Below are 112734 nucleotides of genomic sequence, written 5' to 3'. Positions count from 1 at the left end.
ATAGGCGTTGAGGGTATCGGCGGCGGCTTCGAAGATATGGGCAAAACGTGGCATGGCTCGTCAGTCTCTTGTGCGCGGCGCGCGGTTGCAAGGCAGCGGTCAGCGGGACAGTCCGGTGCGCCGGACATTCGCACCCGAGCGCCAGAATGCCCGCGCCGCAAGGCGCGAACATGACGCGACGCGCTGAGGGGCGTGCGGTGTTGCGTGCAAGTGTCAGCCGGCTCAGCGGTGCGCGAGCAACATGCCGCGCAAATCGCCGAAAACCTGCTCGGCGCTCAACTGCTTCAGGCAGTTCAGATGACCCAGCGGACACTCGCGCTGAAAACAGGGGCTGCATTCGAGATGAAGCCATTGTACCTTCGCAAGCTCCGACAAGGGCGGCGTGTGCCGCGGATCGGTCGAGCCGTAGACGGCCACGAGCGGCCGGCGCAGCGCGGCCGCGACGTGCATCAACCCGGAATCGTTGGTGACGACTGCGTTGGCCCGCGAGATCAGCGCGCACGCTTCGCCGAGCGCCGTCTGGCCGCACAGATTGCGCACGTTCGGCGCTTTTTCGGCGATGGCCTGCGCAAGCGGCGCATCTTTCGGCGAACCGAGCGCGACGATCTGCGTGTACGGGAACGACTGGCCGACCATTTGCGCGAGCGCCGCGAAGTGCTCCGGCGGCCAGCGCTTGGCCGGGCCGTATTCCGCGCCGGGGCAGAACACGAGCAACGGCACCCGCGTGTCGAGATTGAAGCGCGCCGATACGCGCGCCGCCTCGTTCAGATCGGCGTCGAGCCGCGGCATCGGCAGGTCGTCGGGAATCTTCGCGCCGGGCGCGTAGGCGAGAGCGGCGTAATGGCCGACCATCGGCGGCCGCTCGTCCTTGCGCGGATTCGCGTGGCGCACGTTCAACAGGCCGATGCGGCTTTCTCCGGTATAGCCGATGCGCAGCCGGATGCCGGCCATCCACGGAATCAGCGCGGATTTCAGCGAGTTCGGCAGTACATAGGCCGCGTCGTAGCCGACGTCGCGCAAGTCGCTCGCGAGCTGCCAGCGACGCAGCATCTGCAGCTTGCCGTGCGCGAGATCGGTCGCGTAGACGTCGCGGATTTCCGGCATGCGTTCGAGCACGGGCGCGACCCACGAGGGCGCGACCGCGTCGATCGCCATGCGGGGATGCAGTTTCACGAGGCGCGCAAAAAGCGGCTGCGCCATCAATGCGTCACCGATCCAGTTCGGTGCGATAACCAACGCGCGACGCATCAGAGTGGGTGTCCGGTGTCGAAACGAAGCGCCGCGCGCGATGCGCGTGGCGCTTCGTTTAAATGAAAGTAAAGGGAAAAGGCCGTCGGCCGCGGGCACGCCGCAACGGCGCGCCCGCAATCAGTCGACAGCCGATGACGCAGACGAACGGCGCTCAGGTGTGAGGTTCAGTGACCCTTGATCACTTCGCCGTCGCGCAGCTTGTAACGCGTGCTGCAGTAGGGGCAGCGCGCCTCGCCGTGCGAGACGTCGATAAAGACGCGCGGGTGCGCGCTCCAGCGCGGCATGGCCGGATTCGGACAGTACGCCGGGAGGTCTTTTGCCGTGAGTTCGACCAGCGGCATTTCCTTGATATCGCTCATGAGACTTTCTCGTTGTATGCAGGGTGCGCGCGGTGCAGTGCGCGTTAAATCTTGGTCAGCCAGTGCGCGTACTTGTCGCTCTTGCCGTTGACGATGTCGAAGAAGCCCGACTGCAGCTTCTCCGTGATCGAGCCGCGGGCGCCCGCGCCGATGGTGCGGTTATCCAGTTCGCGGATCGGCGTGACTTCCGCGGCGGTGCCGGTGAAGAACGCTTCGTCGCAGGTGTAGACCTCGTCGCGCGTGATGCGCTTTTCGATCACCTGGATGCCCGCGTCGCGCGCGAGCGTGATGACCGTGTCGCGCGTGATGCCGTCGAGGCACGACGACAGATCCGGCGTGTACAGCTTGCCGTTGTTCACGAGGAAGAAGTTCTCGCCCGAGCCTTCCGACACGTAGCCGTCCACGTCGAGCAGCAGCGCTTCGTCGTAACCGTCGGCGACGGCTTCCTGGTTCGCGAGGATCGAGTTCACGTACCAGCCCGACGCCTTCGCGCGGACCATCGACACGTTCACGTGATGGCGCGTGAACGACGACGTCTTCACGCGGATGCCCTTGGCAAGCCCGTCTTCACCGAGGTAAGCGCCCCACGGCCACGCCGCGATCGCGACATGAATGGTATTGCCCTTGGCCGACACGCCGAGCTTTTCCGAGCCGACCCAGATGATCGGGCGCAGATAGCACGACTCGAGCTTGTTTTCGCGGACCACTTCGCGCTGCGCGGCGGCGAGCGTTTCATGGTCGAACGGCACGTCCATCTGAAAAATCTTGGCCGAGTTCAGAAGACGCTTGGTGTGTTCCTGCAGACGGAAAATCGCGGTGCCGCCGTCTGCCGTCTTATAGGCGCGCACGCCTTCGAAAACGCCCATGCCGTAATGCAGCGTGTGGGTCAGCACATGGATCTTGGCATCGCGCCAGTCGATCAGCTTGCCATCCATCCAGATCTTGCCGTCGCGGTCGGCCATTGACATACGGTTCTCCAGCAGGTGCGTGTTGGTGTGGAACCCCAAGCCCGTCGACTCGCGCGGGCGCCCGAAGCGCGGGAAAGCCGGGACGCGCCCGAAATTTCCGATGGGGTGCAGCGAAGAGCGTTATTTTAGCGTCTTTTGCACACGAAACGGGCATTTGGACGCAGGTCGGGCGCTATAATTCGGCGCACGCATAATTCACATCCGGACGCGCCAGCGGGTGCTTCACGACCTGGCGCCGATTTCGCTCCATTTCCTCATCGCGGCCTTCGGCGCCCGCGCTTTTCGCCTCATGCTCGCTCGCCTGTCAGATACCGATCGCCGCGCTTTCCTCGAGGGCGCGCGCGCCTATTCGCCCACGCTCATGGCGATCTGCTCGTGGGGGCTCGTCACCGGCATCGCGATGAGCAAGTCCGTGCTCACGCTGCCGCAGGCGCTCGCCATGTCGCTGCTGTGTTACGCCGGTTCGTCGCAACTCGCGGTGCTGCCGCTCCTCGCCGCCAAGCTGCCCATGTGGACGGTGCTGCTCACGGCCGCGATGGTGAATACGCGTTTCGTGATCTTCAGCGTCGGCCTTGCCCCGCATTTTTCCTATCTGTCGATGTGGCGGCGTATCGCGCTCGGCTACTTCAACGGCGACGTGATCTATCTGCTGTTCCTCAAGAAGAACTTCCCGACCGGCTACGTGCCCGGCAAGGAGGCGTACTTCTGGGGCATGGCGGTGTCCAGCTGGCTGTCGTGGCAGGTGGCGTCGATAGCGGGCATTCTGCTGGCGAGCCTGATTCCGGATAACTGGGGACTCGCGCTCGCCGGCACGCTGGCGCTGCTGCCCATCATGGTCGCGGCGATCGCCACGCGTTCCACGCTGGTGGCGGTGTGCATCGCGGGCATCGTGTCGTTGCTCGCTTTCGATTTGCCGTATCGCCTCGGGCTGCCGCTTGCGGTCATCGCGGCGATTCTCGCGGGGAGCGCGGCCGATCTGATGGCCGAGCGCGCCGACTTGCGCCGCGTTCGTAACAGCGCGGGAGATTCGCGATGACGTCCGTGGAAGTGTGGCTCGCCATTCTCGGCATGACCGTCGTCACCGCGGTGACACGCGCGATGTTTCTAATCGGCGGCGAACGCACGGTTTTGCCGGCGCGCGTGCAGCGCATGCTGCGCTACGCACCCGCCGCGGCGCTCGCCGCCGTCGTACTGCCGGACGTGCTCGGCACGCCCGACGGCCTGTCGTTCGCGCCGTCGAACCATGAGTTCTATGCGGCGCTCGCCGGCCTCGGCTGGTTTTTGTGGCGGCGCACCATGCTCGGTACGATCGTCGTCGGAATGATCGTGTTCACGGTATTGCGCCTTTTGATGTAGTTTCAGGCGTTGCGATGTTGCATTGCGGCATGCGGCGCGCGGCATTCGAATACGGGAGATTCGCCCGCGGGCGGGTCAGAAGGCTGTGCGGATCAGTTAAAATGCCCCTTTCCGGGATGACCGCGCCAACGCCTGGCGCCCGCGCCGCGGCGTTCGCACCGGCCTCCCGCTTCGTGGGGCCGCCGTGCCGACGCGCCGCAGTTGCTGCGCCGAAAGCCGTGTGCGCCGTCCGCCATCGCCTTCCATCAACTCGCACACAAACGCCCATGAACAAGGTACTGCGTCTCTCCGATCTGATCGCCGAAGGCAAGCTGTCCGGCAAACGAGTGTTCATCCGCGCCGATCTCAACGTGCCGCAGGACGATCAGGGCAACATCACCGAAGACACCCGCATCCGCGCCTCGGTGCCGGCGGTCAAGGCCGCGCTCGACGCGGGCGCCGCGGTGATGGTCACGTCGCACCTGGGCCGTCCGACCGAAGGCGATTTCAAGCCGGAAGACTCGCTCGCGCCGGTCGCGAAGCGCTTCGCCGAACTGCTCGGCCGCGACGTGCCGCTGGTGGCGAACTGGGTCGAAAACGGCGTGAACGTCGCGCCGGGCCAGGTCGTGCTGCTGGAAAACTGCCGCGTCAACAAGGGCGAAAAGAAGGATTCCGACGAGCTCGCGCAGAAAATGGCGAAGCTCTGCGACATCTACGTGAACGACGCGTTCGGCACCGCGCACCGCGCCGAAGCGACCACGCACGGCATCGCTAAATATGCGCCCGTGGCTTGCGCCGGTCCTCTGCTGGCCGCCGAGCTCGAAGCGCTCGGCCAGGCGCTCGGCGCGCCGAAGCGCCCGCTGGTCGCGATCGTCGCGGGCTCCAAGGTTTCGACCAAGCTGACCATTCTGAAGTCGCTCGCCGAGAAGGTGGATCAGCTGATCGTCGGCGGCGGCATTGCGAACACGTTCATGCTGGCCGCGGGCCTGAAGATCGGCAAATCGCTGGCCGAAGCCGATCTGGTGAGCGAAGCCAAAGCCATTATCGACGCAGCGAAGGCGCGCGGCGCATCGGTGCCGATTCCGACCGACGTGGTCACGGCCAAGGAGTTTTCGCCGACCGCCAAGGCCGAAATCAAGGCCGTCGCGGACGTCGAAGACGACGACATGATCCTCGACATCGGACCGGACACCGCGAAGGCGCTCGCCGCGCAACTCGAAAAGGCCGGCACCATTGTGTGGAACGGGCCGGTCGGCGTGTTCGAGTTCGACCAGTTCGGCAACGGCACCAAGACGCTGGCCGACGCGATCGCGAGGTCGTCGGCGTTTTCGATTGCGGGCGGCGGCGATACGCTCGCTGCGATCGCCAAGTACGGCATCCACGACAAGGTCAGCTATATCTCGACGGGCGGCGGCGCTTTCCTCGAGTTCCTCGAAGGCAAGAAGCTGCCGGCGGTCGAAGTTCTGGAATCGCGGGCTTAACGTGGCGGCGCGCTCCCCAACGGCGAAGTCTGCGAAAGCGAACGGTCAGCGCGGCAAGCCGCGCGACACCGCGGCAGCAACGGCGGGGGAGCGTACAGCGCGCCCCGACGCCGCGACGGCGGCCAAGGAGTCCGAGCTTGCCGGCACGGTTGCCGCCGCGCTGGCCACCGCACTCGAAGCTGCCGCCAGCGAAGCCACGCCGGCGGTCAGCGAATCGGAACAATCCGTCGGATCTACAGCTACATCTCCACCCGCGCCCCCCGCGCCGGTGTCGAATACCGCTTCACCCCATAAAGCGACGCTGGTTTCAACCGGCGCGCAGCCCCCGGCAGCATCTTTCGGTGCGCAGCCTCCGCATCCGACTCGCAGCGCTCTTTCCAGCGATCCTATCCAGACGAGGAGACTCATGCATCGCGCCACCAAGATTGTCGCTACCATCGGACCGGCTTCCAGCACGCCGGAGATCCTGCTGCAAATGATTCAGGCAGGCGCCGACGTGGTGCGGCTCAATTTCTCGCATGGCACCGCGGACGACCACCGCCAGCGCGCCGAATTCGTGCGCGAGGCGGCTCGCCAGGCGGGCCGCGAGGTCGCCATCATGGCGGACCTGCAAGGCCCGAAGATCCGGGTCGGCAAATTCGAAAACGGCAAGGTCACGCTCGTCTCCGGCGAGCCGTTCATCCTCGACGCCGACTGCGAGCTCGGCAACCAGGAACGCGCGGGTCTCGACTACAAGGACCTGCCGCGCGACCTGAAGCCGGGCGACGTGCTGCTGCTCAACGACGGCCTGATCGTGCTGAACGTTCAGCGCGTGCTCGGAAACGAGATCCACACGATCGTGAAGATCGGCGGCGACCTGTCGAACAACAAGGGCATCAACCGCCAGGGCGGCGGCCTGACAGCGCCCGCGCTGACCGCCAAGGACATGGAAGACATCCGCACGGCCATGTCGCTCGGCGTCGATTTCGTCGCGGTGTCGTTTCCGAAGAACGCGACCGATATGGAAATGGCCCGTCAGCTCGCGAACATCGCCGGCGCGCCGTATGGCATCAAGCCGAAGATGATCGCCAAGATCGAGCGCGCGGAAGCCATTCCGGCGCTGCAAGGCATTCTGGACGCATCGGACGGCATCATGGTCGCGCGCGGCGATCTCGCCGTGGAAGTGGGGAATGCCGCAGTCCCCGCGCTGCAAAAGCGCATGATTCGGATGGCGCGCGAGTCGAACAAGTTCGTGATCACCGCGACGCAGATGATGGAGTCGATGATCTACGCGCCGGTGCCGACGCGCGCCGAAGTGTCGGACGTCGCGAACGCAGTGCTCGACGGCACGGACGCGGTGATGCTGTCGGCGGAATCGGCGGCGGGCAAGTATCCGGTGCAGACCATCGAGACAATGGCCGCGATTTGCGTTGAAGCCGAGAAGTCGGAGCAGTCGGAACTGGACAAGGATTTCCTCGACCGCACGTTCACGCGCATCGACCAGTCCATCGCGATGGGCGCGCTGTTCACGGCGTTCCATCTGGGCGCGAAGGCGATTGTCGCGTTGACCGAATCCGGCTCGACCGCGCTGTGGATGTCGCGTCACTGGACGCACGTGCCGATTTTTGCGCTCACGCCGCGCGTCGGCAGCGAGCGGGCGATGGCGTTGTATCGCAACGTGACTTCGCTGCATCTGGACACGAACACCGACCGCGACACGGCGTTGCAACAGGCGTTGGAGACGGTCGTCGGCAAGGGTTATGCGTCGCGCGGCGACATGGTCGTGCTGACCGTCGGCGAGCCGATGGGCCAGGCCGGCGGCACCAACACGCTGAAGATCGTGCGCGTCGGTGAGCCGTATTGACCGGCGGTACTGGCCGACTGGCGCAGGCTTGATCGAGCGAAGCAGGCTGGCCGACAGGTATGCGGCTTGCTTCGCTTTCTGATCGCCCAAAAGATGCCGGCGGCAAAAGAATTCGTTTCAATCTAAGGAGTACAGCATGCCTCTCGTATCAATGCGTCAACTGCTGGACCACGCCGCTGAAAACGGCTACGGCCTTCCGGCATTCAACGTGAACAATCTGGAGCAGGTGCAGGCGATCATGGCGGCGGCCGACAAGGTCAACGCTCCGGTCATCATGCAGGCATCGGCCGGCGCGCGTAAGTACGCGGGCGAAGCGTTCCTGCGCCATCTGATCGAAGCAGCGGTCGAGTCTTATCCGCACATTCCCGTCGTGATGCATCAGGACCACGGCCAGTCGCCGGCGGTCTGCATGGCGGCGATCCGCAGCGGCTTCACCAGCGTGATGATGGACGGCTCGCTCGAAGCCGACGGCAAGACGGTCGCTTCGTATGAGTACAACGTCGAAGTGTCGCGCAAGGTGGTGGAAGCGGCGCACTCGATCGGCGTCACGGTCGAAGCCGAACTCGGCGTGCTGGGCTCGCTGGAAACCATGAAGGGCGACAAGGAAGACGGCCACGGCGCGGAAGGCACGATGACCCGCGAGCAACTGCTGACCGACCCGGAGCAGGCCGCCGACTTCGTCAAGCTCACGCAATGCGACGCGCTGGCCATCGCCATCGGCACGTCGCACGGCGCGTACAAGTTCAGCAAGAAGCCGACGGGCGATATTCTGTCGATCCAGCGCATCAAGGAAATTCACCAGCGCATTCCGAACACGCACCTGGTGATGCACGGTTCGTCGTCGGTGCCGCAGGAACTGCTGGCCGAGATCCGCGAATTCGGCGGCGACATGAAGGAAACCTACGGCGTGCCCGTCGAGGAAATCCAGGAAGGCATCAAGCACGGCGTGCGCAAGGTCAATATCGACACCGACCTGCGTCTCGCGATCACCGGCGCGATTCGCCGCTACATGGCGACCAACCCGGGCAAGTTCGATCCGCGCGATTATCTGAAGCCGGCGCGCGAAGCCGCGATGAAGATTTGTATCGAGCGCTACACGCAATTCGGCTGCGAAGGCCAGGCCGGCAAGATCAAGCCGGTTTCGCTTGATAAAATCGCGGAGAAGTACAAGTCGGGCGAACTCGCGCAAGTCGTCCGCTAAGCTCCCGTTAAGCTCCCGGTTGCGTCATTTTTTGCTGTGCGCCTGGCCGTTTGGCCAGGTTGTCGTCAGATCGCCGTTCCCGCATCATCCGGGGAACGGCGTTTCCCTTTTGTTCCGCTCACACTTTTTTGCCTCACTTTTAGCGAACCACGACGATGTCTACCCTTTACGAATCCACGCTCCGCTCGCTGCCGCTGCTCGGCCGCGGTAAAGTCCGCGACAACTATGCGGTGGGCAACGACCAGTTGCTGATCGTCACGACCGACCGTCTGTCGGCGTTCGACGTCATCATGGGCGAGCCGATTCCGAACAAGGGTCGCGTGCTCAACGAAATGGCCAACTTCTGGTTCGAGAAGCTCAAGCACGTCGTGCCGAATCACCTGACGGGCGTGGCGCCCGAGTCGGTCGTGGCGGCTGACGAAGTCGAGCAGGTCAAGGGCCGCGCGGTGGTCGTCAAGCGCCTGGAGCCGATTCTCGTCGAAGCCGTGGTGCGCGGTTATCTGGCCGGCAGCGGCTGGAAAGACTACCAGGCCACCGGTTCGGTCTGCGGCGTGGAATTGCCGCCGGGGCTGCAAAACGCGCAGAAGCTGCCCGAGCCGATTTTCACGCCGGCAGCCAAGGCCGAAATGGGCCATCACGACGAAAACATCACCTACAACGAGATGGAACGCCGCATCGGCACCGAACTGTCGGCCACGATCCGCGACATCTCGATCCGGCTGTACAAGGAAGCCGCGGACTATGCGGCGACGCGCGGCATCATCATCGCGGATACGAAGTTCGAGTTCGGTCTGGACAACCACGGCAAGCTGTACCTGATGGACGAGGCGCTCACCGCAGATTCGTCGCGCTTCTGGCCGGCCGACCAGTATCAGGTTGGCACGAATCCGCCGTCGTTCGACAAGCAGTTCGTGCGCGACTGGCTTGAAACGCAAGACTGGGCGAAAGAGCCGCCCGCGCCGAAGCTGCCGGACGACGTGGTCCAGAAGACGGGCGAAAAATACCAGGAAGCGCTCGAGCGTCTGACCGGGCACAAGCTCGCCTGACCGCTTCCGACCCGCCAACCCGTAGCAGCGAAGCCGCAAGAGGAAAGCCGCAAGATGAGTGAAGCACAGACCGCCCATACGCATGGCGCGCCGGTTGTCGGCGTGCTGATGGGCTCCAGCTCCGACTGGGAAGTGATGAAGAACGCCGTCGCGATTCTGCAGGAATTCGGCGTGCCGTACGAAGCGAAGGTCGTGTCGGCGCACCGCATGCCGGACGAAATGTTCGCCTATGCTGAAAGCGCGCGCGAACGCGGCATCCGCGCGATCATCGCGGGTGCGGGCGGCGCGGCGCATCTGCCGGGCATGCTGGCCGCCAAGACCACGGTGCCGGTGCTCGGCGTGCCGGTGGCGAGCAAGTATCTGAAGGGCGTCGACTCGTTGCATTCGATCGTGCAGATGCCCAAGGGCGTGCCTGTCGCGACCTTTGCGATCGGCGAGGCGGGCGCGGCGAATGCAGCGCTCTTCGCCGTATCGATCCTGAGCGGCACGAGCGCGGAATACGCGGAGAAGCTGGCGGCGTTCCGTGTGCGCCAGAACGAAGCGGCTCACGCGATGGTGCTGCCGGCGCTATGAGCGCCAACTGATCCGCGATTGCTACACGACGTCCCCTGTCCCACCTACCCGCCGGGCGCTTGCCACTGCTGAACCGCATGCACGCCCGGCCGCGACCGACCACCAAGATGAACCCAGACAACACACCGGTTTCACCGATTCTGCCAGGCGCATGGCTTGGCATGGTCGGTGGCGGCCAGCTCGGCCGCATGTTCTGCTTTGCCGCACAGGCCATGGGCTACCGTGTCGCCGTGCTCGATCCGGACGAAAACAGCCCGGCAGGCTCGGTCGCCGACCGCCATCTGCGCGCGGCTTACGACGACGAAGCGTCGTTGACCGAACTCGCGCGGCTGTGCGCGGCGGTCTCCACTGAATTCGAGAACGTGCCGGCCGCGAGCCTCGACTTCCTCGCGAAGACCACGTTCGTCAGCCCCGCCGGCCGCTGCGTGGCCGTCGCGCAGGACCGCATCGCCGAAAAGCGCTTTATCGCGTCGTCGGGCGTGGCGGTCGCGCCGCACGTCGTGATCGAATCATCGGACGCGCTCGCCGCAATGGACGATGCACAGCTCGACGCCGTGCTGCCCGGCATCGTCAAAACGGCGCGCATGGGCTACGACGGCAAAGGCCAGATCCGCGTGCGCAATGCCGAGGAAGTGCGCGAGGCGCACGCGTCGCTCGGCGGCGTGCCGTGCGTGCTCGAAAAGCGTTTGCCGCTCAAGTTCGAAGTCTCCGCGTTGATCGCGCGCGGCTCGAGCGGCACGTCGGCCGTCTATCCGCTCGCGCAGAACACGCACCGCGACGGCGTGCTGTCGCACACCATCGTGCCGGCGCCGGACGCGAGCGCGACGCTTGTCCAGCAGGCGCAACAGGCCGCGCTGCAAATCGCCGACAAGCTCGGTTATGTCGGCGTGCTGTGCGTCGAATTCTTCATTCTCGAAGACGGTTCGCTGGTGGCCAACGAAATGGCGCCGCGTCCGCACAACTCGGGGCACTACACCGTCGACGCCTGCGCGACCAGCCAGTTCGAGCAGCAAGTGCGCGCGATGACCGGCATGCCGCTTGGCGACACGCGTCAGCATTCGCCGGCCGTCATGCTGAACATTCTCGGCGACGTGTGGTTCCCAAGCGGGCCGAAGGGCGCGTCGGTCACGCCGCCCTGGCACGAGGTAGCGGCGATGCCGGCCGCCCGCCTGCATCTGTACGGCAAGGAAGAAGCGCGTTGCGGCCGCAAGATGGGCCACGTGAACTTCACTGCCGCGACGCTCGAAGAAGCGCGCACGGCGGCACGCGATTGCGCGCGCCTTCTGCATATCCCCACGAGCTGACGCGCGCGCCATGCCCGATCCACAGACACCCGGCCAGGCCGGCCATTCCGACCAATCCGGCGAAGGCGCCGCGAACGCGCTGCCTGTCAGCGCCGCGCAGATCGAGGATGCGGCGGCGCTGCTCGACGCGGGCGGTCTCGTCGCGTTTCCGACGGAGACGGTCTATGGCCTCGGCGGCGACGCGGAAAATCCCGACGCCGTCGCGCGCATCTACGCGGCAAAGGGCCGGCCGGCCAATCATCCGGTGATCGTGCATCTGGCGCCGCAGGGCGATCCGAACTATTGGGTCGAGCACTTGCCGCAAGAGGCGCAGCGTCTGATCGACGCCTTCTGGCCGGGGCCGCTCACGCTGATTCTGAAGCGCGCGGCACACATCCCGGCGGCCGTCAGCGGCGGGCAGGATTCGGTCGGCTTGCGCTGTCCGTCGCATCCTGTGGCGCAGGCGCTGCTCGAAGCGTTCAGCACGTTGCGCGCCGGGCACGGCGGCGTGGCGGCGCCGTCGGCGAATCGTTTTGGGCATGTGAGCCCGACCACCGCGCAGCATGTGCGCGACGAGTTCGGCAGTGCGATTCATGTGCTCGACGGCGGCGCGTCCGACGTCGGCATCGAGTCGACCATTGTGGATTTGTCGCGCGGATTCCCCGCGTTGCTGAGGCCGGGCCGCGTCACGCCGCAAGATATCGCCGATGTGCTCGGCGAAGCGCCGCGCCTGCCCGATGGTTCCGACGCCACCGCGCCGCGTGCGTCCGGCACGCTGAAGGCGCATTACGCGCCGCGCACGCCGCTCGCGTTGCTGCCGTTCAATGCGCTCGAGCCATTGCTCGCCGCGCGCGCAGCCGGCGAGCGCGTTGCGCTCGTCGCGCGGGCATCGCGAGCAGGGCATTGGGCCGACGCCGAGGGCGTGCACTTCATCGCCGCGCCGGAAGATCCGCATGTGTATGCACGCGAGCTGTACGGCTTGCTGCGCGCGCTGGATCGCGCGAACGTCGCGCGTATTCTGATTGAGAAGCTGCCGGATACCATCGAATGGATCGCCGTGAACGATCGGCTCGGCCGCGCCGCGGCCGCGTTCGAGGCGCAAGGGCACTGAGTTTTGCTTTGCTGTCGCTTCGCAAGCGCTTGATCGAAGTCGCAATAAACACGCAATAAAAAAACGCCTGGCTACTCAATCGACAGAATCGATAAGCCAGGCGTTGCTCAATCCTTCCTTCGCGGAAAGCGACCGCGCGCCGCGCGGCCGAACTCCACTCACTCCACTTACTTACCCAGTCCCGTCGCCGCGATCTGCTGCTGAACGTACTGCGCGAACAGCGCGTGCATGTGCGAGCTCGGGTGAACCGTGTCCGCGAACATGTAGGTCTGATCCGCGCCGGCCACCGTGTACGTCTGCGGCGAGCAGAACAGCGAAGAGCCGAACTGCGCGCCGTACTGCTCCGGCGTCAGCCCGTTCGTCGCGCTCGGATTGGCGCGGGCGTAAGCGGTTGCGTTGGTCTGCATCGCGGTAAGGTTGCAGGCCGTGCCGGTGTTCGACACCGTGAAGCCGAGCGCCTTGTAGTTCGGCAACTGCTGATCCTGCCAGGTGAACGCATCGACCACGATCACCTTGCCCGTTCCGAGCAGACCGAGCGCCGTGAGGTTCTGCACGAACAGATAGTTATACGCCGCGGAGATTCCCGACAGCAGCGCGGCCGAGCCCGGCGTGCTCGCGTTGGCCGCGACGCCGAGCGGCGTATTGCCGATGTCCGGCACCGTCGACACCACGACGTGCGTCGCGCCCGCGTTGACGATGGTCTTGACTTGCGCGGCGAGCTGGCTGGCAGCCTGAGCAACCTGGGGATTGGACAATTGCTGCAGATAGCCGACGATGAACGCAACCTGGCCCGCCTGCGTATTCGGCAGCTTGCCTGCCTGCACGAGCAACGGGAACTGCGTCTGCAGCGCGGCGCCGAGCGCCGTGAGATTCGCGGTGTTTTCGGCGAACTGGAAGATGTCGTTCGCGCCGCCGTTCACGAGCACGAGCTGGTTCGCATTGAAGCTCGTATGGGCGCTCAGGTAGTTCTGCACCTGACCCACGATAGGCACGGTCGTGGCCGCCATATTGTTCGGCGCCCAGCCTTTGCCTTGAGCATTGACGACGTCCGAGCCGCCCTGGGCGTAACCGAAGCCGCCTGCCGCGGCGAGCGGCTTACCGAAGCCGCCGAGGTAGGCGGGCTTCAACGTGTCGCCGTAATACTCGGCGACTTTTTGCGTCCACACTTCGCCGGGGTTGGTCGTGAAGCGGCCGCCGCCGAAGCTCCCCTGGATGACCGGCGCATACGTGCCGACGTCCGACAGGCTGTCGCCGAACGAGACCACCTGCAGCTTGACGCCGCCTGCCGGCGTGCTGCTGCTGGCGTTGTTGTTGTCATCGCCGCCACCGCCGCAAGCGGCGAGCAGCGCAAACGCGGCGCTGGCTACGGCAATTTGCGTGACGCGCAACCAATCCTGTTTCCTCGATGCTGTTTGCTTCATGTTGGCTACATCTCCTCGTATGTTTGGCCCTTGCGCCATGTATTGCAGGCCGCGTCCGCCGCGTCGGCGGCGTGACGACAGCTTACAGAATCTTCCAGGGTCTGCGTCGTGCTGATAACGCGGCCTTGTTGTTGTTTTCGTTGTCGTTGAGCGTTGTGTGGGCCGTTGAAGCAGCCATGCGCCGCGCATGATAATCGGCGGCCCACGCGGGCGGCGCGAACAGCGCGCGCAGCTTGTCGGGCACACTGCGCGCGCTCGCGAAGTCGCGCGCCATCGACGCCCATTCGTGAAACGTCGCCCTCAGCGGGTTGTAGGTATGAAGCGGCTCGACGATGCCGTAGACCGGCGGCTCGCGCGGGTCTTCGTCGACGTAACTGCCGAACAGCCGGTCCCAGATCACCAGCACGCCCGCATAGTTGCGGTCGATATAGCGGTCGTTGCGCGCGTGATGCACGCGATGAATCGACGGCGTGTTGAACACGTATTCGATCCACGCAAACTTGCCGCCGATCTTGCCGATCGCCTGCGTATGCACGAAAAACTGGAAGCCGAGATTGATCAGCACGATCGCCACGATCTGCTTCGGCGGAAAGCCGAGCACGGCAAGCGGAATCCAGAAGAGCCACATGCCCGCAACCGGATACATGAGGCTCTGCCGGAACGCGGTCGAAAAATTCATCCGCTCCGACGAGTGATGTACGACATGCGCGGCCCACAACCAGCGCACGCGATGACTGCAACGGTGAAACACGTAGTAGAGCAGATCCTGCGCGACGAACAGCAGCGCAAACGAGAGCCAGCCCGCTTGCCAGATGTGGACGCGGTAGTGATCGTAGAAGAACGCATAGACGGGGAGAATCGCGAGCCACGCGAGCTTGTCGGCGGCTTGCTGCATGAGCGCGAGCGCCGCATTGCAGAGCGTGTCGCGCCAGCTATAGAGCCGTGCGCCGGGGCGCGTTCGCCGCAGGTGCCACGCCTCCCAGCCGATACATGCGAGAAAGACTGGCGCCATGGCGAGCAGCAGCAATTCGGCATCGAATTGCATGGTGTCTTCCTCCGTGGTCCCTTGCCGCCGCGTGACATGCCGCGGTGTTCTGTCGTGGGTTGTTGTTATGGTTCGGGCGTGACATGCGGCCCGAACACTGCCCGACAGCGTACACGGTTACGCGCGTGGCGCGCGTGGCCTTCGCTAGAAGGAATCCTCAATGGGCGCCGCGCGTGCGCGGGTTTTTCCTGGGCTTGCCGCGCGGTGCCGCGCTCGCCGGTTCGGCGGCGGGCGCGGAGATTTTGCTGAAGCCCGTGGCCGGTCCTTGATAAACCCATTCGAGCAGCGCGTCGTGCGCGGCGCGCGCGGCTTCCGAATGCGGATCGTTGATGAAGCTCACCACGACATAGCTGTTGCCGTCCGCGGATGCCACATAGCCCGCGATCGCGCGCACGTCGCGCAAGGTGCCGGTCTTGATCTGCGCGTTGCCGCCCGCGCCCTGGTTGGTCAGGCGGTTGCGCATCGTGCCGTCGACACCCGCAATCGGCAGCGACTGCACGAACACCTGCGCCACCGGACTTGCGTTCGCCCGTTGCAGCAAATCGGCGAGCGAGAGCGCCGTGATGTGCTCGTCACGCGAGAGGCCCGAGCCGTTGTCGAGCGTCAGATATTCCATGTCGATGCTGTCGCGCCGCAGAAAGGCCTCGATCGCGCGCGCCGATTTGGCGGTCGTGGCGGGCGGCTTTTCTTCAGCCGCGCCGATCGACAGGAACAGGTTGCGCGCCATCGTGTTGTTGCTGAACTTGTTGATGTCGCGCACGACGTCCGACAGTATCGGCCCCTGATGCGTGGCTACGAGCTTCGCGCCGACGGGGACCGCCCCTTCGCGTGTCGTGCCGCTGAACGTGCCGCCGGTTTGCTGCCACAGCGCAAGGAAGCCGCCCGCGAAGAACGCCGAATGATCGAGCACCGCGACGTTGATCGTGCGCGGGCCGCAGCGCACCGAATAGTCGCCGGCGAACGACGCGACGACCGTGCCGTTGGGCGTCGGCGTGACGGTGGGCGAGACGGACGCCGCTTCGCCGCGGCACGGGCCGTTGACCGCGCGCATCTGATTGTCGATCTGCAATTGCGCGAGGGCGGGCAGCACGTCGATGGCGACCGTGCCGTCCGGCGAAGGCGTCAGCGTGAACGACAGCGACTTGAACGCGTACAGCAGCGGATCGGGACCGACGTTGTACGGCGCGTTGGCGTCGTCGTCGAAGGCGGGCAGGTCGCGCGTCGACGGATCGAAGTAGCGCTTGTCGAGCACGAGCGCGCCGTCGATGCCGCGAATCCCGGCCTTGTGGATCTTCTCCACGAGGTCGATCAGTTCCTCGGGCACGAGCTTCGGGTCGCCCGTGCCCTGAATGTACAGATTGCCGTGCAGCACGCCGTTGGCGTCGAGCGTGCCGTCGCTATAGGCGCTCGTGCGCCAGCGGTAGTCGGGGCCGAGAATCGACAGGCCGGCGTAGGTGGTGACGAGCTTCATCGTCGATGCGGGCATCATCGGCTTGCCGGCGTTCAACGCGACGATCGGCGTGCGGTCGCCGACTTTCTCGACGACCACGCTGATCGACGACAACGGTACGTGCGCGCGCTGCAAGCCGATCATGACGGACTGCGGCAACACGGTGCTGACGTTCACGCTCGGATGCGTGGCCTTGACGCGCGCCTCGGCGGCGAGCGGCAACGATGCGGAGCCGACGAGCGCCGCGCAGACGAACAGCCACGCCGCGTTCGCGCGCGTCACAACGCGGCGTGGCGATACTGAAGGCGGCGTCGAAACGGAAGCGTCAGCCGAACTGGCGATGACAGCGATGAAAGCGGAACTCAGGCGCGAACGCAGCGCCGCGTAATGAAAACGGCGTGCGACGGAAGACATGAAAGCGTGCGTCATGAACGGGCGAGAAAGCAAAATGTCAGGGCGTTGTGCGACGCAAAGCGCCCATTGTAGTGACATGCGTGCAGCCTGCGGCGAAAAATGCGTCGTCGGGCGCGCAGTGCGAAGCGGGCGCTAGAATGCGGCATCATCGAATGTTGAGGAATGTGACCATGCGCATCTTGCTAGTCGAAGACGACCGGATGATTGCCGAAGGCGTGCGCAAGGCACTGCGCGGCGAAGGCTTCGCGGTCGACTGGGTGGAAGACGGCGAAGCGGCGCTCAGCGCGGCGTCGAGCCAGCCGTACGATCTCGTGCTGCTCGACCTCGGTCTGCCCAAGCGCGACGGTCTCGACGTATTGCGCACGCTGCGCGCGCGGGGCCACGCGTTGCCGGTGCTGATCGTCACCGCGCGCGATGCGGTGGCCGACCGCGTGAAGGGCCTCGACGCCGGCGCGGACGATTACCTCGTGAAGCCCTTCGATCTCGACGAACTCGGCGCGCGCATGCGGGCGCTGATTCGCCGCCAGTCGGGCCGCAGCGATTCGACCATCCGCCACGGCAATCTGATGCTCGATCCCGCGTCGCATCAGGTGACGCTCGACGGCGCGCCGGTCGCGTTGTCGGCGCGCGAATTTGCCTTGCTCGAAGCGCTGCTCGCGCGGCCAGGCGCGGTGCTGTCGAAGAGCCAGCTCGAGGAAAAAATGTACGGCTGGGGCGAGGAGATCGGCAGCAATACGGTCGAGGTCTACATTCACGCGCTGCGCAAGAAACTCGGCGCGGAGCTGATCCGCAACGTGCGCGGCCTCGGCTACATGATCGCGAAGGAAGCCTAGCCGATGCGATCCATCCGCCGTCAATTGCTGGTCTGGCTGCTTGCGCTCGTGCTGCTCGGCGTCGGCATCGCGGGCTGGCTGATCTATCGCCAGGCGCTTGCCGAAGCCAACGAACTGTTCGATTACCAGCTGGAGCAGATCGCGGCGGCGCTGCCGGCCGAACCGTTCTCGCAAGTGCTCGGCTCGCGCGATACCGGCGACGAAGGCATCGTGCTGCAAATCTGGAACCGCAACGGCGTGCTGATGTACTACTCGCGTCCGCGTGCGCCGCTCGCGCCGCGCGCCGAACTCGGCTTCTCGACCGAGCACACGGAACGCGGCGAGTGGCGCGTGTATGGCGCGATCGTCGGCGATAACGTCGTGCAGCTGGCGCAGCCGCTCTCGGTGCGCAACCGCCTTGCCGCCGACGTCGCGTTGCGCACGCTGTGGCCGCTGATCGTGCTGTTGCCGGTGCTCGGGCTCGCGGTGTGGGTCATCATCGGACGCGGGCTGCGTCCTTTGCGGCGCGTGACGAGCGCGCTCGACACGCGGCATCCCGAAGCGCTCGATCCGTTGCCCGATCAACGTCTGCCGCTCGAAGTGCAGCCGCTCGTTCGCGCGCTCAACGGCTTGTTGCAGCGGCTCGCCACCGCGCTCGATATCCAGAAGGCTTTCGTCGCCGATGCGGCGCACGAACTGCGCACGCCGCTCGCCGCCGTGCAGATTCAGGCGCAACTGGTGTCGCGTGCGAAAGACGACGCCGCGCGCGGCGAAGCGCTCGCCGATCTGCAAGCCGGCGTGACGCGCGCGACGCGCCTCGCCGAGCAACTGCTCGCGCTCGCGCGCTCGGAGCCGGACGGCCTTGCCGCGACCGATGCGATCGATTTGCGCGCGCTGCTCTCGGACTGCGTGCTCGCGTATGCGCCGCTTGCGCAGGATCGCGGCGTCGATCTCGGCATCGAGGCGAGCGAGTCGGCCACGGTGATCGGCGACCCCGAATCGCTGCGCGTGATGTTCAACAATCTCGTGGACAACGCAACCAAGTACACGCCGCGAGGCGGGCGCGTCGACGTGAGCCTGCATGTGGAAGGCGGGCATCCGGTCGTGCGTATCGCCGACAGCGGACCGGGCATCGAGCCGGCCGAACGCGAGCGCGTGTTCAACCGTTTCTACCGCGCGGGCGCCGGCGAAAATCGCGTGCGTACCGACGTGGCCGGCAGCGGATTGGGCCTCGCAATCGTGCGGCGCATCGCGACCCAGCATCAGGCGGCGATATCGCTCGACGAATCGCCGGCGGGCGGGCTCCAGGTCACAGTGCGTTTCTGACCAGCAAGGTTTCAACTTCCTTTCTAAAGAAAAGCCCCTGAAACAAGGGCTAAACTGATCGAGCGCGATCTGTCGCTGCTTAAGTCTCCTTTAAGCGATAACGCTTACGCTTCCTGACATCCGAGTTTCTTTCTCCAGTCAGGAGCACACAATGAACGCGAAAACCTTGTCCCGCAGCGCCGTCGCGGCTGCTGTCGCCGTAGCGCTTTCCGCCGGCTATGTGGCGGGCCATCGCGACGTGCCGGCGCCGCAGGTCATCACGCCGGCGCAAGCCGCGATGATGCCCGCCGAAGCCGCTGCGAAAACCGGCATTCCCGATTTCTCCGGTCTCGTCGAAACCTACGGGCCGGCCGTCGTCAACATCAGCGCGAAGCATGTCGTGAAGCGCGCGGCGCTGCGCGGCAACGGTGGCAATGGCGGCAACCAGTTGCCGATCGATCCGAGCGATCCGTTTTATCAGTTCTACAAGCACTTTTTCGGCGGCATGCCGGGCATGCAAGGCGGCGACGGCGGCGATGTGCCCGATCAGCCGAGCGCGAGCCTCGGCTCGGGCTTCATCGTCAGCAGCGACGGTTATATTCTGACCAACGCGCATGTGGTGGACGGCGCCAATGTCGTCACCGTGAAGCTCACCGACAAGCGCGAATTCAAGGCCAAGGTGGTCGGCGCCGACAAGCAGTCCGACGTGGCCGTGCTGAAGATCGATGCGGGCAATCTGCCCACGGTCAAGATCGGCGATCCGCGTCAGAGCAAGGTCGGGCAGTGGGTCGTCGCCATCGGCTCGCCGTATGGTTTCGACAATACGGTGACCTCGGGCATCATCAGCGCGAAGTCGCGTTCGCTGCCGAACGAAAACTACACGCCGTTTATCCAGACCGACGTGCCGGTGAATCCGGGCAATTCGGGCGGACCGCTCTTTAATCTGCAGGGCGAAGTGATCGGCATCAATTCGATGATCTACTCGCAGACGGGCGGCTTCCAGGGACTTTCGTTCGCAATCCCGATCAACGAGGCGATCAAGGTCAAGGACGACATCGTCAAGACCGGTCACGTGAGCCGCGGACGCCTCGGCGTCGCGGTGCAGGGCATGAACCAGACGCTGGCGAACTCGTTCGGCATGCAGAAGCCGCAAGGCGCGCTCGTCAGCTCCGTCGATCCGGGCGGCCCCGCCGCGAAGGCCGGCTTGCAGCCGGGCGACGTGATTCTCTCGGTAAACGGCGAGCAAGTGACGGATTCGTCGGCGCTGCCCTCGCAGATCGCCGGTCTCGCGCCTGGCAGCACGGCCGCGGTTCAAGTGTGGCGCGACAAGGGCACGAAGGATCTGAAGGTGACGATCGGCTCGTTGTCCGACAGCAAGGTCGCCTCCGACAAGGCCGATCAGCCGACGCAGTTGCAAGGGCGTCTGGGCGTCGCCGTGCGTCCGCTGACGCCGGAAGAAAAGAGCAGCGCTGCGATCTCGCACGGGCTCTTGGTGCAGCAGTCGGGCGGCGCGGCGGAAAGCGCGGGCATTCAGCCGGGCGACGTGATTCTCGCGGTCAACGGCCGGCCCGTCGCGAGCGTCGATCAGTTGAAGCAGATGGTTGCGGGCGCAGGCAATAGCATCGCGCTGCTGATCCAGCGCGACAACGCGCAGATCTTCGTGCCGGTGGACCTCGGCTGATCGACGGCGCAGGCCGAGTTCCGATCTGACGTATCGCATGAAGTAAGGCTTGCCGGTCTGTTTGCAGTTACTGCGCACAGACCGGCATTTTTGTTTTCAGGGCTGAAGCCGCGAGGCAGGCGCTTTGCGGCAGGGGGCGTGCACGGCGGCGGTTTGCCGGCCTGGCGAGCGGCCGTGTGGCACGCAGGTTGCATCCATCCTGAATCCGGCCCCATCGACGGGCGCCGGACGAAGATGTCAATAAGGAGCAAACCGATGAAAAACCAACGCACTCAGCGAAAGATCGTAGCCGCCGCGGCCAGCGTGGCGCTCACTCTCGGTCTGGTGGGCGGCGCGTACGCGCAGCAGGCGAGCGACGTAACCGGTGGCACCACCACCGACCAGACGAGCGCAGGCAACGTCAACGGCGGAGGTCTGCCGCAAATCCAGCAGCAAGGCGACGTTTCGTTCGTCTCGGGCGGCGTCGGTCTCGACGAGTCGAAGGCGCTGCAGCAGGCGCAAAGCCAGTGGCCGCTGTCGCTGCGCTTCACGGGGCCGGGCTCGGACTTTCTCGCCGACGTCCATGTGCGGATCGTCGACGCGCATAACGGCGAGGTGTTGAGCACGACGTCGCGCGGTCCGTACATGCTCGTGAAGCTGCGGCCGGGCCGCTACACGGTGCATGCGGCCTACAAGGACCGCGACCAGTCGAAGGCCCTGACTGTTCCGGCGAAGGGCACGGCGAAAGCGGCGTTCTACTGGAACACCCAGTAAACCCGAGGCTGACGGGGTATCCGCATGGACGCCGCGCAATCGTGAGAACTTTGACAGATAATGAAGCCACGGGCCTGTCCCGTGGCTTTGCTGTTTGCACGACCGCACACTTTCACGGAGCCGAGACATGAGCGATGCCTTGACACCCCACGGAAGCCGGGACAAGTCCGCCGGCGGACATGCCATCGCGATCACCGGCAACGATCACCGCGTCCGCGTGATCCACGGCGGCGTGACGATGGCCGACACGCACGCCGCGCTGACACTCAGCGAAACCGGCCTGCCCGACGTGTTCTACTTTCCGCGCGAAGACGTGAACATGGCGCGGCTCGAGCGCTCGACGCACACCACGCACTGCCCGTTCAAGGGCGACGCGTCGTACTTTCATCTGCGCACCGAAGACGGCCTGATCGAAAACGCCGTATGGAGTTACGAGACGCCGTTCGAGCAGGCGGGCCGAATCAAGGGCTATCTCGCGTTTTACTCATCGCGCGTCGACCGCATCGATCAGACGTCCTGATCGGCTGTCGCGCGTTCGTCGGGAGGCTGGCATGGAACTGAACGACGCGTTGCGGATTCCACTTGCGCCGTCCGATGTCTGGGACGCGTTGCAAGACCTCGCGCTCCTGCGCGCCAGCCTCGATAACTGCGAGTCGTTCACGCGCTTTGCGCACGGCGAATACGCGCTGACCATGACGGTTCCGCTCGGGCCGCTGCGCGCGCGTTACGAAGTTCGCGCGCACGTCGCCGGCCAGGATTCGGGCCCCGCCGATGCGGAACGCCGCACCATCAACTTCAAGGCGCGCGCCGACGGTGTCGGGTTGCTGCGCGGACAGATCGAAGTGCGGCTGCGCGCGGAAGAGGGCGCGGCGGGCGGTCGCGAGCGCGGCACGCGGATCGACTACACGATCTGGGCGACGTCGTCGGGACCGCTCGCGCAATTGCCCACGCGTCAACTCGAAAACGCGCTGCGTCAACTCGCCGACGATTTCTTCGCCGAATTCAGCGCGGTCGTGTGCGCGAAGCACGGCCAGGGTCCGAATCGCGCGCGCGGTTCGGCGGCGCGTCGCCAGCATGTGTTTTTGCGGCCGATCACGTTGGGCGGCATCGCGCGGCGCACTCGCGGCGAGGATGGCGGCGCGCTCGGCGGACGGGCGGCGAGCGTATCGCACAGCGTCTCGCATCACGAACCGACGCCGCATGCCGTGCCGAACTGGGCATGGGCGGCGATGATTTTTCTGGTCGCGTTGTTGTTGTATGTCGCGCGGTGGATTAGTGAGCGGTGAGGGCCGCTTAGGCCGTGGCGTGTTGACGCATGACGCGTGATGCGCCACGCGCAACCCATGACGGTGACTGTCGCGCCGACGCGCCTACGAAATCGCGGTGCGCGCCTACGAAAGGACGTCGTTCCGGGCCGCGCTTCGTCTTGTCGCGCGCTCGTTGCCGGACGGGGGTTGCTTTCTCGCTGAGCGCCTGATGCGTCGCGAGCTTCATCGCCCGCCCGCGCGCCGGGCCGCGCGAGCTTCGCCTATCGCGCCACTCACATCGGCTACACAGCGTCACGCACCGCGAAACTCCCTTCGCCACGCCGACGGCGACGTGCGAAACGCGTCCGCGAAATGCTGGCGCAACGATGCCGCCGACCCAAACCCGGCCATGCCCGCGATCGCCTCCACCGACTCATCCGTGCTCTCGAGCAACTGCTGCGCGCGCCCGAGCCGCTGCGCGAGCAGCCATGCGCCGACAGTCGTGCCCGTGGCGAGCCTGAAGCGCCGCGTGAAAGTGCGGCGGCTCATCAGCGTGCGCGCCGCGAGGCTGTCGAGCGTATGCGCCGCGTCGAGATTGCCGCGCACCCAGTCGAGCAGGCCCGACAGCCGGTCTTCGCGGATGTTCGGCGGCACTGGCTGCTGAATGTATTGCGCCTGCCCGCCTTGCCGATGCGGCGACACCACCAGCCGGCGCGCGACGAAGTTCGCCACTTCCGCGCCGCACATCTTGCGCAGCACATGCAGGCAGCAATCGAGTCCCGCCGCCGTTCCTGCCGATGTCAGCACGTTGCCGTCGTCGACATACAGCACGTCGCGGTCGAGCCTCACGCGCGGGTAGCGGCGCGCGAAGTCGTCGGCCCACGCCCAGTGCGTCGACGCCGGGCGCTCGTCGAGAATGCCGGCCGCGGCCAGCACGAACGCGCCGAGGCATAGTCCGACGAGTTGCGCGCCGCGCGCATGGGCCGCGCGCAGCGCGTCGAGCAAGGCCGCGGGCGGCGGCTCATCGGGATCGCGCCAGCTCGGCACGATGATCGTGTGGGCTTCGGCGAGCGCTTCGAGGCCATGCGTGACGGCGATCGAGAAACCCGCAGTCGTCGTCAGCGGGCCGGTTTCGGCCGCGCACACGCGAAAGTCGAAATGCGGCACGCCGCCGCTGCGGTCCTCGCCGAAAACCACGCACGGCACCGAGAGGTGAAATGGACTGATGCGGTCGAAAGCGATCACCGCGACGATGTGCGCGTGCTGTGGATCGGACGAAGCGGCCAGCGCAGCCGATGCGGCGGATGCAGCCATGAGTCGGGCACCTGGTAGAATGACAACGTCGATGGGAAAAGCAATGGCCCGATTCTAGCGAAGATTGTCAAACGGGCCGCTGTTGTCGAAGGCGCGGTGGAGGAACAATGCGTCATCGCCGCTGCCGTTGCGGCTTGCAGCCCGGTCTTCCGCGCTCGCAGCAACGGCGGCGCGCGACCTCGATCAACATCCACAGGAGTCTTGCCATGACCAGCCCGCGCCGCGCGCTCATCGTCATCGACGTGCAGAACGAATACGTGAGCGGCGATCTGCCGATCGAATATCCGGAGGTGCAAAGCTCGCTCGCCAACATCGGCCGCGCGATGGATGCGGCGCGCGCGGCCGGCGTGCCGGTCGTCGTCGTGCAGAATTTCGCGCCGGGCGGCTCGCCGATCTTCGCGCGCGGCAGCGACGGCGCGGAACTGCACCCGGTGGTCGCCTCGCGCGAGCACGATCACTACGTGGAAAAGTCGCTGCCGAGCGCCTTCACCGGCACGGATCTCGCCGAGTGGCTGACCGCGCGTCAGATCGACACGCTGACGGTCGCCGGCTATATGACGCACAACTGCGATGCGTCGACGATCAACCACGCGGTCCACGCCGGGCTCACGGTCGAGTTTCTGCATGACGCGACGGGCTCGGTCCCGTACGAAAACAGCGCGGGCTTTGCGAGCGCAGAGGACATCCACCGGGTATTTTGCGTGGTGCTGCAGTCGCGCTTCGCGGCGGTCGCGAGCACGGACGAATGGCTTGCCGCGGTGAAAAGCGGCGTGCCGCTGGAACGCGGCAATATCTATGCGTCGAATCAGAAAGCGCGCAGCAGGAACCGCTGACAGCAGAGCCACGGACGCGGCTGAAAAGCCGCGACGAGCCCGAGCCGCCGACAGCCTTACGCCAACTTGCGCAGCGCCGGGCTCATGCGCAGCGCATCGAAGATGCCTTCGACCATGCGTTCGCCGAGCGCGGCGAAATCGGTCGCATCGGGCAGGAACAGCATGTCGCGCAACGATCCGCCGACAAACGCATGCACCATCGCCGCGGCCAGCTTCGTGTCGAGGTCCGCGGGCAATTGCCCCTTCGAGATCGCATTGCGCAAGCCGCCTTCGATCTTGACCAGCGCCTCGCGCATGTTGGTCTGATAGCGGACCATCACCGGTCCCATTTCCTCGACCAGCTCGCACTTCAGAAACAGGATGTCGAACACGCGGCGGCGGCGCGGATCGTTCGCGGTGTCGCGCACGCACACAATGCAGATTTCCATCAGACGGCCGAGCGGATCGGGCTCGTTGGGGTCCAGCGACGCGGCCTTGAGTTCGTCGAGCGGCAGCAGCACCCGGTCGAACATCTCCGTGAACAGGTCGCTCTTGTGCGAGAAATGCCAATAGATGGCGCCGCGCGTGACGCCGGCCGCTTGCGCGATGTCCGCGAGCGACGTGCGCGATACGCCTTTTTCGAAAAACACTCTTTCTGCCGCGTCGAGAATGCTATTGCGCGTCTCCAGCGCTTCTTCCTTGGTTCGTCGCACCATGGTTATTTGACCTGCCCTGATTGTGGGGTTTTCCCGAGCTTTTTTAAGTACGCCCGGTGACAATCCGTCTGCTCTTGAGTGTTTGCCGAAGCATTCTTGCCGGTCCCCGCCCTGCACGAGAAGCAACGCACTTTTACATTCATTCTTGAATGTATATATAATAGCACCCCACGATCGGATAGCCCAAGCCGTGACGACCAGTTAATATCCGTCACTGTTGCCTTTCAAAACGCTCTTTGCGTCGCGCCCGAACGGGCGGCGCCGTGCGGCATTTCCCGGTTTGGCGCATATCGCCCAGGTGCCTCGTAACTTCGGTACGTCTTCACGGGCTTCCGGTCGAGCGTCGCAAGACGCATGTGTGCGCTGCTGTCCCCGGGGTAGGGATGCGCGCACTTTTTCATTCTCAGTCATAGACAGAGGTCGCTCCATGCGCGTCGAACGGGTTCCATTCCGCTTAATCAGTGCCGCGACGGCTGCCATATTGCTGGCAGCATGCGGACCAAAACAATCTGCCCCGCCGCAACAGACGCCCGAAGTTGGCGTCGTCACCGTCCAGCCGACTACCGTACCTGTCGTCACCGAATTGCCCGGCCGCACCAGCGCCTTCCTCGTCGCGCAAGTGCGCGCGCGGGTCGACGGCATCGTGCTGCGCCGCGAGTTCACGGAAGGCGGTCAGGTCAAGGCGGGTCAACGTCTGTACAAGATCGATCCGGCGCCTTATATCGCCGCGCTGAATAACGCGAAGGCCTCGCTCGCAAAGGCGCAGGCCAACCTTGCGTCGACCACGGCGCAGGCCAGCCGCTTCAAGGTGCTGGTCGCCGCCAACGCGGTCAGCAAGCAGGACTACGACAACGCGGTGGCCGCGCAAGGCCAGGCCGCGGCCGACGTCGCCGCCGGCAAGGCCGCGGTCGAGACGGCGCAGATCAACCTCGGCTATACGGACGTCACCTCGCCGGTGACGGGCCAGGTCGGTGTATCGCAAGTCACGCCGGGCGCGTATGTGCAGGCGAGCGCCGCGACGTTGCTCGCCACCGTCCAGCAGCTCGACCCGGTCTACGTCGACCTGACGCAATCGAGCCTCGACGGCCTGAAGCTGCGCCGCGAAATTCAGGAAGGGCGTCTCAAGACGAACGGACCTGACGCAGCGAAGGTGTCGCTGATTCTCGAAGACGGCCGCACCTATTCGGAAAAGGGCAAGCTGCAGTTCACCGACGTCACGGTCGACCAGAGTACCGGTTCCGTCACCGTCCGCGCGATTTTCCAGAACAAGGACAAGGTGCTGCTGCCGGGTATGTTCGTGCGCGCGAAGATCGAGGAAGGCGTGAACGAGAACGCGCTCGTCGTGCCGCAAGTCGGTATCACGCATGACCAGAAGGGTCAGCCGACCGCGCTCGTCGTCGGCGAAGACAACAAGGTCGCGCTGCGCCAGCTCGTCACGTCGGGTACGTACGGTTCGAACTGGGTGGTCGAGAACGGCCTGAAGCCGGGCGACCGCGTGATCGTGCAGGGCACCGACAAGGCGAAGCCCGGCATGCAGGTCAAAGCCGTTGCCGCACAACTTCCCGCCTCGCCAGCCTCGGGCGCAGCCGCCCAGGGCGCGCCGGCCGCCAGCGGCGCTGCGCAGACGGCTCAACCCGCTTCCGCAGCATCGGGCGCGTAATAACAGGGAGCCCGCCACATGGCAAAGTTCTTTATTGATCGCCCGATTTTTGCATGGGTGATCGCCATCATCCTGATGCTCGCGGGCATTGCGTCGGTGTTTACATTGCCGATCGCGCAATACCCGACCATCGCACCGCCGGCTGTGCAGATCAGCGCAACCTATCCGGGCGCGTCGGCGAAGACGGTCGAAAACACCGTCACGCAGGTGATCGAGCAGTCGATGAGTGGTCTCGACCACTTGCTGTATCTGTCGTCCACCTCGGACGACTCGGGTACGGCAACCATCACGCTGACGTTCGCGGCCGGCACCAATCCTGACATCGCGCAGGTGCAGGTGCAGAACAAGCTGCAGCTCGCCACGCCGCTGTTGCCGCAAGCCGTGCAGCAGCTCGGCACGAAGGTCACGAAGTCGAGCAGCAGCTTCTTGCTGGTCATGGCGTTCGTGTCCGAAGACGGCAGCATGAACAAGTACGACCTCGCGAACTACGTGGCGTCGAACGTGCAGGACCCGGTCAGCCGTATCGACGGCGTGGGCACGGTCACGCTGTTCGGCTCGCAGTACGCGATGCGCATCTGGCTCGACGCGAACAAGCTCACCAACTTCGGCCTCACGCCGGTGGATGTGCAGAGCGCGTTGCAGGCGCAGAACGTTCAGGTCGCGGGCGGCTCGCTCGGCGGCACGCCGTCGGTGCCGGGGCAGGTGTTGCAGGCGACCATCACGGAAGCCACGCTGCTCAATACGCCGGAACAGTTCAGCAACATTCTGCTGAAGGTGAATCCGGACGGCTCGCAAGTCCGCATCAAGGACGTGGGGCGTGTTGAGCTGGGCGGCGAGAACTACAACTTCGACACGAAGTACAACGGTCAGCCGACCGCGGGCTTCGGTATTCAGCTCGCCACGGGCGCGAATGCGCTGGCTACCGCGAAGGCGGTGCGCGCGAAGGTCGACGAGTTGTCGAAGTACTTCCCGCACGGTCTCGTCGTGAAGTACCCGTACGACACCACGCCGTTCGTGCGTCTGTCGATCGAGGAAGTGGTCAAGACGCTGCTCGAAGGTATCGTGCTGGTGTTCCTGGTCATGTACCTGTTCCTGCAGAACCTGCGCGCCACGCTGATCCCGACGATCGCCGTGCCGGTGGTGCTGCTGGGCACGTTCGCGGTCATGAGCGTGGTGGGCTTCTCCATCAATACGCTGTCGATGTTCGGTCTCGTGCTGGCCATTGGCCTCCTGGTGGACGACGCGATCGTGGTGGTGGAAAACGTCGAGCGGGTGATGGCGGAAGAGGGCTTATCGCCTCGCGACGCGACCCGCAAGGCGATGGACCAGATTACCGGCGCGCTCGTCGGCGTGGCGCTCGTGCTGTCGGCGGTGTTCGTGCCGGTGGCGTTCTCGGGCGGCTCGGTCGGCGCGATTTACCGGCAGTTCTCGCTGACGATCGTGGCGGCGATGGTGCTGTCCGTGCTGGTCGCGCTGATTCTCACGCCGGCCTTGTGCGCGACGATTCTCAAGCCGATTCCGCAAGGTCATCACGAAGAGAAGAAGGGCTTCTTCGGCTGGTTCAACCGCACCTTCAACAAGAGCCGCGACAAGTATCACTCGGGCGTGCACCACGTGATCAAGCGCTCGGGCCGCTGGCTCATCATCTATATGGTGGTGATCTTCGCGGTTGGTCTGCTGTTCGTGAAATTGCCGAAGTCGTTCCTGCCTGACGAAGACCAGGGCACGATGTTCGTGCTCGTGCAAACGCCGTCCGGCTCGACGCAGGAAACCACGGCGCGCGCGTTGAAGGACGTGTCGGACTACCTGCTCAACGGCGAGAAGGCGATTGTCGAATCGACATTCACGGTGAACGGCTTCAGCTTCGCGGGCCGCGGTCAGAACGCGGGTCTCGTGTTCGTGCGGATGAAGGACTACGCGCAGCGTCAGCATGCGGACGAAAAGGTGCAGGCGCTGGTGGGCCGTCTTTTCATGCACTTCGGCAGCTATAAGGGCGCGCTGGTGTACCCGGTGAATCCGCCGTCGATTCCGGAACTCGGCACGGCCGCGGGCTTCGACTTCGAGCTGCAGGACCGCGCGGGTGTCGGTCACGCCAAGCTGATGGAAGCGCGCAACATGCTGCTCGGCATGGCCGCGCAAGATCCGACGCTGGCTCAGGTTCGTCCGAACGGGTTGAACGATACGCCGCAGTTCAAGGTGAATATCGACCACGAAAAGGCGGCGGCGCTCGGCGTGTCGTTGTCGGCGATCGACCAGACGTTCTCGATCGCGTGGGCATCGCAGTACGTCAACAACTTCCTCGATACCGACGGCCGGATCAAGAAGGTCTACATGCAGGGCGATGCCCAGTTCCGCATGAAGCCCGAAGACCTGAACGCCTGGTACGTGCGCAACACGGGTGGCGGCATGGTGCCGTTCTCGTCGTTCGCAAGCGGGGAGTGGACTTACGGTTCGCCGAAGCTCGAGCGCTACAACGGTATTTCCGCGGTGGAAATCCAGGGCGCGGCGGCGGCGGGCAAGTCGACCGGTCAGGCAATGACCGCGATGGAAGCGCTCGTGGCGAAGCTGCCCGCGGGTATCGGCTACGAGTGGACGGGTCTGTCGCTGCAGGAGCGTCAGTCCGGTTCGCAGGCGCCGATCCTCTACGGCATCTCGATCCTCGTCGTGTTCCTGTGTCTCGCGGCGCTGTATGAAAGCTGGTCGATCCCGTTCTCGGTGATCATGGTGGTGCCGCTCGGCGTGATCGGCGCACTGCTGGCCGCGACGCTGCGCGGGCTCGAAAACGACGTGTTCTTCCAGGTCGGTCTGCTGACCACGGTGGGGCTGTCGGCGAAGAACGCGATTCTGATCGTGGAATTCGCGCGCGAGTTGCAGCAGAGCGAAGGCATGGGCCCGATCGAGGCCGCGCTGGAAGCGGCGCGTCTGCGGCTGCGCCCGATCCTGATGACCTCGCTCGCGTTCATTCTCGGCGTGATGCCGCTCGCGATCAGCAACGGCGCCGGCTCGGCGAGCCAGCATGCAATCGGTACGGGCGTGATCGGCGGCATGTTGACGGCGACCTTCCTCGCGATTTTCATGATCCCGATGTTCTTCGTCGTGATTCGCGCGAAGTTCGGCGGCGAGACGGAAGACCCGGATGTGGCGCTTGCACACTACAACCAGCACCATCCGCATGATCCGGACAGCAATGCCTCGGGCAAGGACGGACATTGAGATGCAAAAACACTCTTTGATTGCAGTAGCGGTCGCGCTGTTCGCCGCCGGTTGCACGATGGCGCCGAAGTACGAGCGCCCCGCCGCGCCGGTGACGAGCAACTTCCCGACCGGCGGCGTGTACGAAACGCAGCCGGGCGCGACTCAACCGGGCCAGTCGGGCGCGCGCAGCGCGAACGGCGTGGCCGCGGCGGACATCGGCTGGCGCGATTTCTTCGTCGATCCGCGCATGCAGCGGCTGATCGACATCGCGCTGAAGAACAACCGCGATTTGCGCGTGTCGGTGCTGAACATGCAGGCGTCGCAGGCGCAGTTCCGCATCGTTCGCGCGGGTCTGTTCCCGACGCTCGACGCCGCGGCTTCGCAAAGCAAATCGCGCACGCCGGAGAATCTGTCGGTGGCCGGCAGGACGATTAGCAACTCGTATTCGGTCGGTCTGAACGCTTCGTGGGAAATCGACTTCTTCGGCCGCATTCAGAGCCTGAAGGATCAGGCGTTGGCGCAGTACCTGGCTACCGCGCAGGCGCGCAAGGCGGCTGAAATCGCGCTGGTTTCGCAGGTCGCGAATCAGTACCTGACGGTGCTCGAACTCGACGATCTGCTGAAAGTCACGCAAGGCACGCTGAAGACCGCCGAGGAGTCGTACCGGATCACGAAGCTGCAGTTCGACAACGGCACGGGCTCCGAACTCGATCTGCGTCAGGCGCAGACCGTGGTCGAGCAAGCGGGCGCGAACCTGCAGGCGCAGGAGCGCTTGCGCGCACAGGCCGAGAATGCGCTCGTGCTGCTGCTCGGCGAGCCGCTGCCGGCTGATCTGCCGCCGGGCCTCACGCTCAGCGACCAGAATCTGCTGACGGACATTCCGGCGGGCTTGCCGTCCGATCTGCTGACGCGTCGTCCGGACATCATGGAGGCCGAGGAGAATCTGCTCGCGGCCAACGCGAATATCGGCGCGGCACGGGCGGCGTTCTTCCCGAGGGTCTCGCTCACGGGCAGCTTCGGCACGCTGAGCCCGACGCTCGGCGGATTGTTCAAGCCGGGTTCGGCCGCGTGGAGCTTTGCGCCGTCGATCACGTTGCCGATTTTCGAAGGCGGCCAGAACAAGGCCAACCTCGACCTCGCCAACATCCAGAAGAACGCGCAAATCGCCACGTACGAAAAAGCGATCCAGACGGCCTTCCGCGAAGTGGCGGACGGGCTCGCCGCGCGGGGCACGTACGATCAGCAGATCCGGTCGCTCGAGCGCAATGCGTTTGCAGAACAGCGCCGGCTGGATCTGTCGACTCTGCGTTATACGAACGGCGTCGATAGTTATCTGTCGGTGCTGACCGCGCAGACCGATCTGTATTCGGCGCAGCAGTCGTTGATCACCGCGCGCATGCAGCGCCTGCAGAACCTGGTCACGCTGTACCAGGCGCTCGGCGGCGGGTGGATCGAGCATAACGGCGATCAGCCGCGTCCGCCCGATGCCCCGGTCGACTACGGCGCGGCCAGCGCGCCGGCGGCGGCTTCCGCTGCTACCGCGGGCTGAGCGTTGCGGTAATCGACGCTTGAAAAGCACAACGCCACGGCATGCCGTGGCGTTGTTTTTTTATGGCGGTTCTCTGACAGACAGCGGCTCGCCTAGCTAGCGTGGCTTCGCGACTGAGCGGCGCTCAGCGCTTCGCCGCCATAAGCCGCGAAGCCATAAGCCTCGAAGCCATAAACCGCAGAGCCACGAGCCTCAATGCAAATCCGCGGCCCGCAGCATTTCATCGCGCGGCGGTTCTTTGCCGCCGCGTCCGTCGAAATCATGGCCGGCCGCGCGGATTTCGCACTGCGCCTTCTTCTCGCTTTTGACGCCGTTAAAAATCAGATTCAGCACGACCGCGGACACCGAAGCCAGCAGAATCCCGCTGTGCAGAAGCGGCGACAGCGCAGCCGGCAGCCTCGCGAAGAAGTGCGGCGACACGACCGGCACGAGCCCGAGGCCGACACTCACCGCGACGATGAACAGGTTGTGGTGATTCTTCACGAAGTCCACCTTCGACAGCACCTTGATGCCGTTGGCCGCGACCATCCCGAACATCACGATGCCTGCGCCGCCGAGCACGAAAGCCGGCACGGAGGCGACCACTTGCGCCATCTTCGGAAAGAGGCCGAGCATGACGAGAATCACGCCGCCCATCGCGCAGACGAAGCGGCTTTTCACGCCCGTCACGCCGATCAAGCCGACGTTCTGCGAGAACGACGTATGCGGAAACGAGTTGAAGATGCCGCCGATCAGCGTGCCGAGTCCATCCACGCGCAGGCCGCGCACCAGCGTTTTCTGATCGACCGGCCGATCGACCATATCGCCGACCGCGAGGAACATGCCCGTCGATTCGATGAACGTGACGAACATCACGGTCACCATCGTCGCAATCGAAAGCGGATCGAAGTGCGGCAGGCCGAAGTGGAACGGCATCACGAAGCCGACCCACGGCGCATGCGTGACGCCGTCCATATCGACGCGGCCGAGCGCGAGCGCGATTGCAAAGCCCGCGACGATGCCGAGCAGCACCGAGATGTTGGCGACAAAACCCTTCGCAAACTTGTTGATGAGCAGAATCAGCATCAGCACGATCAGCGACAGGCCGAGGTACACGGGATTGCCGTAGTCGGGATTGCCGACGCCGCCCGCTGCCCAGTTGATGCCGACGCCCATCAGCGAGAGGCCGATCACCGAAATCACCACGCCGATCACGACCGGCGGGAAGAAGCGCAGCAGCTTGCCGACGGCCGGCGCAAGCAGAATGCCGATCACGCCCGCGGCGATCGTCGAGCCGAAGATGTCGAGAATGCCGAGCGAGGGGTTCGTGCCGATCGCGACCATCGGGCCGACCGCGGCGAACGTGCAGCCCATGATGACCGGCAGGCGGATGCCGAAGATCCACAAGCCGAGCGTCTGGATCAGCGTGGCGATGCCGCAGGAGAACAGATCGGCGCTGATCAGGAACGCGATCTGGTCTTTCGGCAGCTTGAGCGCCGCGCCGACGATCAGCGGCACGGCGACGGCGCCGGCGTACATCACCAGGACGTGCTGGATGCCGAGGGTGAGCAACTGGCCTGCGGGCAGCCGCTCGTCGCACGGGTGAACCGTGTTCGATTGCATAACGTCTCTCTCCACCGTCTGAGTTTTGGGATGGACTCCAAGGTATCGGGGACGAAAAAGCGCAACAAGACCGCTGGCGCCTATTCCGGCATTCCCGGTCACGATATGGGTATCTCCGCTGCGAGGCTTCAAATCGCGGCGAAGAGCGGTTTCATCGGCGGTCAGCCCCGTGTGGCGGCGCTGCGTGCGCGCTCGCGCCGCGTGCCCGAGCTGCTGCGATATATGTGAGAATCGATGACGTGTATCCGGCCGCGCGCATAGTCGTATTTTGGCGCGGCTCGCCGCGGGGCGGGGTTAACCCGCGATTTGCCGACTTTTCAGCTCGCGGCCACGCGGCCAGGTGGCCACGCAAAGCGCGCGTGCGGCGGGCAATACCAGGCGACTTGCCGCATCTCCAGCGCGCGCTTCTTCGCGCCTCAACCGACCACATTGACCCCTCATGAGTTTTCTCGGCATCGACCTCGGCACCGGTTCCCTCAAAGTCGCAATCGTCGATGAAGACGGTCATGAGCAGGCGGTCGCAAGCGTCGCTTATGCGCTCGAGACGCCGCATGCCGGCTGGGCGGAAACGTCGGTGCAAACATGGTGGCGCGCGCTCACCGAAGCCGCGGCGCGCTTGCCCGAAGCGCTGCGCCGCGAGGTCAAGGCGATCGGCTTGTCGGGGCAGATGCATGGCGTCGTGTTGATCGACGAAACAGGCAATGCCGTGCGGCCCGCGATGCTGTGGCCCGACACGCGCGCGCTTTCCCTGCTCGACGCGTGGCCCGAGCCGCAGCCGAATCCGGTCGCGCCGGGCATGGCCGGTCCGTTGCTGCGCTGGATCGTGCGGCACGAGCCGGAGTCGGCGCGCCGCACGCGTTGGGCGCTGCAGCCGAAAGACTGGCTGCGCGTGGCGCTGGGCGGCGCGGTCGCGACCGATCCTTCCGACGCGTGCGCGACCGCGCTCGCCGATCCCGACGGCGCGTGGGACACGGCGCTGCTGGAGCGGCTCGGTATTCCGCATGAATGGTTTGCGCCTGTGGGGCCGTCGTATGCCGCTGCCGGCGTGCTGTCGCCGGGTGCTGCGCAGGCGTTGGGACTGCGCGCGGGTATCGTGCTCGCGACAGGCGCCGCCGACACGCCCTGCGCCGCGCTCGGCAGCGGCCTTGCTCGCGACGGCGACGCGCTGCTGACCACCGGCACTGGCGGCCAGATCGTCGTGCTCGCCGAGCATGAGCCTGCCGCGGTCAGAGGCTTGCATCGCTATCGGGCGGCGAGCGATCACTGGTATCGGATGGCCGCGATGCAAAACGTCGGCATCGCGCTGGAACGCGCTCGCGGATGGCTGTCGTATGAATGGGCCGATGCTTATAACGAGGCGTTTGGCGATTGTGTCAGCCTGAGCCCTGAGGGCAACGCGCACGCGAACAACGTCGCGCCTGGTGCACCGCTCACCTTCCTCCCCTACCTCACAGGCGAGCGCACGCCCTGGCTCAACGCATCGGCGCGCGGCGGCTGGCTCGGACTTGCGCTCGATCACACACGCGGCGCGATGATGCGCGCGGCATTCGAAGGCGTCGCCTTTTCGCTGCGAGCAGGGCTCGATGCGATTCGCGCGAGCGGCGCAACGGTGACGGCGTTGAAGCTCGCAGGAGGCGGTTCCGTCGATGCACGCTGGCGGCAGTTGCTCGCCGATGCGCTGAACGCCGAACTGCATGCGGTCGATTGCCCGAATGCGGCGCCGCGCGGCGCGGCGATTCTCGGCGGCATCGCGAGCGGTTACTGGCATGCGCACGATCTCGCCGCGCTCGCGCCGGGCGCGACGCACGTGGCGAGCCCGCGAGGCGATCGCGCGCTCGCCGATCGCTATGCGCGTTTTCTCGATCTGTATGGCCGCGTCGAAACATGGTTCGACGCACCGACGCCAGAAGGACAAAGCGGCGATGTCACGTGCTGACAATGCCGTGACGCACTTTGCAATACCATGACGCTTTTCATGCGTTAGCCTGTAGCTCGCGCAGCACGGGCATCGACCGTAGCCTTCCCGGACATTCGCGCGCCCTAACGCAGTGCCAACGCACTGCCACACTAGACGGCGCGACGTTCAACGCATTCACCGACTCACAGGAGCATTCACGATGAAGACCAAAGCAGCAATCGCATGGAAAGCCGGCGCACCGTTGACGATCGAGGAAGTCGATCTCGAAGGCCCGCGCGCCGGCGAAGTCCTGATCGAAGTGAAAGCGACCGGCATCTGCCATACCGACTACTACACGCTCTCCGGCGCGGACCCCGAAGGCATCTTCCCGGCGATTCTCGGCCACGAAGGCGCGGGCGTGATCGTCGATACGGGTCCGGGCGTCGGCACGCTGAAGAAGGGCGATCACGTGATCCCGCTCTACACGCCGGAATGCCGTCAGTGCAAGTTCTGTCTGTCGCGCAAGACCAACCTGTGTCAGGCGATCCGCGCGACGCAAGGCAAGGGTTTGATGCCCGATGCGACCTCACGCTTTTCGCTCGACGGCAAGCCTCTGTTTCACTACATGGGCACGTCCACGTTTTCGAACTACATCGTCGTGCCGGAAATCGCGGTGGCGAAGGTGCGTGAAGACGCGCCGTTCGACAAGATCTGCTACATCGGCTGCGGCGTGACGACCGGCGTCGGCGCGGTCGTGTATTCGGCGAAGGTCGAAGCGGGCGCGAACGTCGTCGTGTTCGGCCTCGGCGGCATCGGTCTCAATGTGATTCAGGGCGCCAAAATGGTAGGCGCGGACAAGATCATCGGCGTGGACATCAATCCGGGCCGCGTCGAACTGGCGAAGAAGTTCGGCATGACGCACTTCATCAACCCGAACGACGTCGAGAACGTGGTCGATCACATCGTGCAGCTCACCGATGGCGGCGCGGACTATTCGTTCGAGTGCGTCGGCAATGTGAAGCTGATGCGTCAGGCGCTCGAATGCACGCATAAGGGCTGGGGTCAGTCGTTCATCATCGGCGTGGCGGCGGCGGGCGAGGAGATCAGCACGCGTCCGTTCCAGCTCGTCACGGGCCGCGAGTGGAAAGGCTCCGCATTCGGCGGCGCGCGCGGTCGCACGGACGTGCCGAAGATCGTCGACTGGTACATGGAAGGCAAGATCAATATCGACGATCTGATCACGCACCGTCTGCCGCTCGAGCGCATCAACGAAGGCTTCGATCTGATGAAGAAGGGCGAGTCGATCCGCTCGGTCGTGCTGTACTAACGCGGCTCATTCAGAGCGCTTGAACAAGGAGCAAGACGATGCTTGAGCTATTGTCGTCGCACGCCTGTCATGGCGGCGAGCAGCGTTTTTACCGCCACGAGTCGCAGACCATCGGCCTGCCGATGCGCTTTTCGGTGTACTTGCCGCCGCAGGCGTTGCAAGCGTCGCAGGCAAATGCAAGCGGGAAGGTGCCCGCGCTCTTTTATCTCGCGGGCCTCACTTGCACCGAAGAGACCTTCGCGATCAAGGCGGGCGCACAGCGCTTCGCTGCGCAACACGGCGTGGCGCTCGTCGCGCCGGACACGAGTCCGCGCGGCGCGGGCATTCCGGGCGAGAGCGCGGCGTGGGACTTCGGTGTGGGCGCGGGCTTTTACGTCGATGCGACACAGGAGCCCTGGGCGCGGCACTATCGGATGTACTCGTATGTGCGCGACGAGCTGCGCGAGACGGTGTTGAACGAACTGCCCGTCGACGCTTCGCGGCTCGGCATCTTCGGTCATTCAATGGGCGGCCACGGCGCGCTGATGCTGGCGCTGCGCAATCCGGACATCTATCGTTCGGTGTCGGCGTTCGCGCCGATTGCCGCGCCCACGCGCTGCCCGTGGGGCGAAAAAGCGTTCACCGGCTATCTCGGCGACGACCGCGAGGCGTGGAAGGAGTACGACGCGAGCGAACTCGTGGCGCGCGCATCGAGCAAGTTTGCGGAGGGCATTCTGCTCGATCAGGGACTCGCCGATCAGTTCCTCGCCGAGCAGTTGTACCCGGACGTGTTCGAGGCAGCGTGCCGTGACGCGGGCCAGCCGCTGACGTTGCGCCGTCATGCGGGCTATGACCACGGCTATTACTTCATCTCGACGTTCATCGAGGATCACATCGCGCATCACGCGAAGGTGCTGCTCGGCTGACTTTAGTCGTGCAGGCAGATGGCGGCGCCGTTGCGGGCCGCCATCGCGTGCTTTGCGTTAAAGCGCAATCAGCGACGCTTCAACAGACTCGCGCCATACACGACGGCGGACAGCGCGGTGATCCAGAAGCTCGTCGGCCAGTCGGTATAGAACGCGAGCGTCACGCCGAGCCAGGCTTGCAACAGCGCGAGGCCGGCGGCCAGCACGAGACCCGCCGAGAGCCGCGTCGTCATGTTTTGCGCGGCGGCGGCGGGCCCGACCATCAGCGTAAAAACCAGCAATACGCCGACAATCTGCGTGCACGCCGCCACCGCGAGCGCGGCAATCGCGAGAAACAGCACGGACACGAGGCGCAACGACACGCCCTTCGCTTCGGCCAGTTCGGGTTGCAACGAAGCGAACAGCAGCGGCCGCATGATGGCCGCGAGCGCGACCAGGCTGACGACGCCCAGGCCCGCGAGCACAGCGAGCGTCGATTCGTTCACGCCGAGCACGTTGCCGAACAGCAGCGCGGTGACCTGCGTTGCATAGGCCGTGAAGAAGTGCAGAAACAGCAGGCCGAAGCCGAGCGACAACGACAGTATCACGCCGATGGCCACGTCGCGTCCGGCGAGGCGTTCGCCGAGCGCGCCCATGCCGATGCCCGCCGCCAGCGTGAAGCCGACCATGCCCCAGATCGGCGAGATGCCGATCAGCACCGCGCCGGTCGCGCCGGTGAAGCCGACATGCGAGAGCGCGTGGCCCGCGAAGGTCTGCCCGCGCATCACGAGAAAATAGCCGACCACGCCGGCGAGCACCGCGACGATCCCCGACGCGGCAAACGCGTTCACCATGAAGTCGTATTCAAACATCGTGCTTGTGTCCGTCGCGTGAGTCGTGTTGATGCTGATGCTCGTGTGAGTGGCCGTGCGCATTGTGAGAATGGCCGTGCGAATGCGTGTGTCCGCCGTTCTCGTCGTGCTCGTGTTCGTGATCGTGCTTTTCCACTTCGACGCCGCCCGACATCACGAAGATGCGGCCGTTCACGCGCATCACATCGATCGGCGAGCCATAGAGGCGCGACAGCACGGGCCGCGTGATGACTTCGTCGACGGTGCCGAGCGCCGCCACGCCGCTGCCGAGATACAGCACGCGATCGAGCGAGTTCAGCAGCGGATTCAGTTCGTGCGCGGAGAACAGCACGGCAATGCCGAGTTCGCGCTGCACGCGGCGCACCAGTTCGACGACGCTTTTCTGATGATGCGGATCGAGGCTGATCAGCGGTTCATCGAGCAGCAGCAGTTTCGGCGAGCCGAGCAGACATTGCGCGAGCAGAAGGCGCTGACGCTCGCCGCCCGAGAGCTCGGACAGCGGCCGCTCGGCGAGCTTGCGGCCGTCCACGAGTTCAAGCACGCGCTCGACGTCCGCGCGCGTTTTCGCGTCCGCGTGAGGCAGGCCCCAGCGGTGACCGTCGGCCGCCATCGCGACGAAATCGCGGCCTCGCACGCGCCGTCCCGCGAGCGCGCTGCGCGTTTGCGGCATATAACCGATCGATGCGTTGCCGCGTTCCACCGGATGCCCCAGCACGCGAATCGTGCCGCTTGCCGCCGGCACGAGGCCGAGCACCGCGCGCATCAGCGTGGTCTTGCCCGCGCCGTTCGGCCCGAGCACGCCGATGAATTCGCCCTGACTCACGACGAAGCCCGTATCGCGCAGAATCGTGCGGCCGCCGAGTTCGAGCGTGACGTGATCGAGTTCGAGCACGGGTGCGCGGCTTGCCGCGGGCGTGTCGGCGGACGCCGCCGTTGACGCCGTAGTTGACGGATAGGCTGGCGTGCCGCGGCCAGTGACATTCATTGGCTTTTTCCTTTGACGCCGCCAGGCGCTGCGCCCACATTGCCCGCATTGTCCGCGCCGCCTTTTGCCAAAGCTGCGCCGAGTGCGTCGAGCTGCGACAGCATCCACGTCTGATAGGTGGTGCCCGCGGGTTGCGTTTCGGTGACGCTCACCGTCGGCACCGTGGATTGCTGCGCGAGTTTCAACATGCGTTTGGTCAGGGCCTCGGTTGCCTGGCTGTTATAGATCAGAACACGCACACGCTTCTCGCGCAGATCGCGTTCGAACGCGACGATGTCCGACGCGCTCGCCTCCGTCTCGTTCATGGCCGCCATCTGGAAGCGCATGTTGCGCATGGCGAGCCCGATGGCGTCCGACATATAGCCGAACACCGGCTCCGTTGCCGTGACCGGCGTGCCCGCATAACGGCCATGCAGTTCGGCGACCTTGGCCTCGACGGGTTTCAGCGAGTCGAGAAACTTCGCGAGGTTCGCATCGTACGCCGACTTGTGCGCCGGGTCAGCCGCGACGAGCGCCTCGTTCACCGCGCGCGCCACCTTCGGCATGGTCGCAAGGTCGTACCAGAGGTGCGGATTGTCGCCGCTTTTCCTGCCGGTCAACTGCGCGGCGACGATCGTCGTGCGCTTGCCGCTCTGCGCGCTCTTCGACGCTGCCAGCAATTTTGCCATCCACGGATCGTAGTCGGCGCCGTTGTACACGACAAGGCGCGCATGCTGCAAAGCGCGCGCCGTCTTCGCGCTCGCTTCGAACAGATGCGGGTCCTCGTCCGGATTGCTGAGAATGCTCGTCACGTCGACACGGTCGCCGCCCAGTTGCTGCACCACGTCGCCGTAGAAGTTTTCCGCGGCGACCACCGGAATTTTCGCATCCGCCGCGAAGGCTGCATGGCTTAACGCGAACGCGGCTGTGACTGCGGCGACATACTTCGCGAGCGACATCGTGACGAGCTTCTTCATGGTGTGTCCTGCTGCAAGAGGTTGAGTGGATCGCGGACATGACGGCGATGGTTCAGCCGATGTCATGCAGCCGTAAGCACGGGCCGTCCGACGAGGCCGAAATGATATAACGTATCTCGTTTTCGTGTCATCCCGGACTCGACAGAAGCTGGCAAGCAGCCGACACACTCGTTGCGCGCTGCACCATCGAAATCTGATAGAGCGCCTTGACATGACCCGGTGCGTATCCGATCATTCGATCACAAACAGAGCAATTGATCACGTAATGAGCGTTCGCTCACTGTGCGTCGAAAAGCGAAACGAACCGGAGACAAAGCGTGGCGGCACGACTGCAAGACAAGGTGGCCATTCTGACGGGCGCGGCAAGCGGAATCGGTGAAGCCGTCGCGCGGCGCTACCTGGATGAAGGCGCGCAATGCGTGCTCGTCGACGTCAAGCCGGCGGACAGTTTCGGCCAGGCGCTGCGCGCCTCGCATGGCGAGCGCGTGCTGACCGTTACTGCGGACGTCACGCGCCGCGACGACATCGAGCGCATCGTCTCGAGCACGGTCGAGCGGTTCGGCCACATCGACATTCTCTTCAACAACGCGGCGCTGTTCGATATGCGTCCGATTCTCGACGAATCCTGGGACGTGTTCGACCGCCTCTTCGCGGTCAATGTGAAGGGCATGTTTTTCCTCATGCAAGCCGTCGCGCGGCGGATGGTCGAGCAAGGCCGCGGCGGCAAGATCATCAATATGTCGTCGCAAGCGGGGCGGCGCGGCGAAGCGCTCGTGTCGCATTACTGCGCGACGAAGGCCGCGGTGCTCAGCTATACGCAATCCGCGGCGCTGGCGCTTGCGCCGCACAAGATCAATGTGAACGGCATCGCGCCGGGCGTCGTCGATACGCCGATGTGGAACGAAGTCGACGCGCTCTTCGCCCGCTATGAAAACCGGCCGCTCGGCGAGAAGAAGCGCCTCGTCGGCGAAGCGGTGCCGCTCGGGCGCATGGGCGTGCCGGAAGATTTGACGGGCGCCGCGCTGTTCCTCGCCTCCGCGGACGCGGACTACATCACCGCGCAAACGCTTAATGTGGACGGCGGTAACTGGATGAGTTGAGGGTTTGCCCGCGCGCTTATCTCTGTCATTCAGCGCCATTTCGTAGAACAAACGCAGCATCACATAACGCACGAGAAAGGAGACAACACACATGAAACCAGCCCTCAAGTCCGCGCTCAAGATGGTGAGCGCAGGCGCCGCTGCCTGCTTTGCGCTAAGCGCGTCGGCGGCCACGGTAACGATCGCGACGCTGAACAATCCGGACATGATCGAACTGAAGAAGCTCTCGCCAGAATTCGAAAAGGCGAATCCGGACATCAAGCTGAACTGGGTGATTCTCGAGGAAAACGTGCTGCGTCAGCGCGCCACCACCGACATCACGACCGGCAGCGGCCAGTTCGATGTGATGACGATCGGCGCCTATGAAACCCCGCAGTGGGGCAAGCGCGGCTGGCTCACGCCGCTCACGAACCTGCCCGCCGACTACGATCTCAACGACGTCGTGAAGACGGCCCGCGACGGACTTTCCTCCGGCGGCCAGTTGTACGCGCTGCCGTTTTACGTCGAAAGCTCGATGACGTATTACCGCAAGGACCTGTTCGCAGCGAAGGGCCTAAAAATGCCCGATCAACCGACCTACGACCAGATCGCGCAATTCGCCGACAAGCTCACCGACAAAGCCAACGGCCTGTACGGCATCTGCTTGCGCGGCAAGGCCGGCTGGGGCGAGAACATGGCATACGGCACGACGGTCGTGAACACGTTCGGTGGCCGCTGGTTCGACGAAAAGTGGCATGCGCAACTCACGTCGCCGGAATGGAAGAAGGCGATCACGTTCTATGTCGATCTGCTGAAGAAGAACGGCCCGCCCGGAGCGAGCTCGAACGGCTTCAACGAAAACCTCACGCTGATGTCCTCGGGCAAATGCGCGATGTGGATCGACGCGACGGTCGCGGCCGGCATGCTGTACAACAAGCAGCAATCGCAGATCGCGGACAAGGTCGGCTTCGCGGCCGCGCCGGTCGCGGTGACGCCGAAGGGTTCGCACTGGCTGTGGGCGTGGGCGCTGGCGATTCCGAAGTCGTCGAAGCAGGCCGATGCGGCGAAGAAGTTCATCGCGTGGGCGACGTCGAAGCAGTACATCGAACTCGTCGCGAAGGATGAAGGCTGGGCTTCGGTGCCGCCGGGAACGCGTCAATCCACCTATGCGCGTCCGGAATACAAGCAGGCCGCGCCGTTTGGCGACTTCGTGCTGAAGGCGATCGAGACGGCCGATCCGGAACATCCGACGTTAAAGCCCGTGCCGTACACCGGCGTGCAGTTCGTTGGGATTCCTGAGTTCCAGTCCTTCGGCACGGTGGTCGGTCAGAGCATCTCCGGCGCGATTGCCGGTCAGATGACCGTCGACCAGGCGTTGGCGGCAGGGCAGGCCACCGCGGATCGCGCAGTGAAGCAGGCCGGCTACCAGAAGTAATGCCGAAGTCGGTCGCACTTCGCGACTGACTGAAGCAACGGAACTGAACCACGGAACCGAAGCACGGAACCGAAGCACGGAACCGAAGCACGGAACCGAAGCACGGAACCGAAGCACGGAACCGAAGCACGGAAACAAGCCCTGTGGCACGCGCCGGCTGACGCCCGTCAGCCGGCTCACGCAGTACAGCGGGCCGTCACGGCCGCACTAAGCCGTCACGCCGTTTTGTCCTCGCATCAAAAGCGACATGGCGATTCATGCGGCTCGTGCCGCCCGCGCATTACCGAACAGGTGGTCAATCATGCGTCCTCTGCGCCTGCCTCTCATGCATGCCCATCCTCAGACAGAAAAAGAACGCGAAGTCCGCAAAGCCAACTCGGCGCGCTGGCTCGTGTCGCCGTCGGTCGCGGTGCTGTTGCTGTGGATGACGATTCCGCTCGCGATGACGATCTGGTTTTCGTTCTCGCGCTACAACCTGCTGAACCCGGACTTGAAGGGTTTCGCCGGCTTCGACAATTATCAGTATCTTGCCAGTGACCCGTCGTTCGGTCCGTCGATTGGTCATACGCTGCAATTGATCGTGGCGGTGCTGGTGATCACGGTGGTGGGTGGCGTGCTGATGGCGATTCTGTTCGATCGCAAGTTCTACGGCCAGGGCGTTGCGCGGCTGCTCGCCATCGCGCCGTTCTTCGTGATGCCGACGGTGAGCGCGCTGATCTGGAAGAACATGATCCTGCATCCGGTGTATGGCCTGATTGCGAGCGGCATGCGCGCAATCGGCCTGCAACCGATCGACTGGTTCGCCGAATATCCGTTGACCGCGGTCATCATGATCGTCGCGTGGCAATGGCTGCCGTTCGCGTTTCTGATTCTGTTCACGGCGATCCAGTCGCTCGATCAGGAGCAGAAAGAAGCGGCGCGCATTGACGGCGCGGGGCCGTTCGCGATGTTCTTCTATATCACGCTGCCGCATCTGAAACGCGCGATTGCCGTGGTCGTGATGATGGAGACGATTTTCCTGCTGTCGATCTTCGCGGAAATCTATACAACGACGGGCGGCGGTCCGGGCACCGCGACCACTAATCTGTCGTACCTGATCTATTCGCTCGGCCTGCAACAGTTCGACGTCGGTCTCGCATCGGCGGGCGGCATTCTCGCTGTCGTGCTGGCCAACATCGTGTCGTTCTTCCTCGTGCGCATGCTCGCGAAGAACCTCAAAGGGGAGTACGAAAAATGAGCCACGTTGCCTCTACTCCGGCGTCGACCACGGCGCCCGTCACCGTGCATGCGAAGTCGCCGTTCGATACGATCCGCCGCGCGATTCCCGGCGTGCTCGCCTGGCTCGTCGCATTGCTGCTGTTTTTCCCGATCTTCTGGATGACGATCACCGCATTCAAGACCGAGCAGCAGGCGTATTCGTCGTCGCTATTTTTCACGCCGACGTTCGACAGCTTTCGTGAAGTGTTTGCGCGCAGCAACTACTTTTCGTTCGCGTGGAATTCGATTCTGATCTCGGTCGGCGTCACCGTGCTGTGCCTGATTCTGGCCGTGCCCGCCGCGTATGCGATGGCCTTTTTCCCGACGCGCCGCACGCAAAAAGTTCTGCTGTGGATGCTGTCGACGAAGATGATGCCGTCCGTCGGCGTGCTCGTGCCGATCTATCTGCTGTGGAAAAACAGCGGCCTGCTCGATACCGTGTCGGGTCTCGTGATCGTCTATACGCTGATCAATCTGCCGATCGCGGTGTGGATGTCGTTCACGTACTTTGCTGAAATTCCGCGCGATATTCTCGAGGCAGGACGCATCGACGGCGCGGCGACGTGGCAGGAAATCGTCTATCTGCTGATGCCGATGGCGCTGCCGGGGCTTGCTTCCACCGCGCTGCTGCTCGTGATTCTTTCGTGGAACGAAGCATTCTGGAGCATCAATCTGTCCAGTTCCAATGCTGCGCCGCTGACTGTGTTCATCGCATCGTATTCGAGTCCGGAAGGGCTCTTCTGGGCCAAGCTGTCCGCGGCTTCGCTGCTTGCCGTGGCGCCGATTCTGATCGTCGGCTGGTTGTCGCAGAAGCAGCTCGTGCGCGGCCTCACGTTCGGGGCGGTCAAATGACGGCAGACACGCGTGCAGCAAATCTCGCGCTGATCTGCGATTGCGACGGTGTGTTGATCGACAGCGAAGCGGTGGCCGCGCGCATGCTCGTGCAGGAACTCGAGGCGCGCTGGCCCGGCGCGAATGTCGAACCGGTCGTGCTGCCGCTGCTCGGTCTACGCATCGAAAGCGTGCTGACGGGCACGGCGATGCAGCTCGGCAAGAGCCTCGGCCTCGACGACATCGACGCGATTCGCCGTTCTGTCGAAGCCGCCGCGATGCAGGCGCCGGCAGTGGAAGGCATCGAGCAGGCGCTCGCGCAAGTGCCGCTCGTGAAGGGCTGCGCGAGCAACAGTTTTCGGCCTTATGTGGAGACGGTTCTGGCTCGCACGGGCCTCGTGCGGTTCTTCGGCGATCGCCTCTTTTGCGCCGACAGCGTCGCCAATCCGAAGCCCGCGCCCGACGTTTATCTCGCGGCGGCGCAGGGTTTGCGGCTCGCGCCGTCGGCGTGCCTCGTGGTGGAAGACAGCGTAACCGGCGTCACGGCCGCAAGCGCGGCGGGCATGACGGTGCTTGGCTTTATCGGCGGCGGCCATGCAAGCGATGCGCAGATCGACAAGCTGCATAAAGCCGGCGCGCGTCACGTATTCGACGACATGCAGCAGTTGCCGGAACTCGTCGCGCAATGGACGCTGAGCGCAACGGCCGCGGCGCCTTGAACGCACAAGCAATGCAATAGCACCACACAAGCAACACGCAAGCATTACACGGAGACACATCATGGCAAGCGTAACTCTGCGCAATATCCGGAAGGCTTACGACGACACCGAGGTGATGCGCGACATCAACCTCGACATCGCGGACGGCGAGTTCGTCGTGTTCGTCGGCCCGAGCGGCTGCGGTAAATCGACCCTGATGCGGATGATCGCCGGCCTCGAAGACATCAGCGCCGGCGATCTCACCATCGACGGGACACGCATGAACGATGTGCCGCCCGCAAAGCGCGGCATCGCGATGGTGTTTCAGTCGTACGCGCTGTATCCGCACATGACGCTGTACGACAACATGGCGTTCGGCCTGAAACTCGCGGGCACGAAGAAGCCTGAGATCGACGCGGCCGTGCGCAATGCGGCGAAGATTCTGCATATCGATCATCTGCTCGATCGCAAGCCGAAGCAGCTTTCGGGCGGCCAGCGTCAGCGCGTCGCGATTGGCCGCGCGATCACGCGCAAGCCGAAGGTCTTTCTGTTCGACGAACCGCTGTCGAATCTCGACGCCGCTTTGCGCGTGAAAATGCGCCTCGAATTCGCGCGTCTGCATGACGAACTGAAGACCACGATGATCTACGTGACGCACGATCAGGTCGAAGCGATGACGCTTGCGGACAAGATCGTCGTGTTGTCGGCGGGCAATCTCGAACAGGTGGGCAGTCCGACAATGCTGTATCACGCGCCGGCCAATCGTTTTGTCGCGGGCTTTATCGGTTCGCCGAAAATGAATTTCATGGAAGGCGTGGTGCAGTCGGTCACGCACGACGGCGTGACGGTGCGCTACGAAACCGGCGAGACGCAGCGCGTCGCTGTTGAACCGGCTTCGGTAAAGCAGGGCGACAAGGTGACGGTCGGCATTCGTCCCGAGCATCTGCATGTCGGCATGACGGATGACGGCGTGTCGGCCCGCACGATGGCCGTCGAATCGCTCGGCGACGCCGCGTATCTGTATGCGGAGTCGAGCGTGGCGCCGGATGGTTTGATCGCGCGCATTCCGCCGCTCGAACGTCATGCGAAGGGCGAGACGCAGAAGCTCGGCGCGACGCCCGAGCATTGTCATCTGTTCGATAGCGACGGTAAGGCGTTCCAGCGCAAGATCGTCGAAGTGCTGGCGGCCTGAGTTCTACGCGCTAGAAGAGGGGCGTGCGCCGCTTCACGCCTCCAGCGCGGCTCGCGCGCACAGCTCATCGGTGACGAGTCCTGACAGCCAGCCGCCCTTGAGCACGGCGATCAGCGCCTCGCGCTTGCGCTTGCCGCCCGCGAAGCCAATGGTGGGCCGCTGCGGCGGCGAGTCGATTGAAATGCTGGTCACGCGCCGGCCTGTGGGCGACTCGACACGCGCGCCGGCGGCATTAATTGGCAGTCCGAGCATTTCCGCCACCGCACCGCCTTGCACCAGCTCTTTTACTTCCGCCGATGTAATAAAGCCGTCTTCGTGCAGCGGGCATTTCGGCCCGATATTGCCGATGCCCACGAACGCGACATCCGCCTCGGCCGACAACGATTCGACGATCCGATACAGCCGGTGATTGCACCACTGCGCACGTTCGGCCTCGCTATCGGCGATCAACGGCGCGGGCAGCAGGAAGTGCTTGCCGCCCGTCTTCTCCGAAATGTGCAGCGCGACGTCATAGCGGTTCGAGGAGCCGTCCTGGGCGATCGCTCCTACCATCGATACCAACCGATGCTGCGGACGGTCTAGCTGCGCGATCTGATCGACCGCGGCTTTGAGCGTCCGGCCGCTGCTGACGGCGACCACCATCGGCTTTTCTTCCGTGAGGTAACGCTCCATCACCTGCGCGCCGGCTACCGCGAGTTTGCGGTCGACTTCCTCGGGCGTGTCGCTGTCGATGGGCACGACTTCGCACATCGACAGGCCATAGCGTTTGGACAACTGATCGGCAAGCGACAGGCAGTCCGCCAGTTGATGATCGACACGCACGCGGATCAGGTTCTTTTCCACCGCGAACGCGACGAGCCGCTGCGCAACCGGGCGCGACACCTGGAGCTTCTCGGCGATCTCGTTCTGCGTATTGCCCGCGACGTAGTAAAGCCACGCGGCGCGAGTAGCAAGGTCTAATTTTTCTGTGGACTTGGGCACGGTGACGATCCGCTTGAAGGGCGCCGATGATAGCAGCCGGTTCATGCATGCCGATGCATCACGATGCGTGGCGGCACGGCCGGCTGCGGTTTGCGCTGCGTTGCTATGCGCCTGGATGAGCGCCTAGATGAGCCGCTCGCGAGCGGAGTCAAAAAGCGGCCGCACATGACGGTACAGCGCACGATAAGCGTCGAGCCGCGCGCGCAATTCGGCATGACGGCGCGCGTTCGGCGTGAACTCTTTTTCGATCGGCGGTTTGGCGAGCACGATCGCCGGATCGCCGCCCGCTGCGAGCCAGCCGAGGCGCGCAGCGCCGAGCGCCGCGCCTGTCTCGCCGCCGCCGTGCTTGCGCGTCGCGGTGTCGAGCGCGTCGGCGAGCAGTTGCGCCCAGTAGTCGCTGCGCGCGCCGCCGCCTAACAGCGAGAACGCTTTCGCTTCGGTGCCGGCCGCGCGCAGTGCGTCGAGGCCGTCGGTGAGCGCGAGCGTCACACCTTCGAGCACCGCGTAGCCGAGCAACGCGCGATCCGTCGCGTGATTCATGCCGAAGAAAACGCCCTGCGCGTAGGGGTCGTTGTGCGGCGTGCGTTCGCCCGACAGATACGGCAAGAAGAGCGGCGCGGTGTTGAGCGCATCCGCTGGCAGCGCTTCGATTTCGGCGAGCAGCGTGGGTTCGTCGGTCGAGGTGAGCTTGCAGACCCAGCGCAGACAGCTCGCCGCGGATAGCACCACGCTCATCTGATGCCAGCGGTCGGGAATCGCGTGGCAGAACGCGTGGACAGCGGACGCGGGATTCGGCCGGAAGCTGTCGCCCACCACGCACAACACGCCCGACGTGCCGAGCGACACGAAGCCGTCGCCCGGCTGCGTCGCGCCGATGCCGATGGCGCTCGTCGCATTGTCGCCGCCGCCGGCCGCGACGATCACGCCATCGCTCAAGCCCAGTTCCCGCGCGACCTCGGGCAGCAATGTGCCGGACGGCGCGCTGCCTTCGGCGAGCGCCGGCATCTGCGCGCGCGTCATGTTACAGGCGGCGAGCAGCGAATCGGACCAGTCGCGTTTCGCGACATCGAGCCACAACGTGCCGGCCGCATCCGATGGATCGGACACCTTGCCGCCGGTCAGTTGCAGACGCAAGTAGTCTTTCGGCAGCAGCACGCAGGCGGTGCGCGCAAAGATGTCGGGCTCGTGACGCGCGACCCACAGCAGCTTCGGCGCGGTGAACCCTGGCATCGCAAGATTGCCGGCCACGCTATGCAAATCGGGCGCGCGCTCCGTGAGCTCGGCGCACTCCTTGTCGCTGCGCATGTCGTTCCACAGGATCGCGGGCCGCAGCACGCGGTTCTCCGCGTCGAGCAGCACCGCGCCGTGCATCTGCCCGGACAGGCCGATGCCGCGAATCTGCGCGAACTCGTCGGGATGCTTCGCGCGCAGTGCGGCGAGCGCGCTTTGCGTGCCCGTCCACCAGTCTTCGGGATTCTGCTCGGCCCAGCGCTGATGCGGGCGCGAAACGGTGAATGGCGAGCCGGCGGTGCCGATCACGCGTCCCGTCGACGCGAGCAGCAGGACTTTCACTTCGGACGTGCCGAGGTCGATGCCGAGATACATGGGCGCGAAACCTTCGTCGTTGGAGATGCGCTACTTTAGCCGCACGCCGCGCGCGGTGCCATGCGCATTAAGCCTGGCACCGCGCGAATCCGGCTGGTGTGTTTGCGGCGTGGCTTACGCCTGACCGCGTTTTGCGAGCCACACGTCGACGCGCGCGAGCGCGCCGGCCAGCGCCGATTCGAGCTCCTGCGCCGCGGCCATGCTGCCCCACAGCAGACGGTCGGCGGCGAACGCCTGCAACGGATCGGGCGCCGCGAAGAAGCCGCGCGCGACGCGCTCGTCCATCACGCCGTCCTGATACGTGTAGGGCAGCGTGCCCGTCTGCCAGCGTTCGAGGAAGCGGAAGAACAGCGCGGGCAGCATCGCGGTGGCCGCGGGCGTGACGCCTCGCTCGAAACATTCGGCGAGCGTCGGCGCGATGAAGCCAGGCAGTTTGGAGAAGCCGTCCGCCGCGACGCGCTGGTTCGTGTCCTGGATATAAGGATTGCCGAAGCGCTCGAGCACGACATCGCGATAGCGTTCGAGATCGAGCGGACTCGGCGAGAGACAGGGGATCACATCCTGCGTCACGTAATCGAATGCGAACTGGCGGATGTCCGCGTCGTGCGTGCCTTCGTGAATGTAGTCGAGACCGACCAACGTGCCCGCCCACGCAATACAGCTATGCGTCGCGTTGAGAATGCGGATCTTCGCTTCTTCATAGGGCAGCACCGAGTCGACCAGTTCCGCGCCGACTTTCTCCCACGCGGGACGCCCGGCGATGAAGTGCTCCTCGATCACCCATTGGATAAACGCTTCGCCCATCACCGGGCACGCGTCGTCGACACCGGTTGCGGCCTTTACGCGTTCGCGCACGTCCGGCGTCGGGCGCGGCGTGATACGGTCGACCATCGAACTCGGGCACGCGGTGTTGTCGTCGAACCACTGCGCGAGTTCGTCCGCGCCGCGCAGCTCCAGAAACGCGCTCATGCCCGCATGGAAACGCTCGCCGTTGCGGCGCAGGTTGTCGCACGTTTGCAGCGTGACGGGGCCCGCGCCGGCTTTCATGCGCGCGTCGAGAATGGCGGCCAGCGCGCCGTAGATGGTCGTGTGTCCACCTTTGAGATCGGTTGCGAGATCGGGATTCGCGGTGTCGAGCTGGTCGTGTTCGTCGAGGTAATAACCGCCTTCGGTGACGGTGAACGCAATGATCTTGCACGCGGGATCGGCGCCGGCTTCGATCAGCGTGTCGAGGCTTTGCGTCCACGGCAGCACGCGCTCGATCGAGCGGATCGTCTCGTAAGCGCGCTCGCCTTGCGGCGTGACGGTCTCGAGCGTATAGACGCCGTCTTGCGCGGCCAGTGCTTCGAGCACCGCATTCATGTCGCTGCGAATATTGCCGACGGTGAGCGACCAGTGCGGTTCGCCCGGCAGCTTCGCTTCGTTCAATCGGTGGAGATACCACGCCTGATGCGCGCGATGAAACGACCCCGCGCCGATATGCAGGATCACCTGTGCGGCGTCGCCGCTGCCTTGCCCGCTGCTCATTGTGCGTCTCCATCTGTCTGGGCTGTTGCGCGGCTTGTCGCGCGCATTTATTGGTCGTTAGAGCATTTGCTCTGTATGTGAGCGAATGATCGTACCCGCTGAAACGAAAGTCAAGGCGGCCACAGGATGTTTTCGTGGCGCGGCGCGGCGGGGCACGGCTGCAACGCATCACGAATCGCGTCGATACATGCTTCGTGGCGCGCTTCATCGGCTCTTTTGCATTGCATCATTCTTGACCTTGCGCGCGTCGGGACTTACCCGAATGCAAAAAAGTATCGGTACGCGGTTTCATTTTTAGTGGTGGCGCGCGCGTTTCAAGACTACTTTTCGCTATACAAGACGAAGACGAGCGGCATCTCCCTTGAGCCGCTCCATGGAGGCAGACAGTGCAACCCGATCTGGAGATCGTGGCCGTACGCCGCGACGAGTCGTTCAAAGTGTGGTCGCACGGCTATCCGTATCGCACGGTACGCTGGCACTTTCATCCCGAGTACGAGATTCATCTGATCGTGGCGACGACCGGCAAGATGTTCGTCGGCGATCACATCAGCAGCTTCGCGCCGGGCAATCTCGTGTTGATGGGTCCGAACCTGCCGCATAACTGGGTGAGCGATGTGCCCGAAGGCGAGAACATCGCGCAGCGCAATCTCGTCGTGCAGTTCGGCCAGGAGTTCGTGTCGAGTTGTCTTGAGAGTTTTCCCGAGTGGCGTCAGGTGGAGGCGCTCCTTGCGGACTCGCGCCGCGGCGTGTCGTTCGGCGCGCGCACAAGTGCGGCGATTCAGCCGCTTTTTCTCGAACTATTGGGCGCGCGGGGATTGCGCCGCCTCGTGCTCTTCATGTCGATGCTCGAAATCCTTATGAGCGCCGAAGACCGCGAGACGCTCGCGAGTCCCGCGTATCAGGCCGATCCGACGGGCTTCGCGTCGACGCGCATCAACCATGTGCTTTCGTATATCGGCAAGAACCTCGCGAACGATTTGCGCGAATCGGATCTCGCGCAACTGGCCGGCCAAAGTGTCAGTGCGTTTTCGCGTTATTTCCGCCGCCATACGGGCCTGCCGTTCGTGCAGTACGTGAACCGCATGCGCATCAATCTCGCGTGCCAGTTGCTGACCGATAGCGAACTGAGCGTGACCGACATCTGCTTCAAGGCTGGCTTTAATAACCTGTCGAATTTCAACCGGCAGTTTCTCGCGGTGAAGGGCATGGCGCCTTCGAAGTTTCGCCGCTATCAGCAATTGAACGACGCGAGCCGCGATGCTTCGGAAGAAGCGGCCGCGCGCGGAAGGGGCGTCGACGACGCGCCCGCCATCGTGCTCGCGCCAGGCTTGCCGCGTCCTGCCGCCGCTGCTTATCCGTCAACCTATCCACCGACGTAGCCTCTGCGTATTTCACCGCCGGGCTTTTCAGCAAGGCGCTTTGTTTCACCCGCGTTTCAACACGTATCGCGCTGTCCGCCGACAGCGTGACGGACGTGCTCACTTCAAAAACGGAGACAACCATGACGCAAACCCTCGTGACGCAATCCATCATCAAACAGGCATCGTTGAAGACATTCGCGAGCCTTGCATTCGGCCTCGCGCTGATCGCCGCGCCTGCCGCGCAGGCCGCACCGCTGAAGATCGGCATGACGTTTCAGGAACTGAACAATCCGTATTTCGTGACCATGCAGAAGGCGTTGAACGACGCCGCTGCGTCGACCGGTGCAACGGTAGTCGTCACCGACGCTCATCACGACGTGAGCAAACAGGTGAGCGACGTCGAAGACATGCTGCAGAAGAAGATCGACATTCTGCTCGTGAATCCGACCGATTCGACGGGCATTCAATCGGCGGTGACGTCGGCGAAAAAAGCGGGCGTGGTGGTGGTCGCAGTGGACGCGAACGCGAACGGTCCCGTCGATTCGTTCGTCGGCTCGAAGAACTTCGACGCGGGACAGATAGCTTGCGAGTACCTCGCCAAGTCGATTGGCGGCAGCGGCGAAGTGGCGATTCTCGACGGCATTCCGGTCGTGCCGATTCTCGAACGCGTGCGCGGCTGCAAGGCGGCGCTTGCGAAGGCGCCGGGCGTCAAGCTCGTGGATACGCAGAACGGCAAGCAGGAACGCGCGACCGCACTGTCCGTCACCGAGAACATGATTCAGGCGCACCCGAACCTGAAGGGCATCTTCAGCGTGAACGACGGTGGATCGATGGGCGCGCTCTCCGCAATTGAGTCATCGGGTAAGGACATCAAGCTGACGAGCGTCGACGGCGCGCCCGAAGCGATTGCCGCGATTCAAAAGCCGAATTCGAAATTCATCGAGACGTCAGCGCAGTTTCCTGCCGACCAGGTGCGCATTGCACTCGGCATCGCCTACGCGAAGAAGTGGGGCGCCAATGTACCGAAAGCGATTCCCGTCGACGTGAAGATGATCGACAAGAGCAACGCGAAGGGTTTTAGCTGGTAAGCCCAATGCCCGCCGCGCTGTGTTTGCGGTGGTCGATGCGAACACGGCGGCGGGCAGTGATGGAGCACCCGATGGACACGATATTGAAACTCGAGAACATCAGCAAAAGTTTTCCGGGCGTGAAGGCGCTGCAAGGCATTCACCTCGAGATAGCGCGCGGCGAAATCCACGCGCTGCTCGGCGAAAACGGCGCGGGCAAGTCGACGCTGATGAAGATTCTGTGCGGCATTTATCAGCCGGACGAAGGCACGATCACGATCGACGGCGAGCCGCGGCACTTTGCAAATTATCACGACGCGGTCGCTGCGGGCGTCGGCATCGTGTTTCAGGAATTCAGCCTGATTCCGTACTTGAATGCAGTGGAGAACATCTTTCTCGGCCGCGAAATGAAGAACGGCCTGGGCCTGCTCGAACGCGGCAAGATGCGGCGCGCGGCGGCCGATATATTCGCGCGGCTCGGCGTGTCGATTGATCTGTCCGTGCCGATTCGTGAACTGTCGGTTGCGCAGCAGCAGTTCGTCGAGATCGGCAAGGCGTTGTCGCTCGAAGCGCGCATTCTGATTCTCGACGAACCGACCGCGACGCTCACGCCCGCCGAAGCAGAGCATCTCTTTGCCATCATGCGCGACCTGAAAAAGCAGGGCGTCGCGATGATTTTCATCTCGCATCACCTGGAGGAAATCTTCGAGGTCTGCGACCGCATTACCGTGCTGCGCGACGGTCAGTATGTCGGCATGACCGATGTCGCGCAGTCCGACGTGAGCCGGCTTGTCGAAATGATGGTGGGACGCCGCATCGAAAGCAGTTTTCCGCCGAAGCCGCCGCTGCGCTCCGACGCGAAGATCGTGCTGGACGTACAGAAGCTGCAGTTGCATAAAGACAGCCCGGTGCTGCAATTCACGCTGCGCGAAGGCGAGATTCTCGGTTTCGCGGGACTGGTCGGTTCTGGCCGCACCGAGACCGCGCTCGCCGTGATCGGCGCGGACGCGGCGTATGCGAAGGAGATTCGCATCAACGGCGAGGCCGCGAAACTGTCGGACCCGGCCGACGCGTTGCGCGCGGGCGTCGGCATTCTTCCTGAAAGCCGCAAGACGGAAGGGCTGATTACGGACTTCTCGATCAAGCAGAACATCTCGATCAATAACCTCGGCAAGTATCGCTCGCTGCGATTTTTTATCGATCAGCGCAGCGAAGCGCGCGCCACCGCCGACATCATGAAACGCGTCGGCGTGAAAGCACCGACCATGCATACGGAAGTCGCCACGCTGTCGGGCGGCAACCAGCAGAAAGTCGTGATCGCGCGCTGGCTGAACCATCACACCAACATCCTCATCTTCGACGAACCGACGCGCGGTATCGACGTCGGCGCGAAGGCGGAGATCTATCTGCTGATGCGCGAACTCACCGCGCGCGGCTATTCGATCATCATGATTTCGTCGGAACTGCCGGAGATCGTGGGCATGTGCGACCGCGTCGCCGTGTTCCGGCAAGGCCGCATCGAAGCGCTGCTCGAAGGCGATCAGATCGACTCGAACGCCGTGATGACCTATGCAACCGCCGGCACTCGTGGAGCCCTGCATGAACACGCCTAATCCTTCTTCGCCGCCGAAAACGTCGAGCGTCAGCGGCAATACGCCCGGCGCACCCGTGCGCTTCACCTGGGCCGCGTTGAAGCGCTCGACGCTCTTCTATCCGTTCGTCGGTTTGCTCGTGGTTTGCATCGTGATGGTGTTCGCGAGCGACAGCTTTCTCTCCGGCGCGAACATCGAGAACGTGCTGCGCCAGGTGTCGATCAACGCGATCATCGCGGTCGGTATGACGTGCGTGATTCTCACGGGGGGCATCGATCTGTCGGTCGGCTCGGTGATGGCGCTTTCGGGCACGCTCGCCGCGGGACTGATGGTGGCCGGCATGAACGCAGTTGCCGCGTTGGCGGTTGGCGTTGCGGTGGGTCTCGGCTTCGGCGCGGCCAATGGTTTCTTCGTCGCGTTCGCCGGCATGCCGCCGATCATCGTCACGCTCGCGACGATGGGCATCGCGCGCGGCCTCGCACTCATCTATACGGGCGGCTATCCGATCGACGGCTTGCCCGAGTGGGTCAGCTTCTTCGGCAGCGGCAAGATTCTCGGCATTCAGGCGCCCGTCGTGATCATGGCGGTGATCTATGTGATCGCGTGGGTGCTGCTCGAACGCATGCCGTTTGGCCGCTACGTGTATGCGATTGGCGGCAATGAACAGGCGACGCGTCTGTCCGGCGTGCGCGTAGCGCGCGTGAAACTGATCGTCTACACGATTGCAGGGTTGACGTCTTCGTTTGCCGCCATCGTGTTGACCGCGCGTTTGATGAGCGGCCAGCCGAATGCGGGCGTGGGCTTCGAACTCGACGCCATCGCGGCCGTCGTGATGGGCGGCACGTCGATCTCCGGCGGACGCGGTTCGATTATCGGCACGTTGATCGGCGCGCTGCTGCTCGGTGTGCTGAACAACGGACTCAACATGGTCGGCGTGAATCCGTATGTGCAGAACGTGATCAAAGGCGGAATTATTCTGCTCGCGATTTACATCAGCCGTGACCGCAGAAAGTAACGCTTTCTTCTCCATTGATTTTCACTTCCGGCAGGATCATGCAATGACGAATGAATTCACTCCATCCGACAAGCAGGACATGACGGCGATTGTCTGCCACGCACCGAAAGACTATCGCGTCGAACAGGTAGCGAAGCCGCGCGCGCGAGCGCATGAACTGGTGATCCGCATCGCCGCATGCGGGATCTGCGCGAGCGATTGCAAATGCCATTCGGGCGCGAAGATGTTCTGGGGCGGGCCGAGTCCGTGGGTTAAAGCGCCGGTGATTCCGGGGCACGAGTTCTTCGGCTTCGTGCAGGAACTCGGCGAAGGCGCGGCAGAACATTTCGGCGTGAAGGTCGGCGACCGCGTGATCGCCGAGCAGATCGTGCCTTGCGGCAAGTGCCGTTATTGCAAATCCGGCCAGTACTGGATGTGCGAAGTGCACAACATCTTCGGCTTTCAGCGCGAAGTCGCCGACGGCGGCATGGCCGAGTACATGCGTATTCCGCCGACCGCCATCGTCCATAAGATTCCGGACGGCATTTCACTCGAAGACGCCGCTATCATCGAACCGCTGGCGTGCGCGATTCACACGGTCAATCGCGGGGATGTGCAGTTGGATGACGTGGTCGTGATTGCAGGCGCAGGTCCGCTCGGTTTGATGATGACGCAAGTCGCGCATCTGAAAACGCCGAAGAAACTCGTCGTGATCGATCTGGTGGAAGAGCGTCTCGCACTCGCGCGCGAGTATGGCGCGGACGTGACGATCAACCCGAAACAGGACGACGCGCTCGCGATCATCCATTCGCTCACTGACGGCTACGGCTGCGACGTCTATATTGAAACGACCGGCGCGCCGGTCGGCGTCAATCAGGGCATGGATCTGATCCGCAAGCTCGGGCGCTTCGTCGAGTTCTCCGTGTTCGGCGCGGATACGACACTCGACTGGTCGGTGATCGGCGACCGCAAGGAACTCGATGTACGCGGCGCGCACCTCGGACCGTATTGCTATCCGATTGCAATCGATCTGCTCGCGCGCGGACTCGTGACGTCGAAAGGCATCGTCACACACGGCTTTTCTCTGGAAGAATGGGACGAGGCGATCAAGGTCGCCGATTCGCTGGATTCGATCAAGGTGCTGATGAAGCCGCGCGCGTAAGCGCCGGCATCTACTGAAGCGCAGCGCTACAACAACGGAGACTGTATGGAATACGTCATCGGCGTCGACATCGGCACGCAGAGCACCAAGGCGCTGCTGGTCGATCGGCACGGCGCTATCGTTGCGCAACACGCGTCGAGCTATCAGCCGGATACGCCGAAGCCGTTATGGGCCGAGCAATGGCCGGCGGTGTGGTTCAAGGCGGTCACCGAATGCATTGCCGCGTGCGTGCAGAAGGCGAAACAGGCGGGCGTCGCGGCGGATTCCATCAAGGCCGTGTGCGTGAGCAGCCTGTATGGCGGCTCGGGCATTCCCGCCGATAGCGAGATGCGGCCGCTTTATCCGTGTCTGATATGGATGGACCGGCGCGCAACCGATCAGGTCGAATGGGTGCGCCGCAACGTCGACCTCGAGCGGCTGTACGCGATCACCGGCAATGGCGTGGACAGCTACTACGGCTACACGAAGATGCTGTGGCTGCGCGATCACGAGCCCGACGTATGGGCGCAAACGCGTTACTTCCTGCCGCCGAACGCGTATGTGATCTACATGCTGACGGGCGAAGTCGCGGTCGACCACAGCTCGGCGGGCAACATCGGCGGCATCTACGATATTGCGCAGCGCGACTGGTCCGACGAGGCGCTCGACATGCTCGGCATTCCCGCGACGATGATGCCGGAGCGGCTCGTCGATTCGTCGGAAGTCGTCGGCGGGTTGCTGTCGCAATGGACCGGACAGCTCGGACTCGCGGCAGGCACGTCGATCGTGGCGGGCGGCGTGGACGCCGCGGTCGCGACGTTCGCCGCGGGCGTGAGCCGCGCCGGTCAACATGTCGCGATGATCGGCACGAGCATGTGCTGGGGCTACATCAATCAGACGGTCGATGCGCGCCACGGATTGATCAGCATGCCTCACGTTTTCAACGGGCAGCGCGACATCTATGTGTTCGGCGGCGCGATTACCGCGGGCGCGTCGGTGACGTGGTATCGCGATCAGTTCTGTCATGCCGAAATGGAAGCCGCGCGCGCGACGCCGCATGGCGATCCGCATCGTCTGCTCGAAGACAATGCGTCGAAAGTGCCGGCGGGATCGGATGGCGTGATGTTTTTGCCTTATCTGATGGGCGAACGCAGCCCCGTGTGGGACGCCAAGGCGAGCGGCGCGTTCGTCGGCCTGAGCCTTTTTCATACGCGGGCGCACTTGTATCGCGCGGTGCTCGAGGGCGTGTCGTTTGCGTTGAAGCACAACATCGAGGCCGGACGCCAGGGAGCGCAGTCGTTGGAGGACAAGCTGATCGTGGTCGGCGGCGCCGCGCATTCGGACTTGTGGATGCAGATCATCGCCGACATCACCGGCTATCCGGTCTATACGATCGAGCAGGAAGTGGAGGCGGCGATGGGCGCCGCGTTGCTCGCCGCGCTCGGCGTCGGGCTGATTTCGCGCGAGGCGGCGCAGGGCGGCTGGATCACGCTGATCGAGCGCGCACAACCGGACGCCGCGCGAATGGCGCGTTACGAAGAGCGCTTCGGCATCTATAAAGACCTGTATCCGGCATTGAAGCCGGTCATGCATCGCTTGCAAACATCATGAATGCTACTTTCGATTTTTCCGGCCGCTCGATATTCGTAACGGGCGCATCGAGTGGAATAGGGCGCGCGACGGTCGAGATGTTGTGCGCGAGCGGTGCCGATGTCGTCGCGGCGGCGCGCAATGCGAACGAGCTTGCGCGTCTCGCCGAAGAAACCGGCTGCGAGCCGTTGAAGCTCGACGTCAGCGACGAAGCCGCAATCAACGAAGCGTTTCTATCGCTCGGTGCTTTCGACGGTCTGGTGAATTGCGCGGGCATTGCGTTGCTCGAGCGCGCGGTGGAGACAACGGCCGCGAGTTTCGATCGTGTGATGGCGGTGAACGCGCGCGGCGCGGCGCTGGTGGCGAAGCATGTGGCGCGAGGGATGATCGACGCGAAGCGGGCCGGCAGTATCGTGAACGTTTCGAGCCAGGCGGCGCTTGTCGCGCTTGACGATCACCTGAGCTATTCGGCTTCGAAGGCTGCGCTCGATGCGATCACGCGGGCTTTGTGCATCGAGTTGGGGCCGTTTGGGATTCGTGTGAATAGCGTGAATCCGACTGTTACGCTGACGCCGATGGCTGTGCAGGCGTGGAGCGATCCTATCAAGCGCGAGCCTGCACTTAAGGCTATTCCGCTTGGGAGGTTTGCCGAGCCGGTTGAAGTGGCTTCGGTGGTGGCGTTCTTGTTGAGCGATGCGGCTTCTATGGTGAGTGGGGTTTCGCTGGCGGTTGATGGGGGATTTGTGGCGCGGTGACATTTACTGGTGCGGCGCGTGCGGCGCCGCTCGAGACATGACTGTCTTGTCACTAACGAGCGAAGCGGGTTAGACAAAAACCCGCCGCAGCTCGTCCCTACAACACCGTCCTGACATGCCAAAGCTCAGGAAACAAAACCACATCGAGCATCTTGCGCAGATAAGGCGCGCCACTGGTCCCGCCCGTCCCCTGCTTGAAGCCGATAATCCTCTCGACGGTAGTAACGTGCCGGAACCGCCACTGCCGGAAAGCGTCCTCGAGATCGACCAGTTCCTCGGCCATCTCATACAACTCCCAATGCTGCGAAGGATTGCGATACACCTCGAGCCAGGCCGCTTCGACGGAAGCATCGTGAACCGTGGGCTGTGTCCAGTCGCGCGCGAGCCGCGACGGCGAAATCGCAAAGCCGCGACGCGCAAGCAGCTTCACCACTTCGTCGTAGAACGACGGCGCTTCCAGTGACGCCTTCACCTCCGCAAGCACATCGGCACGATGCGCATGCGGCTTGAGCATCTGCTCGTTCTTGTTGCCGAGCAGAAACTCGATCTGCCGGTACTGATAAGACTGAAACCCCGACGAGCTGCCCAGGTAAGGCCGCATCGCCGTGTATTCGGAGGGCGTCATTGTCGCGAGCACGCTCCAGGCCTGCACGAGCTGCTCCATGATCCGCGAGACGCGCGCGAGCATCTTGAACGCCGGCGGCAACTCGTCGCGATGCACGGCGTCGAGCGCGGCGCGCAACTCGTACAGCGCGAGCTTCATCCACAATTCGCTGGTCTGATGCTGAATGATGAACAGCATCTCGTTGTGATCGGGCGACAACGGATGCTGCGCATTCAGCACCGTCCCGAGCGACAGATAATCGCCGTAACTCATCGAGCCGGAGAAGTCGAGCTGCGCGTCGTGCCAGCCATCCTCGGCTGAAGAAGCGTTCGTAGTAGTAGTCGCAGCGTCGGCGGACGCAGCGCTCCCATGACCGAACGGGCAACCTTGCGCGGGCTTTTCTTCGGGCAAGCCCGGCGTTTGCATGTGATCGTTCATCGTGCGCTCCTCAGGTCACGGCGCCGCGCGCGGCAAATTCCGGCGCGCGCCAGGTCTCGCGCGCGAGCACGTCGCGCAAGGTTTCGACGGCGTCCCATACATCCACGAAGCGCGTATAAAGCGGCGTAAAGCCGAAGCGCAGCACATGCGGCTCGCGATAATCGCCGATCACCCCACGCGCGATCAACGCCTGCATCACCTCATAGCCATGCGGATGCTCGAAGCTCGCATGCGAGCCGCGCTGCGAGTGCGCGCGCGGCGTGACGAGCTTCAGCGGAAACTCGCTGCAACGCGCTTCGACGAGTTCGATGAAGAGATCGGTCAGCGCCAGCGACTTGCGGCGAATCGCCTGCATGTCAGTCTGCAGAAACACGTCGAGCCCGCATTCGACGAGCGCCATCGACACCATCGGCTGCGTGCCGCACAAATAGCGGCCGACGCCCTGATCCGGCCGATACGTCGGGTTCATCTCGAACGGCGCGGCATGTCCCCACCAGCCGGACAGCGGCTGCGCAAAGTTATTCTGATGGCGCTTCGGCACCCACACGAACGCGGGCGAGCCCGGACCGCCGTTCAGGTACTTGTAGGTGCAGCCGACTGCGTAGTCGGCGCCGACGCCGTTCAGATCGACCGGCACCGCGCCCGCCGAATGCGCGAGGTCCCACAGCGCGAGCGCGCCCTTGTCGTGAATCAGCTTTGTCAGCGCGGCCATGTCGTGCATGTAGCCGGTGCGGTAGTTCACATGCGTGATCATCGCGATCGCGGTGTCGTCGCCGATTGCTTCGGGCAGATCCGACGGGTCGTCGACGAGACGCAGTTCATAGCCGCGGTCGAGCTGCTCGATCACGCCCTGCGCGATGTACAGGTCGGACGGAAAATTCGAACGCTCGGACACGATCACACGCCGCTTGGGGTCGCGCGCGTCGGCGAGCCGCAGTGCGGCGGACAGCACCTTGAAGAGGTTGATCGAAATCGTATCGGTGACGACGACTTCGTCCTCGGCGGCGCCGATCAGCGGCGCGAGTTTATTGCCCAAGCGACGCGGCAGCGCGAACCAGCCCGCCGCGTTCCAGCTGCGGATCAAACCCTCGCCCCATTCGGCGGCGATCACGGTTTGCGCGCGTTGCGCGGCGGCGGCCGGCGGCACGCCGAGCGAATTGCCGTCGAGGTAGATAGTGGTCGACGACAGCGCGAACTGGTCGCGCAGTGTCGCGAGCGGGTCGGCGCTGTCGAGCGCCAAGGCTTCTTCGCGATGATTCATGGTGGTCTCGTTCGTTCGCGTATTGCGGATTGGAAGTCAGTGCGCGTCGGGCAGCGCGCGCAGGACCGCGCGCACGGGGCTCGCGTCGAGCGTGGTCAGCTTGAGCGGCAGCGCGATCAGTTCGTAGTCGCCGGGCGCGACGTCGTCGAGCACGATGCCCTCGAGAATCGCCATGCCGTGCGCGCGAATACGGTGATGCGCGTCCATCGTCTTCGATTCCTGCGGGTCGAGCGACGGCGTGTCGATGCCGATCAGCTTCACGCCGTTGGCCGCGAGCAGGTCGATCGTTTCGGGCGCGACGGCGCAGAAGCCGCTGTCCCACGCCGCGGTCGGCGCGTTTCTGTAAGTGCGCAGTAAGACTCGCGGCGGCAACCCGCCCAACGAGTCACGCAGATGTTGTGGCGTGACAACAGGCGACGCGCCGATGCAATGAATCACGCGGCATCGTCCGAGATAGGCGTCGAGCGGCACCTGGCCGATTGCGGCGCCCTCCGCGTCGTAGTGCAGAGGCGCGTCCGTGTGCGCGCCGGTATGCGGCGAGAGCGTCAGCCGCGCGACGTTGACGGGCGAGCCGGCCTCCATCCGCCAGACGCGCTCGATGCCGACGGGCGTGTCGCCTGGCCAGACGGGCGTCGCCGTATCGACGGCAGGGGTGATGTCCCAGAGTGTTTGCATGTCCGCATGGAAGGTGGAGGTCTATACGGAATGATAGGTGGCCAGCCGCGAAATGTGATTGCGAAAAAATCTCCTTCTAAGCCCGGTCTTGGAACATAATTTGAGTTAAATGGGAAAGGGAGACCGAATATGAACGCGATCTCGCTCGACGCCACCGATTGCCGTATCTTGACGGTGCTTCAGCAGGAAGGACGAATCAGCAATCTCGATCTCGCGGAGCGCATCTCGCTGTCGCCGTCGGCGTGTCTGCGGCGCTTGCGTCTACTGGAAGAACAGGGCGTCATCGAGCACTATCGCGCGTGTCTGAACCGCGAAGTGCTGGGCTTCGAACTGGAGGCGTTCGTTCAGGTGTCGATGCGCAATGAACAGCAGAATTGGCACGAGCGCTTCGCTGAAGCGCTGCGCGACTGGCCGGAAGTGGTCGGCGCTTTTGTCGTGACGGGCGAGACGCACTATCTGCTGCGCGTTCTCGCGCACAACCTCAAGCACTATTCGGATTTCGTGTTGCAGCGTCTCTATAAGGCGCCGGGCGTGCTGGATATTCGCTCGAATATCGTGCTGCAGACCTTGAAGGAAGATTCGGGCGTGCCGGTTTCGCTGGTCACGCGCAATAACACACACGGCGCGCCGCACAACGATCGCTGACGTGCCGCTCCGGCTCGCAGCGCCCCGTGCGCTTACAACGACTTGAGGCCGTGGAAGTGGCCGTTCTGGAAAACGAGCGGCGCCATGTCGGCGGCATTCTCGTGCACGCCGCAGCGCTCCACCTCGCCGACGAAAATCACGTGATCGCCTTCTTCGTAACGGCTGCGGTTATGGCATTCGAACCACGCGAGCGCGCCGTCGAGCACCGGCATGCCGCTGTCGCCCGCCGCGTGCGATACGCCTTCGAAGCGGTCGCCCTTCACCGTGGCGAAGCGCTTGCATAGATCGAGCTGCGACGCCGCCAGCACGTTGACGACGTAGTGACTGTTCGCGCGGAACACCGACATCGACGCCGAGCGCGTGGCGAGGCTCCACAGCACGAGCGGCGGCTCGAGCGAAACCGAATTGAACGAGCTGGCGGTGATGCCGATTAACTGGCCGGACGGCGCACGCGTCGTGATGACGGTGACGCCCGTAGCGAACTGGCTGAGCGCCTGCCTGAAGGCCGGCTGGTCGAAGTTGGGCGGGCTGGCGTGCTTCATTGCGCGCAAGCCGCCGATGCGTGGCGGCCGGAAGCCGCGCCGAAGCTCTCGCGCGCACGGCGGGAAACAGTTGATTCGAAAGTCATAGTGAAAATCGTCGATTTGCCCCAATTTTAACTGCAATCGCGGTGCACTGACCGCGACGCAACCGGCGCATCGCAAAACCCGCTAAGCTGGAACGCTACCGCCGATGGCATGGGCGTTGCGGCAAAGCGAATGCGGCATCGGCCGATCACGAGTGAGAAGGAGCGAGCAGCATGAGTCAGACAGGCGAAGTCGCCACCTTGGGTGGCGGGTGTTTCTGGTGCCTCGAAGCGGTTTATCTGGGCGTCGACGGCGTCAACTCGGTGGAGTCGGGCTATGCGGGCGGCCACACGCAGCGTCCGACCTACGAGCAGGTGTGCGACGGCGCGACGGGGCACGCGGAAGTGGTGAAGGTCGAGTTCGATCCGTCGAAGATCAGCTACCGCGAGATCCTCGAAATCTTCTTCGCGATCCACGATCCCACGCAGTTGAACCGGCAAGGTAACGATGTCGGCCCGCAATACCGCTCGGTCATCTTCACGCATTCCGACGCGCAGAGTGAAGCCGCTTTGCAGGTGATCCGCGAAATCGGCGAGCAGGGCATTCACGACGGCCAGATCGTCACGCAGGTGTTGCCGCTCGACGGCAACTACTGGCCTGCCGAGGCCTATCATCAGAATTATTTCGCGCAGCATCCGGAGCAGGGCTATTGCTCGTTCGTGGTCGCGCCGAAGGTGGCCAAGTTCCGGCAGAAGTTTGCGCATCGGATCAAGGCGGGCTGAGGCGGGCCGGCGCGGGTCGGCGTTCAGTGCGGCTCGCTGCTGTTCGAGTCGCTGGTCTGAGCGCGGCTTGCGTCGCCCGGCGGATCTGGCGGGCGCGGCTCCTGAGGGTCACTGTGTTGCATCGCTGCGGCATTCACGGCGTCTGTTTCCTGCTGTGAGGGCTCCTGCTCGCGGCGGTGGCCGTACTCGTGTTCCTCCTGTTCGTGCTCGCGCTCATTCGCGAGCCGCGCATACGCTTCAATGATCTCGCGCGCCAACTCGACGCAACTGAGCGGCGCCGAACCTTCCGCCTTGTTATTCACCGCGATCACCACCGGCTGGCCGGCCAGCGCGTAGCGCGCGGCCAGTTCCGCGAGCGACGCGCGCGTGGCCGGATCATGGTCGACGAGTTTATCGAACGGCTCGTATTTCGCCTTCGCCTGCTCGTATTTGAAGCCGCCGTGCAGGCTCCAGCGCACGACCAGCGGACCGGCCGGCTCGCCGTCCAATAGTGCGAGCGCCGCCGCCTGCCGCAGCGGATCGGGCATCCGCGCGTGAATGCCGACGCAGTAGCGCACGCCCGCCGCTTTCAGCGTACGAATGAAACGCGGCGTGAGCAAACTGGCGTCGCGGATTTCGATTGCATAGCAGGTGCCTTGCGGCAGCGTGGGCAACGCCGCGAGGAACTCGGCCAGCCGTTCGATGAAAACCGCGGGCTGCGCGAGCATCTGGTCGGGCAGCGGCGACAACTGGAACACGAGCGCGCCGGCCTTCGCGCCCAGTCCTTCGAGACACGGCGTCACGAAGTCGTCGATCGCCATTTGCGCGTTCAGAAAACACGGATTCAGCGACACCGGTTCGCCGCGTTCTGCGCGCACGGTGGCGTCGGTGATCGTCATCGGCGCCTTGACGATGAAGCGGAAATGCTCGGGCACCTGCTGCGCGTAGCGCAGGTATTCGGTGACGGTGAGCGCCTGATAAAACGACCGGTCGATGCTGACCGTCTTCAGCAGCGGATGCGCGCCGTAGGCGGTCAGGCCGTCGCGCGACAGTTTGCTGTTGCTGTATTCGTCGCCGTAGACGATGCCGTTCCAGCCGGGAAACGACCACGTCGATGTGCCGAGGTGCACTTGCGGCGGCAGTTGTGAGGCGAGCGCGAGTATGTCCGGCGAGGGCGGGGCCGCGAGGATTTCGCGAGTGCGGCGCTTTCTGGGGGCGTCGGTGGCGGGGGCCGTCGGTGTGGCCATAGGCGCCGGCTCGGGCGCTGCTTCTTCTTGCCACAGCGACGCGGCGGCGGTTGTAGAGCGGGCGGGTTGGCGGTTTTCGATTTTCGGCGCGTGAGTTACAAAAGGCGCATCGGCTTGCGCGTCCAACGGTGCTTGAGCGCCTGAACGAGCGCGCGACGGTTTCGCGCGGGCTTCGGCTTTCGGCGCTGCGGGCGCCGCTTGCACCGGCATCCCGAACAGATCGAACTGCGCCGCTTCGCCTGGCGCTTCCGCTTCGCTCGACGCCTCGCCTCCGCTCCGCACTCCCACGTCGCTTTGCTCGCCGCGTTCGTCCAGCGCCTCTTCCTCTTCTCTTGTCCCGCTCTGACCCATCGAGATTTTCACTAGTAAGCACCGCGACCGCCCGCGCTAGCACGACGCCGCGGCGCTCACCTCACAGCGGCTTCTCGTACATGTAGCGGCGCGACCACGGCAGGGTTTTCGCACTGCGGCCGGCCCTGCGGCAGACAACCTGATAAATGGAGACGTCGTCGTTTTCGAATGCATACGCGCAGCCGGCCAGGTACACGCGCCAGATGCGGAATTTTTCGTCGTCGACGAGCTTGCGGGCTTCTTCCGCGTGCGCCTCGAAATTTTCCGCCCAGATGTCGAGCGTGTGCGCATAGTGACGGCGCAGGCTTTCCACGTCAACCGCTTCGAGCCCGCCGCGCTGCATCGATTCGAGCGCGAGGCTGATGTGCGGCAGTTCGCCGTCCGGAAACACATAACGGTCGATGAACTCGCCGCCGCCAAGCGCGGTTTCGCCGCTGTCCGCATCGCTCGACGTGATGCCGTGATTCATCGCGATGCCGTCGTCGGCGAGAAGGTCGTGCACTTTCTTGAAGTAGCCAGGCAGGTTCTTGCGGCCCACATGCTCGAACATGCCCACGCTCGTGATGCGGTCGAATCGTCCTTCGACGTCGCGATAATCCTGCAGACGAATCTCGATCTGATTCTCGAGGCCCGCGGCTTTCACGCGCGCCGTCGCGAGGTCGAACTGGTTTTGCGACAACGTCACGCCCACGCATTGCGCGCCGAATTTTTGCGCCGCGCGCAGCACGAGCGCGCCCCAGCCGCAGCCGATGTCGAGCAGCCGCTGACCCGGCTGCACCTGAATCTTCGTGAGGATGTGGTCGATCTTCTTGATTTGCGCGGTGGCGAGATCTTCGTCGCCGTTCTCGAAATAGGCGCACGAGTAGACCATGTTCTCGTCGAGCCAGAGCTTGTAGAACTCGTTCGAGACATCGTAGTGATACTGGATGGCCTTTTTATCCGACGCCTTCGAATGCTGGAAATAGCGCCGCACGCGCGCGAGCTTGCCCGCACTATTGACGGTGTTGCGCGCGAGCTGATAACCGACGTTGATGATGTCCGAGAGCTTGCCCTCGATGTCGATCTTGCCCTTGACGTACGCCTCGCCCAGGTTGTCGAGGCTCGGTTCGAGCAGATAAGGCAACGCCGTTGCGCTCTTGACGTGCAGCGTGACCTGCGGCGCGGCGAACCGCCCGAAGTCGTGCTGCTGGCCGTCCCACAGCACGAGACGCGCCGGCAAATCAGCCTTCGTTTTTACTTCTTCCACCCACTGCGCCAGCTTTTTCTCCCAGAACATGCGATTTCTCCGTGTCCGTTGAATTAAAGCGAAGCTTGTGTGGATCGCAGCCCGATGCGGCGCAACTCCCATGCCGCGAGACGCGATCCTTGCGCCGCGCGCTGCTACGTCGGCAACGCGCTGACGACATTGTTAGTGCTGGTTCAGGGCGACAGACGGCAGATTTGCCAGTCGCTGTTTTCGCTCGAACGCGTGTAAAGCAGACGGTCGTGCAAACGCGACGGCCGGCCCTGCCAGAATTCGATTGCTTCGGGCACCAAACGATAACCGCCCCAATGCGGCGGACGCGGCGGTTCGTCGCCGTATTGCAGGCGCATTTCGCGTTCGCGCGTTTCGAGCTGCGAACGGCTTTCAATCACCTGACTTTGATTCGACGCCCATGCGCCGATACGCGAACCGGGCGGACGCGACGCGAAATAGGCGTCGCTTTCCGCCGCGCTCGTTTTGACGACGCGCCCCTCGATGCGCACCTGGCGCTCGAGCTCGATCCAGTAGAAGAGCAGGCTCGCGTACGGATTCGCGGCCAGCTCGCGGCCCTTGCGGCTTTCGTAGTTGGTGAAGAACACGAAGCCTCGTTCGTCGACGCCCTTGATCAGCACGATGCGCGCTGAAGGCCGGCCGCGCGAGTCAACGGTGGCGAGCGTCATCGTATTCGGTTCGGGCAGTTTCGCCTCGACGGCCTGCTGAAACCAGACGTCGAATTGCCGGAACGGGTCGCGGTCGACGTCGCCGATGTCCAGAGAACCCAGCGAATAATTTTTTCGAAGTTCGGCGAGTGAGGTCATGTTCTTATGCGCACGCTACAGTCAGCCCAGTATAGCTAAGGCGCCAATTTTTTGCCCGCAGCCAGATCAAGCGCGATGCACCGGTGCCGCGCTTTCGCGGGTTTTCGAACGGCGACTTTCTCACGGTGATTGCCGCGGCAATGCTGATCCATGCGTTCAGGCAAAATACGGACTGCGCGATTCACATGCGCTTTCTGCCTTGCGCTTTCTGCTTTCTTGCCTTCAACGAGTTCCATCATGTCGACCACCGCGCAATCCGATCTTACTACCAGCCTCGACGGGCATGAAGCCGCCGACCGCGCGCGACGCTTCGGCGGCATTGCGCGTTTGTACGGCGCGCCCGCGCTTGCCGCTTTCGAGGGCGCACATGTGGCGGTAATCGGTATCGGCGGAGTGGGCTCGTGGGTCGCAGAAGCATTGGCGCGCAGCGCCGTTGGCACGCTGACGCTGATCGACCTCGACAATGTTGCTGAAAGCAATACGAACCGGCAGATTCATGCGCTCGACGGCAACTACGGAAAACCGAAGGTCGAAGCGATGGCCGAGCGCATCGCCGCGATCAATCCGTCGTGCGATGTGCGTCTCGTGGAAGACTTCGTGGAGCCCGACAATTTCGCGGCGACGCTCGGCGGCGGCTTCGATTATGTGATCGATGCGATCGACAGCGTGCGCACCAAGACCGCGCTGATCGCGTGGTGTGTCGAGCGCAAGCAGCCGTTGATCACGATTGGCGGCGCGGGCGGCCAGCTCGATCCCACGCGCATTCGCATCGACGATCTTGCAGCGACGATTCAGGACCCGTTGCTGTCCAAAGTGCGCGGACAGTTGCGCAAGCAGCATGGTTTTCCGCGCGGGCCGAAAGCGAAATTCAAGGTGAGCGCCGTGTATTCCGACGAGCCGCTGATCTATCCCGAAGCCGCCGTCTGCGACATCGATGCGGAAGCGGAGCACGTCGCGACATCGCCGGGATATACAGGGCCGGTCGGTCTGAATTGCGCGGGCTTTGGTTCGAGCGTGTGCGTGACGGCGAGCTTTGGCTTCGCCGCGGCCGCGTATGTGTTGCGGGCGCTGGCGAAGCAGGCGGTGTGACCTTTAGTGCGCAGCGGGTGCGCAAGGCACCGGATCTGGTATCTAGTACAGCGCGGCGCTCAGCTTGCGGCGCCATTGCGCGACGAGTTCCGGCTGATGCGCGGCCAGATCGAACACCGAGAGCATCGTCTTGCGGCCGATGTCGTCGCGGAACGTGCGATCGCGCTGCACGATTGCCAGCAAATGCTCGAGCGCGCCCGCATATTTGCGGCGTGCGATCAGCGCGCTCGCGAGATCGAAGCGCGCTTCCAGATCGTCGGGATGGCTCGCGACGCGCGCTTCGAGCGCGTCGGTTGGCGGCAGATCGGCCGCGGCATCCACGGCGTCCAGACGCGTCTTGATCGCGTTGAAGCGCGCGTCGATGCCTTGCGTCGTTTTCGGCGACAGCAAATCGACCTCGTCGCGCGCTTCGTCGATACGGTTGTCATCGAGCAGCATCTCGATGCGGTCGAGGCGCGCTTCGTCGAAGGCCGGGTCGATGGCGAGCGCGGCCTGCAACGCCTCGTAAGCGTCCTCGCGGCGGCCTTCGGCCAAGGCGGCCTGCGCGTCGAGACGCGCGGCGTCCGCGCCTTGCGGCACGAGCCGTTCGATGAATTCGCGCAGTTGCCCTTCAGGCAGCACGCCGACGAACTGATCGACCGGCCGGCCGTCCGCGAATGCCATGACGTGCGGAATGCTGCGCACCTGGAAGTGCGCGGCAAGTTCCTGGTTCTCGTCCACGTTCACCTTGACGAGCTTCCATTTGCCGGCGCCTTCGGCCTCGAGCTTTTCCAGCATCGGGCCGAGCGTTTTGCAGGGGCCGCACCACGGCGCCCAGAAATCGACCAGCACAGGGGCCAGTGTCGACGCCGTGATGACGTCCTTTTCGAATGTGGCCAGAGTGGTGTCCATTACGTCCTCGTCGATAAAACGGTTTGTCTGTTAGCTGGGGCCGAACTGCGCGGATTCAATGCGTGTTGACGCCGCGCCCGCGCCTGAAATCCGCCGTCATTTTCGCCGTCACTTCTTCAGCGGCAGAGGTATCCATTCGGTTTCGCCCGGCACTGTGCCCATTTCCTGATTCGTCCACGCGAGTTTCGCGGCTTCGATCTTCTCACGCGAACTCGCGACGAAATTCCATTCGATAAAGCGTTCGCCGTCGAGCTTTTCGCCGCCGAGCACCATCACGCGCGCGCCGTGCGTGCTCGCGAGCGTGACGGTTTCGTCGAGCGCGAGCACGGCCATCTGACCGACTTCGAGCGGCGTGCCGTCGATCTCCAGATCGCCTTCCACCAGATACACGCCGCGCTCCTCGTGCTCCGGTTCGAGCGCGAACGCGCTGCCCGGCGCGAACTCGCCCGCGACATACAGCGTGCCGGAAAACGTGCTGACGGGCGATCGCTGGCCGAACGCGGTGCCGGCGATCACGCGCAACGTGACGCCGTTGCGCTCGACCACCGGCAGCGTGTCCGCGCTGTGATGCGCGAACGACGGCTCCACCTCTTCGTCGTCGAGCGGCAGCGCGACCCAGGTCTGAATGCCGTGGATGGTCTGGCCGCGCGCGCGGTCTTCGGCGGGCGTGCGCTCGGAATGGACGATGCCGCGTCCGGCCGTCATCCAGTTGACGTCGCCGGGGACGATCTTCTGCTCCGAGCCGAGACTGTCGCGATGCATGATCGCGCCTTCGAACAGAAACGTCACCGTGGCGAGGCCGATATGCGGATGCGGACGCACGTCGAGGCCGACGCCGGGTTCGAGCGTCGCCGGGCCCATGTGATCGAAGAAGATGAACGGTCCGATCAGACGCGCGGCCATTGCAGGCAGCACCCGCCGCACAGTCAGACTGCCGACATCGCGCAGATGCGGTTTGAGAACTGCTTTGATCGAAGAGGACATGGGGCGCTCGGCAAGAAGGGATGAGGAAAATTCTTAATGGATGATTCTACTGCGTTGGCTCAGCCAGCGCCTCCAGCCAGGCTCGGCGTACACACATGTATTTACATCGCGCCGCTGCCCGTCTATAGTGATGTATGTACATTGGATGTACATCATCGTACGAGGAGCGCAATATGCTGACCAAGGTTTTTCGCAATGGCAATTCGCAGGCTGTGCGCATTCCGGCTGAACTGGCGTTTAGCAGCGTCGACATGGAAGTGGAAATCGAGCGGGTCGGCGACGAACTGCGCATTCGTCCCACGCGCCGCCCGCTCGCCGGCGTACTAAAAAAATTCTCGAAGTTCAGCCCGGATTTCATGGCGGAAGGCCGCGGCGACCACGAGCAGGCTGAGCGCGAGGATCTGTAATGCCGCGCTACATGCTGGACACCAACATGTGCATCTACCTGATGAAGAATCAGCCGGAGCAGGTTGCGAAGCGTTTTGCGGAATGCTTCGTCGGCGACGTCGTGATGTCCGCCATTACTTTCGCCGAGCTGGAGTACGGCGTGGCGGTCTCGGCCAATCGTGCGCGCGAGCGTCGCAACCTTGCGGCGCTTGTCGAAGACATCCTGGTTGCGCCGTTCGACAGCGCGGCGGCGAGTGCCTACGGCCCGATCCAGGAAGCCACGCGCGAGCGCAAGAAGGACCAGCTCGACAAGCTGATCGCGGCCCACGCGGTCTCGCTCGACGTCGTGCTCGTCACCAACAATGAGCGCGATTTGACGGCCTATCCCGGCCTGCGTATCGAAAACTGGCTCAATGCCTGAGCGCACGGCGACTGCGCTTTCGGTCCCGTGCGAATTTCCCACGCTCCGCTAAACTGACGGGTTCAACACTTTATTGGAGACCGGCATGTCGCCGAGGGACCTGCTGCTCGCGCTCGTCGTCGTCATTGCGTGGGGCGTCAATTTCGTCGTTATCAAGGTCGGCTTGCATGGCGTGCCGCCGATGCTGCTCGGCGCGCTGCGCTTCACGCTCGCGGCAATACCGGCGGTGTTTTTTGTCAAGCGTCCACAATTGGCATGGCGCTGGTTGCTGGCCTATGGCTTGACGATCTCGCTCGGGCAGTTCGCGTTTCTGTTCTCGGCGATGTACGTCGGCATGCCGGCCGGACTCGCATCGCTCGTGTTGCAGGCGCAGGCGTTTTTCACGCTGATCTTCGCCGCGTTCTTCTTGCATGAGCGTTTTCGCTTGCCGAATGTCGCCGGTTTGCTGATCGCCGCCGCGGGCCTCGCCGTGATCGGCATGCAGGGCGGCCATGCGATGACGCTCGCCGGCTTCCTGCTCACGCTGTGCGCCGCGTGTTCGTGGGCGCTCGGCAACATCGTCACGAAGAAGGTCGGCAAGGTCGACCTCGTCGGCCTCGTGGTGTGGGGCAGTCTGATTCCGCCGCTGCCTTTCTTCGCGCTGTCGTATGCGTTCGAGGGTCCGCAGCGGATCGCGGCGGCGCTTTCCGGCATCAGCGCGATGTCGATTTTCGCGGTCGTCTATCTTGCGTTTATCGCCACGCTGCTCGGCTATGGATTATGGAGCCGTCTGTTGTCGCGCTATCCGGCGAGCCAGGTCGCGCCGTTTTCGCTGCTCGTGCCGATCGTCGGTCTCGCATCGGCGGCGGTCTTTCTCGATGAGCGGCTCTCCACCGCGCAGATCGCCGGTGCGGTGCTGGTGATGGTGGGGCTCGCGGTGAACGTATTCGGCGGCTGGGTCGTGCAGCGCTTGTCGCTGGCGCGTTGAAACGGGTGCATGATCGAAAACGGCCGCATTGCTGCGGCCGTTTTTTTGTTGGAGCGCTGGACGAGAACAACGCGCGAAAGACACATCGTCACGTCATGCGATTCTTTGCCAGCGGCGGATTCGCCGCGAAATAACGCTTGATGCCGGTCATGATCGCATCGGCCATCTTCTCGCGATAGGCGTCGTCGTTCAGGCGCCGCTCCTCGTCGGGATTGCTGATGAACGCCGTTTCCACGAGGATCGACGGAATGTCGGGCGCCTTCAACACCGCGAAGCCCGCCTGTTCGACCGAACCTTTGTGCAGCTTGTTGATCCCGCCGATTTCCTTCAGCACGAAGTTTCCGTAGCGCATGGAGTCGCGAATCTGCGCGGTGGTGGACATGTCGAACAACGCGCGATTCACGGTGGCGTCGGCGGATTTGATGTTGATGCCGCCAATCTGGTCCGACGCGTTCTCCTTGTTCGCCATCCAGCGCGCGGCCGCGCTCGACGCGCCGTGCTCCGACAACGCAAACACCGACGAGCCGCGCGCCTCGGGCGTGGTGAACGCATCGGCGTGAATCGACACGAACAGGTCCGCGCCGACGCGCCGCGCTTTTTGCACGCGCACGTTCAGCGGCACGAAGAAGTCGGCGTCGCGCGTCATCATCGCGCGCATGTTCGGTTGCGCGTCGATCTTCGCGCGCAGTTTCTTCGCGATGTCGAGCGCGACGTGCTTCTCGTAAGTGCCTGAGCCGCCGATCGCGCCGGGGTCCTCGCCGCCGTGTCCCGGATCGATCGCGACGGTCAACAGGCGCACCGTGTTGCTCTTGCCTGACTTCGGCGTGGTGAACGCGTAGGTGTCGTCGCCACTGTCGTCGTTATCCAGACTTTTGGCGCTGTTGGCGCCGCTGCCGCTGCCCTTGTTGCGCGCGATCGCCGTGGGCGGCGTGGCCGGAGTGGGCGGCACGCCAGGCGTTGGCGTCGGCGTCTTCGCAATGATCGGCGGCAAACCTGGCGACCCGGACGTAGAGCCGGACGGCGACCCACTGTGCGCCGGCGCATGCGGTGCGCCCGCCGCGGACCCGCTGCCGCCGTTCTGCGCATAGCGCTCGAAGAACGCCTCGCTGTTGTCGGCGGCCGGCGGCGTCGTGCCGGGGCCGCTCAACGTAGCGGGCGGCGCGCTGTTTTCTTCGTTCAGCGTTTGCTGCTTGCGCTCGCTTTGCGCGAGCAGTTCCATCAACGGATCGGGCGCGACGGCCGGATACAGGTCGAACACGAGCCGGTACTTGTACGCGCCGACGGGGGGCAGCGTGAACACCTGCGGCTTCACCGAGCCCTTCAGATCGAACACCATGCGCACGACGTGCGGCTGGAATTGCCCCACACGCACCGATTGAATTTGCGGATCGTTCGGCGTGATCTTCGATACGAGATCCTTCAACGCCTGGTCGAGATCCAGGCCGCTCAGATCGACGACGAGCCGGTCAGGGCCCTGAAGCAACTGCTGCGCGTTTTGCAGAGGCTGATCGGATTCGATGGTGACGCGCGTGTAGTCGCGCGCCGGCCACACGCGCACGCCGAGCACCGAACTCGCCAGCGCGAGACGCGGCGCGACGAGGCCGAGCACGAGCGTGGACGCGCCCGCGCGCAGAATCTGCCGGCGCCGCCAGTTATGCGTCGCGGTGGCCGCCGATTCAATCGAACGGAACGGTTTGATCAACATCTTTCGAGACATGCCTTTCCTGTTTCGCTGTATGCCTGTGCGACGAGTGTGCGGCCGTCGCCCTCGCCAGCCAGGTCGAGCGAGAAGACGAGATCCGGCACGCCGAGCAGCGCGCCGGCGCGTTGCGGCCATTCGACGAGGCAAACCGCGCCGCTGTCGAAATACTCGCGAAAGCCCGCGTCGGCCCATTCGGCCGGATCGGTGAACCTGTAGAGATCGAAGTGGTAAAGCGCGAGTTCCCCGGTGGGCCGCTCGAGTACATAAGGCTCGACGAGCGTGTACGTGGGACTGCGCACACGACCGGTGTGACCAAGGCCGCGCAAGGTGGCGCGCACGAGTGTCGTTTTGCCGGCGCCGAGATCGCCGACCAGTTGTACTTGCAGACCGTGGAATGCCTGGGCGTTCGCGTTGCCCTCATGCGCGACGGCGACGCTTTCGATGGCCCGCGCGAAGCGCTCGCCGAATGCGAGCGTGGCGGCTTCGTCCGCGAACGAGAAGACGCGTTCGAGCAGAACTTCGGCGGGCGGCGCGATCGCGCGATCGGGATGGTCAGGCATTCTCGTAAAATGACGTGATGAACCGAAGTCCGGAGTCCCCCGTGTGCCCTGTGTCCAATGCGCCTGCAACTGGCGACGAGGCGCGTGCCGAGCGTCAATTCGATGAAGCGGCGCTGCATGCGCTCGCGCAAAACATCAAAACGTGGGGCCGTGAACTGGGTTTCGGGGCGATCGGCATTAGCGATACCGACCTCTCCGCTGCCGAAGCGCCGCTTGCAGCCTGGCTGGAAGCGGGTTGCCACGGCGAGATGGATTATATGGCCAAACACGGTATGAAACGCGCGCGGCCTGCCGAGCTTGTGGCCGGCACGCTACGTGTGATTACCGCTCGCATCGCCTATTTACCCGCTGATGTACTGAACGGAAAGCAGCCCGAAAGCGACTCGTCCGAAGGGCCGCTCAACCAGGACTGGCGGGGCGCCGAGCATGCGCGGCTTGCCGATCCTGCTGCTGCCGTCGTGTCGATTTATGCGCGCGGCCGCGACTATCACAAGGTGATGCGTAACCGTCTGCAACATCTGTCAGAGAAAATTCAGGCGGAGATCGGCGCGTTCGGTTATCGCGTGTTTACCGACTCGGCGCCGGTGCTCGAAGTCGAGCTTGCGCAGAAGGCCGGCATCGGCTGGCGCGGCAAACATACGCTGCTTTTGCAACGCGACGCGGGCTCGCTGTTTTTTCTCGGCGAAATCTACGTCGATGTGCCGTTGCCGACCGATGCCGAGACATCGCCCGAAGTCGCGCCCGAAACGCCGGGCTCGCATTGCGGCAGTTGCTCGCGCTGCATCGACGCATGTCCGACAGGAGCGATCGTCGGTCCTTACAAAGTGGATGCGCGTCTGTGTATCTCCTATCTGACGATCGAACTGAAGGGCAGCATTCCTGTGGAGATGCGTCCGCTGATCGGCAACCGCGTGTATGGCTGCGACGATTGTCAGCTCGTGTGTCCGTGGAACAAGTTTGCGCAGGCCGCGCCGGTCGCCGATTTCGACGTGCGTCATGGGCTCGATCGCGCGTCGCTGGTGGAGCTGTTCGGCTGGAGCGCGGACGATTTCGACACGCGCATGCAGGGCAGCGCGATACGGCGCATCGGTTACGAGAGCTGGTTGCGCAACCTTGCGGTCGGGATGGGCAATGCGCTGCGCGCATCGCGCGACGCGTTGAGCGCGGAGGCACGCGAGGCGATTGTCGAGGCGCTCAGGCGCCGTGCCGACGATCCTTCGGCGCTCGTGCGCGAGCATGTGCAATGGGCGCTCGAAGCGGCGTAAACTATCGGCAATTCATGGCTTACGTTGTGGTGTGCGAGGAGGCGACATGTTCAACGCAGTGATCGATGCGCCGTTCGGCAAGGTCGGCATTCGCACCGAAGGCGAAGCGGTGCACGAGATCGTCTATCTGCCGGAGTCGATGCAAAACCTCGCGCCGGACACGCCGTTGGCGCAACGCGCTGTCGAGCAGATCGAGCGGTATTTCGCGGAGCCGTCGGCGAAATTCGACTTGCCGCTCGCCACCGCGGGCACCGCGTTCCGGCGGCGTGTGTGGCAGGCGCTGTGCGAGATTCCGCCCGGCGCGGTCGTCACGTATGGGCAACTGGCAAGGCAGCTCGGCAGTGTGCCGCGCGCGGTCGGGCAGGCGTGCGGCGACAATTGTTTTCCTATCGTGATTCCGTGTCATCGCGTGGTGAGTTCGAGCGGCATCGGCGGATTCGCGCATCATGCCGACGACGGCTTCTTTCGCAACGTCAAGCGCTGGCTGCTCGCGCATGAAGGCATTCCCTACGCATGAGCGATACCCTGGTTGACGACGCAAGCGCGGACCCAGGCGCAGACGCAAGCGCGGGCTTCGCGCAGTCGCCCTTGTTCGCGGCGAGTTCGGCGTCGATCGACGCATTCTGCGACGCGCTATGGCTCGAACACGGCCTCTCGCGCAACACGCTCGACGCGTATCGCCGCGACCTGCGTCTCTTCAGCGAGTGGCTCGCGCAAACGCGCGGCGCCTCGCTCGACATCGCCAGCGAGGCCGATCTGAACGCGTACAGCGCGGCGCGTCGGAAGGACAAATCGACGTCGGCGAACCGGCGCCTCTCGGTGTTTCGCCGCTATTACGGTTGGGCTGTGCGCGAGCATCGCGCGAAGGTTGATCCGACGCTGCGCATTCGTTCGGCGAAGCAGCCGCCGCGCTTTCCGTCGACGCTCAGCGAAGCGCAAGTCGAGGCGTTGCTCGGCGCGCCCGACATCGACACGCCGTTGGGTCTGCGCGATCGCACCATGCTCGAGCTGATGTACGCGAGCGGCTTGCGCGTCACCGAACTCGTCACGCTAAAGACCGTTGAAGTCGGCCTGAACGAAGGCGTGGTCCGCGTGATGGGCAAGGGTTCGAAAGAGCGCCTGATTCCGTTCGGCGAAGAAGCGCACGGCTGGATCGAACGTTACTTACGCGACGCGCGGCCAGCGCTGCTCGGCGCGCGCGCCGCCGATGCGCTGTTCGTCACCAATCGCGCCGAGGGCATGACGCGCCAGCAGTTCTGGAACATCATCAAGCGGCATGCGGCGGCGGCCGGCGTGCATGCACCGTTGTCGCCGCACACGTTGCGGCACGCGTTCGCGACGCATCTGCTCAATCACGGCGCCGACCTGCGCGTGGTGCAACTACTGCTCGGCCACACCGACATTTCGACCACGCAGATTTATACGCACGTCGCGCGCGAGCGGCTCAAGTCGCTGCATGCGATCCATCATCCGCGCGGTTGACGCACACGCAACTTCAAAGCAATTCGCGCAGCCGGTGCTTGAGAATTTTTCCCGTCGATGCCGCGGGCAATGCCGCAAGCACCTTCACTTCGGCGGGGCGCTTGTAGGGCGCAAGGCGTTCGGCGCACCACGCGGCAAGCTCAACCGGTGTAACGGTCGCGTGAGCCGCCAGTTCGACGAACGCGATCACTTCCTCGTTGCCCTCGACTGCGCGCCCGATCACCGCCGACTGCACGACTTGCGGATGCGCGTTGAGCACATGCTCGACCTCGGCGGGATAAACATTGAAGCCGGAGCGGATGATCAGGTCCTTGCTGCGTCCGACGATATGCAGCGCGCCATCGGCGTCCTGCCGCGCGAGATCGCCGGTTTTCAGCCAGCCGTCTTCGGTTACTGCGGCGCGCGTTTGCTCCGGGTTGCGGTAGTAGCCGAGCATTACGTTCGGGCCGCGCACCCATAGCTCGCCGATTGCGCCGGGCGCGGCGTCCGCGCCGTCGAGTTCGACAAAGCGCACTTCGACGCCCGGAATCACTTCGCCAACCGAACAGTCCGCGCGCGGCGCATCGAGCATGGTCTGCGAGACAGTCGGACTGCTTTCGGTCATGCCGTAGCCGTTATGCAGCGGCAAACCGTACACGCTTTCGACGTGGGCTTTCAGCGCCGCGTCGAGCGGCGAGCCGCCCGAATACACAAAGCGCAGATGCGGCGCGCGCCATTCATGCCCGTGCGTCTGCAAATGCTCGAGCAGTTTGGCGTGCATCGCGGGCACGCCCTGAAAGATCGACACGCGTTCGTCGGCGAGCGCGCGGCGCACGGCTTCGGGCGCGAAGCGCGGCGCGAGCCGCAAGGTCGCGCCGGCGTGCAGACTGCCGAGGCACACCGACGCGAAGCCGTACACGTGCGAGATGGGCAGCACGGCATAGACCACGTCGTCGGGACGAACCTGGCGCAGCCGGCTCGACACGGTGGCGATAAAAAGCAGATTGCGATGCGACAGCATCACGCCCTTTGGCGCGCCGGTGGTGCCGGTCGTGTAGATCAGCGCCGCGCATTGGCGCTCGCTCGCGGCTTCGACCGGTTCCGCTTGCGCTTGCGCCGAATCGTCCACCACGTAGGACCACGCGCCGATGTCCGGCGTCATGCCCGGCGCCGTACGTGCCTGATGACGCTCTGCATGCTGGCTCGCATCGACCGAGCTTTCGACCATATACGCGGTGACGCGCGGCTTCGCGTGCGCGCGGATCGCGTCCAGTTCCACCGCCGACAGACGAGCGTTCGACACCAGCGCCCACGCGTCGAGCCGCGCCGTGGCGAACAGCAGCACGATCTGCGCGATGCTGTTCTCGGCGACGATCATCACGCGGTCGCCGCCTCGCACGCCCCATTCGCGCAGCAACGCGGCGGCGGCGTCCACGGCCTCCATGAGTTGCGCATTGGTGAGACGACGCGCGTCCTCGATCAACGCAATGTGTTGCGGATCGCGCGCGGCGGCCAGCGCGGGAATATCGGAAATGCGCGCGGGGAGGGCGGCCAGCAGCGCGGGAACGTCTATCGTGGAGCGTAAAGCGGAAGCGGTGGTCAAGTGCGTCTCCTAAGGGCGATTGCGTGACCGGCGTGCATCGCGCCGGAAGATTTTCGAACGATCGTGCCACAATGCCCGAAGCCGCACAATTGGCCATTCGGCAAATAGCCGTTGTGCAAAGTCGCCATTACAATGCGCCGATGAGCAAATCCAGACACGTTTCCGAAACGCCCGCCACGCAGTTTCTGCGTCGGCACGGCGTGGCTTTCGGCGAGCATCCGTACGATTATGTGGAGCATGGCGGCACCGGCGAATCGGCGCGTCAGCTTGGCGTAGACGAGCATCAGGTCGTGAAGACGCTCGTCATGGAGGACGAGCACGCGAAGCCGTTGATCGTCCTCATGCACGGCGACCGCACGGTCAGCACGAAGAACCTCGCGCGGCAGATCGGCGCGAAGCGCGTCGAGCCGTGCAAGCCCGAAGTGGCGAACCGTCATTCCGGCTATCTGATCGGCGGCACGTCGCCGTTCGGCACGCGCAAGCAGATGCCGGTGTACGTCGAGTCCACCATTCTGGAGATGGAGCGCATCTGGCTGAACGGCGGCCGGCGCGGTTTTCTCGTCAGTATCGAGCCGAAAGTGCTGACCGGATTGCTGCGCGCGAAGCCGGTGCAGTGCGCGAGCGTCGATTGACGTTTGCCTGAATGTTTCCGCGGTGCGCGCGTTCGGTAGAATGTGCGCCGCTTCGGTTCGCCGCCGCGTGCTGCGTGCCGGCCTTCGTTCCCTGTTGCGGTTGAGGTATCCAGTTGCAGACCGCCGATCCTTATAAGAGTCACAGATGCAAAACCTGATCGTTGCTGTCGTTGCCTACCTGATCGGTTCGGTGTCGTTCGCCGTGATCGTGAGCGCCGCGATGGGGCTCGACGACCCGCGCTCGTACGGCTCGGGCAATCCCGGCGCGACCAACGTGCTGCGCAGCGGCAGCAAGAAGGCCGCGATTCTCACGTTGATCGGCGACGCCTTCAAGGGCTGGTTGCCCGTGTGGTTCGTCGCGCATTTCGGTGCGCGCTACGGGTTCGACGATACGTCGGTGGCGATTGCGTGCGTCGCCGTGTTTCTCGGCCACCTGTATCCGGTGTTCTTCCGCTTCAAGGGTGGCAAGGGCGTGGCGACGGCCGCCGGCGTGTTGCTCGCGATCAATCCGGTTCTCGGCCTCGCCACGCTTCTGACGTGGCTGATCGTGGCGTTCTTCACGCGCTATTCGTCGCTGGCGGCGTTGGCTGCGGCAGTGTTCGCGCCGATCTTCGACGGCTTTCTGTTCGGGCCGCACGTCATCGCGCTGGCGATCGTCGTGATGAGCTCGCTGCTCGTGTGGCGTCATCGCGGCAATATCGGCAAGCTGATGCGCGGCGAGGAAAGCCGCATCGGCGATAAGAAGAAGGCGGCGGCTGCGAGTGCGGTGAGCGGCGAGGATCGTTGAGCGGGTGCAGCGCCGCTGAAACCGGCGCTGCGTCGATGACATAAACGCTCAGTCGCGGAAGTTATTGAAGTCGAGCGGCGTGTCCGTCACGTCCTTGCGCAGCATCGCGATCACGCTTTGCAGGTCGTCGCGTTTTCCCCCGGTGATGCGCACGGCGTCGCCCTGAATGCTCGCCTGAACCTTGATCTTGCTGTCCTTCACGAGGCGCACGATTTTCTTCGACAGATCGCCCGACACGCCCTTCTTGATCTTGATGACCTGCTTGACCTTGTCGCCGCCGATCTTCTCGATCTTGCCGTAGTCGAGGAAGCGCACGTCGACGTTGCGCTTGGCCATTTTGGAGATCAGCACGTCTGTGACCTGGCCGAGCTTGAAGTCGTCATCGGCGTAGGCGGTGATTTCGTTTTCCTTGTGTTCGACGCGCGCGTCCGACCCCTTGAAGTCGAAGCGGGTTGAGATTTCCTTGTTGGACTGCTCGATCGCGTTCTTGACTTCGATCATGTTCGCTTCGCAGACGACGTCAAACGATGGCATTGCATTCTCCCAATAGTGCGGCGGTGCGCGACGCGGCCGGCGGCTCGTCGCGGGGCACTCGCTATAATCACGGACCAGCGTCATTTTACCGACGCAACCCTCATTTGCCCAAGGCCGCCGCGCGGGCCCGCAGCTCACGGCAGTTTGCCCGCCCCATAGTTCTCATTCCGATGTCTCAAACCGATTCCGCCGAGTTCATTGCCGGCTATCCGCTGAAGGCGCACAACACCTTTGGTTTCGACGTCCACGCGCAGTGGGCGTGCCGCATCGAGCGTGAAGCGCAGTTGCCGGCCGCGGCGCACGATCCGCGCATTGCCGGCTTGCCGCGGCTCGTGCTCGGCGGCGGCAGCAATGTCGTGCTGACGCGCGACTTCGCGGGACTGGTGCTGCTCGTGGCGCTGCGCGGACGCCGCGTCGTCGGCGAGGACGACGAAGCCGTCTATGTGGAGGCAGCCGCCGGCGAGCCGTGGCACGAGTTCGTCGGATGGACGCTGTCGCAGGGTTTGCCGGGCCTCGAAAACCTCGCATTGATTCCAGGCACGGTGGGCGCCGCGCCGATTCAGAACATCGGCGCGTACGGGCTGGAAATGTGCGAGCGCTTTGCGTGGCTGCGCGCCGTGGAACTGGCTTCCGGCGAGTCGGTCGAGTTCGATGCGCGGGCCTGCGCATTCGGCTACCGCGACAGCTTTTTCAAGCGGGAAGGGCGCGACCGTTTCGTCATCACGTCGGTTACGTTCCGTTTGCCGAAAGCCTGGCAACCGCGCGCGAACTATGCGGATCTCGCTCGCCAGCTCGCTGCTGACGGCTACCACGCGGACGGCAAGGAGCCGGATGCGCAAGCCATCTTCGACGCGGTCGTCGCCGTGCGGCGCGCCAAACTTCCCGATCCGCTGGAACTCGGCAACGCGGGCAGCTTCTTCAAGAATCCCGTGGTGAACGCCGATCAGTTTGAAGCGCTGAAAAGCCGGGAGCCGGATGTCGTGTCCTACGCGCAGCCGGACGGGCGCGTGAAGCTCGCGGCGGGCTGGCTGATCGACCGATGCGGCTGGAAGGGCCGCTCGATCGGCGCCGCCGCCGTGCACGAGCGCCAGGCGCTGGTGCTGGTGAATCGCGGCGGCGCGAGCGGGGCGGACGTGCTGGCCCTCGCGCGTGCGATCCAGCATGACGTGCTGGAGAGATTCGGCGTCGAGTTGGAGGCGGAGCCGGTTTGCTTGTGAGCGTGCGGGCTTGTAGGGCAAAGTAACGCCGCTTTGCCGGTGTTTTACAGCGCGCATGAAGAAAGGCGCCGCGAGTTTCCTCGCGGCGCCTTTCTTTTCGTTGCATCTATCGCGCTAGCGGGAAACCCTGTTTAACCGCAAGGTTTCCGCCAAGCCAAGCCACGCCTCGACAACGCTCCGCTTAACCGCGCTGACGGCGCGCGTTCTCCGCGATCCGCATACGCAACGCGTTCAGCTTGATGAAGCCGCCGGCGTCGGCCTGGTTGTAGGCGCCGCCGTCGTCGTCGAAAGTGGCGATGGTCTTGTCGAACAGCGTTTCCTTCGAATCGCGAGCGACGACCGACACGCTGCCCTTGTAGAGCTTCACGCGCACCCAGCCGTTGACCTTCTCCTGCGTGTGGTCGATCAGCACCTGAATCGCGCGGCGCTCCGGGCTCCACCAGTAGCCGTTATAAATCAGCGCGGCGTAGCGAGCCATCAGGTCGTCCTTCAGGTGCGCGACTTCGCGGTCGAGCGTGATCGACTCGATGCCGCGGTGCGCCTTCAGCATGATCGTGCCGCCCGGCGTTTCATAGCAGCCGCGCGACTTCATGCCGACATAGCGGTTTTCCACCAGATCCAGACGGCCGATGCCGTGCTTGCCGCCAAGACTGTTCAGCTCGGTCAGCATTTCGGCCGCCGACAGACGCTTGCCGTTGATCGCGACCGGATCGCCGTGCTCGTATTCGATGTCGACGTACTCGGCCTGATCCGGCGCCTGCTCCGGCGACACGGTCCAGCGCCACATGTCGGCTTCCGCCTCGGCCTTCGGGTCTTCGAGGTGACGGCCTTCGAACGAAATGTGCAGCAGGTTCGCGTCCATCGAGTACGGCGCGCCGCCTTGCTTATGCTTCATTTCAATGGGAATGCCGGCTTTTTCCGCGTACGCGAGCAGCTTTTCGCGCGACAGCAGATCCCATTCGCGCCACGGCGCGATCACCTTGATGCCCGGCTCGAGCGCGTAGTAGCCCAGTTCGAAGCGAACCTGGTCGTTGCCCTTGCCGGTCGCGCCGTGCGACACGGCCTGCGCGCCGGTGGCGCGGGCAATCTCGATCTGACGCTTCGCGATCAGCGGACGCGCGATCGACGTGCCCAGCAGATATTCGCCTTCGTAAATCGTGTTGGCGCGGAACATCGGGAACACGAAGTCGCGCACGAATTCTTCACGCAGGTCTTCGATAAAGATGTTGTCCTGCTTGATGCCCAGTTGCAGTGCCTTCTTGCGCGCCGGTTCCAGCTCTTCGCCCTGGCCGATGTCGGCCGTGAACGTGACGACTTCGGCGTCGTAGTTGTCCTGCAACCACTTCAGGATGACGGAGGTGTCGAGGCCGCCCGAATAGGCGAGCACGACTTTCTTGATATCGCTCATGGTGAACTCGTAGCTGGAGAAAGCGGGAAAACAAGGCGCGCCGGCGGTTCCGGAGCGCGGAAAACAACTATTTTGACACTAAAACGGCGCGCGTCCGCGCTTTTGGCTGTTGCGGCGAATATTGCGGAGCGCTGGTGAGGCTGCTGCGGGCCGAAGCGCGGTGCGCGATACGCGGTCCCGGCGCGGAAGGCTTGCGTCGTAGTCAAGGCGGAACGCCGCGCCGCGCTTCACGCAAATGCCGCGCGCCAATGCGCTCAGTGATTGAGCTTGCCGAGCAGCAGATATTCCATCAGCGCTTTTTGCACGTGCAGACGGTTTTCCGCTTCGTCCCATACGACGCTTTGCGGGCCGTCGATCACTTCGGCGCTCACTTCTTCGCCGCGATGGGCTGGCAGGCAGTGCATGAAGAGCGCGTCGGCGTGCGCGCGCGACATCATTTCCGCGTCGACGCACCAGTCGGCGAAGGCTTTCTTGCGCGCTTCGTTTTCGGCTTCGAAGCCCATGCTGGTCCACACGTCGGTCGTGACGAGATCGGCGCCCGCGCACGCTTCGTTCGGATCGTCGAATTCCTCGTAGAACGGCGCGCTTTCCGCGGCGACGAAGCCGCGGTCGAGCTTGTAGCCCGGCGGCGTGGAGAGGCGCAGCTTGAAGCCGAGAATCTGCGCGGCTTCGATCCACGTGTAGAGCATGTTGTTCGCGTCGCCGACCCACGCGACCGTCTTGCCGCGAATCGGACCGCGATGCTCGAAATACGTGAAGATGTCGGCCAGCACCTGGCACGGGTGATATTCGTTTGTCAGCCCGTTGATCACCGGCACGCGCGAATTTTCGGCAAAGCGCTGAATGATGTCCTGACCGAACGTGCGGATCATGATGATGTCGACCATGCGCGAGATGACCTGCGCAGCGTCTTCGATAGGTTCGCCGCGGCCGAGCTGCGTGTCGCGCGTGCTCATGAAAACGGCGTGCCCGCCTAACTGGAAAATGCCGGCTTCGAACGACAGGCGCGTGCGCGTCGAATTCTTTTCGAAGATCATGGCGAGCGTGCGGTCGTGCAGCGGATGGTAAGTCTCGTAGTTCTTGAACTTGCGCTTCAGAATTCGCGCGCGCTCCAGCACGTACTCGTAGTCGTCTAGCGAGAAATCCTTGAACTGCAGATAGTGGCGAATTTTCTTGGCGGTCATGAAACAAATACGGCGGTCTCACCCGGCAGGATTGCCGGACGGCGCCGCCGTCGTTTTGTGGTAACTCAATGCAGCATAAAGGATTTCGCCTCATTTGACGAGTGGGCCAAAAGGCCGGGAAAGCGCTTTGAAAGCCGCGCTGCGCTGCCGAAACAAGCTTGTGTGCAGTGCGGAAAAAGGTCCGCTGCGCTATAATCTGCGGGTTATTCAAAGGCCCAGCAGGCCCGTGCTTCGTGGTGAGGGCACAGGCGTCGCGTGGCGGCTCGAGCGGTTCGCAAGGCGCCGCCTTTGTGCGTGATGCTTCGTTGATGCGCCGTTTCGAGCTAGGCACACCGCGTGCGTCACTCCGCGCACGTCAGAGCGGCCAGACCGCTTTGCACGATCCTGCGGCGGCGCTCTCTGGAGCGGTTCACTCGCCGGGCACAGCGTTTCGAAATCCGTTTTGTTGCTTGCTGTCGCCGTCATCCGCTGGGCAGTCACACAGGTATTTCTACATGGCCGAAGCAGCTCCAACCGAATACTTCATTCAGGGCATCACGTCGACGGGAAAAAGATTCCGGCCGAGCGACTGGTCGGAGCGTCTCGCAGGTGTGATGTCATCTTTCGGACCGGGTGCCAGAAAGGGCCCCAACGCCTACATGCAGTACTCGGTGTACGTCCGGCCGACCATGATCGGCGACCTCAAGTGCGTGATTCTCGATTCGCGCCTGCGCGACATCGAACCCATGGCGTTCGACTTCGTCATGAACTTCGCCAAAGACAACGACCTGGTGGTAACGGAAGCGTGCGAGCTGGAACTGGAGCATGCGCCGCCGCCGCAGACGAAGCGGCACATCATCTAGCGCCAGCGAAACCGGCTCGCAGAAAAGCAAAAACCCGCCACATCGGCGGGTTTTTTCATGCTGGCGTTGCTGCGCCAATCGGCCATTCTCTTCCGCTACGCGCGCGTGGCAAACAAAAAAGCCCGCCAAAGCGGGCCTTCATGCGCAGCGGAAACAGGAGGTAGCCCGCCGGAGCGGGCCGACCGGAATTACTGGGCTGCGGGAGCCTGCAGACCCTTGATGGCTGCGGCGAGGCGGCTCTTATGGCGAGCTGCCTTGTTCTTGTGAACGATTTTCTTGTCGGCAATGATGTCGATGGTCTTCGACGATGCCTGGAAGATTTCAGCGGCCTTGGCCTTGTCGCCGGCGTCGATTGCCTTGCGCACTGCCTTGATGGCCGTGCGGAACTTCGAGCGCAGTGCCGAGTTGTGCGAGTTTGCCTTGGCGGCCTGGCGGGCGCGCTTGCGTGCTTGTGCGGAGTTAGCCATGACGGTTCCTTATCCTGTTCCTGTTTCCAGTACCTGACCTTCAAGTGGTGAGGCGCTGCTTTTAGATCCGAACTCTTGGAAGCGATTGCCCAAGAGCGCAAAAGTGTCGAAAAACGATCGAACTACGCGAAGGCGGGCCCGTGTTTGCGGCGCCATGTTCCGGCATATCTGAAGGAAGTGGCGGCCCATATTCGTTCACATTCGTGACACCTGGCGCCGACCTCGACCCTCGTCCGGAAGCCGTCCGAGAACTGAGCGAGCTTCGAAACCGGCGATTATAGCAACAAAATCAGGGACGTGGCAACGGGAATGCATGCCGCGCCGCCGGCTCGGGGGAGGCCAGACCCGCCCGCGCGAGTCGGATTGCTGCCCGGCCGCGGTTCACCGCGCCCGAGCGCGGCCCGTTTGCACAAGCCCTTGCCGGCCGCCCACGGCGCGCGCGAAAAAATGCAGCGGAATTCGCCGCCCCAACCGAACGTCTCTAGAGGAAATCGGTCCGAATCGCTTCCTGGCTCGTCGTCCGCCTTTGCGGCACCCTTATAATAAGCGCCCCATGAATCTATTCCGAGCCCTGCTGACGGTCAGCGGTTTCACGCTGTTGTCGCGCGTGACCGGACTGGCCCGCGAAACGCTGATCGCGCGCGCGTTCGGCGCCAGTCAATACACTGACGCGTTCTACGTCGCCTTCCGCATTCCCAACCTGCTGCGCCGCATTTCCGCCGAAGGCGCGTTTTCGCAGGCCTTCGTGCCGATCCTCGCCGAGTTCAAGAACCAGCAGGGACATGACGCCACCAAGGCGCTCGTCGATGCCACCTCGACGGTGCTCGCCTGGGCGCTCGCCGTGCTGTCGCTCGTGGGCGTGCTGGGCGCGTCGGGCGTCGTGTTCGTAGTCGCGTCGGGCCTCGCTCACGAAGGCCAGGCCTACGCGCTCGCGGTCACGATGACGCGCATCATGTTCCCGTACATCATCTTCATTTCGCTGACGTCGCTCGCGTCCGGCGTGCTGAACACGTACAAGAACTTCTCACTGCCCGCGTTCGCGCCGGTTTTGCTGAACGTGTCGTTCATTGTCGCCGCGGTGTTTTTCGCGCCGCGCATGCACACGCCGGTCTATGCGCTTGCCTGGGCAGTGATCGCGGGCGGGTTGTTGCAGTTCGTCGTGCAACTGCCGGGCCTCAAGAAGATCGACATGGTGCCGCGCATCGGCCTGAATCCGCTGCGCGCGCTCGCGCATCGCGGCGTGAAGCGCGTGCTGTGGAAGATGGTGCCGGCCATGTTCGCCGTCTCCGTCGCGCAAATCAGCCTCATCATCAATACGAATATCGCGTCGCGCATCGGGCCGGGCGCCGTCTCGTGGATCAATTACGCGGACCGGCTGATGGAATTTCCGACCGCGCTGCTCGGCGTCGCGCTCGGCACGATCCTGCTGCCGAGTCTATCGAAGGCGCACGTCGATGCCGATCCTCACGAATATTCGTCGCTGCTCGACTGGGGTTTGCGCGTCACGTTTCTGCTCGCTGCGCCGAGTGCGGTTGCGCTGTTCTTTTTTGCTGAGCCGTTGACGGCCACGCTGTTTCACTACGGCAAGTTCGACGGCAACGCGGTCGTGATGGTGGCGCGCGCGCTGGCCGCTTACGGTGTCGGCCTGATCGGTCTGATTCTGATCAAGATCCTCGCGCCCGGCTTCTACGCGAAGCAGGACATCAAGACGCCGGTGAAGATCGGCATCGGCGTGCTGATTCTTACGCAGTTGAGCAACTACGTGTTCGTGCCGATCTTCGCGCATGCGGGGCTCACGCTGAGCGTCGGGCTCGGTGCTTGCGGCAACGCGCTGTTGCTGTTCCTCGGATTGCGCAAGCGCGGCATCTATACGCCGTCGAGCGGCTGGCTCAAGTTCTTCGCGCAGTTGTTCGGCGCGTGTCTGGTCCTCGCGGGCACCATGCGTTGGCTGTCCATCAGCTTCGACTGGATCGGCATGCATGACCGGCCCATCGACCGCATGGCGCTGCTCGCTGCCTGCCTCGTGCTGTTCGCGGCGCTATATTTCGGTATGCTTTGGCTGATGGGCTTCAAGTACGCGTATTTCAAAAGGCGAGTGAAGTGATGACGATCACGCGGGTTCTCGACTATTTCAGCACGCTCGTCGCCGAAGACGAGAGCTTGCCGCTGACAGAGGCGGCGCTCTCGCTCGCGCAGGACGCTTACCCGGACCTCGATCTGCAAGGCACGCTGGCCGAGATCGACGAACTGGTGGTGCGCCTGCAGCGCCGCATGCCGGATGACGCGGACATCCGCCAGAAGGTCGGCATTCTGAACCGGTTCTTCTTCCGCGAGTTGGGTTTTGCCAGCAATCTGAACGACTATTACGACCCCGACAACAGCCATCTGAACGCGGTGCTCAAACGTCGCCGCGGCATTCCGATTTCGCTCGCGGTGCTGTATCTGGAGATGGCCGAGCAGATCGGCATTCCGGCGCGCGGCGTATCGTTTCCCGGTCATTTCCTGTTGCGTGTCACGACACCCGACGGCGACGTGATGCTTGATCCGACGAGCGGACATTCGCTGTCGGAATCGGAAATGGTCGACATGCTGGAGCCGTATGTGGCGTCGGCCGGCGAGTCGGTGAGCCGGGCGCTGCGCATGCTGCTGCAGCCGGCCACGCGGCGCGAGATCATCGCGCGTATGTTGCGCAATCTGAAGTCCACGTATTTGCAGACCGAGCGCTGGCAGCGCCTGCTTGCGGTGCAGCAGCGTCTCGTGATCCTGTTGCCCGACAGTATCGACGAGATTCGCGACCGCGGTTTTGCGTATGCGCGCCTGGACTATTTGCGCCCGGCGCTGGAAGACCTTGAGCGTTATCTCGGCGAGTGCCCGGATGCGGAAGACGCGACCGTCGTGGAATCGCAGTTGCAGGAGTTGCGGCAGCGCACGCAGCATAACGATCGCGACTAGCGAGCATTAAAGCCGTCAACGGTCGTTAGGCCGCGCGCTAAAAACAGAACGCCTGGACGCGATTCGCGTGCAGGCGTTTTTCGTTATCGCGGCGGCAAATCGCAACGGCAATTCGCGGCGCGTCGTTACTTCGGCTGCATGCGAATCGCGCCGTCGAGACGGATCACTTCGCCGTTAAGCATCGGATTGTCGAGAATCTGCTTTGCGAGCATTGCGTATTCGATTGGTTTGCCGAGGCGCGGCGGGAACGGCACCATCGCGCCGAGCGCGTCCTGCACTTCCTGCGGCATGCCGAGCAGCATCGGCGTTTCGAAGATGCCGGGAGCGATCGTCATCACACGGATCGCGTTGCGCGACAGGTCGCGTGCGATAGGCAGCGTCATGCCGACCACGCCGCCTTTGGACGCCGCGTAGGCCGCCTGTCCGATCTGGCCGTCGTAGGCCGCGACCGACGCCGTGTTGATGATCACGCCGCGTTCGCCGTTCGCATTCGGCTCGTTCTTCGACATCGCAGTGGCCGCGAGGCGAATCATGTTGAACGTGCCGATCAGATTGATCGAGATGGTGCGCGCGAACGCGTCGAGCGGATGCGGGCCGTCCTTGCCGACGGTCTTCGCGGCGGGCGCGACGCCCGCGCAATTGATGAGGCCGCGCAGCGTGCCGAGTTTCGTCGCGGCTTCGACGGCTCGCGTCGCGTCGTCCTCGCGGCTCACGTCGCATTTGACGAAAACGCCGCCGAGTTCCTTGGCGAGCGCCTCGCCGGCGTCCTGATTCAGGTCGGCGAGCACCACCTTGCCGCCGTTCTCCGCGAGAAGGCGCGCGGTCGCGGCGCCGAGCCCCGATGCGCCGCCGGTGATCAGGAATGCGTTGTCACGAATCTCCATCTCTGCTCCTTTCCTTGATACGGTAAGTAACGTCCAGATCGAATATCTTTTCGATCATGGATGATCCCACATCGCCATCGCCGAGGAGCAAATTAAAACGGCCGTGCTGAAGGCATAAAAAAACCCGCCGGAAAGAGGCGGGTTTTTTGCCAACGCAAGCTGCGGCGTTGAATTACTTCAGCGCGTCGAACACGCGGTCGCGGATTTCCTCGACCGTGCCGAGGCCGGAGATGCGGCGGTATTGCGGCGCCTTCAGCGAAGTGGTCGCGTCGCCGTTCTTCGCCCAGCCGTTGTAGTAGTCGATCAACGGCTTGGTCTGCGCTTCGTACACCTGCAAACGCTTCTTGACGGTTTCTTCCTTGTCGTCCTCGCGCTGGATCAGCGGCTCGCCCGTCACGTCGTCGAGACCTTCCACCTTCGGCGGATTGAACTTGACGTGATACGTGCGGCCCGACGCGGCGTGCGAGCGGCGGCCGCTCATGCGCACGATGATCTCGTCGAACGGCACATCGATTTCCAGCACGTAGTCGATCGCGACGCCGGCCTGCTTCATCGCCTCAGCTTGCGGAATGGTGCGCGGAAAGCCGTCGAACAGATAGCCGTTTGCGCAGTCCGGCTGTTGCAGACGCTCTTTCACCAGGTTGATGATCAGCTCGTCTGTGACGAGTTCGCCTGCGTCCATGAAGCGCTTCGCCTCGAGGCCGAGCGGCGTGCCTGCCTTGACGGCCGCGCGCAACATGTCACCGGTGGAAATTTGCGGGATGCCGAATTTTTCCTTGATGAAGTTTGCCTGAGTGCCCTTACCCGCGCCGGGCGCACCCAAAAGAATCAAACGCATGTGTATCTCCAGATCTATGTGAATTCTTGGTGGCGCTGCGGTCGTCCCACGAGGGGCAAGGGACCCGGGTCGGCTGCCGCTTCGCGTTTCGCGCTGCACGTCGACGACGGCGCTGCTGAAACACGTACGGCGCGACCGGGCAAACCCTGGCTCTCGCTAATCACGGGAGGCGCGCACAAGCGTCCGATTATGCCACGGGTTTTTACGCTCAAGACCCGAATAAAGCCCGCACGCGCGCGAGGTCCGCGGGCGTGTCCACACCCGGCAACGGCACTTCGGGCGTGACCAGGACGGCGATGCGTTCGCCGTGCCACATCGCGCGCAATTGCTCGAGCGCTTCGACCTGTTCGATCGGCGAGATCGCGAGTTCGGGGTAGCTGCGCAGGAATTTCGCGCGATACGCATACAGCCCGATATGCCGATGAACCACGGCGGGCGAGGGCGGCACAGGCATCGACGCGACGTTGGGCCAGTGCGGCTGATAGGCGTCGCGTGCCCAGGGAATCGGCGCGCGCGAGAAGTAGAGCGCGACGCCGCGCGCGTCGAGCACGACCTTGACGACGTTGGGATTGAAAATCTCCGCGGCATCGGCGATAGGATGCGCCGCGGTGGCGATCGCGCAATCGCTGCGTGCCGCGAGATGCGACGCGACGCCACGCACGAGAGACGGATCGATCAGCGGTTCATCGCCTTGCACATTGACCACGATCGTCTCGTCGCTCCAGCCGAATTGCGACGCGACTTCGGCAAGACGGTCCGTGCCCGACGGATGATCGGCGCGCGTCAGCACGGCTTCGAAACCATGCTCGCGGGCGGCGTCGAGTACCGACTGAGCGTCCGATGCGATCAACACCTGCTCGGCGCCCGATTCGCGTGCGCGCTCGGCGACCCGCACGACCATCGGCTTGCCGCCGATATCGGCGAGCGGCTTGTTGGGCAGACGGGTCGACGCAAGGCGTGCCGGCACGACGGCAATGAACGGGGGCGTGGCGGAGTCGGTGTGGGTCATCGGAGAGATGAGGAAGTGGGGGAAGAGGAGAGGGAGGTGGTGTGGGGTGCGTCAGGGGGGTGGGAGCGGGAGCGGGCTAACGAGGGCTGACAATTTTGACGAATCAACGAGGGCCAACAAGCCAACAAGCCACGCGATGAGCTGCGAGCCGAGGAGCCAGCCAAGTCCCGAGCCGCAAGCCAACCGGCACAACCGGCCAACGAGCCACCTTGGCAACCGGCACACTAATCTTGCACCAATCGCCGCTTCGTAAACATGGCCAACCACCCGCCGCTAACAGACCCGAAACTGGCTCCGCGCGAAATCCTCACGCCGCGCCAGCCCGACACGCCTCAGGCCACCGACCCCGGATTCAGATCCACAGGCGTGCCTTCGACAGTCTGCCGCGCTTCGTCGACCAGCATGACGGGGATGCCGTCGCGAATCGGATAGGCGAGCTTGTCCGCGTTGCAGATCAGCTCCTGCGCGGAACGGTCGTAGCTGAGCGGGCCCTTGCAGATCGGGCAAACGAGAATTTCAAGCAGGCGAGCGTCCACGGACTTTCTCCACAACTAATGCAATGAGGCGATGATCGAGCGCGGCTTCGACGGGAACAACCCAGATGCGCGCGTCGCGCCAGGACCCCAATTTTACCGCATCCTTTTCCGTTATCAGGATGGCGTCGGCGTCGGCGCCCGTAAAAGGATTGCGCTCGAAAGCGTAGTGATCGGGCAGCGCGCGTGTCTCAGGCGCGAGGCCGGCGGCGCGCAGCGTGGCGAAAAAACGCTCGGGCGCGCCGATGCCGGCGGCCGCCAGCACGCGCTCGCCGCGGAACTGCGCGAGCGGGCGGCGCAACGCCGGGTTATCGAGATGCCACGCGTCGGCCGGTGCAAGCTGAAGCGCGAACGTGTTCGGCCACGGAGGCAGCGTCTTCGCGTAAGGGTCGTTGATCAGCGTGGCGTCGCGCCGACGCGAGAGCGGCTCGCGCAAGGGACCCGCCGGCAGCAGAAAGCCGTTGCCGCCGAGCCGGTGATCGAACACGACCAGCTCGGCGTCGCGCGCGAGCCGGTAGTGCTGAAGGCCGTCGTCGCTGACGATTACGTCGACGTCGCGATGCGCCGCGCACAACGCCTCCGCCGCCGCCACGCGATCGGGGCACACCCAGACGGGCGCGCCGGTGCGCCGCGAGATCAACAGCGGTTCGTCGCCGCCGACACTGGCCGCCGAGGCGGGCGTAACCGGCGTCGGCGTCTTGACCCGCGCGCCGTAGCCGCGCGACACGACGCCAGGGTTGAAGCCGGCGCCGCGCAACGCTTCGACGAGCGCGATCACGGTCGGCGTCTTGCCGGTTCCGCCGACGGTCACATTGCCGACCACCACGACGGGCACGCCCACGCGCACCGGCTTAATCCAGCCGAGCGAGAATGCCGCGCGGCGCAGCGCGGCGACAGCGCCGAACACGCATGCGAGCGGCGTCAGCGACCACGCAAGCGGTCCGCGGTGCTGCCACTCGCGCGCCACGCGCGCTTCAAAACGATCGAAGATTCCGCTCATCGGCAGGCCGGGCGGACGAGCGGCTCGCCGCTCGCGGGACGGCGCGAGCGCGGCGGCGTGAAGGCGCCAGGGGCAATACGCGGGACAGGCATCAGCGCGATTCTCCGGACGGTCGAAAAACTTAAAAAACAGAAAGGGAAGCATAGGCAGCGCGTGTCAGCAGCGCCCTTCGTCACGCGCACGTTGCGGCGCTTGCGTGCGTGACTTTCCCTTACTGTCGAACCCGCCACTCTAGCGCGCACGCGTCCCCGGCCGCAAGTCGCGGTGGCTGCGTCCTATGCCTGCCGCGTCGCGTGTTGCGCCTCTTGCAGCCTGTGGATAACTTTGTGGAGAACCTGCCCGCCGCAGCGCCTCAAGGGCCGTTGCAAGCGCCTTGCGTCGGCGATCACCTGCGGAGGTCATCAGTAAATTTCATATAAATCAACGGGATGCTTCGGTTTCCCGTAGTTTGCCGGGCGCGTGGCGGAATTCGCCTTGACGGTCCCGGCATGTGGACACTTTTAACAATTTGCGCGTCGCGCTGGACGCGATTAGCCACTCGGTCTATCGTCTGTCCGGCCAGTCACCACCATCCCTTCGCATGAATTCCGACAGTTCCCTTACCTCGTCGACGATGCCCGGCGGCGAAGTCGTCGTCCCAGTTTCCGCTCTGAATCGCGCGATCGGCAGCATGCTCGAGCGCTCGTTTCCGCTGGTGTGGGTTGCCGGCGAAGTCTCCAATTTCACGCGCGCCGCGAGCGGTCACTGGTACTTTTCGATCAAGGACGCGCAGGCGCAAATGCGCTGCGTGATGTTCCGCGGCCGCGCGCAATACGCCGAGTTCACGCCGAAGGAAGGCGACCGCATCGAAGTGCGGGCGCTCGTCACGATGTACGAGCCGCGCGGCGAACTGCAACTGAACGTCGAGGCAGTGCGGCGCACCGGCCAGGGACGTCTTTACGAAGCGTTTTTGCGGCTCAAGGCACAGCTCGAAGCCGAGGGCCTTTTTGCCGCCGAACGCAAGCGCGCGCTGCCGTCGCATCCGCGCGCAATTGGCATCGTCACGTCGTTGCAGGCCGCGGCGCTGCGCGACGTGCTGACGACGCTGTCGCGTCGCGCGCCGCATATTCCCGTGATCGTCTATCCGGCGCCGGTGCAAGGCGTGGGCGCAAGCGCGAAGCTCGCGGCAATGGTCGATGCGGTCAGCGCGCGGCGCGAGGTCGACGTGTTGATCGTGTGCCGTGGCGGCGGCTCGATTGAAGACCTGTGGGCCTTCAACGAAGAAGTGCTTGCGCGCGCGATTGCGGAGAGCGCGGTTCCGGTCGTGAGCGGCGTCGGTCACGAAACCGATTTCACGATCGCCGATTTCGCCGCCGATGTCCGCGCGCCCACGCCCACAGGCGCCGCCGAACTGGTGAGCCCGCAGCGCGTGCTGTTGCTGCGCGAGCTCGACCATCGCCATGCGACGCTTGCACGCGGATTCGGCCGGATGATGGAGCGGCGCGCCCAGCAACTCGACTGGCTCGCGCGCCGGCTCGTGTCGCCCGCCGAGCGTCTCGCGCGGCAGCGCACGCATTTGCAGCAACTGAGCGCGCGGCTCGCGTCGGCAGGGGCAAGGCCCGTGCGCGATGCCCGAGCGCGTTTTTCGCTGCTGCAGATGCGTTGGCAGCGCTGGCGTCCGGATCTCGCTGCGCATCAGGCGCGGCTTGGCAATCTCACGCAACGGCTCGACGCCGCATTGCTGCGTCAGCATGAACGTCAGACCGCGCGCATCGCGACGCTGTCGGCGCGGCTCGAAGTGCTGAGTCCGCAGCGCACGCTCGAGCGCGGCTATGCCGCGGTACTCGATGCACAGACCGGCCGCGCGGTGCGCGCGCCGTCGTCGTTGAAACCGGGACGCCGCCTGACGATGCATCTCGCCGAGGGCACCGCCGACGTCGCTCTCGCCGATGTGCAGCCGCGTCTTGCCGACGGTTTCTGACATCGCGCTGACACGCTGCGCGTGCGTAGTTTTGACTGCGCGAGCTCGCGTTTGTAGAGCAAACGGAAGCACTAATTACGCGGTTTTGCGGGCGATTCGCCGATGCCGGACATAAAGTCCGTTCGTTTGCGGGGTTATTCCAAGTCGCCTACAATCGAGTGCTCTAAAGCGTTATCCGCAGACTCCCCACAACAGATACAGACTGAAGGAAAGCACCATGGAACATACGCTCCCGCCGCTGCCGTTCGCGAAAAACGCACTCGCTCCGCACATGTCGGAAGAGACGCTCGAGTTTCACTACGGCAAGCACCACCAGACCTATGTGACCAACCTGAACAATCTGATCAAGGGCACGGAGTTCGAGAATCTGTCGCTCGAAGAAATCGTGAAGAAGTCGTCGGGCGGCGTGTTCAATAACGCAGCTCAAGTGTGGAACCACACGTTCTTCTGGAACAGCCTGTCGCCGCAAGGTGGCGGTGCACCGACCGGCGCGCTGGCCGACGCGATCAACGCCAAGTGGGGCTCGTTCGACAAGTTCAAGGAAGAGTTCGCGAAGACCGCAATCGGCACGTTCGGCTCGGGCTGGGCATGGCTCGTGAAGAAGGCAGACGGTTCGCTCGACCTCGTGTCGACGAGCAACGCTGCGACGCCGCTGACCACGGACGCCAAAGCGCTGATCACGATCGACGTGTGGGAACACGCGTATTACATCGACTATCGCAACGCGCGTCCGAAGTTTGTCGAAGCTTACTGGAACATCGTCAACTGGGAATTCGCGTCGAAGAACTTCGCGTGATTTTTCGGTGTGTTGCGGCGTTGGGCCGGCTTTGAATCGGCTCTGAATCGGTTCACAACGGCCGCTATGCAAGAAAGAAAAGCCCTCCATGTGAGGGCTTTTCTGCTTTTTGCGCGTCGCCGCGCGAGCATCGTTCATGGGCTTGCACAATCTTTGTCACTGTTCGTAACCGCGCGATAACGCACATCGCGTGGCTCAGGCTTGCGGCGCGGCTTCGCGCACGGGCATAAAACATACGGTAACGATGCGGTAAACATCGCGAGCGTGGATTCGCATAACGTGTGATTTCCAATCCACGCTATTCGCGCCATCATGATTTCACGTCTAACACCGTTGCGCGTCGCGCTGCCTCTCGGGGCCGTCGCGCTCGCGCTATTGGGCGGCTGCGCCGTCGTGCCGCCGAGCGGCCCGTCGGTGGTGGCCATGCCGCGCAGCGGCGAGCCGCTCAGTCAGTTTCAACAGGACGACTACACGTGTCGCGACTATGCGTTCCATTCGTCCGATGCGGCCGGCGCTTCGCAAGGAGCGACCACCAGCAGCGTCAACAGCGCGGCGGTGGGAACGTTGGGCGGCGCCGCCGTCGGCGCATTGCTTGGCGCGGCGGCGGGCAATGCCGGAGCGGGTGCGGCGATCGGAGCGGGCAGCGGTTTGCTGATCGGCGGCGCGGCTGGCGCCAACGGCGCGCAGTACTCGGCGAACAGCTTGCAGGCGCGCTACGACGCAGCCTACGCGCAGTGCATGACGTCGAAGGGCAACACGATCTCGCAGCCGCAAGTGCCGGTCTACGCGCCGCAGCCTGTGTATGCGCCGCAACCGGTTTATGTTGCGCCGCGGCCGCGCTATTACGGACCGCCGCCCGTAATTTACGCGCCTTATCCGTACTACTGATGCTTTCATTCCGATGCTTTGATGCCTGACACGCGATCGCGCGTGCGGTCGCGCCTTGCTTTCGCGTTGCGCCGCCAGCCGCGCGTTTGCCTGGCGGAGAGTGGCGAGACCCTGGCGGCATGGAACTCCGCAAACGGCGTACGGTTAATTGGCCGCGGACGTTGAGTGTGATCAGCCATCAGCCATCGGAAGATGTGCACGGGGCGTCCCTCCGCGGCACGCGACGTGTTCGCATCACGCGCAGCCTTCGTCTTGCGGAACTGAGCGTCGCATCGTTTGAGAGACGAGGCGGACATGCGTATCTCGCGAGGTGGCGGCGACCGGCTATCGGCCGGGCCGTGGGTTCGTGTGTGCACAGTGGCGGCGCTGCTCACTGTTGCGTGGGGGTTTGCTTCATGTGGCGGCGGCTCGGGCGGATCGCCGGGAGCGGCGTCTACATCGTCGGGCGGAGGGGCGAGCGGTGGTGGCTCGGGTGCGGGCAGCAGCGGCTCAGGCTCAGGCGCGGGGAGCGGCGCGGGCGGGGCTGCACCCGCCGGACCCGTATTCGCCACCGACGTGCTGATGCACCACAACGACCTTGCGCGCACCGGCCAGATGCTTGCCGAAACCACGCTGACGCCCGCCAACGTCAACCCATCGAGCTTCGGCAAAGTCGCGTTCCTTGCGGCGGACGGCAAGGTGGATGCCCAGCCGCTCTTTGCGACAGCGTTGTCGATTGGCGGCGCGCCGCACGACGTAGTCTACGTCGCGACCGAACACAATAGCGTCTATGCGTACGACGCCACCAGCTTCGCGCAGTTGTGGCACGCGACGCTAAACGGCAGCGGCGAAACGCCCAGCGACGACCGCGGATGCCCGGACATCACGCCCGAGATTGGCGTGACGTCGACGCCGGTGATCGACCGCTCGCGCGGCCCCAACGGCGCGCTATACGCGGTCTCGATGACGAAAGACAGCGGCGGCGCCTACCATCACCGCCTGCACGCACTCGACCTTGCGACGGGCGCCGAACTGTTCGGCGGTCCCACCGAGATTGCGGCGACTTATCCGGGCGGCGGCGCGGGGAGCGTCAACGGCGTCATTACGTTCAACGCGTCGTTGCACACGGAGCGGGCGGCATTGACGCTCGTTGGCGGCAACATCTATATGGGCTGGACGGCGCACTGCATGTCCGGCGCTTACACCGGCTGGCTCATGGCGTACAACGCCGGCACACTCAAGCAGACCAGCGCGCTCAACATCACGCCGAACGGCAGCCAGGGCTCGATCTGGATGGCCGGCTCCGGCATGGCTTCCGACGGCTCGTCCATCTATGTCGTCGACGGCAACGGCACGTTCGGCACGACGCTCAATGCACAGGGCTTCCCGGTCGACGGCAACTTCGGCAACTCGCTGATGAAACTGTCGGCTGGCCAACTGCAAGTCACCGACTATTTCGCGATGTCCAACGTAGTCGAAGAGGCCAATACGGACAACGACTTCGGTTCTGGAGGCGTGATGTTGCTGCCGGACCAGACGACCGCGGCCGGCGTGGTCAAGCATCTTGCTGTGGCGGCCGGCAAAGACAACCACATCTATGTGGTCGACCGCGATTCAATGGGCAAATTCAGCCCAGCGGCCAATAACATCTGGCAAGAACTCATCGGCACGCTTGCTGGCGGCATCTGGGGTTCGCCGGCTTATTACAAGGGCGTCGTGTACTACGGAGGGCTAAACGACAACCTCAAAGCGTTGCCGATCGCTGGCGCGTTCCTCGCAACGACGGCTTCATCTCGAAGCCCGACGACCTTTGCCTATCCGGGCGCAACGCCGGCGATTTCCGCCAATGGCGCGAGCAACGGCATTGTCTGGGCCGCGGAGAACGGCTCGACTGGCGCCCTGCATGCCTACGACGCGAGCAATCTTGCCAACGAGCTGTACAACAGCAACCAGGTGGGCACGCGCGATCAATGGGGCGCGGGCAACAAGTTCATCACGCCGATGATCGCGCGCGGCAAGGTTTATGTCGGCGCGACCAACGGTGTTGCGGTGTTCGGCTTGCGGTGACACTTGGCTTTGGCCGCTGCCGGGTGCGGAGCAAGGCGCGAACTATTCGGTGTGGTTCGGTGTCGTTCGGTGTCACTCGGTGTCGTTGCCTCCCGTTGTCTTGCGCGGCCGGCGGTTGCGCGACGACGCGGTTTTACGCGCGGCTTTCCTGGCGGGCGCGGGTGTTTCCTCTGCGGTCGGTGAAGGTTCGGTTGCTGGCGATGCGGTGTCTGCAGTGTGCGCGGTGTTCACCGTGTTCGTGTTGTTTGCCGTGTCGTCCGATCGTGCTGCGGTCTTCCGCGTTTTCTTCGCGGCCGTTTTACGCGGCTCGCGTTGCTTGCGACGCTTCGGCTGCGTTTCGTCGGTCTGGTGCGGGTCGGCATTTTCGGCCGCGCCAGCCTGATCAGAAACATGGCCCGGTTCGTTCGTGAGCGCTTGCGGCAGCTCGGACGTCGCGCGCTTGTTTTCCGCTTCAGGGGCATACATCGCATCGCCTTCGGCCTGGCTCAGGTTGGCCCCGCTTTCTTCGCGTCTGGTGCGTCTGGTGTTGGCGGCTTGCGGCGTCCTTCGCTGCGCCGTTTGGTGGCCGGCTTCCTCTGCGCTTGCCTGTGCCGTCTCGTGCGTGGCTTCGCGGGCGGCTTGCTGGCTTGCGCCTCGCTTCCGATCTCCACGACCCCGGCGACGAGACTCGTGTTTGGCGCCTGTTTCCGCTTGCGCCGCGCCAACTGTCTGCGACTCGTCAAATTGCTCCGCTACCTCTGCGGTGTCCACAGCTTCGTTTCCACGCGCCGCTGCATGCTCGCCCGCCGATTCGCCCGTACTTTCTCCGACACCTTCGCCCGCAGCGCCCGAAACCGTGCTCCGATATACGTAAGCCCCTGATTTTTCGTCGCGGCCGAATTCCAGCAGCCCGCGCGCGTGCGCCTCTTCGAGCAGATTGCCGAACGCGCGAAAGCCATAATAGGTTTCGTTGAAATCCGGCTTGCGCCGCTTGATCGCGTTCTTCAATACGGACGCCCAGATTTTCCCGCTGTCGCCCCGCTCGGATGCAAGCGCGTCGAACGTTTGCACCGCAATCTCCACCGCCTTGGTGCGGCGCTTTTCCAGATCTTCCTTGTTGCGGCTTTTCTCTTCGTCCTGCGATACCTTGGCTGTCGGCTGAGCGCTCTTCTGCTGGCGCAAGGACTCCCGTTTGGCGACGGTCCGCTGACTTTCGCGCACCAGATCGTCGTAAAAAAAGAACTCGTCGCAGTTCGCGATCAGCAGATCAGACGTGGACTGCTGGACGCCGACACCGATCACCTGCTTCGCGTTCTCGCGCAATTTCGACACGAGCGGTGAAAAGTCCGAGTCGCCGCTGATGATCACAAACGTATTGACGTGCGACTTCGTGTAGCAGAGGTCGAGCGCGTCCACGACGAGCCGGATGTCCGCCGAATTCTTGCCCGATTGACGCACGTGCGGAATCTCGATCAGCTCGAAATTGGCTTCGTGCATCGCACCTTTGAAGCTCTTGTAGCGATCCCAGTCGCAATATGCCTTTTTCACGACAATGCTGCCCTTGAGCAGCAGACGTTCGAGCACCAGCTTGATATCGAACTTGTCGTACTTCGCGTCCCGCACGCCCAGCGCGACGTTTTCGAAGTCGCAGAATAGCGCCATGCTGACGGTTTCGTTGGATGACGCCATGTAAATCTCCATTGAAGCGCTCGTCGGAGTCGACGAATCGCGACCATGATAGCGATTCCAGCCAACGTGATCAGCTTTTGTCGGGCGGACCAGTGCAAGCGCGGGCAGTTGAACCCGGCACAGTTCAACCCGGCACAGTTCAACCGCGCTGCGCTATACGTCATGGTGTCTGTCCGACGCCACCGAAGACGAGTTCAGCGCCGCCCGCGTTTCCAGCACTTCGTCCACGAGGCCATACGTTTTTGCCGCGGACGCGGACATGAAATTGTCCCGGTCTGTGTCGCGCGCGACTTCCTCGATGCTGCGCCCCGTGCGTTCGGCCATCATTGCATTGAGACGTTCGCGCAGATAGAGCACTTCCTTAGCCTGAATGTCTATGTCCGTTGCCGTGCCCTGGCTGCCGCCCGAAGGCTGGTGAATCATGATGCGCGCGTTGGGCAACGCGTACCGCTTGCCGCGTTGGCCCGCGCACAGCAGGAATGTGCCCATGCTCGCTGCAAAACCTGTGCATAAAGTGGATACCTCCGGCTTGATGAACTGCATGGTGTCGTAAATTGCGAGCCCGTCGTACACCGAGCCGCCGGGCGAATTGATATAAAACGAAATGTCCTTGTCCGGGTTCTCCGACTCCAGAAACAGTAATTGCGCCACAATGAGACTGGCCGATTGCTCGTTCACGGGTCCGACCAGAAAGACGATGCGCTCGCGCAGCAGACGCGAGTAGATGTCGTACGCGCGCTCGCCGCGGCCGGACTGCTCGATCACGGTTGGCACGAGGCCAAGGCCGGTAACAGGTGGATAGCTCGATTGCATATTTGCCTCGTCCAAAGTGGGCTGCTGTCCCTATGACGACCCGGCCGTCGGCGGCGTGACATAAATTTTTTTTCGCGCGCCTGTCACGCGGCGGCTCGCCCAATCGTCAAGCTGCAATGGATGTCTTTGCGGCGCGCGGTCGAGGAATCTGGCAGGCGGCGCACGCGCTTTTACCACGCACGATCTGGAGGTCTACGCATGAAAGAACACGAAATCGACAAGGCATCCAGCTTCGGGGCGGTGCGGGCCCGCCTGCTCGCGTTGGCGTACCGCATGCTCGGCAGCCGTGCGGAGGCGGAAGACATCGTGCAAGACGTCTGGCTGAAGTGGCATCTCGCTGATACGCATGAGGTGCAGACGCCGGCCGCGTGGCTGACCACGCTCACCACGCGCACGGCGATCGACCGTCTGAGAAATGTGCAGCGCGAGCGCGAGTCTCAGGCGACCGGCTGGCTGCCGGAGCCGTGGCTCGACGAATTCGCGCCATCGGCTGAAGAACTCGCGCTGCGTGCGGCGGAAATGTCCTATGGCGTGATGCTTTTGCTCGAGCGCCTCAAACCCGACGAGCGCGCCGCGTTTGTGCTGCATGAAGCGTTCGATTGCGACTACGCGGAGATCGGCAGGATTCTTGAACGTAGCGCGACCAGTTGCCGGCAGATCGTGCATCGGGCGAGGGCGCGCCTGCAGCGCGCGGGCGCACCGTTGCATCGGGCCGATCCCGAGAGCCACGCGCGGATCGTCGAGCGCTTGCGCAGCGCACTTGAGGCGCAGGACAGGACGAGCCTGCTCGAGCTGTTTAGCGATGCGCCGCATGTCGTCAGCGACGAGCCGGTGTGCGGAGCGCCGCTGAATGTGCCGGGCGACTCGCCGGCCGTTGTGCGTGCCGCTGCCTCGACAAACTGCTATGCACACGCCGGTGCACGCGCGCTTGGTGTGCCGCCGAAAGCATTCGCCCAGGCACGCACCGGCGCGTCAGACCGCGCATTGGGTGACTGGATGGAGAAGGTGACGTCGCTTGCACGTCAGGCGAGCCACGTGGAACTGGTATCGGTGGAGGGGGCGTTGTCTATCGCGCTGCTTATCGAAGGCGACGTCGTTGCGTTGATCGACATCGCCACCGAGGGCTCACGCAGCGGCGCGGCGACAGGCATGAAAAACGGGACGACCGGCGGCTTCGACACTGGCTTCGAGAGCCTTACAACCGGGCTCACAACCGGGCTCACCACCGGCGAGGCGCACGGTCATAGGCGGGCGCACGGTCCGCTCAACGGCGCTGCAAGAATCGTTTCGTTGCACGCGGTGACGAGCGCATCGCGATTGCTGGCAGCCAATCGTGTGCTGGGCCGCACTGCGGTCACCGAGTTGCTGGCGCGCATCCAGCAGCGCTCAGTGGACTCGGTCGACTCAGTTGCGATGGGCCGCGACTTCCCAGTTGATGTCTACGCATAGCACTTGCGTGCCGCCGGGCGTATGCGCGGCGATCGAAGCGGTCACGCACAAATGCGCTTCATTGATCGACAGATAAGGAGGAGTGAGATGCACGCGCCCAGGCGTACGCATCGCCTGAATGAAGTAAGGCCGGCGCTCCCAGCTTGCACCTTCGGAATGCAATAGCGGACGGAAGCGTTTCGCGCGTTGCGACGCGCGGCCAGGAGGCAGCACGTTGTCGCCGATTTGCCGTCCGGAGCCATCCAGAATGAAGCAGCGTGCTGTCTCGCCGAGCTTAAGCAGCGCGGCCGTCGCGTCAGCGGCTGGCTGCCCGGCAACCAGCTGTGCGGCTGCGGTTTCGAGCGCGCTGACGTACGGTGCGAGCCGCGTCGCCTGCGCGCGTTCACGCGTGGCAACACGCTCGCGCAGCGCGGCGGAGAGCGAGTCCATCAAGCCGGCAGCGGCTTGCGGCTTGACCGGTTCGACGCTCGGCCCAGCGAAGAATGCGCCCTGGACGAAATCGACGTTGCATTCGAGTGCGATCAGCGCATCGCGCTCTGTGGTCAGGCCGCCCATCAGGACCAATTGGCCGGATTCATGCAGCAGGGAGACGAGACCGGGCAGCACGCGTTCAATGTGCGAGTGCTCGCTTGCCTGCGCAAGAATGCAGCGGTCGAGCGTGACGATATCGGGGCGCAGATTCCACACGCGGTCGATGTTCGAGTGCTTGGCGCCGAAGCCATCGAGCGCGATGAGGAAGCCCGACTTGCGCAACGCGTCAATGATCTCGGCGAAACGCGTCGTTTCTCCGCCCGCTTGCTCGGAGACCTCGAGCACTACACGCTGCGGCGGCAAGCCCAACGCCTTGAGCCCGGCGAGCAACGCGTCGCCGTAGCTCGTGTCCATCAGCGCGGCCGGATGGAGACTCAGAAAGAGCCATTCGTCGTGACTGTCGAATGCATTGAAGTTGCCAAGGTGGAGCGACTCGGCCAGCCGGCCGAGTTCCAGCAAGTCGCCGCGGCGCGCGGCCTGGGTGAACACCTCGTGCGAGGGGACTTGCCGCGCATGCTCGTCGTGCGCGCGCAGCGAAGCGTGATAGCCGATCGCGCGCCGGTGCGACACGGAGAAAACCGGCTGAAATACGCTGAAAACGGTGTAGCCGCCGTAGAGAACGGTGCGCCGGGAGCCTTCGTCGCCGGCCATCGGGCGGGGAGGCTGAAAACCGGGAGGATCGAGTTCGATCATGCTCATCATGTCAGTCGTGTGGGTGGCGGCCGGATTAGGGGCTCAATGCGGAAGCTGCACGGGCAATGCGTAAGTTTACAGGATAGGCGAGCAAGATCTATGCGCATACGAAAGGCTGGCGGGGTGCGCAGTTGGCGCGCGAGTTGCCGAGCGCCGGCCAACGACGCGGGCACCGGCATGATGTTTCGCACTTCGCTGGTGCGGGCTGCGCCCCGTTGCGGATCGAAGTTGGTGGTGGTCATGTTGGGCCTGAATGCGAGCAAGTGACTACCTTGGGCGTGGTATCCGTTGAGCAGCCGCTCGGACGGTGCGGCGCTATGACGGCTTCGCGTAGGCAGCTAGCCCTCAGCCCCGGCAGCTCAGGGCTGAGATCTCAGCCCTGAGACCTCACACCTCAACCTTCAACCTTCAACCTTCAACCTTTAACCACGAACCACGAACCACGAACCACGAACCACGAACCACGAACCACGAACCACGAACCACGAACCACGAACCACGAACCACGAACCACGAACCACGAACCACGAACCACCACCCACTAGCCACCAGCCTTCACCCCTCAGCGGCTAGCCTCCACCGTTCCACCTCCAGCCCCCAAGCCATCGAGCCATCAAGCCATCAAGCCATCAAGCCATCAAGCCATCAAGCCATCAAGCCATCAAGCCATCAAGCCATCAAGCCATCAAGCCATCAAGCCATCAAGCCATCAAGCCATCAAGCCATCAAGCCACTTCCGCCCGCATTCCAAGCGCAACCTTCCCACCAGCAAACCCCCACCAACCCCACCCCTCACGTCCGCTCAGAAGGATCAGTTTTCCTGGCCGGCGTCCGGATATCCGGCGACAACTGCGCGAAAATCCACGCCGAACCCGCGGTGATAATCCCCACGCAAAGGAACGTCGCATGAAACGCGGGCAGCGAGTTCGCAGCCGTCACGCGCGGCAAGAGCCCGGTGAAGGTCGCCAGCAGCGCGCCGGCCACGGTGACGCCGAGGCTCATCGACAGCATCTGGACCAGCGAGAACAAACTGTTGCCGCTGCTTGCGCCGCCGGTGCCGAGATCCTTGAGCGTCAACGTATTCATCGCGGTGAATTGCATCGAGTTGACGCCGCCAAACAACGCCAGTTGCACGAGCCTCAGCCACAGCGGCTGTCCCGCGTTGGTCAGCGAGAAGCTGGCCATCGTCAGGCCGACGAGAACCGTGTTGACGATCAACACGCGACGATAGCTGTACCTGACGATCAGCTTCGTCACGAGCCGCTTCGACGCCATGCCGGCAGCAGCAACGGGCAGCATCATCATGCCGGCTTCGAATGCGCTGTAGCCCAGACTCACTTGCAGCAGCAGCGGAATCAGATAAGGCATCGCGCCGCTTCCGATCCGCGCGAACAGATTGCCGAGCAGTCCGACACTGAACGTGTGAATCTTGAACAGGTCGAGCGGAAAAATCGGCGCGGGCTCGCGCACCGCGTGCAAGCCATAGGCGACGAAGCAGGCCAGCCCGAGAATCAACAGCACCAGCACCGTTGCGTGTTGAATGCCGAATTCGGTGCGGCCATCGAGTGCAAAAGAAATCGCCACCATGCCGACGACCAGCAGCAAATAGCCCTTGACGTCGAACCTGCCGACCTGTTCGTTACGGCTGTCGGGCATGAAGATGAAGGTGGCGATGCATCCGGCGATGCCCACCGGCACGTTGATCAAAAAGATCCAGTGCCACGACGCGATTTTGACGAGCCAGCCGCCCAGCGTCGGGCCGATCAATGGACCAATCAGTCCAGGGATCGCGACGAACGACAGCGCCGGCAGATAGCGCTCTGCCGGAAAAGTCCGCAGCACGGCGAGCCGTCCGACCGGCAGCAACATCGCGCCGCCCACGCCTTGCACGATCCGGAAGATCACCAACTGGTTCAGCGTATGAGCGTTCGCGCACAGCAACGAGCCGATTGCGAAAACCAGAATCGCGCTGAAGAACACGCGTCGCGTGCCCAGTTTGTCGGCGAGCCAGCCGGAGACCGGAATCATCACGGCCATCGTCAGCGAATAGGCGATCACGACGGACTGCATGCGCAGCGGCAATTCGCCGAGGCTCGTCGCCATCGCCGGGAGGGCGGTGTTGACGATCGTCGAGTCGAGCGTCTGCATGAAAAAGCCGGTGGCGACGAGCCACAGCATGACCGTCAGCGAGCGGGCGGAAGGCGCGCTGGGCGCGACGGTCGAGGGAACGGGCTGGGTCGGCGGCGTGGACATGAAGTAGCGGCTTGGCGCTCAGAACGGGCAGGAACTCGCTATTCTAGGGAAAAGCCGCGGACGACACAGCGAGGGGTCGGGCCGCAGCACCGCGCGAGACGAGCGTGTTCGCATCTGCTGCCCGGTATCGTTTGGAGAATGCACCGACGCAGCACCGACGCAGCACGGCCGCGGTGCGGAGCCAGGCTCAGACATCCAGCGCGCAAGTCCGAGTCACTCACTTCAACTTCGCCGCCGCCCGAAAAAACGCCTGCGCACGCGGCTCGTTACCGAACGCCGCGTGAATTCGAATCCACGGACTCGGCTCCATACCCGGCCTGAAGTAACTGCCCGGCGCGACCGTCACGCCCAGCGGCGCGCCGCATTCCACCAGCCGCTCGGCATTGTCCACGTGCGGCACGCGCGCCCACAAAAATTTTCCGCCGACGGGCTTCTCGAACACTTCCCAGCCCTCATCCTCGAGTGTCTGGATTGTCGAGCCGAGCGCGTCACGCATACGGCGGCGCAGTCGTTCGAGATACTTACGATATGCGCCGCGCTCGAGCAGCGACGCCGTCACCGTTTCAGCGAAAAGCGAGCCGCCGATGCTCGTCAGCATCTTGATGTCGACGAGATCCTTGATGATCGCGTGACTCGCGACCACGCAGCCGATGCGCAACGACGACGACAGCGTCTTCGACAGTCCGCCGATGTAGATCACATGTTCGAGCTGATCGAGTGTGGCGAGGCGGTCGGTGACGTCGGTCTGAAAGTCGGCGTAGATATCGTCTTCGATGATCGTGAAGCCGTGTTCGCGCGCCAGTTGCAGCAGCCGGAACGCGACCGGCGGCGCGACCGTGGTCCCGGTCGGATTGTGAAACACGGTATTGATGAAGAACAGCTTGGGCCGGTGCTGCTTCAACTGCGCCTGCATGACGTCGAGATCCGGCCCGCTGCGCGTGCGTGGAATGCCGACGAGCCGCACGCCGTGCAGCTTCAGCAGGCCGTAGAGATTGTAGTAGCCGGGGTCTTCGACGAAGATCGTGTCGCCCGCCTTCAGCATGTAGCGCATCAGCAGATCGAACGCCTGACTCGCGCCGTTCGTGATCAGGATCTGCGACGTGTCCGCGCGAATCCCGAGTTGCGCGATTCGCGCCTGCAAATGTTCGCGCAAGCTGAGGTTGCCGAGCGGCGTCGCGTAATCGACCATGCTCGCGGGATCGGTGCGCAGCACGTGCCGTATCGCCTGCGCGATGCTGTCCGTGTCGCGCCACGGCTCGGGGATAAAGCCGCTGCCGAGCTTCAGCGTTTCGCCGGGGTGGTTGAACTGCTGCAGCAGATGGTCGGATTCTTCTTCGGCGCGGCGCGGGTCCGAGGTGCCGTCGCACTGCGCGCCGCCGGGCGGCCGGTCCGCCACATAGAAGCCGGAACCGTGGCGCGAGTCGATGTAACCAAGCGATACGAGCCGGTCGTACGCCTCGATGACCGGAAAGCGGCTCACGCCGTAGTCGGCGGCGAACTGGCGGATCGACGGCAATTTCGAGCCCGGATGCGCGGTCCGTGAGCGAATCCAGGTGCTGACGCCCGCGACGATCTGCTCCGTCAGCGGTACGCCGTTGTCTCTATCAAGCTGAATCTCAAGTCGCATGTGCTTTCCTTCCCGGACGGGACGTGCGGTGCGGTTCAGGAGCTCACACACGCCAACTGTTCGGTTTTTCGACTGCACAGTTCCGATGAAACTGTTCGGAACTGTGCATGGGTATTCGATGATCGCACGACAATAATCGATACAACACAAAAGCCCTCTGAAGGAGAACGGCCATGCGTGAAGTGCGGATTTTCGAACTGGAACATGACGAGCCGGTGGCCGCGTGGCGCGTTGCGCGCCCGTCCACTTTCAAGGTGATCTCGGGTGAAATCTGGCTAACGGTCGAAGGTGACCGCGACGACTATTGGCTCGCCACCGGCGAATCGATCGATCTGCCGCGCGGGGCGGTCGCGTGGATCAGCGCGGGAGAGGCGGGTGCGCGCTTCGCGCTCGCCAGCGGCTCGGAACGTGGTGCGGAACGCGGCCCGGCGAGGCCGACGCGCGGTGCGGCGGTGCCGAGCTGGCTGCCGCGTTGGCTCGGCGCTATGTGAAGGAGCGGAGGGGAGCGTTTTGCGCGACAGTCGTTGCGTGAAGAGAGAAGGAGCCCGCCGGGCCGGCGCGTGAGTGCCCCGCCCGACGACAAGAAACGCTCAACTCTCCCCCACATACCTCGCCCGCGGCCGGATCAAGCCGCCGTCGCGCGCCTGTTCCATCGCATGCGCGATCCACCCGACGACACGCCCCACCGCAAACAACGTGAAAGCGGCGCCCACGGGCAAGCCAAGCACCCGCTCGATAGCCGCGAGCGCGAAGTCGACGGTCGGCTCAGCACCGGTCGTATCGCGGACCGCCCGCGCCAGCGCCTGCACCTCGCCGAGCGGCGAGCGCGCCGGCGCGCACTCGCGCAACAATTCCAGCAGGAGCCGCGCGCGCGGATCGCCTTGCGGATACAGCGGATGGCCGAAGCCGGACAGCACCGGCCCCTGCGCGCCGTGCTCATCGCGCGATAGACGAGTGGCCAGGTAACGATCGAGATCGGCGGCGCGCGACGCTTCTTCGAACAACGCCGCGATGCGCATTGTCTCGCCGCCGTGACGCGGGCCGGCCAGCGCGGCGAGACCGCCCGCCACCGCGCCGAACAGATGCGTGCCCGTCGACGTAATGCAGCGAACCGTGAACGTCGACGCATTCAGCTCATGGTCCGCGCACGCGACCAGCGCGGCGCGCAGCAGCGCCGCCTGCTGCCGGTTGCGGACCTGCCACGAGGACGCCAACTGTCGATGCAGCGGCGCATTCGAAGGCGCGGCCGAGATCATCGCGGCGGCCAGCAGCCGCATCACGGCGCACGCGTTGTCCAGTTGCGCATCTCGGCCGAGCGCCCAGACCCGCGGCATTTGCGCGGCCGCTGCGGGCAACAGCACGAGCGCGCGATCGAGCGGCGTGCTGTCGCCCCACAGCTTCAGCCACGCGGCCCATTGAGCGGCGCCGAGCGGGACGGGCGGCGCATCGGCGATACGCGCCGCGCTGCACTCCCACAGCAACGCCGCAATATCTTCGAGCGATTCGGTGCGAGCAAGCTCCATCGCATCGCGTCCGCGATACAGCAGGCGACCATCGGCGACGAGCGTAATCGACGATTCCAGCACCGGTACGCCCCAATCCAGCACTTTCTGCGCGACTTTGCCCGCGCGCTTGCCGTCTTCCTTGCGCCGCGCGAGCCGCCGCACTTCGCGCGCGTCGTAGCGGCGATGCTTGCCTTGCGCATCCGGCGACGAACTCAGCAAGCCGCGGCTCACGTACGCATAAAGCGTGGTCACGCTGATGCCGAGTTCGGCGGCGGCTTCGGTGGCAGTCAGGGAATCGGAGGATGGGGGCATGAGAATAGGCCGCACAACAACCAAACAAATCAATATACATTGATTATCACAATCAAGATTGATTCAAACAACCCACGCTTCTAGACTCAACCACATTCCTCGACCCGAATGTGAACGCCATGACGCCCGAACTCGCACTCGATCACATCTGGACGCTCGCAGGCTGCGAGCGAGCCGCGCTTCGCTCGGTTCACTTCACCGGCAGCGAGCCGGCCTTGCCGTCCGTGTTTCGTGTCGGCGCGCTGGCGTGCGCGACCATCGCGGCGACGGGGCTGGCAGCGGCTGAATACCATCGGTTGCGCACGGGACGCGGGCAGCGCGTCAGCGTGGACATGCGCCGCGCGCTGGCTTCGTTTCGCAGCGAACGTTATCTGCGAATCGACGGTGGTCCGCCGCCCGCGCTGCGCGATCCTGTGACGGGTTTCTATGAGACGCGCGACGGCCGCTGGATTCAATTGCACACGAACTTCGCGCATCATCTGGCGGGCGTATTGAAAGTGCTCGGCTGCGAGAACGATCGCGCGGCGGTCGCATCGGCGATACGTGGATGGGATGGCTCGGCGCTCGACCAGACGCTCGCCGACGCCGGCCTCTGCGCGGCGTTGATTCGCACGCCGCAAGAGTGGACCGCGCTCGATCAGGCAAAGGCAATCGCGAGTCTGCCGCTCTTCGAAATAGAGCGAATCGGCGATGCCCCGCCGGAACTCGCGACGCGGCATGCGTCGCCGTCGGTGAATGCGGGCAGCCGGCCGCTGTCGGGGGTGCGCGTGCTGGACCTGTCGCGCATCATCGCCGGTCCGGTCGGCGGGCGCGCGCTCGCGCAGCATGGCGCCGAAGTGTTGATGATCAACGGCCCGCATCTGCCGAACATTGCGCCGCTCGTCATCGACAACGGCCGCGGCAAGCGCTCGGCCGTGCTCGATCTGCGCGACGCGGCAGGCCGCGAGACGCTGCGCGGCTTGACGCGCGATGCCGATGTCTTTCTACAGGCGTATCGCCCCGGCGCACTGGCGGCGCGCGGATTCGGTCCCGACGATGCAGCGCGTCTGCGGCCCGGCATCGTCTACGTGTCGGTGTGCGCGTATGGATACGAAGGGCCGTGGGCGTCGCGGCGCGGGTTCGACAGCCTCGTGCAGTCCGCGAGCGGCATCGCGGCGACGGAGCAGCGCGCGGCGGCATCCGCGGAGCCGAGGCATCTGCCGTGTCAGGCGCTCGATCACGCGACCGGCTATCTCGCCGCGTTCGGCGCGATGGCCGCGTTGGCGCGGCGCGCTACCGAAGGCGGTAGCTGGCATGTGAAGGTGTCGCTCGCGCAGACGGGCCGCTGGCTGCAATCGTTCGGTGAGATTCCCGACGGCTGGCAGGCGCCTGAGCTCACGCTCGACGACGTACGCGACTGCGTCGATACCGTGCAGTCCGGGTTTGGCCGCGTGCAGGCTGTGCAGCCGGCCGAGCAGCTCGACGAGACGCCGGCTTTCCTTGCACTGCCACCCGGGCCGATCGGCACGCACGAGGCGAAGTGGGTTTGATGCGTTGATGCGGCCGCATCACGACGGCCGCATCGAAGAAAGCTTGCACAGCAAACTCCCAACCACCTACTTACGCAACTCCGCCACAAAATCGTAGTAATCGTTACGGCAATAAGTGTCGGTCAGTTCAATAGCGCGCTGATCCGCCGTATAGCCCACACGAGTGATCAGCAGCAGCGCCTCATTCGGCGCGATGCTCATTTGCTGCGCGATTTCCTCACTCGCATTCACTGCGCGGAAATGCTGCAACGCGCGGACGATGGTCAGCCCGCGGTTCTCCAGGTACGTATAAAGCGAATCGCCGATGGCCTGCGGATCGGGAATCACCGCAGCCGGAAAGGTCGAGTTCTCGACGGCCATCACGATGCCGTCCGCGAGACGCAAGCGCCGCAGACGCGTCACCGCCGCAGCCGGCGACAGCCCGAGCTGGATCACTTCATCGCGATTGGCCGGCAGGATCTCGCGCGACAGCCACTGAGAACTCGGCGTAAAGCCCCGCCGCCGCAGCATTTCGCTGAAGCTCGACAGACGCGACAGCGGGTCTTCGTAGCGTGGCGTGATGAAACTGCCGGCGCCCTGCGTGCGTCGAATCAAACCTTGTTCGACGAGCAACGCGATGGCCTTGCGAGACGTGATTCGCGAAACGCCAAGCGCCTCCGAGAGCACACGCTCCGAAGGCAGCGCTTCGCCCGCGTTCCAGCGATTCTCGTGGATTGCGGCGCCGAGCTTGCGGGCAAGTTGCAGGTAGAGCGGTGTGTCGTTTTCCGGGTCCGGGCGCAGATCGCGCCAGCGGTCTTCCGAGGCAGAGGTCATGGGGCTTACGCTAGAAGGGCGAGGAGCAATTCTAAGACATCGGCGCGCGACGTTATAGCGGGCTTTTGCCTGGTCATCGGTCGGATCGCGGCGTAGCCGCTAAACTCGTCGATGCGTCGTCGATACGAATCGAGCAGCAGCGCCGTGCGCCGGGTCTCTGTTTCGCGCCGTC

The 112734-nt window shown here is 64.0% G+C and carries 103 protein-coding genes (1 of these 103 only partly in view); 58 read left to right on the top strand and 45 right to left on the bottom strand.

What is annotated here, in order from left to right; genetic code table 11:
* From CUJ91_RS14845 to CUJ91_RS14830, 4 genes are all read right to left on the bottom strand, one after another.
* Positions 1–54, bottom strand: partial view of a nuclear transport factor 2 family protein gene (locus CUJ91_RS14845; RefSeq protein ID WP_006049968.1) — the start only. Its footprint begins 393 nt before the window's first position; the window shows 54 of its 447 coding nt (coding positions 1–54); the start codon lies at positions 52–54; its stop codon lies off the left edge, out of view.
* A 168-nt stretch (positions 55–222) separates the two neighbouring features.
* Entirely contained in the window at positions 223–1248 is a 1026-nt protein-coding gene (gene waaF, locus CUJ91_RS14840; protein ID WP_006049969.1) for a lipopolysaccharide heptosyltransferase II, read from the bottom strand.
* A 167-nt stretch (positions 1249–1415) separates the two neighbouring features.
* Positions 1416–1610 (bottom strand): zinc-finger domain-containing protein, encoded by a 195-nt coding sequence (locus CUJ91_RS14835; protein ID WP_006049970.1) that lies wholly within the window; start codon positions 1608–1610, stop codon positions 1416–1418.
* Between the two features lie 44 nt (positions 1611–1654).
* Positions 1655–2578: a branched-chain amino acid transaminase gene (locus tag CUJ91_RS14830; protein WP_114156456.1), complete on the bottom strand. Its 924-nt coding sequence runs from the start codon at positions 2576–2578 to the stop codon at positions 1655–1657.
* A gap of 289 nt (positions 2579–2867) precedes the next feature.
* Between CUJ91_RS14830 and CUJ91_RS14825 the strand changes: the two genes are divergently transcribed.
* From CUJ91_RS14825 to CUJ91_RS14785, 9 genes are all read left to right on the top strand, one after another.
* Complete coding sequence (locus CUJ91_RS14825) at positions 2868–3614, top strand: AzlC family ABC transporter permease (protein WP_006049972.1); 747 nt, start codon at positions 2868–2870, stop codon at positions 3612–3614.
* Positions 3611–3934, top strand: a complete 324-nt coding sequence (locus tag CUJ91_RS14820) for an AzlD domain-containing protein (protein WP_006049973.1) — start codon at positions 3611–3613, stop codon at positions 3932–3934. The genes CUJ91_RS14825 and CUJ91_RS14820 overlap by 4 nt, the downstream gene beginning before the upstream one ends.
* Positions 3935–4200: 266 nt before the next feature.
* Positions 4201–5394, top strand: a complete 1194-nt coding sequence (locus CUJ91_RS14815; protein WP_006049974.1) for a phosphoglycerate kinase — start codon at positions 4201–4203, stop codon at positions 5392–5394.
* A 406-nt stretch (positions 5395–5800) separates the two neighbouring features.
* The gene (gene pyk, locus CUJ91_RS14810) at positions 5801–7237 is read left to right on the top strand and encodes a pyruvate kinase (protein ID WP_006049975.1); all 1437 of its coding nucleotides are present in this window, start codon (positions 5801–5803) and stop codon (positions 7235–7237) included.
* 136 nt (positions 7238–7373) lie between these two features.
* Positions 7374–8438, top strand: coding sequence for a class II fructose-bisphosphate aldolase (gene fba / locus CUJ91_RS14805; protein ID WP_006049976.1), 1065 nt, complete (start codon positions 7374–7376; stop codon positions 8436–8438).
* A gap of 155 nt (positions 8439–8593) precedes the next feature.
* Entirely contained in the window at positions 8594–9484 is an 891-nt protein-coding gene (locus CUJ91_RS14800; RefSeq protein ID WP_006049977.1) for a phosphoribosylaminoimidazolesuccinocarboxamide synthase, read from the top strand.
* Positions 9485–9538: 54 nt separating this feature from the next.
* Complete coding sequence (gene purE, locus CUJ91_RS14795; RefSeq protein WP_029968172.1) at positions 9539–10057, top strand: 5-(carboxyamino)imidazole ribonucleotide mutase; 519 nt, start codon at positions 9539–9541, stop codon at positions 10055–10057.
* Positions 10058–10164: 107 nt separating this feature from the next.
* Positions 10165–11361 (top strand): 5-(carboxyamino)imidazole ribonucleotide synthase, encoded by a 1197-nt coding sequence (locus tag CUJ91_RS14790; protein ID WP_006049979.1) that lies wholly within the window; start codon positions 10165–10167, stop codon positions 11359–11361.
* Between the two features lie 10 nt (positions 11362–11371).
* The gene (locus CUJ91_RS14785; RefSeq protein ID WP_208716134.1) at positions 11372–12451 is read left to right on the top strand and encodes an L-threonylcarbamoyladenylate synthase; all 1080 of its coding nucleotides are present in this window, start codon (positions 11372–11374) and stop codon (positions 12449–12451) included.
* 167 nt (positions 12452–12618) lie between these two features.
* On the opposite strand, the gene CUJ91_RS14780 is transcribed toward CUJ91_RS14785, so the two are convergent.
* The 3 genes from CUJ91_RS14780 to dacB all read right to left on the bottom strand — a co-directional run bounded on the left by CUJ91_RS14780 (position 12619) and on the right by dacB (position 16796).
* Entirely contained in the window at positions 12619–13872 is a 1254-nt protein-coding gene (locus tag CUJ91_RS14780) for an SGNH/GDSL hydrolase family protein (RefSeq protein ID WP_006049981.1), read from the bottom strand.
* Positions 13873–13954: 82 nt separating this feature from the next.
* Positions 13955–14917, bottom strand: a complete 963-nt coding sequence (locus CUJ91_RS14775; protein ID WP_114156455.1) for a sterol desaturase family protein — start codon at positions 14915–14917, stop codon at positions 13955–13957.
* A gap of 157 nt (positions 14918–15074) precedes the next feature.
* Positions 15075–16796 (bottom strand): D-alanyl-D-alanine carboxypeptidase/D-alanyl-D-alanine endopeptidase, encoded by a 1722-nt coding sequence (dacB, locus tag CUJ91_RS14770; RefSeq protein ID WP_114156454.1) that lies wholly within the window; start codon positions 16794–16796, stop codon positions 15075–15077.
* 155 nt (positions 16797–16951) lie between these two features.
* Here dacB and CUJ91_RS14765 point away from each other — a divergent pair, with 155 nt between their 5' ends.
* From CUJ91_RS14765 to CUJ91_RS14740, 6 genes are all read left to right on the top strand, one after another.
* Complete coding sequence (locus tag CUJ91_RS14765) at positions 16952–17614, top strand: response regulator (protein WP_114156453.1); 663 nt, start codon at positions 16952–16954, stop codon at positions 17612–17614.
* Between the two features lie 3 nt (positions 17615–17617).
* Positions 17618–18919: an ATP-binding protein gene (locus tag CUJ91_RS14760; protein WP_006049985.1), complete on the top strand. Its 1302-nt coding sequence runs from the start codon at positions 17618–17620 to the stop codon at positions 18917–18919.
* A 151-nt stretch (positions 18920–19070) separates the two neighbouring features.
* Positions 19071–20579 (top strand): DegQ family serine endoprotease, encoded by a 1509-nt coding sequence (locus tag CUJ91_RS14755; RefSeq protein WP_107708621.1) that lies wholly within the window; start codon positions 19071–19073, stop codon positions 20577–20579.
* A 255-nt stretch (positions 20580–20834) separates the two neighbouring features.
* A complete protein-coding gene (locus CUJ91_RS14750) occupies positions 20835–21332 on the top strand; it encodes a hypothetical protein (RefSeq protein ID WP_006049987.1) in 498 nt (165 codons plus the stop codon).
* 127 nt (positions 21333–21459) lie between these two features.
* A complete protein-coding gene (locus CUJ91_RS14745; RefSeq protein WP_006049988.1) occupies positions 21460–21852 on the top strand; it encodes a DUF427 domain-containing protein in 393 nt (130 codons plus the stop codon).
* A gap of 31 nt (positions 21853–21883) precedes the next feature.
* Complete coding sequence (locus CUJ91_RS14740; protein ID WP_114156452.1) at positions 21884–22618, top strand: SRPBCC family protein; 735 nt, start codon at positions 21884–21886, stop codon at positions 22616–22618.
* 273 nt (positions 22619–22891) lie between these two features.
* Here CUJ91_RS14740 and CUJ91_RS14730 read toward each other — a convergent pair whose 3' ends face one another.
* Positions 22892–23893 carry a helix-turn-helix domain-containing protein gene (locus CUJ91_RS14730; RefSeq protein WP_114156451.1) on the bottom strand — a complete coding sequence of 334 codons (1002 nt, stop codon included), beginning with the start codon at positions 23891–23893 and terminating at the stop codon, positions 22892–22894.
* 206 nt (positions 23894–24099) lie between these two features.
* Here CUJ91_RS14730 and CUJ91_RS14725 point away from each other — a divergent pair, with 206 nt between their 5' ends.
* Positions 24100–24726, top strand: coding sequence for a cysteine hydrolase family protein (locus CUJ91_RS14725; RefSeq protein WP_029968161.1), 627 nt, complete (start codon positions 24100–24102; stop codon positions 24724–24726).
* Between the two features lie 56 nt (positions 24727–24782).
* Here CUJ91_RS14725 and CUJ91_RS14720 read toward each other — a convergent pair whose 3' ends face one another.
* Positions 24783–25421 carry a TetR family transcriptional regulator gene (locus CUJ91_RS14720; RefSeq protein ID WP_006049992.1) on the bottom strand — a complete coding sequence of 213 codons (639 nt, stop codon included), beginning with the start codon at positions 25419–25421 and terminating at the stop codon, positions 24783–24785.
* Positions 25422–25848: 427 nt separating this feature from the next.
* On the opposite strand from CUJ91_RS14720, the gene CUJ91_RS14715 reads away from it, so the two are divergent.
* From CUJ91_RS14715 to CUJ91_RS14705, 3 genes are read left to right on the top strand one after another with little or no spacing between them, the layout of a single operon-like run.
* Positions 25849–27081, top strand: a complete 1233-nt coding sequence (locus tag CUJ91_RS14715; RefSeq protein ID WP_006049993.1) for an efflux RND transporter periplasmic adaptor subunit — start codon at positions 25849–25851, stop codon at positions 27079–27081.
* Between the two features lie 18 nt (positions 27082–27099).
* Positions 27100–30294, top strand: coding sequence for an efflux RND transporter permease subunit (locus tag CUJ91_RS14710; RefSeq protein WP_006049994.1), 3195 nt, complete (start codon positions 27100–27102; stop codon positions 30292–30294).
* 1 nt (position 30295) lies between these two features.
* Complete coding sequence (locus CUJ91_RS14705; protein ID WP_006049995.1) at positions 30296–31825, top strand: efflux transporter outer membrane subunit; 1530 nt, start codon at positions 30296–30298, stop codon at positions 31823–31825.
* Between the two features lie 192 nt (positions 31826–32017).
* On the opposite strand, the gene CUJ91_RS14700 is transcribed toward CUJ91_RS14705, so the two are convergent.
* Complete coding sequence (locus tag CUJ91_RS14700; protein ID WP_029968159.1) at positions 32018–33427, bottom strand: nucleobase:cation symporter-2 family protein; 1410 nt, start codon at positions 33425–33427, stop codon at positions 32018–32020.
* 30 nt (positions 33428–33457) lie between these two features.
* On the opposite strand from CUJ91_RS14700, the gene CUJ91_RS14695 reads away from it, so the two are divergent.
* The 4 genes from CUJ91_RS14695 (at position 33458) to fghA (ending at position 37556) form a co-directional block, all read left to right on the top strand.
* The gene (locus tag CUJ91_RS14695; protein WP_114156450.1) at positions 33458–33655 is read left to right on the top strand and encodes a prephenate dehydrogenase; all 198 of its coding nucleotides are present in this window, start codon (positions 33458–33460) and stop codon (positions 33653–33655) included.
* 211 nt (positions 33656–33866) lie between these two features.
* The gene (locus CUJ91_RS14690) at positions 33867–35363 is read left to right on the top strand and encodes a xylulokinase (protein WP_114156449.1); all 1497 of its coding nucleotides are present in this window, start codon (positions 33867–33869) and stop codon (positions 35361–35363) included.
* Positions 35364–35544: 181 nt separating this feature from the next.
* A complete protein-coding gene (locus tag CUJ91_RS14685) occupies positions 35545–36651 on the top strand; it encodes an S-(hydroxymethyl)glutathione dehydrogenase/class III alcohol dehydrogenase (RefSeq protein ID WP_006050000.1) in 1107 nt (368 codons plus the stop codon).
* Between the two features lie 38 nt (positions 36652–36689).
* On the top strand, positions 36690–37556 hold the full coding sequence (gene fghA, locus CUJ91_RS14680; RefSeq protein WP_114156448.1) for an S-formylglutathione hydrolase: 867 nt from the start codon (positions 36690–36692) through the stop codon (positions 37554–37556).
* 68 nt (positions 37557–37624) lie between these two features.
* Here fghA and CUJ91_RS14675 read toward each other — a convergent pair whose 3' ends face one another.
* The 3 genes from CUJ91_RS14675 to CUJ91_RS14665 are packed head-to-tail and all read right to left on the bottom strand — an operon-like array spanning position 37625 to position 40348.
* A complete protein-coding gene (locus CUJ91_RS14675; RefSeq protein ID WP_006050002.1) occupies positions 37625–38407 on the bottom strand; it encodes a metal ABC transporter permease in 783 nt (260 codons plus the stop codon).
* The gene (locus CUJ91_RS14670; protein WP_208716132.1) at positions 38400–39392 is read right to left on the bottom strand and encodes an ABC transporter ATP-binding protein; all 993 of its coding nucleotides are present in this window, start codon (positions 39390–39392) and stop codon (positions 38400–38402) included. The genes CUJ91_RS14675 and CUJ91_RS14670 overlap by 8 nt, the downstream gene beginning before the upstream one ends.
* The gene (locus tag CUJ91_RS14665; RefSeq protein ID WP_114156447.1) at positions 39389–40348 is read right to left on the bottom strand and encodes a metal ABC transporter solute-binding protein; all 960 of its coding nucleotides are present in this window, start codon (positions 40346–40348) and stop codon (positions 39389–39391) included. The genes CUJ91_RS14670 and CUJ91_RS14665 overlap by 4 nt, the downstream gene beginning before the upstream one ends.
* A gap of 317 nt (positions 40349–40665) precedes the next feature.
* Here CUJ91_RS14665 and CUJ91_RS14660 point away from each other — a divergent pair, with 317 nt between their 5' ends.
* The 6 genes from CUJ91_RS14660 (at position 40666) to CUJ91_RS14635 (ending at position 46840) form a co-directional block, all read left to right on the top strand.
* Positions 40666–41448 (top strand): L-iditol 2-dehydrogenase, encoded by a 783-nt coding sequence (locus CUJ91_RS14660; protein WP_107708634.1) that lies wholly within the window; start codon positions 40666–40668, stop codon positions 41446–41448.
* A 91-nt stretch (positions 41449–41539) separates the two neighbouring features.
* Positions 41540–42862 (top strand): ABC transporter substrate-binding protein, encoded by a 1323-nt coding sequence (locus tag CUJ91_RS14655; protein WP_114156446.1) that lies wholly within the window; start codon positions 41540–41542, stop codon positions 42860–42862.
* A 301-nt stretch (positions 42863–43163) separates the two neighbouring features.
* Positions 43164–44099 carry a carbohydrate ABC transporter permease gene (locus tag CUJ91_RS14650; RefSeq protein ID WP_006050007.1) on the top strand — a complete coding sequence of 312 codons (936 nt, stop codon included), beginning with the start codon at positions 43164–43166 and terminating at the stop codon, positions 44097–44099.
* Positions 44096–44971: a carbohydrate ABC transporter permease gene (locus CUJ91_RS14645; RefSeq protein WP_006050008.1), complete on the top strand. Its 876-nt coding sequence runs from the start codon at positions 44096–44098 to the stop codon at positions 44969–44971. The genes CUJ91_RS14650 and CUJ91_RS14645 overlap by 4 nt, the downstream gene beginning before the upstream one ends.
* Positions 44968–45669 carry an HAD family hydrolase gene (locus CUJ91_RS14640; protein ID WP_029968140.1) on the top strand — a complete coding sequence of 234 codons (702 nt, stop codon included), beginning with the start codon at positions 44968–44970 and terminating at the stop codon, positions 45667–45669. The genes CUJ91_RS14645 and CUJ91_RS14640 overlap by 4 nt, the downstream gene beginning before the upstream one ends.
* Before the next feature lie 61 nt (positions 45670–45730).
* Positions 45731–46840, top strand: a complete 1110-nt coding sequence (locus CUJ91_RS14635) for an ABC transporter ATP-binding protein (RefSeq protein WP_029968138.1) — start codon at positions 45731–45733, stop codon at positions 46838–46840.
* Between the two features lie 33 nt (positions 46841–46873).
* Here the strand turns inward: CUJ91_RS14635 and CUJ91_RS14630 are convergent, their stop codons facing one another.
* The 3 genes from CUJ91_RS14630 to dalD form a co-directional block, all read right to left on the bottom strand.
* Positions 46874–47821 carry a sugar-binding transcriptional regulator gene (locus CUJ91_RS14630; protein ID WP_029968136.1) on the bottom strand — a complete coding sequence of 316 codons (948 nt, stop codon included), beginning with the start codon at positions 47819–47821 and terminating at the stop codon, positions 46874–46876.
* A 123-nt stretch (positions 47822–47944) separates the two neighbouring features.
* Positions 47945–49426, bottom strand: a complete 1482-nt coding sequence (xylB, locus tag CUJ91_RS14625) for a xylulokinase (RefSeq protein ID WP_006050013.1) — start codon at positions 49424–49426, stop codon at positions 47945–47947.
* Positions 49427–49540: 114 nt separating this feature from the next.
* Positions 49541–50953, bottom strand: coding sequence for a D-arabinitol 4-dehydrogenase (gene dalD / locus CUJ91_RS14620; protein ID WP_114156445.1), 1413 nt, complete (start codon positions 50951–50953; stop codon positions 49541–49543).
* Between the two features lie 386 nt (positions 50954–51339).
* Here dalD and CUJ91_RS14615 point away from each other — a divergent pair, with 386 nt between their 5' ends.
* The 7 genes from CUJ91_RS14615 to CUJ91_RS14585 all read left to right on the top strand — a co-directional run bounded on the left by CUJ91_RS14615 (position 51340) and on the right by CUJ91_RS14585 (position 59453).
* Complete coding sequence (locus tag CUJ91_RS14615) at positions 51340–52332, top strand: AraC family transcriptional regulator (protein ID WP_006050015.1); 993 nt, start codon at positions 51340–51342, stop codon at positions 52330–52332.
* 122 nt (positions 52333–52454) lie between these two features.
* On the top strand, positions 52455–53402 hold the full coding sequence (locus CUJ91_RS14610) for an ABC transporter substrate-binding protein (protein WP_029968134.1): 948 nt from the start codon (positions 52455–52457) through the stop codon (positions 53400–53402).
* 71 nt (positions 53403–53473) lie between these two features.
* Complete coding sequence (locus tag CUJ91_RS14605; RefSeq protein WP_029968133.1) at positions 53474–54994, top strand: sugar ABC transporter ATP-binding protein; 1521 nt, start codon at positions 53474–53476, stop codon at positions 54992–54994.
* Entirely contained in the window at positions 54981–55988 is a 1008-nt protein-coding gene (locus tag CUJ91_RS14600) for an ABC transporter permease (RefSeq protein ID WP_006050018.1), read from the top strand. The genes CUJ91_RS14605 and CUJ91_RS14600 overlap by 14 nt, the downstream gene beginning before the upstream one ends.
* Before the next feature lie 43 nt (positions 55989–56031).
* On the top strand, positions 56032–57129 hold the full coding sequence (locus CUJ91_RS14595) for an alcohol dehydrogenase catalytic domain-containing protein (RefSeq protein ID WP_029968132.1): 1098 nt from the start codon (positions 56032–56034) through the stop codon (positions 57127–57129).
* Positions 57130–57174: 45 nt separating this feature from the next.
* A complete protein-coding gene (locus CUJ91_RS14590) occupies positions 57175–58719 on the top strand; it encodes an FGGY-family carbohydrate kinase (protein ID WP_114156444.1) in 1545 nt (514 codons plus the stop codon).
* On the top strand, positions 58716–59453 hold the full coding sequence (locus CUJ91_RS14585; RefSeq protein WP_029968131.1) for an SDR family oxidoreductase: 738 nt from the start codon (positions 58716–58718) through the stop codon (positions 59451–59453). Before CUJ91_RS14590 ends, CUJ91_RS14585 begins: the two co-directional genes overlap by 4 nt.
* Positions 59454–59550: 97 nt before the next feature.
* Here the strand turns inward: CUJ91_RS14585 and kynA are convergent, their stop codons facing one another.
* Genes kynA through kynB form a run of 3 tightly spaced genes read right to left on the bottom strand, consistent with a single transcriptional unit; the run spans position 59551 to position 62431 of the window.
* On the bottom strand, positions 59551–60495 hold the full coding sequence (kynA, locus tag CUJ91_RS14580; protein ID WP_029968126.1) for a tryptophan 2,3-dioxygenase: 945 nt from the start codon (positions 60493–60495) through the stop codon (positions 59551–59553).
* 10 nt (positions 60496–60505) lie between these two features.
* Complete coding sequence (kynU, locus tag CUJ91_RS14575) at positions 60506–61756, bottom strand: kynureninase (RefSeq protein WP_114156443.1); 1251 nt, start codon at positions 61754–61756, stop codon at positions 60506–60508.
* Between the two features lie 36 nt (positions 61757–61792).
* Positions 61793–62431, bottom strand: coding sequence for an arylformamidase (gene kynB / locus CUJ91_RS14570; protein WP_006050024.1), 639 nt, complete (start codon positions 62429–62431; stop codon positions 61793–61795).
* Positions 62432–62560: 129 nt separating this feature from the next.
* Here kynB and CUJ91_RS14565 point away from each other — a divergent pair, with 129 nt between their 5' ends.
* On the top strand, positions 62561–63076 hold the full coding sequence (locus CUJ91_RS14565; RefSeq protein WP_006050025.1) for an Lrp/AsnC family transcriptional regulator: 516 nt from the start codon (positions 62561–62563) through the stop codon (positions 63074–63076).
* A 32-nt stretch (positions 63077–63108) separates the two neighbouring features.
* Here the strand turns inward: CUJ91_RS14565 and CUJ91_RS14560 are convergent, their stop codons facing one another.
* Positions 63109–63618 (bottom strand): flavin reductase family protein, encoded by a 510-nt coding sequence (locus CUJ91_RS14560; protein WP_114156742.1) that lies wholly within the window; start codon positions 63616–63618, stop codon positions 63109–63111.
* Positions 63619–63875: 257 nt separating this feature from the next.
* Between CUJ91_RS14560 and msrA the strand changes: the two genes are divergently transcribed.
* Positions 63876–64424 carry a peptide-methionine (S)-S-oxide reductase MsrA gene (gene msrA / locus CUJ91_RS14555; RefSeq protein WP_114156442.1) on the top strand — a complete coding sequence of 183 codons (549 nt, stop codon included), beginning with the start codon at positions 63876–63878 and terminating at the stop codon, positions 64422–64424.
* A gap of 23 nt (positions 64425–64447) precedes the next feature.
* Here the strand turns inward: msrA and CUJ91_RS14550 are convergent, their stop codons facing one another.
* The 4 genes from CUJ91_RS14550 to CUJ91_RS14535 form a co-directional block, all read right to left on the bottom strand.
* Positions 64448–66001 carry a DUF72 domain-containing protein gene (locus CUJ91_RS14550; RefSeq protein ID WP_114156441.1) on the bottom strand — a complete coding sequence of 518 codons (1554 nt, stop codon included), beginning with the start codon at positions 65999–66001 and terminating at the stop codon, positions 64448–64450.
* Positions 66002–66062: 61 nt separating this feature from the next.
* On the bottom strand, positions 66063–67277 hold the full coding sequence (locus tag CUJ91_RS14545) for an SAM-dependent methyltransferase (RefSeq protein WP_053858683.1): 1215 nt from the start codon (positions 67275–67277) through the stop codon (positions 66063–66065).
* A 143-nt stretch (positions 67278–67420) separates the two neighbouring features.
* Positions 67421–68062, bottom strand: coding sequence for a pyridoxamine 5'-phosphate oxidase (gene pdxH / locus CUJ91_RS14540; protein WP_006050031.1), 642 nt, complete (start codon positions 68060–68062; stop codon positions 67421–67423).
* A gap of 35 nt (positions 68063–68097) precedes the next feature.
* Positions 68098–68301, bottom strand: coding sequence for a hypothetical protein (locus CUJ91_RS14535; RefSeq protein WP_149029195.1), 204 nt, complete (start codon positions 68299–68301; stop codon positions 68098–68100).
* On the opposite strand from CUJ91_RS14535, the gene tcdA reads away from it, so the two are divergent.
* The gene (tcdA, locus tag CUJ91_RS14530; RefSeq protein WP_114156440.1) at positions 68300–69151 is read left to right on the top strand and encodes a tRNA cyclic N6-threonylcarbamoyladenosine(37) synthase TcdA; all 852 of its coding nucleotides are present in this window, start codon (positions 68300–68302) and stop codon (positions 69149–69151) included. The two genes, CUJ91_RS14535 and tcdA, sit on opposite strands and share 2 nt — an antisense overlap.
* A gap of 42 nt (positions 69152–69193) precedes the next feature.
* Here the strand turns inward: tcdA and trxA are convergent, their stop codons facing one another.
* Both trxA and CUJ91_RS14520 read right to left on the bottom strand, forming a co-directional pair.
* Positions 69194–70042, bottom strand: a complete 849-nt coding sequence (gene trxA, locus CUJ91_RS14525) for a thioredoxin (protein ID WP_006050033.1) — start codon at positions 70040–70042, stop codon at positions 69194–69196.
* A 108-nt stretch (positions 70043–70150) separates the two neighbouring features.
* Positions 70151–71026 (bottom strand): pirin family protein, encoded by an 876-nt coding sequence (locus tag CUJ91_RS14520; RefSeq protein ID WP_107708656.1) that lies wholly within the window; start codon positions 71024–71026, stop codon positions 70151–70153.
* A 173-nt stretch (positions 71027–71199) separates the two neighbouring features.
* On the opposite strand from CUJ91_RS14520, the gene CUJ91_RS14515 reads away from it, so the two are divergent.
* The 3 genes from CUJ91_RS14515 (at position 71200) to CUJ91_RS14505 (ending at position 72801) form a co-directional block, all read left to right on the top strand.
* Positions 71200–71433 carry an antitoxin gene (locus tag CUJ91_RS14515; RefSeq protein WP_006050036.1) on the top strand — a complete coding sequence of 78 codons (234 nt, stop codon included), beginning with the start codon at positions 71200–71202 and terminating at the stop codon, positions 71431–71433.
* Entirely contained in the window at positions 71433–71834 is a 402-nt protein-coding gene (locus CUJ91_RS14510; protein ID WP_114156439.1) for a type II toxin-antitoxin system VapC family toxin, read from the top strand. The genes CUJ91_RS14515 and CUJ91_RS14510 overlap by 1 nt, the downstream gene beginning before the upstream one ends.
* Before the next feature lie 85 nt (positions 71835–71919).
* Positions 71920–72801 (top strand): O-acetylserine/cysteine exporter, encoded by an 882-nt coding sequence (locus CUJ91_RS14505; RefSeq protein ID WP_006050038.1) that lies wholly within the window; start codon positions 71920–71922, stop codon positions 72799–72801.
* Positions 72802–72889: 88 nt separating this feature from the next.
* On the opposite strand, the gene CUJ91_RS14500 is transcribed toward CUJ91_RS14505, so the two are convergent.
* Both CUJ91_RS14500 and tsaE read right to left on the bottom strand, forming a co-directional pair.
* Positions 72890–74518: an N-acetylmuramoyl-L-alanine amidase gene (locus CUJ91_RS14500; RefSeq protein ID WP_029968114.1), complete on the bottom strand. Its 1629-nt coding sequence runs from the start codon at positions 74516–74518 to the stop codon at positions 72890–72892.
* Positions 74500–75063, bottom strand: a complete 564-nt coding sequence (tsaE, locus tag CUJ91_RS14495; RefSeq protein ID WP_114156438.1) for a tRNA (adenosine(37)-N6)-threonylcarbamoyltransferase complex ATPase subunit type 1 TsaE — start codon at positions 75061–75063, stop codon at positions 74500–74502. The genes CUJ91_RS14500 and tsaE overlap by 19 nt, the downstream gene beginning before the upstream one ends.
* A gap of 17 nt (positions 75064–75080) precedes the next feature.
* Here tsaE and queG point away from each other — a divergent pair, with 17 nt between their 5' ends.
* The 3 genes from queG to xerD are packed head-to-tail and all read left to right on the top strand — an operon-like array spanning position 75081 to position 77810.
* The gene (gene queG, locus CUJ91_RS14490; protein WP_114156437.1) at positions 75081–76328 is read left to right on the top strand and encodes a tRNA epoxyqueuosine(34) reductase QueG; all 1248 of its coding nucleotides are present in this window, start codon (positions 75081–75083) and stop codon (positions 76326–76328) included.
* 46 nt (positions 76329–76374) lie between these two features.
* Positions 76375–76845 carry a methylated-DNA--[protein]-cysteine S-methyltransferase gene (locus CUJ91_RS14485; protein ID WP_114156436.1) on the top strand — a complete coding sequence of 157 codons (471 nt, stop codon included), beginning with the start codon at positions 76375–76377 and terminating at the stop codon, positions 76843–76845.
* Positions 76842–77810, top strand: a complete 969-nt coding sequence (gene xerD / locus CUJ91_RS14480) for a site-specific tyrosine recombinase XerD (protein ID WP_114156435.1) — start codon at positions 76842–76844, stop codon at positions 77808–77810. Before CUJ91_RS14485 ends, xerD begins: the two co-directional genes overlap by 4 nt.
* Before the next feature lie 13 nt (positions 77811–77823).
* On the opposite strand, the gene CUJ91_RS14475 is transcribed toward xerD, so the two are convergent.
* On the bottom strand, positions 77824–79392 hold the full coding sequence (locus CUJ91_RS14475; protein ID WP_114156434.1) for a class I adenylate-forming enzyme family protein: 1569 nt from the start codon (positions 79390–79392) through the stop codon (positions 77824–77826).
* A 140-nt stretch (positions 79393–79532) separates the two neighbouring features.
* Here CUJ91_RS14475 and ybaK point away from each other — a divergent pair, with 140 nt between their 5' ends.
* Together ybaK and plsY are read left to right on the top strand one after the other, a co-directional pair.
* Positions 79533–80024: a Cys-tRNA(Pro) deacylase gene (ybaK, locus tag CUJ91_RS14470; protein WP_114156741.1), complete on the top strand. Its 492-nt coding sequence runs from the start codon at positions 79533–79535 to the stop codon at positions 80022–80024.
* A gap of 145 nt (positions 80025–80169) precedes the next feature.
* Positions 80170–80811 carry a glycerol-3-phosphate 1-O-acyltransferase PlsY gene (gene plsY / locus CUJ91_RS14465; protein WP_053858676.1) on the top strand — a complete coding sequence of 214 codons (642 nt, stop codon included), beginning with the start codon at positions 80170–80172 and terminating at the stop codon, positions 80809–80811.
* Between the two features lie 48 nt (positions 80812–80859).
* Here plsY and CUJ91_RS14460 read toward each other — a convergent pair whose 3' ends face one another.
* Positions 80860–81345: a YajQ family cyclic di-GMP-binding protein gene (locus CUJ91_RS14460; protein ID WP_006050047.1), complete on the bottom strand. Its 486-nt coding sequence runs from the start codon at positions 81343–81345 to the stop codon at positions 80860–80862.
* 170 nt (positions 81346–81515) lie between these two features.
* Here CUJ91_RS14460 and murB point away from each other — a divergent pair, with 170 nt between their 5' ends.
* Positions 81516–82562, top strand: a complete 1047-nt coding sequence (gene murB, locus CUJ91_RS14455) for a UDP-N-acetylmuramate dehydrogenase (RefSeq protein ID WP_006050048.1) — start codon at positions 81516–81518, stop codon at positions 82560–82562.
* A 181-nt stretch (positions 82563–82743) separates the two neighbouring features.
* On the opposite strand, the gene CUJ91_RS14450 is transcribed toward murB, so the two are convergent.
* Positions 82744–83970, bottom strand: coding sequence for an argininosuccinate synthase (locus CUJ91_RS14450; RefSeq protein ID WP_006050049.1), 1227 nt, complete (start codon positions 83968–83970; stop codon positions 82744–82746).
* A 254-nt stretch (positions 83971–84224) separates the two neighbouring features.
* Positions 84225–85154, bottom strand: coding sequence for an ornithine carbamoyltransferase (gene argF, locus CUJ91_RS14445; RefSeq protein WP_006050050.1), 930 nt, complete (start codon positions 85152–85154; stop codon positions 84225–84227).
* A 494-nt stretch (positions 85155–85648) separates the two neighbouring features.
* Between argF and CUJ91_RS14440 the strand changes: the two genes are divergently transcribed.
* On the top strand, positions 85649–85996 hold the full coding sequence (locus tag CUJ91_RS14440; protein ID WP_006050051.1) for a DUF3579 domain-containing protein: 348 nt from the start codon (positions 85649–85651) through the stop codon (positions 85994–85996).
* A gap of 188 nt (positions 85997–86184) precedes the next feature.
* Here the strand turns inward: CUJ91_RS14440 and rpsT are convergent, their stop codons facing one another.
* Positions 86185–86463 carry a 30S ribosomal protein S20 gene (gene rpsT, locus CUJ91_RS14435; protein WP_006050052.1) on the bottom strand — a complete coding sequence of 93 codons (279 nt, stop codon included), beginning with the start codon at positions 86461–86463 and terminating at the stop codon, positions 86185–86187.
* Positions 86464–87016: 553 nt separating this feature from the next.
* Between rpsT and murJ the strand changes: the two genes are divergently transcribed.
* Together murJ and CUJ91_RS14425 are read left to right on the top strand one after the other, a co-directional pair.
* The gene (gene murJ, locus CUJ91_RS14430) at positions 87017–88567 is read left to right on the top strand and encodes a murein biosynthesis integral membrane protein MurJ (RefSeq protein ID WP_006050053.1); all 1551 of its coding nucleotides are present in this window, start codon (positions 87017–87019) and stop codon (positions 88565–88567) included.
* Positions 88568–88572: 5 nt separating this feature from the next.
* The gene (locus CUJ91_RS14425; protein WP_029968099.1) at positions 88573–89415 is read left to right on the top strand and encodes a SirB1 family protein; all 843 of its coding nucleotides are present in this window, start codon (positions 88573–88575) and stop codon (positions 89413–89415) included.
* 125 nt (positions 89416–89540) lie between these two features.
* Here the strand turns inward: CUJ91_RS14425 and CUJ91_RS14420 are convergent, their stop codons facing one another.
* The 5 genes from CUJ91_RS14420 to lpxK all read right to left on the bottom strand — a co-directional run bounded on the left by CUJ91_RS14420 (position 89541) and on the right by lpxK (position 93679).
* The gene (locus tag CUJ91_RS14420) at positions 89541–90299 is read right to left on the bottom strand and encodes a 3-hydroxyacyl-CoA dehydrogenase (protein ID WP_006050055.1); all 759 of its coding nucleotides are present in this window, start codon (positions 90297–90299) and stop codon (positions 89541–89543) included.
* Between the two features lie 172 nt (positions 90300–90471).
* Positions 90472–91137 (bottom strand): adenylate kinase, encoded by a 666-nt coding sequence (gene adk / locus CUJ91_RS14415; protein WP_006050057.1) that lies wholly within the window; start codon positions 91135–91137, stop codon positions 90472–90474.
* Between the two features lie 208 nt (positions 91138–91345).
* Positions 91346–92146, bottom strand: a complete 801-nt coding sequence (kdsB, locus tag CUJ91_RS14410) for a 3-deoxy-manno-octulosonate cytidylyltransferase (RefSeq protein WP_107708673.1) — start codon at positions 92144–92146, stop codon at positions 91346–91348.
* Between the two features lie 332 nt (positions 92147–92478).
* Positions 92479–92682, bottom strand: coding sequence for a Trm112 family protein (locus tag CUJ91_RS14405; protein WP_006050060.1), 204 nt, complete (start codon positions 92680–92682; stop codon positions 92479–92481).
* Positions 92663–93679 carry a tetraacyldisaccharide 4'-kinase gene (gene lpxK / locus CUJ91_RS14400; RefSeq protein WP_029968094.1) on the bottom strand — a complete coding sequence of 339 codons (1017 nt, stop codon included), beginning with the start codon at positions 93677–93679 and terminating at the stop codon, positions 92663–92665. The genes CUJ91_RS14405 and lpxK overlap by 20 nt, the downstream gene beginning before the upstream one ends.
* Positions 93680–94259: 580 nt before the next feature.
* Between lpxK and xseA the strand changes: the two genes are divergently transcribed.
* From xseA to CUJ91_RS14380, 4 genes are all read left to right on the top strand, one after another.
* Positions 94260–95639, top strand: a complete 1380-nt coding sequence (gene xseA, locus CUJ91_RS14395) for an exodeoxyribonuclease VII large subunit (RefSeq protein ID WP_107708677.1) — start codon at positions 94260–94262, stop codon at positions 95637–95639.
* A gap of 217 nt (positions 95640–95856) precedes the next feature.
* Complete coding sequence (gene sodB, locus CUJ91_RS14390; protein WP_006050063.1) at positions 95857–96435, top strand: superoxide dismutase [Fe]; 579 nt, start codon at positions 95857–95859, stop codon at positions 96433–96435.
* A 312-nt stretch (positions 96436–96747) separates the two neighbouring features.
* Entirely contained in the window at positions 96748–97323 is a 576-nt protein-coding gene (locus CUJ91_RS14385; RefSeq protein ID WP_006050065.1) for a glycine zipper family protein, read from the top strand.
* Positions 97324–97617: 294 nt separating this feature from the next.
* A complete protein-coding gene (locus CUJ91_RS14380; protein WP_006050066.1) occupies positions 97618–99369 on the top strand; it encodes a PQQ-binding-like beta-propeller repeat protein in 1752 nt (583 codons plus the stop codon).
* Between the two features lie 72 nt (positions 99370–99441).
* Here the strand turns inward: CUJ91_RS14380 and CUJ91_RS14375 are convergent, their stop codons facing one another.
* Both CUJ91_RS14375 and clpP read right to left on the bottom strand, forming a co-directional pair.
* Positions 99442–101037: an NYN domain-containing protein gene (locus CUJ91_RS14375; protein ID WP_114156433.1), complete on the bottom strand. Its 1596-nt coding sequence runs from the start codon at positions 101035–101037 to the stop codon at positions 99442–99444.
* Between the two features lie 153 nt (positions 101038–101190).
* Positions 101191–101850 carry an ATP-dependent Clp endopeptidase proteolytic subunit ClpP gene (clpP, locus tag CUJ91_RS14370; RefSeq protein WP_114156432.1) on the bottom strand — a complete coding sequence of 220 codons (660 nt, stop codon included), beginning with the start codon at positions 101848–101850 and terminating at the stop codon, positions 101191–101193.
* A 198-nt stretch (positions 101851–102048) separates the two neighbouring features.
* On the opposite strand from clpP, the gene CUJ91_RS14365 reads away from it, so the two are divergent.
* A complete protein-coding gene (locus CUJ91_RS14365) occupies positions 102049–103299 on the top strand; it encodes a sigma-70 family RNA polymerase sigma factor (protein WP_114156431.1) in 1251 nt (416 codons plus the stop codon).
* Here CUJ91_RS14365 and CUJ91_RS14360 read toward each other — a convergent pair.
* From CUJ91_RS14360 to CUJ91_RS14350, 3 genes are all read right to left on the bottom strand, one after another.
* Positions 103255–104529, bottom strand: coding sequence for an EAL domain-containing protein (locus CUJ91_RS14360; protein WP_044021278.1), 1275 nt, complete (start codon positions 104527–104529; stop codon positions 103255–103257). The two genes, CUJ91_RS14365 and CUJ91_RS14360, sit on opposite strands and share 45 nt — an antisense overlap.
* Before the next feature lie 786 nt (positions 104530–105315).
* A complete protein-coding gene (gene mdtD, locus CUJ91_RS14355; protein ID WP_114156430.1) occupies positions 105316–106776 on the bottom strand; it encodes a multidrug transporter subunit MdtD in 1461 nt (486 codons plus the stop codon).
* 217 nt (positions 106777–106993) lie between these two features.
* Entirely contained in the window at positions 106994–108403 is a 1410-nt protein-coding gene (locus CUJ91_RS14350; RefSeq protein WP_053858671.1) for an aminotransferase-like domain-containing protein, read from the bottom strand.
* A 173-nt stretch (positions 108404–108576) separates the two neighbouring features.
* Between CUJ91_RS14350 and CUJ91_RS14345 the strand changes: the two genes are divergently transcribed.
* On the top strand, positions 108577–108894 hold the full coding sequence (locus CUJ91_RS14345) for a DUF2917 domain-containing protein (RefSeq protein WP_029968075.1): 318 nt from the start codon (positions 108577–108579) through the stop codon (positions 108892–108894).
* Between the two features lie 99 nt (positions 108895–108993).
* On the opposite strand, the gene CUJ91_RS14340 is transcribed toward CUJ91_RS14345, so the two are convergent.
* Positions 108994–110220, bottom strand: coding sequence for a citrate synthase family protein (locus tag CUJ91_RS14340; protein ID WP_114156429.1), 1227 nt, complete (start codon positions 110218–110220; stop codon positions 108994–108996).
* A gap of 119 nt (positions 110221–110339) precedes the next feature.
* On the opposite strand from CUJ91_RS14340, the gene CUJ91_RS14335 reads away from it, so the two are divergent.
* Positions 110340–111749 carry a CoA transferase gene (locus CUJ91_RS14335; protein ID WP_114156428.1) on the top strand — a complete coding sequence of 470 codons (1410 nt, stop codon included), beginning with the start codon at positions 110340–110342 and terminating at the stop codon, positions 111747–111749.
* Between the two features lie 66 nt (positions 111750–111815).
* Here the strand turns inward: CUJ91_RS14335 and CUJ91_RS14330 are convergent, their stop codons facing one another.
* Positions 111816–112562, bottom strand: a complete 747-nt coding sequence (locus CUJ91_RS14330; protein ID WP_006050077.1) for a GntR family transcriptional regulator — start codon at positions 112560–112562, stop codon at positions 111816–111818.
* Between the last annotated feature and the right edge of the window lie 172 nt (positions 112563–112734).

It is taken from the genome of Paraburkholderia graminis, from assembly GCF_003330785.1.
Taxonomy (GTDB): Bacteria; Pseudomonadota; Gammaproteobacteria; order Burkholderiales; family Burkholderiaceae; genus Paraburkholderia; species Paraburkholderia graminis.
Note: the sequence above shows the minus strand (reverse complement) of the source record. Positions and strands in the feature narration are given on the sequence as shown.

Excerpts from the sequence above, each read along its gene's own strand:
- waaF (WP_006049969.1), bottom strand. The coding sequence starts at position 1,248 with ATGCGTCGCGCGTTGGTTATCGCACCGAACTGGATCGGTGACGCATTG.
- CUJ91_RS14835 (WP_006049970.1), bottom strand. The coding sequence starts at position 1,610 with ATGAGCGATATCAAGGAAATGCCGCTGGTCGAACTCACGGCAAAAGAC.
- CUJ91_RS14830 (WP_114156456.1), bottom strand. The coding sequence starts at position 2,578 with ATGTCAATGGCCGACCGCGACGGCAAGATCTGGATGGATGGCAAGCTG.
- CUJ91_RS14825 (WP_006049972.1), top strand. The coding sequence starts at position 2,868 with ATGCTCGCTCGCCTGTCAGATACCGATCGCCGCGCTTTCCTCGAGGGC.
- CUJ91_RS14820 (WP_006049973.1), top strand. The coding sequence starts at position 3,611 with ATGACGTCCGTGGAAGTGTGGCTCGCCATTCTCGGCATGACCGTCGTC.
- CUJ91_RS14815 (WP_006049974.1), top strand. The coding sequence starts at position 4,201 with ATGAACAAGGTACTGCGTCTCTCCGATCTGATCGCCGAAGGCAAGCTG.
- pyk (WP_006049975.1), top strand. The coding sequence starts at position 5,801 with ATGCATCGCGCCACCAAGATTGTCGCTACCATCGGACCGGCTTCCAGC.
- fba (WP_006049976.1), top strand. The coding sequence starts at position 7,374 with ATGCCTCTCGTATCAATGCGTCAACTGCTGGACCACGCCGCTGAAAAC.
- CUJ91_RS14800 (WP_006049977.1), top strand. The coding sequence starts at position 8,594 with ATGTCTACCCTTTACGAATCCACGCTCCGCTCGCTGCCGCTGCTCGGC.
- purE (WP_029968172.1), top strand. The coding sequence starts at position 9,539 with ATGAGTGAAGCACAGACCGCCCATACGCATGGCGCGCCGGTTGTCGGC.
- CUJ91_RS14790 (WP_006049979.1), top strand. The coding sequence starts at position 10,165 with ATGAACCCAGACAACACACCGGTTTCACCGATTCTGCCAGGCGCATGG.
- CUJ91_RS14785 (WP_208716134.1), top strand. The coding sequence starts at position 11,372 with ATGCCCGATCCACAGACACCCGGCCAGGCCGGCCATTCCGACCAATCC.
- CUJ91_RS14780 (WP_006049981.1), bottom strand. The coding sequence starts at position 13,872 with ATGAAGCAAACAGCATCGAGGAAACAGGATTGGTTGCGCGTCACGCAA.
- CUJ91_RS14775 (WP_114156455.1), bottom strand. The coding sequence starts at position 14,917 with ATGCAATTCGATGCCGAATTGCTGCTGCTCGCCATGGCGCCAGTCTTT.
- dacB (WP_114156454.1), bottom strand. The coding sequence starts at position 16,796 with ATGACGCACGCTTTCATGTCTTCCGTCGCACGCCGTTTTCATTACGCG.
- CUJ91_RS14765 (WP_114156453.1), top strand. The coding sequence starts at position 16,952 with ATGCGCATCTTGCTAGTCGAAGACGACCGGATGATTGCCGAAGGCGTG.
- CUJ91_RS14760 (WP_006049985.1), top strand. The coding sequence starts at position 17,618 with ATGCGATCCATCCGCCGTCAATTGCTGGTCTGGCTGCTTGCGCTCGTG.
- CUJ91_RS14755 (WP_107708621.1), top strand. The coding sequence starts at position 19,071 with ATGAACGCGAAAACCTTGTCCCGCAGCGCCGTCGCGGCTGCTGTCGCC.
- CUJ91_RS14750 (WP_006049987.1), top strand. The coding sequence starts at position 20,835 with ATGAAAAACCAACGCACTCAGCGAAAGATCGTAGCCGCCGCGGCCAGC.
- CUJ91_RS14745 (WP_006049988.1), top strand. The coding sequence starts at position 21,460 with ATGAGCGATGCCTTGACACCCCACGGAAGCCGGGACAAGTCCGCCGGC.
- CUJ91_RS14740 (WP_114156452.1), top strand. The coding sequence starts at position 21,884 with ATGGAACTGAACGACGCGTTGCGGATTCCACTTGCGCCGTCCGATGTC.
- CUJ91_RS14730 (WP_114156451.1), bottom strand. The coding sequence starts at position 23,893 with ATGGCTGCATCCGCCGCATCGGCTGCGCTGGCCGCTTCGTCCGATCCA.
- CUJ91_RS14725 (WP_029968161.1), top strand. The coding sequence starts at position 24,100 with ATGACCAGCCCGCGCCGCGCGCTCATCGTCATCGACGTGCAGAACGAA.
- CUJ91_RS14720 (WP_006049992.1), bottom strand. The coding sequence starts at position 25,421 with ATGGTGCGACGAACCAAGGAAGAAGCGCTGGAGACGCGCAATAGCATT.
- CUJ91_RS14715 (WP_006049993.1), top strand. The coding sequence starts at position 25,849 with ATGCGCGTCGAACGGGTTCCATTCCGCTTAATCAGTGCCGCGACGGCT.
- CUJ91_RS14710 (WP_006049994.1), top strand. The coding sequence starts at position 27,100 with ATGGCAAAGTTCTTTATTGATCGCCCGATTTTTGCATGGGTGATCGCC.
- CUJ91_RS14705 (WP_006049995.1), top strand. The coding sequence starts at position 30,296 with ATGCAAAAACACTCTTTGATTGCAGTAGCGGTCGCGCTGTTCGCCGCC.
- CUJ91_RS14700 (WP_029968159.1), bottom strand. The coding sequence starts at position 33,427 with ATGCAATCGAACACGGTTCACCCGTGCGACGAGCGGCTGCCCGCAGGC.
- CUJ91_RS14695 (WP_114156450.1), top strand. The coding sequence starts at position 33,458 with ATGGACTCCAAGGTATCGGGGACGAAAAAGCGCAACAAGACCGCTGGC.
- CUJ91_RS14690 (WP_114156449.1), top strand. The coding sequence starts at position 33,867 with ATGAGTTTTCTCGGCATCGACCTCGGCACCGGTTCCCTCAAAGTCGCA.
- CUJ91_RS14685 (WP_006050000.1), top strand. The coding sequence starts at position 35,545 with ATGAAGACCAAAGCAGCAATCGCATGGAAAGCCGGCGCACCGTTGACG.
- fghA (WP_114156448.1), top strand. The coding sequence starts at position 36,690 with ATGCTTGAGCTATTGTCGTCGCACGCCTGTCATGGCGGCGAGCAGCGT.
- CUJ91_RS14675 (WP_006050002.1), bottom strand. The coding sequence starts at position 38,407 with ATGTTTGAATACGACTTCATGGTGAACGCGTTTGCCGCGTCGGGGATC.
- CUJ91_RS14670 (WP_208716132.1), bottom strand. The coding sequence starts at position 39,392 with ATGAATGTCACTGGCCGCGGCACGCCAGCCTATCCGTCAACTACGGCG.
- CUJ91_RS14665 (WP_114156447.1), bottom strand. The coding sequence starts at position 40,348 with ATGAAGAAGCTCGTCACGATGTCGCTCGCGAAGTATGTCGCCGCAGTC.
- CUJ91_RS14655 (WP_114156446.1), top strand. The coding sequence starts at position 41,540 with ATGAAACCAGCCCTCAAGTCCGCGCTCAAGATGGTGAGCGCAGGCGCC.
- CUJ91_RS14650 (WP_006050007.1), top strand. The coding sequence starts at position 43,164 with ATGCGTCCTCTGCGCCTGCCTCTCATGCATGCCCATCCTCAGACAGAA.
- CUJ91_RS14645 (WP_006050008.1), top strand. The coding sequence starts at position 44,096 with ATGAGCCACGTTGCCTCTACTCCGGCGTCGACCACGGCGCCCGTCACC.
- CUJ91_RS14640 (WP_029968140.1), top strand. The coding sequence starts at position 44,968 with ATGACGGCAGACACGCGTGCAGCAAATCTCGCGCTGATCTGCGATTGC.
- CUJ91_RS14635 (WP_029968138.1), top strand. The coding sequence starts at position 45,731 with ATGGCAAGCGTAACTCTGCGCAATATCCGGAAGGCTTACGACGACACC.
- xylB (WP_006050013.1), bottom strand. The coding sequence starts at position 49,426 with ATGTATCTCGGCATCGACCTCGGCACGTCCGAAGTGAAAGTCCTGCTG.
- dalD (WP_114156445.1), bottom strand. The coding sequence starts at position 50,953 with ATGAGCAGCGGGCAAGGCAGCGGCGACGCCGCACAGGTGATCCTGCAT.
- CUJ91_RS14610 (WP_029968134.1), top strand. The coding sequence starts at position 52,455 with ATGACGCAAACCCTCGTGACGCAATCCATCATCAAACAGGCATCGTTG.
- CUJ91_RS14605 (WP_029968133.1), top strand. The coding sequence starts at position 53,474 with ATGGACACGATATTGAAACTCGAGAACATCAGCAAAAGTTTTCCGGGC.
- CUJ91_RS14600 (WP_006050018.1), top strand. The coding sequence starts at position 54,981 with ATGAACACGCCTAATCCTTCTTCGCCGCCGAAAACGTCGAGCGTCAGC.
- CUJ91_RS14595 (WP_029968132.1), top strand. The coding sequence starts at position 56,032 with ATGACGAATGAATTCACTCCATCCGACAAGCAGGACATGACGGCGATT.
- CUJ91_RS14590 (WP_114156444.1), top strand. The coding sequence starts at position 57,175 with ATGGAATACGTCATCGGCGTCGACATCGGCACGCAGAGCACCAAGGCG.
- CUJ91_RS14585 (WP_029968131.1), top strand. The coding sequence starts at position 58,716 with ATGAATGCTACTTTCGATTTTTCCGGCCGCTCGATATTCGTAACGGGC.
- kynA (WP_029968126.1), bottom strand. The coding sequence starts at position 60,495 with ATGAACGATCACATGCAAACGCCGGGCTTGCCCGAAGAAAAGCCCGCG.
- kynU (WP_114156443.1), bottom strand. The coding sequence starts at position 61,756 with ATGAATCATCGCGAAGAAGCCTTGGCGCTCGACAGCGCCGACCCGCTC.
- kynB (WP_006050024.1), bottom strand. The coding sequence starts at position 62,431 with ATGCAAACACTCTGGGACATCACCCCTGCCGTCGATACGGCGACGCCC.
- CUJ91_RS14565 (WP_006050025.1), top strand. The coding sequence starts at position 62,561 with ATGAACGCGATCTCGCTCGACGCCACCGATTGCCGTATCTTGACGGTG.
- CUJ91_RS14560 (WP_114156742.1), bottom strand. The coding sequence starts at position 63,618 with ATGAAGCACGCCAGCCCGCCCAACTTCGACCAGCCGGCCTTCAGGCAG.
- msrA (WP_114156442.1), top strand. The coding sequence starts at position 63,876 with ATGAGTCAGACAGGCGAAGTCGCCACCTTGGGTGGCGGGTGTTTCTGG.
- CUJ91_RS14550 (WP_114156441.1), bottom strand. The coding sequence starts at position 66,001 with ATGGGTCAGAGCGGGACAAGAGAAGAGGAAGAGGCGCTGGACGAACGC.
- CUJ91_RS14545 (WP_053858683.1), bottom strand. The coding sequence starts at position 67,277 with ATGTTCTGGGAGAAAAAGCTGGCGCAGTGGGTGGAAGAAGTAAAAACG.
- pdxH (WP_006050031.1), bottom strand. The coding sequence starts at position 68,062 with ATGACCTCACTCGCCGAACTTCGAAAAAATTATTCGCTGGGTTCTCTG.
- tcdA (WP_114156440.1), top strand. The coding sequence starts at position 68,300 with ATGTCGACCACCGCGCAATCCGATCTTACTACCAGCCTCGACGGGCAT.
- CUJ91_RS14535 (WP_149029195.1), bottom strand. The coding sequence starts at position 68,301 with ATGATGGAACTCGTTGAAGGCAAGAAAGCAGAAAGCGCAAGGCAGAAA.
- trxA (WP_006050033.1), bottom strand. The coding sequence starts at position 70,042 with ATGGACACCACTCTGGCCACATTCGAAAAGGACGTCATCACGGCGTCG.
- CUJ91_RS14520 (WP_107708656.1), bottom strand. The coding sequence starts at position 71,026 with ATGTCCTCTTCGATCAAAGCAGTTCTCAAACCGCATCTGCGCGATGTC.
- CUJ91_RS14515 (WP_006050036.1), top strand. The coding sequence starts at position 71,200 with ATGCTGACCAAGGTTTTTCGCAATGGCAATTCGCAGGCTGTGCGCATT.
- CUJ91_RS14510 (WP_114156439.1), top strand. The coding sequence starts at position 71,433 with ATGCCGCGCTACATGCTGGACACCAACATGTGCATCTACCTGATGAAG.
- CUJ91_RS14505 (WP_006050038.1), top strand. The coding sequence starts at position 71,920 with ATGTCGCCGAGGGACCTGCTGCTCGCGCTCGTCGTCGTCATTGCGTGG.
- CUJ91_RS14500 (WP_029968114.1), bottom strand. The coding sequence starts at position 74,518 with ATGTCTCGAAAGATGTTGATCAAACCGTTCCGTTCGATTGAATCGGCG.
- tsaE (WP_114156438.1), bottom strand. The coding sequence starts at position 75,063 with ATGCCTGACCATCCCGATCGCGCGATCGCGCCGCCCGCCGAAGTTCTG.
- queG (WP_114156437.1), top strand. The coding sequence starts at position 75,081 with ATGAACCGAAGTCCGGAGTCCCCCGTGTGCCCTGTGTCCAATGCGCCT.
- CUJ91_RS14485 (WP_114156436.1), top strand. The coding sequence starts at position 76,375 with ATGTTCAACGCAGTGATCGATGCGCCGTTCGGCAAGGTCGGCATTCGC.
- xerD (WP_114156435.1), top strand. The coding sequence starts at position 76,842 with ATGAGCGATACCCTGGTTGACGACGCAAGCGCGGACCCAGGCGCAGAC.
- ybaK (WP_114156741.1), top strand. The coding sequence starts at position 79,533 with ATGAGCAAATCCAGACACGTTTCCGAAACGCCCGCCACGCAGTTTCTG.
- plsY (WP_053858676.1), top strand. The coding sequence starts at position 80,170 with ATGCAAAACCTGATCGTTGCTGTCGTTGCCTACCTGATCGGTTCGGTG.
- CUJ91_RS14460 (WP_006050047.1), bottom strand. The coding sequence starts at position 81,345 with ATGCCATCGTTTGACGTCGTCTGCGAAGCGAACATGATCGAAGTCAAG.
- murB (WP_006050048.1), top strand. The coding sequence starts at position 81,516 with ATGTCTCAAACCGATTCCGCCGAGTTCATTGCCGGCTATCCGCTGAAG.
- CUJ91_RS14450 (WP_006050049.1), bottom strand. The coding sequence starts at position 83,970 with ATGAGCGATATCAAGAAAGTCGTGCTCGCCTATTCGGGCGGCCTCGAC.
- argF (WP_006050050.1), bottom strand. The coding sequence starts at position 85,154 with ATGACCGCCAAGAAAATTCGCCACTATCTGCAGTTCAAGGATTTCTCG.
- CUJ91_RS14440 (WP_006050051.1), top strand. The coding sequence starts at position 85,649 with ATGGCCGAAGCAGCTCCAACCGAATACTTCATTCAGGGCATCACGTCG.
- rpsT (WP_006050052.1), bottom strand. The coding sequence starts at position 86,463 with ATGGCTAACTCCGCACAAGCACGCAAGCGCGCCCGCCAGGCCGCCAAG.
- murJ (WP_006050053.1), top strand. The coding sequence starts at position 87,017 with ATGAATCTATTCCGAGCCCTGCTGACGGTCAGCGGTTTCACGCTGTTG.
- CUJ91_RS14420 (WP_006050055.1), bottom strand. The coding sequence starts at position 90,299 with ATGGAGATTCGTGACAACGCATTCCTGATCACCGGCGGCGCATCGGGG.
- adk (WP_006050057.1), bottom strand. The coding sequence starts at position 91,137 with ATGCGTTTGATTCTTTTGGGTGCGCCCGGCGCGGGTAAGGGCACTCAG.
- kdsB (WP_107708673.1), bottom strand. The coding sequence starts at position 92,146 with ATGACCCACACCGACTCCGCCACGCCCCCGTTCATTGCCGTCGTGCCG.
- lpxK (WP_029968094.1), bottom strand. The coding sequence starts at position 93,679 with ATGAGCGGAATCTTCGATCGTTTTGAAGCGCGCGTGGCGCGCGAGTGG.
- xseA (WP_107708677.1), top strand. The coding sequence starts at position 94,260 with ATGAATTCCGACAGTTCCCTTACCTCGTCGACGATGCCCGGCGGCGAA.
- sodB (WP_006050063.1), top strand. The coding sequence starts at position 95,857 with ATGGAACATACGCTCCCGCCGCTGCCGTTCGCGAAAAACGCACTCGCT.
- CUJ91_RS14385 (WP_006050065.1), top strand. The coding sequence starts at position 96,748 with ATGATTTCACGTCTAACACCGTTGCGCGTCGCGCTGCCTCTCGGGGCC.
- CUJ91_RS14380 (WP_006050066.1), top strand. The coding sequence starts at position 97,618 with ATGCGTATCTCGCGAGGTGGCGGCGACCGGCTATCGGCCGGGCCGTGG.
- CUJ91_RS14375 (WP_114156433.1), bottom strand. The coding sequence starts at position 101,037 with ATGGCGTCATCCAACGAAACCGTCAGCATGGCGCTATTCTGCGACTTC.
- clpP (WP_114156432.1), bottom strand. The coding sequence starts at position 101,850 with ATGCAATCGAGCTATCCACCTGTTACCGGCCTTGGCCTCGTGCCAACC.
- CUJ91_RS14365 (WP_114156431.1), top strand. The coding sequence starts at position 102,049 with ATGAAAGAACACGAAATCGACAAGGCATCCAGCTTCGGGGCGGTGCGG.
- CUJ91_RS14360 (WP_044021278.1), bottom strand. The coding sequence starts at position 104,529 with ATGAGCATGATCGAACTCGATCCTCCCGGTTTTCAGCCTCCCCGCCCG.
- mdtD (WP_114156430.1), bottom strand. The coding sequence starts at position 106,776 with ATGTCCACGCCGCCGACCCAGCCCGTTCCCTCGACCGTCGCGCCCAGC.
- CUJ91_RS14350 (WP_053858671.1), bottom strand. The coding sequence starts at position 108,403 with ATGCGACTTGAGATTCAGCTTGATAGAGACAACGGCGTACCGCTGACG.
- CUJ91_RS14345 (WP_029968075.1), top strand. The coding sequence starts at position 108,577 with ATGCGTGAAGTGCGGATTTTCGAACTGGAACATGACGAGCCGGTGGCC.
- CUJ91_RS14340 (WP_114156429.1), bottom strand. The coding sequence starts at position 110,220 with ATGCCCCCATCCTCCGATTCCCTGACTGCCACCGAAGCCGCCGCCGAA.
- CUJ91_RS14335 (WP_114156428.1), top strand. The coding sequence starts at position 110,340 with ATGACGCCCGAACTCGCACTCGATCACATCTGGACGCTCGCAGGCTGC.
- CUJ91_RS14330 (WP_006050077.1), bottom strand. The coding sequence starts at position 112,562 with ATGACCTCTGCCTCGGAAGACCGCTGGCGCGATCTGCGCCCGGACCCG.